General features: G+C 39.0%; 99 protein-coding genes, 4 pseudogenes and 1 riboswitch. Of the genes and pseudogenes, 43 read left to right on the top strand and 60 right to left on the bottom strand.

Annotated features, from left to right (window positions below; genetic code table 11):
• Positions 1 to 307: 307 nt before the first annotated feature.
• The 7 genes from NO346_RS03055 to NO346_RS03025 all read right to left on the bottom strand — a co-directional run bounded on the left by NO346_RS03055 (position 308) and on the right by NO346_RS03025 (position 6,516).
• Positions 308 to 745 carry a thioesterase family protein gene (locus NO346_RS03055; protein ID WP_249570686.1) on the bottom strand — a complete coding sequence of 146 codons (438 nt, stop codon included), beginning with the start codon at positions 743 to 745 and terminating at the stop codon, positions 308 to 310.
• Between the two features lie 7 nt (positions 746 to 752).
• Entirely contained in the window at positions 753 to 1,946 is a 1,194-nt protein-coding gene (locus NO346_RS03050; RefSeq protein ID WP_249570685.1) for a heme biosynthesis protein HemY, read from the bottom strand.
• Positions 1,947 to 1,953: 7 nt separating this feature from the next.
• The gene (locus tag NO346_RS03045) at positions 1,954 to 2,781 is read right to left on the bottom strand and encodes a hypothetical protein (RefSeq protein WP_256414194.1); all 828 of its coding nucleotides are present in this window, start codon (positions 2,779 to 2,781) and stop codon (positions 1,954 to 1,956) included.
• Complete coding sequence (locus tag NO346_RS03040; protein ID WP_256414193.1) at positions 2,778 to 3,554, bottom strand: uroporphyrinogen-III synthase; 777 nt, start codon at positions 3,552 to 3,554, stop codon at positions 2,778 to 2,780. The genes NO346_RS03045 and NO346_RS03040 overlap by 4 nt, the downstream gene beginning before the upstream one ends.
• A complete protein-coding gene (gene hemC, locus NO346_RS03035) occupies positions 3,554 to 4,471 on the bottom strand; it encodes a hydroxymethylbilane synthase (protein WP_005163098.1) in 918 nt (305 codons plus the stop codon). The genes NO346_RS03040 and hemC overlap by 1 nt, the downstream gene beginning before the upstream one ends.
• Before the next feature lie 103 nt (positions 4,472 to 4,574).
• Complete coding sequence (locus NO346_RS03030) at positions 4,575 to 5,315, bottom strand: LytTR family DNA-binding domain-containing protein (protein WP_087545162.1); 741 nt, start codon at positions 5,313 to 5,315, stop codon at positions 4,575 to 4,577.
• 58 nt (positions 5,316 to 5,373) lie between these two features.
• Positions 5,374 to 6,516, bottom strand: a complete 1,143-nt coding sequence (locus NO346_RS03025) for a sensor histidine kinase (RefSeq protein ID WP_256414192.1) — start codon at positions 6,514 to 6,516, stop codon at positions 5,374 to 5,376.
• Between NO346_RS03025 and argH the strand changes: the two genes are divergently transcribed.
• Both argH and NO346_RS03015 read left to right on the top strand, forming a co-directional pair.
• Positions 6,507 to 7,940, top strand: a complete 1,434-nt coding sequence (argH, locus tag NO346_RS03020) for an argininosuccinate lyase (protein WP_034602814.1) — start codon at positions 6,507 to 6,509, stop codon at positions 7,938 to 7,940. The genes NO346_RS03025 and argH overlap by 10 nt on opposite strands.
• Positions 7,941 to 7,949: 9 nt before the next feature.
• On the top strand, positions 7,950 to 8,222 hold the full coding sequence (locus tag NO346_RS03015) for an oxidative damage protection protein (RefSeq protein ID WP_004773983.1): 273 nt from the start codon (positions 7,950 to 7,952) through the stop codon (positions 8,220 to 8,222).
• 472 nt (positions 8,223 to 8,694) lie between these two features.
• On the opposite strand, the gene phoU is transcribed toward NO346_RS03015, so the two are convergent.
• A complete protein-coding gene (phoU, locus tag NO346_RS03010) occupies positions 8,695 to 9,417 on the bottom strand; it encodes a phosphate signaling complex protein PhoU (RefSeq protein ID WP_087536549.1) in 723 nt (240 codons plus the stop codon).
• A 146-nt stretch (positions 9,418 to 9,563) separates the two neighbouring features.
• Positions 9,564 to 9,684, top strand: a riboswitch (TPP riboswitch).
• Positions 9,685 to 9,768: 84 nt separating this feature from the next.
• On the opposite strand from phoU, the gene thiC reads away from it, so the two are divergent.
• The 5 genes from thiC to gluQRS all read left to right on the top strand — a co-directional run bounded on the left by thiC (position 9,769) and on the right by gluQRS (position 14,902).
• Positions 9,769 to 11,664, top strand: coding sequence for a phosphomethylpyrimidine synthase ThiC (gene thiC / locus NO346_RS03005; RefSeq protein ID WP_256414191.1), 1,896 nt, complete (start codon positions 9,769 to 9,771; stop codon positions 11,662 to 11,664).
• A gap of 75 nt (positions 11,665 to 11,739) precedes the next feature.
• Positions 11,740 to 12,351 carry an NUDIX domain-containing protein gene (locus NO346_RS03000; protein ID WP_087547825.1) on the top strand — a complete coding sequence of 204 codons (612 nt, stop codon included), beginning with the start codon at positions 11,740 to 11,742 and terminating at the stop codon, positions 12,349 to 12,351.
• Positions 12,352 to 12,370: 19 nt separating this feature from the next.
• On the top strand, positions 12,371 to 13,186 hold the full coding sequence (gene cpdA / locus NO346_RS02995; RefSeq protein WP_087545154.1) for a 3',5'-cyclic-AMP phosphodiesterase: 816 nt from the start codon (positions 12,371 to 12,373) through the stop codon (positions 13,184 to 13,186).
• Positions 13,187 to 13,375: 189 nt separating this feature from the next.
• A complete protein-coding gene (gene dksA, locus NO346_RS02990; RefSeq protein ID WP_005163120.1) occupies positions 13,376 to 13,909 on the top strand; it encodes an RNA polymerase-binding protein DksA in 534 nt (177 codons plus the stop codon).
• Positions 13,910 to 14,038: 129 nt separating this feature from the next.
• Positions 14,039 to 14,902 carry a tRNA glutamyl-Q(34) synthetase GluQRS gene (gene gluQRS / locus NO346_RS02985; RefSeq protein WP_087536546.1) on the top strand — a complete coding sequence of 288 codons (864 nt, stop codon included), beginning with the start codon at positions 14,039 to 14,041 and terminating at the stop codon, positions 14,900 to 14,902.
• Positions 14,903 to 14,950: 48 nt separating this feature from the next.
• Here the strand turns inward: gluQRS and ftsW are convergent, their stop codons facing one another.
• The 6 genes from ftsW to NO346_RS02955 all read right to left on the bottom strand — a co-directional run bounded on the left by ftsW (position 14,951) and on the right by NO346_RS02955 (position 20,552).
• Positions 14,951 to 16,144, bottom strand: a complete 1,194-nt coding sequence (gene ftsW, locus NO346_RS02980; RefSeq protein ID WP_005163125.1) for a putative lipid II flippase FtsW — start codon at positions 16,142 to 16,144, stop codon at positions 14,951 to 14,953.
• A gap of 10 nt (positions 16,145 to 16,154) precedes the next feature.
• Positions 16,155 to 17,513 carry a UDP-N-acetylmuramoyl-L-alanine--D-glutamate ligase gene (gene murD / locus NO346_RS02975; RefSeq protein ID WP_256414190.1) on the bottom strand — a complete coding sequence of 453 codons (1,359 nt, stop codon included), beginning with the start codon at positions 17,511 to 17,513 and terminating at the stop codon, positions 16,155 to 16,157.
• A gap of 301 nt (positions 17,514 to 17,814) precedes the next feature.
• Entirely contained in the window at positions 17,815 to 18,102 is a 288-nt protein-coding gene (locus NO346_RS02970; protein ID WP_256414189.1) for a hypothetical protein, read from the bottom strand.
• A 75-nt stretch (positions 18,103 to 18,177) separates the two neighbouring features.
• Positions 18,178 to 18,429: a DUF6587 family protein gene (locus tag NO346_RS02965; protein ID WP_256414188.1), complete on the bottom strand. Its 252-nt coding sequence runs from the start codon at positions 18,427 to 18,429 to the stop codon at positions 18,178 to 18,180.
• A 12-nt stretch (positions 18,430 to 18,441) separates the two neighbouring features.
• Positions 18,442 to 20,295, bottom strand: coding sequence for a ferrous iron transporter B (locus NO346_RS02960; protein ID WP_087536543.1), 1,854 nt, complete (start codon positions 20,293 to 20,295; stop codon positions 18,442 to 18,444).
• Positions 20,292 to 20,552 carry a FeoA family protein gene (locus tag NO346_RS02955; RefSeq protein ID WP_034600743.1) on the bottom strand — a complete coding sequence of 87 codons (261 nt, stop codon included), beginning with the start codon at positions 20,550 to 20,552 and terminating at the stop codon, positions 20,292 to 20,294. Before NO346_RS02955 ends, NO346_RS02960 begins: the two co-directional genes overlap by 4 nt.
• 150 nt (positions 20,553 to 20,702) lie before the next feature.
• Between NO346_RS02955 and xerD the strand changes: the two genes are divergently transcribed.
• The 4 genes from xerD to thrC all read left to right on the top strand — a co-directional run bounded on the left by xerD (position 20,703) and on the right by thrC (position 25,185).
• A complete protein-coding gene (gene xerD, locus NO346_RS02950) occupies positions 20,703 to 21,623 on the top strand; it encodes a site-specific tyrosine recombinase XerD (protein WP_005163144.1) in 921 nt (306 codons plus the stop codon).
• Between the two features lie 119 nt (positions 21,624 to 21,742).
• Complete coding sequence (locus NO346_RS02945; protein WP_005163146.1) at positions 21,743 to 22,558, top strand: DsbC family protein; 816 nt, start codon at positions 21,743 to 21,745, stop codon at positions 22,556 to 22,558.
• 127 nt (positions 22,559 to 22,685) lie between these two features.
• On the top strand, positions 22,686 to 23,987 hold the full coding sequence (locus NO346_RS02940) for a homoserine dehydrogenase (RefSeq protein ID WP_005163149.1): 1,302 nt from the start codon (positions 22,686 to 22,688) through the stop codon (positions 23,985 to 23,987).
• 58 nt (positions 23,988 to 24,045) lie between these two features.
• Entirely contained in the window at positions 24,046 to 25,185 is a 1,140-nt protein-coding gene (thrC, locus tag NO346_RS02935) for a threonine synthase (protein WP_256414186.1), read from the top strand.
• Between the two features lie 71 nt (positions 25,186 to 25,256).
• On the opposite strand, the gene NO346_RS02930 is transcribed toward thrC, so the two are convergent.
• Positions 25,257 to 26,027: a hypothetical protein gene (locus NO346_RS02930; RefSeq protein ID WP_256414185.1), complete on the bottom strand. Its 771-nt coding sequence runs from the start codon at positions 26,025 to 26,027 to the stop codon at positions 25,257 to 25,259.
• A gap of 172 nt (positions 26,028 to 26,199) precedes the next feature.
• Entirely contained in the window at positions 26,200 to 27,267 is a 1,068-nt protein-coding gene (pbpG, locus tag NO346_RS02925; protein WP_143225221.1) for a D-alanyl-D-alanine endopeptidase PBP7/8, read from the bottom strand.
• Positions 27,268 to 27,478: 211 nt separating this feature from the next.
• Here pbpG and NO346_RS02920 point away from each other — a divergent pair, with 211 nt between their 5' ends.
• The 3 genes from NO346_RS02920 to NO346_RS02910 are packed head-to-tail and all read left to right on the top strand — an operon-like array spanning position 27,479 to position 31,146.
• Positions 27,479 to 28,114: a response regulator gene (locus NO346_RS02920; RefSeq protein ID WP_005163158.1), complete on the top strand. Its 636-nt coding sequence runs from the start codon at positions 27,479 to 27,481 to the stop codon at positions 28,112 to 28,114.
• 19 nt (positions 28,115 to 28,133) lie between these two features.
• A complete protein-coding gene (locus tag NO346_RS02915) occupies positions 28,134 to 29,699 on the top strand; it encodes a PAS domain-containing sensor histidine kinase (RefSeq protein ID WP_256414178.1) in 1,566 nt (521 codons plus the stop codon).
• Positions 29,700 to 29,721: 22 nt separating this feature from the next.
• Positions 29,722 to 31,146 carry a sigma-54 dependent transcriptional regulator gene (locus NO346_RS02910; RefSeq protein ID WP_256414177.1) on the top strand — a complete coding sequence of 475 codons (1,425 nt, stop codon included), beginning with the start codon at positions 29,722 to 29,724 and terminating at the stop codon, positions 31,144 to 31,146.
• 40 nt (positions 31,147 to 31,186) lie between these two features.
• Here NO346_RS02910 and NO346_RS02905 read toward each other — a convergent pair whose 3' ends face one another.
• The 6 genes from NO346_RS02905 to lptF all read right to left on the bottom strand — a co-directional run bounded on the left by NO346_RS02905 (position 31,187) and on the right by lptF (position 36,719).
• Positions 31,187 to 32,362, bottom strand: a complete 1,176-nt coding sequence (locus NO346_RS02905; RefSeq protein ID WP_087545139.1) for a S41 family peptidase — start codon at positions 32,360 to 32,362, stop codon at positions 31,187 to 31,189.
• 9 nt (positions 32,363 to 32,371) lie between these two features.
• Positions 32,372 to 33,916 carry a 2,3-bisphosphoglycerate-independent phosphoglycerate mutase gene (gene gpmI / locus NO346_RS02900; RefSeq protein WP_256414176.1) on the bottom strand — a complete coding sequence of 515 codons (1,545 nt, stop codon included), beginning with the start codon at positions 33,914 to 33,916 and terminating at the stop codon, positions 32,372 to 32,374.
• Positions 33,917 to 34,158: 242 nt separating this feature from the next.
• Entirely contained in the window at positions 34,159 to 34,425 is a 267-nt protein-coding gene (locus tag NO346_RS02895) for a putative molybdenum carrier protein (RefSeq protein ID WP_256414175.1), read from the bottom strand.
• Positions 34,349 to 34,534 (bottom strand): putative molybdenum carrier protein, encoded by a 186-nt coding sequence (locus NO346_RS02890; protein ID WP_256414174.1) that lies wholly within the window; start codon positions 34,532 to 34,534, stop codon positions 34,349 to 34,351. The genes NO346_RS02895 and NO346_RS02890 overlap by 77 nt, the downstream gene beginning before the upstream one ends.
• Positions 34,535 to 34,548: 14 nt before the next feature.
• Entirely contained in the window at positions 34,549 to 35,619 is a 1,071-nt protein-coding gene (gene lptG, locus NO346_RS02885) for an LPS export ABC transporter permease LptG (RefSeq protein ID WP_256414173.1), read from the bottom strand.
• On the bottom strand, positions 35,619 to 36,719 hold the full coding sequence (gene lptF, locus NO346_RS02880) for an LPS export ABC transporter permease LptF (RefSeq protein WP_004659434.1): 1,101 nt from the start codon (positions 36,717 to 36,719) through the stop codon (positions 35,619 to 35,621). Before lptF ends, lptG begins: the two co-directional genes overlap by 1 nt.
• Before the next feature lie 157 nt (positions 36,720 to 36,876).
• Between lptF and NO346_RS02875 the strand changes: the two genes are divergently transcribed.
• From NO346_RS02875 to NO346_RS02865, 3 genes are read left to right on the top strand one after another with little or no spacing between them, the layout of a single operon-like run.
• Positions 36,877 to 38,325 (top strand): leucyl aminopeptidase, encoded by a 1,449-nt coding sequence (locus NO346_RS02875; protein ID WP_256414172.1) that lies wholly within the window; start codon positions 36,877 to 36,879, stop codon positions 38,323 to 38,325.
• A gap of 3 nt (positions 38,326 to 38,328) precedes the next feature.
• Positions 38,329 to 38,736 carry a DNA polymerase III subunit chi gene (locus tag NO346_RS02870; protein ID WP_046738933.1) on the top strand — a complete coding sequence of 136 codons (408 nt, stop codon included), beginning with the start codon at positions 38,329 to 38,331 and terminating at the stop codon, positions 38,734 to 38,736.
• Between the two features lie 35 nt (positions 38,737 to 38,771).
• Positions 38,772 to 39,398: a hypothetical protein gene (locus tag NO346_RS02865; RefSeq protein WP_256414171.1), complete on the top strand. Its 627-nt coding sequence runs from the start codon at positions 38,772 to 38,774 to the stop codon at positions 39,396 to 39,398.
• A 67-nt stretch (positions 39,399 to 39,465) separates the two neighbouring features.
• Here NO346_RS02865 and NO346_RS02860 read toward each other — a convergent pair whose 3' ends face one another.
• The 8 genes from NO346_RS02860 to glnK all read right to left on the bottom strand — a co-directional run bounded on the left by NO346_RS02860 (position 39,466) and on the right by glnK (position 46,742).
• Positions 39,466 to 39,792 (bottom strand): hypothetical protein, encoded by a 327-nt coding sequence (locus NO346_RS02860; RefSeq protein ID WP_256414170.1) that lies wholly within the window; start codon positions 39,790 to 39,792, stop codon positions 39,466 to 39,468.
• A gap of 147 nt (positions 39,793 to 39,939) precedes the next feature.
• A complete protein-coding gene (locus tag NO346_RS02855) occupies positions 39,940 to 40,599 on the bottom strand; it encodes a riboflavin synthase (RefSeq protein ID WP_256414169.1) in 660 nt (219 codons plus the stop codon).
• A 150-nt stretch (positions 40,600 to 40,749) separates the two neighbouring features.
• Positions 40,750 to 41,589 carry an MIP/aquaporin family protein gene (locus NO346_RS02850; RefSeq protein ID WP_256414168.1) on the bottom strand — a complete coding sequence of 280 codons (840 nt, stop codon included), beginning with the start codon at positions 41,587 to 41,589 and terminating at the stop codon, positions 40,750 to 40,752.
• Between the two features lie 341 nt (positions 41,590 to 41,930).
• Positions 41,931 to 43,223 carry a DNA adenine methylase gene (locus NO346_RS02845; protein ID WP_256414167.1) on the bottom strand — a complete coding sequence of 431 codons (1,293 nt, stop codon included), beginning with the start codon at positions 43,221 to 43,223 and terminating at the stop codon, positions 41,931 to 41,933.
• Positions 43,220 to 44,320: a bifunctional diaminohydroxyphosphoribosylaminopyrimidine deaminase/5-amino-6-(5-phosphoribosylamino)uracil reductase RibD gene (gene ribD / locus NO346_RS02840; RefSeq protein WP_256414164.1), complete on the bottom strand. Its 1,101-nt coding sequence runs from the start codon at positions 44,318 to 44,320 to the stop codon at positions 43,220 to 43,222. The genes NO346_RS02845 and ribD overlap by 4 nt, the downstream gene beginning before the upstream one ends.
• Positions 44,321 to 44,332: 12 nt before the next feature.
• A complete protein-coding gene (nrdR, locus tag NO346_RS02835; RefSeq protein WP_004659444.1) occupies positions 44,333 to 44,797 on the bottom strand; it encodes a transcriptional regulator NrdR in 465 nt (154 codons plus the stop codon).
• A gap of 126 nt (positions 44,798 to 44,923) precedes the next feature.
• On the bottom strand, positions 44,924 to 46,336 hold the full coding sequence (locus tag NO346_RS02830) for an ammonium transporter (RefSeq protein ID WP_249570661.1): 1,413 nt from the start codon (positions 46,334 to 46,336) through the stop codon (positions 44,924 to 44,926).
• A 67-nt stretch (positions 46,337 to 46,403) separates the two neighbouring features.
• A complete protein-coding gene (gene glnK / locus NO346_RS02825) occupies positions 46,404 to 46,742 on the bottom strand; it encodes a P-II family nitrogen regulator (RefSeq protein WP_000780326.1) in 339 nt (112 codons plus the stop codon).
• A gap of 275 nt (positions 46,743 to 47,017) precedes the next feature.
• Here glnK and NO346_RS02820 point away from each other — a divergent pair, with 275 nt between their 5' ends.
• The 11 genes and pseudogenes from NO346_RS02820 (at position 47,018) to NO346_RS02770 (ending at position 60,279) form a co-directional block, all read left to right on the top strand.
• On the top strand, positions 47,018 to 47,245 hold the full coding sequence (locus tag NO346_RS02820) for an accessory factor UbiK family protein (RefSeq protein ID WP_087536529.1): 228 nt from the start codon (positions 47,018 to 47,020) through the stop codon (positions 47,243 to 47,245).
• Between the two features lie 68 nt (positions 47,246 to 47,313).
• A pseudogene (locus NO346_RS02815) lies at positions 47,314 to 48,159 on the top strand (YifB family Mg chelatase-like AAA ATPase); the annotation flags it as partial.
• A gap of 157 nt (positions 48,160 to 48,316) precedes the next feature.
• Positions 48,317 to 50,731 carry a tetratricopeptide repeat protein gene (locus tag NO346_RS02810; protein WP_000282330.1) on the top strand — a complete coding sequence of 805 codons (2,415 nt, stop codon included), beginning with the start codon at positions 48,317 to 48,319 and terminating at the stop codon, positions 50,729 to 50,731.
• Between the two features lie 91 nt (positions 50,732 to 50,822).
• The gene (locus tag NO346_RS02805) at positions 50,823 to 51,824 is read left to right on the top strand and encodes a PIN domain-containing protein (protein ID WP_000499370.1); all 1,002 of its coding nucleotides are present in this window, start codon (positions 50,823 to 50,825) and stop codon (positions 51,822 to 51,824) included.
• A 382-nt stretch (positions 51,825 to 52,206) separates the two neighbouring features.
• Positions 52,207 to 53,289: an ImmA/IrrE family metallo-endopeptidase gene (locus NO346_RS02800; RefSeq protein ID WP_000148671.1), complete on the top strand. Its 1,083-nt coding sequence runs from the start codon at positions 52,207 to 52,209 to the stop codon at positions 53,287 to 53,289.
• A 205-nt stretch (positions 53,290 to 53,494) separates the two neighbouring features.
• Positions 53,495 to 53,674: a hypothetical protein gene (locus NO346_RS02795; protein WP_001141891.1), complete on the top strand. Its 180-nt coding sequence runs from the start codon at positions 53,495 to 53,497 to the stop codon at positions 53,672 to 53,674.
• A 114-nt stretch (positions 53,675 to 53,788) separates the two neighbouring features.
• Positions 53,789 to 54,802, top strand: a complete 1,014-nt coding sequence (locus tag NO346_RS02790) for a nucleotidyltransferase (protein ID WP_000211630.1) — start codon at positions 53,789 to 53,791, stop codon at positions 54,800 to 54,802.
• Positions 54,802 to 56,514, top strand: coding sequence for a ThiF family adenylyltransferase (locus tag NO346_RS02785; RefSeq protein WP_000421732.1), 1,713 nt, complete (start codon positions 54,802 to 54,804; stop codon positions 56,512 to 56,514). Before NO346_RS02790 ends, NO346_RS02785 begins: the two co-directional genes overlap by 1 nt.
• Before the next feature lie 5 nt (positions 56,515 to 56,519).
• Entirely contained in the window at positions 56,520 to 56,981 is a 462-nt protein-coding gene (locus NO346_RS02780) for a Mov34/MPN/PAD-1 family protein (protein ID WP_000913090.1), read from the top strand.
• 2 nt (positions 56,982 to 56,983) lie between these two features.
• Entirely contained in the window at positions 56,984 to 58,372 is a 1,389-nt protein-coding gene (locus NO346_RS02775; protein WP_001276481.1) for a dsDNA nuclease domain-containing protein, read from the top strand.
• Between the two features lie 44 nt (positions 58,373 to 58,416).
• Positions 58,417 to 60,279, top strand: coding sequence for a hypothetical protein (locus NO346_RS02770; protein ID WP_004777775.1), 1,863 nt, complete (start codon positions 58,417 to 58,419; stop codon positions 60,277 to 60,279).
• Positions 60,280 to 60,464: 185 nt separating this feature from the next.
• Here the strand turns inward: NO346_RS02770 and NO346_RS02765 are convergent, their stop codons facing one another.
• The 6 genes from NO346_RS02765 to NO346_RS02740 form a co-directional block, all read right to left on the bottom strand.
• Complete coding sequence (locus tag NO346_RS02765; protein ID WP_000094607.1) at positions 60,465 to 61,538, bottom strand: cation diffusion facilitator family transporter; 1,074 nt, start codon at positions 61,536 to 61,538, stop codon at positions 60,465 to 60,467.
• Positions 61,539 to 61,554: 16 nt separating this feature from the next.
• Complete coding sequence (locus NO346_RS02760) at positions 61,555 to 62,094, bottom strand: nuclear transport factor 2 family protein (RefSeq protein WP_007479719.1); 540 nt, start codon at positions 62,092 to 62,094, stop codon at positions 61,555 to 61,557.
• Positions 62,095 to 62,104: 10 nt separating this feature from the next.
• A complete protein-coding gene (locus NO346_RS02755; protein WP_005060897.1) occupies positions 62,105 to 62,488 on the bottom strand; it encodes a hypothetical protein in 384 nt (127 codons plus the stop codon).
• Between the two features lie 76 nt (positions 62,489 to 62,564).
• Positions 62,565 to 64,046 (bottom strand): efflux transporter outer membrane subunit, encoded by a 1,482-nt coding sequence (locus tag NO346_RS02750; protein WP_005060895.1) that lies wholly within the window; start codon positions 64,044 to 64,046, stop codon positions 62,565 to 62,567.
• Positions 64,043 to 67,207, bottom strand: coding sequence for an efflux RND transporter permease subunit (locus NO346_RS02745; RefSeq protein ID WP_213686731.1), 3,165 nt, complete (start codon positions 67,205 to 67,207; stop codon positions 64,043 to 64,045). The genes NO346_RS02750 and NO346_RS02745 overlap by 4 nt, the downstream gene beginning before the upstream one ends.
• Positions 67,208 to 67,210: 3 nt before the next feature.
• Complete coding sequence (locus NO346_RS02740) at positions 67,211 to 68,392, bottom strand: efflux RND transporter periplasmic adaptor subunit (RefSeq protein WP_023187985.1); 1,182 nt, start codon at positions 68,390 to 68,392, stop codon at positions 67,211 to 67,213.
• A gap of 450 nt (positions 68,393 to 68,842) precedes the next feature.
• Here NO346_RS02740 and NO346_RS02735 point away from each other — a divergent pair, with 450 nt between their 5' ends.
• Both NO346_RS02735 and NO346_RS02730 read left to right on the top strand, forming a co-directional pair.
• Positions 68,843 to 69,847 (top strand): cation diffusion facilitator family transporter, encoded by a 1,005-nt coding sequence (locus NO346_RS02735; RefSeq protein ID WP_023187986.1) that lies wholly within the window; start codon positions 68,843 to 68,845, stop codon positions 69,845 to 69,847.
• A 40-nt stretch (positions 69,848 to 69,887) separates the two neighbouring features.
• Positions 69,888 to 71,576, top strand: a complete 1,689-nt coding sequence (locus NO346_RS02730; protein ID WP_023187987.1) for a hypothetical protein — start codon at positions 69,888 to 69,890, stop codon at positions 71,574 to 71,576.
• Between the two features lie 224 nt (positions 71,577 to 71,800).
• On the opposite strand, the gene NO346_RS02725 is transcribed toward NO346_RS02730, so the two are convergent.
• Entirely contained in the window at positions 71,801 to 72,115 is a 315-nt protein-coding gene (locus tag NO346_RS02725) for a helix-turn-helix transcriptional regulator (RefSeq protein WP_023187988.1), read from the bottom strand.
• A gap of 120 nt (positions 72,116 to 72,235) precedes the next feature.
• Here NO346_RS02725 and NO346_RS02720 point away from each other — a divergent pair, with 120 nt between their 5' ends.
• Complete coding sequence (locus NO346_RS02720; RefSeq protein WP_036595798.1) at positions 72,236 to 74,722, top strand: heavy metal translocating P-type ATPase; 2,487 nt, start codon at positions 72,236 to 72,238, stop codon at positions 74,720 to 74,722.
• A gap of 10 nt (positions 74,723 to 74,732) precedes the next feature.
• Positions 74,733 to 75,191, top strand: a complete 459-nt coding sequence (cueR, locus tag NO346_RS02715; protein WP_023187990.1) for a Cu(I)-responsive transcriptional regulator — start codon at positions 74,733 to 74,735, stop codon at positions 75,189 to 75,191.
• 212 nt (positions 75,192 to 75,403) lie between these two features.
• On the opposite strand, the gene NO346_RS02710 is transcribed toward cueR, so the two are convergent.
• The 3 genes from NO346_RS02710 to NO346_RS02700 all read right to left on the bottom strand — a co-directional run bounded on the left by NO346_RS02710 (position 75,404) and on the right by NO346_RS02700 (position 76,782).
• Positions 75,404 to 75,592 carry a heavy-metal-associated domain-containing protein gene (locus NO346_RS02710; RefSeq protein ID WP_000394310.1) on the bottom strand — a complete coding sequence of 63 codons (189 nt, stop codon included), beginning with the start codon at positions 75,590 to 75,592 and terminating at the stop codon, positions 75,404 to 75,406.
• An 80-nt stretch (positions 75,593 to 75,672) separates the two neighbouring features.
• Positions 75,673 to 76,011 (bottom strand): ISC system 2Fe-2S type ferredoxin, encoded by a 339-nt coding sequence (gene fdx / locus NO346_RS02705; protein ID WP_001124186.1) that lies wholly within the window; start codon positions 76,009 to 76,011, stop codon positions 75,673 to 75,675.
• Positions 76,012 to 76,101: 90 nt separating this feature from the next.
• Positions 76,102 to 76,782 carry a DUF305 domain-containing protein gene (locus tag NO346_RS02700; RefSeq protein WP_000680279.1) on the bottom strand — a complete coding sequence of 227 codons (681 nt, stop codon included), beginning with the start codon at positions 76,780 to 76,782 and terminating at the stop codon, positions 76,102 to 76,104.
• A gap of 488 nt (positions 76,783 to 77,270) precedes the next feature.
• On the opposite strand from NO346_RS02700, the gene NO346_RS02695 reads away from it, so the two are divergent.
• Entirely contained in the window at positions 77,271 to 78,374 is a 1,104-nt protein-coding gene (locus NO346_RS02695) for a hypothetical protein (protein ID WP_001289337.1), read from the top strand.
• Here NO346_RS02695 and NO346_RS02690 read toward each other — a convergent pair.
• From NO346_RS02690 to NO346_RS02665, 6 genes are all read right to left on the bottom strand, one after another.
• Positions 78,363 to 79,001 (bottom strand): hypothetical protein, encoded by a 639-nt coding sequence (locus NO346_RS02690; protein ID WP_000530048.1) that lies wholly within the window; start codon positions 78,999 to 79,001, stop codon positions 78,363 to 78,365. The two genes, NO346_RS02695 and NO346_RS02690, sit on opposite strands and share 12 nt — an antisense overlap.
• A 68-nt stretch (positions 79,002 to 79,069) precedes the next feature.
• Entirely contained in the window at positions 79,070 to 80,485 is a 1,416-nt protein-coding gene (locus NO346_RS02685) for a hypothetical protein (protein WP_004777765.1), read from the bottom strand.
• 19 nt (positions 80,486 to 80,504) lie between these two features.
• Positions 80,505 to 81,596 carry a TniQ family protein gene (locus NO346_RS02680; RefSeq protein ID WP_000622362.1) on the bottom strand — a complete coding sequence of 364 codons (1,092 nt, stop codon included), beginning with the start codon at positions 81,594 to 81,596 and terminating at the stop codon, positions 80,505 to 80,507.
• A 19-nt stretch (positions 81,597 to 81,615) separates the two neighbouring features.
• The gene (locus NO346_RS02675) at positions 81,616 to 82,467 is read right to left on the bottom strand and encodes a TniB family NTP-binding protein (protein ID WP_000073961.1); all 852 of its coding nucleotides are present in this window, start codon (positions 82,465 to 82,467) and stop codon (positions 81,616 to 81,618) included.
• Positions 82,464 to 84,353 (bottom strand): Mu transposase C-terminal domain-containing protein, encoded by a 1,890-nt coding sequence (locus NO346_RS02670; protein WP_000999878.1) that lies wholly within the window; start codon positions 84,351 to 84,353, stop codon positions 82,464 to 82,466. Before NO346_RS02670 ends, NO346_RS02675 begins: the two co-directional genes overlap by 4 nt.
• Positions 84,346 to 85,044, bottom strand: a complete 699-nt coding sequence (locus NO346_RS02665) for a heteromeric transposase endonuclease subunit TnsA (protein ID WP_001064759.1) — start codon at positions 85,042 to 85,044, stop codon at positions 84,346 to 84,348. The genes NO346_RS02670 and NO346_RS02665 overlap by 8 nt, the downstream gene beginning before the upstream one ends.
• Before the next feature lie 114 nt (positions 85,045 to 85,158).
• On the opposite strand from NO346_RS02665, the pseudogene NO346_RS02660 reads away from it, so the two are divergent.
• Positions 85,159 to 85,809: pseudogene (locus tag NO346_RS02660) on the top strand (ATP-binding protein); the annotation flags it as partial.
• A gap of 52 nt (positions 85,810 to 85,861) precedes the next feature.
• Here NO346_RS02660 and NO346_RS02655 read toward each other — a convergent pair.
• Both NO346_RS02655 and NO346_RS02650 read right to left on the bottom strand, forming a co-directional pair.
• Positions 85,862 to 86,650: a TorF family putative porin gene (locus NO346_RS02655; protein WP_256414149.1), complete on the bottom strand. Its 789-nt coding sequence runs from the start codon at positions 86,648 to 86,650 to the stop codon at positions 85,862 to 85,864.
• 331 nt (positions 86,651 to 86,981) lie between these two features.
• Positions 86,982 to 87,752 (bottom strand): TorF family putative porin, encoded by a 771-nt coding sequence (locus tag NO346_RS02650; protein ID WP_256414146.1) that lies wholly within the window; start codon positions 87,750 to 87,752, stop codon positions 86,982 to 86,984.
• Positions 87,753 to 88,477: 725 nt separating this feature from the next.
• Between NO346_RS02650 and NO346_RS02645 the strand changes: the two genes are divergently transcribed.
• Entirely contained in the window at positions 88,478 to 89,803 is a 1,326-nt protein-coding gene (locus NO346_RS02645; protein ID WP_256414143.1) for an OprD family outer membrane porin, read from the top strand.
• A gap of 105 nt (positions 89,804 to 89,908) precedes the next feature.
• Here NO346_RS02645 and ppa read toward each other — a convergent pair whose 3' ends face one another.
• On the bottom strand, positions 89,909 to 90,436 hold the full coding sequence (gene ppa / locus NO346_RS02640) for an inorganic diphosphatase (protein WP_046737873.1): 528 nt from the start codon (positions 90,434 to 90,436) through the stop codon (positions 89,909 to 89,911).
• Positions 90,437 to 90,552: 116 nt separating this feature from the next.
• Positions 90,553 to 90,951, bottom strand: coding sequence for an MAPEG family protein (locus NO346_RS02635; RefSeq protein WP_087536524.1), 399 nt, complete (start codon positions 90,949 to 90,951; stop codon positions 90,553 to 90,555).
• A 151-nt stretch (positions 90,952 to 91,102) separates the two neighbouring features.
• Here NO346_RS02635 and NO346_RS02630 point away from each other — a divergent pair, with 151 nt between their 5' ends.
• On the top strand, positions 91,103 to 91,495 hold the full coding sequence (locus NO346_RS02630; protein WP_087545108.1) for a hypothetical protein: 393 nt from the start codon (positions 91,103 to 91,105) through the stop codon (positions 91,493 to 91,495).
• 83 nt (positions 91,496 to 91,578) lie between these two features.
• Here NO346_RS02630 and NO346_RS02625 read toward each other — a convergent pair whose 3' ends face one another.
• From NO346_RS02625 to NO346_RS02605, 5 genes are all read right to left on the bottom strand, one after another.
• Positions 91,579 to 93,258 carry an AMP-binding protein gene (locus NO346_RS02625; protein WP_178882886.1) on the bottom strand — a complete coding sequence of 560 codons (1,680 nt, stop codon included), beginning with the start codon at positions 93,256 to 93,258 and terminating at the stop codon, positions 91,579 to 91,581.
• A gap of 156 nt (positions 93,259 to 93,414) precedes the next feature.
• Positions 93,415 to 95,634 (bottom strand): DNA topoisomerase IV subunit A, encoded by a 2,220-nt coding sequence (parC, locus tag NO346_RS02620; protein ID WP_256414135.1) that lies wholly within the window; start codon positions 95,632 to 95,634, stop codon positions 93,415 to 93,417.
• Between the two features lie 108 nt (positions 95,635 to 95,742).
• Complete coding sequence (locus tag NO346_RS02615) at positions 95,743 to 96,387, bottom strand: trimeric intracellular cation channel family protein (RefSeq protein WP_004659470.1); 645 nt, start codon at positions 96,385 to 96,387, stop codon at positions 95,743 to 95,745.
• Positions 96,388 to 96,439: 52 nt separating this feature from the next.
• Complete coding sequence (locus NO346_RS02610; RefSeq protein WP_256414134.1) at positions 96,440 to 96,922, bottom strand: YchJ family protein; 483 nt, start codon at positions 96,920 to 96,922, stop codon at positions 96,440 to 96,442.
• An 84-nt stretch (positions 96,923 to 97,006) separates the two neighbouring features.
• Complete coding sequence (locus NO346_RS02605; protein WP_256414133.1) at positions 97,007 to 98,590, bottom strand: TerC family protein; 1,584 nt, start codon at positions 98,588 to 98,590, stop codon at positions 97,007 to 97,009.
• A gap of 326 nt (positions 98,591 to 98,916) precedes the next feature.
• Between NO346_RS02605 and NO346_RS02600 the strand changes: the two genes are divergently transcribed.
• Complete coding sequence (locus NO346_RS02600) at positions 98,917 to 99,543, top strand: TIGR00730 family Rossman fold protein (protein ID WP_256414132.1); 627 nt, start codon at positions 98,917 to 98,919, stop codon at positions 99,541 to 99,543.
• A gap of 54 nt (positions 99,544 to 99,597) precedes the next feature.
• On the opposite strand, the gene NO346_RS02595 is transcribed toward NO346_RS02600, so the two are convergent.
• A complete protein-coding gene (locus tag NO346_RS02595) occupies positions 99,598 to 101,442 on the bottom strand; it encodes a choice-of-anchor I family protein (RefSeq protein WP_256414195.1) in 1,845 nt (614 codons plus the stop codon).
• 163 nt (positions 101,443 to 101,605) lie between these two features.
• Between NO346_RS02595 and mdtD the strand changes: the two genes are divergently transcribed.
• The 6 genes and pseudogenes from mdtD to NO346_RS02565 all read left to right on the top strand — a co-directional run bounded on the left by mdtD (position 101,606) and on the right by NO346_RS02565 (position 106,515).
• On the top strand, positions 101,606 to 103,000 hold the full coding sequence (gene mdtD / locus NO346_RS02590; protein ID WP_256414131.1) for a multidrug transporter subunit MdtD: 1,395 nt from the start codon (positions 101,606 to 101,608) through the stop codon (positions 102,998 to 103,000).
• A 37-nt stretch (positions 103,001 to 103,037) separates the two neighbouring features.
• Complete coding sequence (locus tag NO346_RS02585) at positions 103,038 to 103,550, top strand: hypothetical protein (RefSeq protein ID WP_256414129.1); 513 nt, start codon at positions 103,038 to 103,040, stop codon at positions 103,548 to 103,550.
• A 14-nt stretch (positions 103,551 to 103,564) separates the two neighbouring features.
• Entirely contained in the window at positions 103,565 to 104,326 is a 762-nt protein-coding gene (locus NO346_RS02580; RefSeq protein WP_256414128.1) for a glycoside hydrolase family 25 protein, read from the top strand.
• Positions 104,316 to 105,383: a DNA polymerase IV gene (gene dinB, locus NO346_RS02575; RefSeq protein WP_256414127.1), complete on the top strand. Its 1,068-nt coding sequence runs from the start codon at positions 104,316 to 104,318 to the stop codon at positions 105,381 to 105,383. Before NO346_RS02580 ends, dinB begins: the two co-directional genes overlap by 11 nt.
• A 300-nt stretch (positions 105,384 to 105,683) precedes the next feature.
• Positions 105,684 to 106,040 (top strand): annotated as a pseudogene (locus tag NO346_RS02570) (response regulator); the annotation flags it as partial.
• A gap of 121 nt (positions 106,041 to 106,161) precedes the next feature.
• Positions 106,162 to 106,515: a RidA family protein gene (locus tag NO346_RS02565; protein WP_178882881.1), complete on the top strand. Its 354-nt coding sequence runs from the start codon at positions 106,162 to 106,164 to the stop codon at positions 106,513 to 106,515.
• Positions 106,516 to 106,519: 4 nt separating this feature from the next.
• Here NO346_RS02565 and NO346_RS02560 read toward each other — a convergent pair whose 3' ends face one another.
• From NO346_RS02560 to NO346_RS02545, 4 genes and pseudogenes are all read right to left on the bottom strand, one after another.
• Complete coding sequence (locus NO346_RS02560) at positions 106,520 to 107,053, bottom strand: DUF2726 domain-containing protein (RefSeq protein ID WP_005163240.1); 534 nt, start codon at positions 107,051 to 107,053, stop codon at positions 106,520 to 106,522.
• 305 nt (positions 107,054 to 107,358) lie between these two features.
• Positions 107,359 to 109,740 carry a YgiQ family radical SAM protein gene (locus NO346_RS02555; protein WP_256414124.1) on the bottom strand — a complete coding sequence of 794 codons (2,382 nt, stop codon included), beginning with the start codon at positions 109,738 to 109,740 and terminating at the stop codon, positions 107,359 to 107,361.
• Between the two features lie 167 nt (positions 109,741 to 109,907).
• Positions 109,908 to 110,417 (bottom strand): hypothetical protein, encoded by a 510-nt coding sequence (locus tag NO346_RS02550; protein WP_256414123.1) that lies wholly within the window; start codon positions 110,415 to 110,417, stop codon positions 109,908 to 109,910.
• Positions 110,418 to 110,501: 84 nt separating this feature from the next.
• A pseudogene (locus NO346_RS02545) lies at positions 110,502 to 111,494 on the bottom strand (MFS transporter); the annotation flags it as partial.
• Positions 111,495 to 111,568: the final 74 nt, after the last annotated feature.

The raw sequence follows: 111,568 nt of genomic DNA, 5'->3' as shown, positions 1-111,568 counted from the left end.
TATGACAATTTTATATACTCCATAAACCCTTTAAATTAATTAGGTGGTTTATGTCGCACTTCAAGTTTTACTCTGCCAAACTTAAGTGCATTTGATTAAATCTATTGTATTAAATTTTTTTTAAAATGATGAAATAATTTTTAGAACCTGATGAATATTAATTTTACCTTAATTCTTGATGCTTTCTATAGGTTGAATTTCATATAACAAATCTAGACTATCTATGAATTAATTCACAAAATAAAAAGATAAGTTATATGAGATTAACGCACTCAAAATAAATATAGACATAATAGTCTTTATAAAATTATTTTAATGCAAGATTATTTCCAACACTTTGCTCAATAGCAATAATATTTTGTTTAATCAATTCAGGAATAGCTAGTTTATTGGAGGTTACTTTATCGACACAAACCATCACTGCCTCTCCTGTTGCAACGATTTGGTTTTGTGTTTCACTCCATAAACTATAATGCATTCGAAAAGCACTATTTCTGAGCTCCTCAATACGTGCACCAATATGCAGCACATCAGGATAAAATACTGGCTTTAAATATTTACATTGACTAGAGGCTACCACCGTCACTATATCTTGATCAAATATATTTAATGCCATTAAATAAGCAATTCGTGCACTCTCAATATAGCGATAATACTGCACATTATTTACATGCCCAAAAGCATCCATATCACCCCAAGCAATTGTTTGTCGATGTACAACAGGATAGACAGACAGGTCTTTCATATCTCACTCATATCTTAAAGTTTAAAAAATTAACATCATTTTCAAAGATTAAATTCAACTGCCTGATCAAATCCAGATTATCTCCAAGCGTTGATTTAATCCGCAAATAGCTCATTAATATATTATCAGGATATAAAGTTAATAACTGCTCAGCTTCTTCTAAACGTTGAGTTGCAACATAAATATGCCATTTTGCAAAGGTCAACATTGGAACACTCGTGTAACGCTGTTCTAGCTGAATAATACGTTGCTCAACATAGCTATAATCGGGAATTTGCTTCAGTAGTTGCTGTTGGAACCAAAGATAAAAAACCTCTGGATCGAAATTTTCCTGCAATAAATGCAATGCAAGATCCTCATGCTGCAATCCCATTTCTGGCATACGTGCCAATAATTTTAACCACAAAACCTTACTACTATATGGTCGTGCTTGAATTTCATTCTCTAGAGCAATATACCGCTGTTGCAGTGCAGCTAAGTCATCCACAGATGCTTGATCAAACTGTATGAGTAATTGTTGCAACCAGAGATCTCGATGTTCTGCACTTAATAAACCATGCTGAATTGATTGTAAAAATAACCAAGGCTGTTGTAAGGCAAGTTTACCCCACAAAACAGTAATGCGTTGTTGATAAGCAGTTTCAATCTCAGCCAACCAAGGTGAAAGTTGATGCTGTGCAAGGAATTCTAGATGGGTTAATGCTTTTTCTGTTTCATGTTGTTCTAAGAAAATATCGATCCGCTGTAGTTCTGCCAGCTCAAAGGCCATCGGTGCTGATTTCTCTAGTTTCTGCAAAGCGAGTTGATAGTCACCATTTTTATAATCAAATTGTGCATCAACAATATTACTCAGCAATCCTGACTGAGCAAAAACACGCTCAATAAATCCCTGCTGTTCTTTTGCCGCATCAAGCAGCCAGACTATACCGAGCTGCTCATATGGATGTAGATCTTTAAATTGTAAAATATTTTCTTTCTTACGCTGTTCTCGCGCAAAATATCTGCGACTCACAAACCATAACAACTGTGCGAATAAACTAATCACAATAAAAAGTGCGATTAAGCCCCATAAACTGCTTTGGAACTGCCAATCGCGCCAGTAAATATAAACATAGCCATTACCGTAGCCATAGCTCAGCATGGCAAACATAGCAAAAAATAATAGGCTTACAAGTAAATAAATGAACACCAGTTGTTTCATAATTACATTACCCCAGTAAACCAAGGGTCGTTAATTTAGGTGTCGGAATAACTGAAAGATTTAACAGCTTTTCTAATTTTTGCTTGATCATTTGACTGTTTTGATCAGGTAAAATTGAGAATAATCGAATTACCTCTTGAACGGATTTGCGATACTCAGATGCTTGTCCTTGATGTAAGGCTTGTGAAGCAAGAAGTAAACGTAACTGAGCTTCTTTTAAAATGAGATGGCGATTGATTAAATCAGGCTGTGTACGCTGCACCTTTTCAAATTTGAACCAACACCACCATGAAGAGGCTTCAGCTTTTTGCATTTTAATAGTTGGGTTATGCACTTCTTGTAAAAGCTTTTGATCCAATTGCTGCAATAAAGTATCAATCTGTTGCTGCTGTTGGGTTTGCATAAGCACATAATGTTGAATAGCTTGTTTATCCTGTTCGATCGCTTTCATCAAACTATGCTGTAAAGCAGGAGAAACCGTATATTGGACAATATGCTGCTGTACTTGATTTAATTGATCAATCGCATAAATGAACTGCTGTTGATCTATTGCGAATTGAACTAACTGTAATTGCTGTTTGATTAATATAACAGGCGCTACACCCGTGACCATACTGGGTAAGCTCGAAGCTTCTGAAGGGTCAGATAAATGAGCATCTTGTAATTGTCGCTGCACAGCGACAAATTGATCATTCAGCAAAGAATAACGTTGCTGCTGCTGTGTAAGCTGTTGCTGGAGTTGAGGAACGATCTGAGAATATTGTGCTACGTCATAACTAAGTTTGGCTAACCATAATAAACTTAGTAATAAAATCAGGTAAACAATCTTTCTCATATACGTCCTTGCCAAGCACCGATACGTTGAATAATCTCTGATATAGATAAATTATCAAGCTGAATAATGTTAATCTCTTGATGTGTTTGCAACCGTGCATTTTTGAGTAGCTGCGCTAAACGGTCACCTAGCGCCAAATATATCCATTTCGCATCCATATTATTTTGACCACAAAGCTGCTGCCAATTATTCCAACTCGCTTCACTACTAATCAACACCATAACAGGTTGACTTGGCATTATTTTTTTTAAAATTTTTGGAAAAAGCGTAACACTTTGAATTGGGCATTGGCGACGATAAAGAACAAAATTAAGAATCTCGACACCTTGCTGTTGCAACTGCTGCATCATAAACTGCCGCCCCCCAAGACCACGCCAAAAAGCAACTTTGTCCAAATGTACTTGTTGATTTAATATTGGGAGATCTAGCATACCTTCCGAATTTTCAACCTCAGGGATGTGGCTATCTATATTAAATTTTGCGAGTGCTTGGGCAGTTGCTTGACCCACTGCGATCCATTGCACATGCTTAAGTTGATCTAAGGATATCTTTTGTTGTTGTAAATATTGCATACCAACATCAACAGCGGTCGGGCTGACAACAACAATAACTTGCACCTGCTCAAGTTGCTGATACAGTTCACGTAAATGCCCCGAAAAAGGTTCAGCTACAAGTTCCAACAATGGCAGATTGATAACCTGATGACCCACTTCCAACAATGCTTGCGTTAAGTTCACAGCACGATCTTCAGGGCGTGTATTAATAAAAAGCATTAATAAAGCGCTTTTAACAATTCACCTGCACCTTGCTCCAATAAGCATTGTGCAAGTTGTTCACCTAATTGTTCAGCATCTTCTGAAGTTCCAGCCAATTGTTGTTTTAGTAAGATTTTTCCATCAACACTTCCCACACGACCTTCTATGCTGAGCTGATCATTGGCTAAAGTTGCATATCCTGCGATTGGAACTTGACAACCACCTTCTAGATAGGCATTAAACGCACGTTCTGCGCGCACACAAATTGAGGTTTCTTCATGCTGTAATGGTTGGATAATTTTTAATAATTCCACATCATCTGCACGGCACTCTAAGCCCAATGCACCCTGACCAACAGCAGGTAAACTTAAAACAGGCGCTAAACAATGGCGAATTCGATCTGCCAAACCTAAACGCTTTAATCCTGCACTGGCTAAAATGATCGCATCATATAAACCATCATCAAGTTTTGATAAACGCGTCCCCACATTGCCACGTAAGTCAATAATCTCTAAATCAGGACGTATTTGTAAAATTTGGCATTTGCGACGCAAACTAGATGTACCTACTTTGGCACCTTGAGGTAACTCATCAAAACTTTGGTAATGATTCGAAACAAAGGCATCAAGTGGATCTTCTCGCTCACAAGTCACAGCGAGCGTTAAACCTTCGGGTAAGTGCATTGGCACGTCTTTCATTGAATGGACCGCCAAATCAGCGCGACCCTCTAACAAAGCAGCTTCCAGTTCTTTAACGAATAATCCTTTACCACCAATTTTTGCCAAAGGTGTATCTAGAATTTTATCACCTTGCGTCACAAACTTAAGCAACTCAACCGTTAAATCTGGATAAAGCGCATTTAAACGGGAGCGAATATGCTCCGCCTGCCAAAGTGCAAGAGGGCTTTGTCGAGTCGCAATTTTTAAGGTCTTCATAAATTCAAGTTAAGCATGGATCAAAACAATTGTTTCAAACTTAACTTGCTCACCTAAAATTGCAAGCAAAAACTGATTTTTCATCTGACTTAAGCTCAATATTTTATAATTGATGCATACATTCTCTTAAGCTTGGTAAATGACGGCGACTTACAGATAAGCGTTCATCCAGCTCACGTAATCTAACCTGATACTGACCAGCCGCAATCAGTTCCAACCGTTCTAAATAATCAAGAGAAACTAAAGCATTACGATGAATTCGAATAAAACGATCTGAAAACTCAGATTCTAGATCTTTTAAAGTTTCATCAATTAATACACTGCCATTCCGATGACGCACAGTGACATATTTCTGATCTGCTAGAAAATAGTAAATATTCTCTATTGGAATAAGTTCGACCCCGCGATAAGTTTTCGCAGCAATTTGATGGCGTTGAGTTTTAGTATCGTACATATCGTCTTGTTGTTGTAAACCAGTCATTTGTGCTTGTGTAAGTTGCGTCAGACTATTGAACACCTGTTGTAAATCTTGTTGTGCAATAGGCTTGAGCAAATATCCCTGTGCTTGAAATTTAAACGCTTCCAATGCGTGTTGATCATATGCCGTACAAAAAATAATAGCTGGACGAGGGCTAAGATGACTGATCTGCTCAGCGCACTCCAATCCGTTCATTCCAGGCATTTGAATATCTAATAGAACAACATCGGGCGAATCATTTTCAATATGGTTTAACACATCCTGCCCATGATGCGCCGTCGCAATCACTTCATGACCCATTTGGGTCACTAAACGTGACAAACGCTCTACTGCGAGAGGTTCATCATCAGCAATCAGAACTTTCATCCTCTCCTCCTTGTCACCGTTAACTTCATCCGTCATTTTTTATGGTTAACTTAACTTATTATTTTACTCGATAGTGATAACTTACCACCGTGGTATATAACGATCCCCCCCCATAAACCTGAAACTTCACTGTCTGTCCGTAATAGGCTTTTAGACGTTGCTTCACATTTTCTATTGCAATACCATTCCCTTGTCTCGATTTTATTGTATCGTGAGAATAAGGGTTAGTAATGACTATACTGACTTGATTTTGCAATATTTCAACCAATACACTAATGGTTGAGGGCTGTAAAACTTTTTCTACCCCATGAAAAATACTATTCTCTAGCAAAGGTTGCAATGTTAATAATGGAATCGTGACTCGTTTTAACTCTAAAGACGTCGCCTGTATATTCCATTCTACCTTTAAACGCTCTCCTAAACGTAATTTTTCAATACTTAAGTATTGCTGACACAAGTCAATTTCTTCAGCCAAACTCACCAATTTCAATTCTTGAAAACTGGCGCGGAATAATCGTGACAAGTTAATCAGCATGTTTTCTGCTTTGTCAGGATCAATTGAAATCAAACTCACGACACTATTTAAACTATTAAATAAGAAGTGAGGATGAATACGTGCTTGCATGGCTTGAATCCGCGCATTCAGCTCACTATATTGCTGATTCATCCATTGCTCTCGCATATAGAGATAACGCAAACAGAAAGCACCAAGCAAGATGCCATATCCCAAATGCAGACTTACACCTTGAAATAAGATATCTTCAGAAAAGTTATTTGTTGATGAACCCCAATATTGAATTATATTAATCACACACGTGGTAAGTAAAACAATAAGTTGAAGAAAAATAAAACCTAAAATTAACGCCATTTTCTGACTAAATTTGACAAAAAACTCTTGAAAATAGTCAACAAAAGCAGAAAACGATAAAATTATCCAGTTAATAAAAAGCATGTATTGAAAAACTCGGATACTTTCCACTGCTTGCCAAGAACGGGCTTCTGCAAGTGCGAGTACCATTGCCAAAACATTACTTGCTACAATTAATTCCAATAAGTGTTGCGATTGCCTTATTTTCGTAAAAAAATAGGACCCTGCTGGACTCATTTGACGTGTTTTCGATAACTTCTTGCGTCGAATTTCAGCAACTACGTTTGGATTTGCTATACTCTTTTTTATTTTACTGAGCCGCCATGACCACATCTTCTCAATCCTCTTCTTCAGCAAGCCCTAATCAAACCTCTGGAATGTGGGGCGGTCGCTTCTCTGAAGCAACAGATGCATTTGTTGCAGAATTTACCGCATCTGTTCAATTTGACCAACGTTTTTATAAACAAGATATTGCTGGTTCGATTGCACATGCAACCATGCTTGCTAAAGTTGGTGTACTGACCGAGGCTGAGCGTGATGATATTATCCAAGGTTTAAATACAATCAAGGCTGAAATCGAAGCAGGTAATTTCGAATGGCGTATTGATTTAGAAGACGTACACATGAACATTGAGTCTCGCTTGACTCAACGTATCGGCATCACAGGTAAAAAATTACATACAGGTCGTAGCCGTAATGACCAAGTTGCAACTGACATCCGTTTATATTTACGCGATGAAATTGATGACATTTTAGGTCTATTACTACGCTTACAAAAAGGCCTACTCAGTCTGGCAAGCAAAAATACCAATACGATTATGCCTGGTTTTACTCATTTACAAACAGCTCAGCCAGTAACATTTGGTCATCACCTATTGGCTTGGTTTGAGATGTTGGTTCGCGATACTGAACGCCTTCAAGATTGTCGCAAGCGAGTTAATCGCATGCCACTCGGTTCAGCAGCCTTAGCAGGAACAACCTACCCAATTGATCGCGCATATACAGCCGAATTATTGGGTTTTGAAGCAGTTTCTGAAAATTCGCTTGATGCTGTTTCTGATCGTGACTTTGCCATTGAATTTAATGCGGCGGCATCTTTGATTATGATGCATTTGTCCCGTATGTCAGAAGAATTGATTTTATGGACTTCGGCTCAATTCAAGTTCGTCAACATTCCAGACCGCTTCTGTACGGGCTCATCTATCATGCCGCAGAAGAAAAACCCAGATGTTCCTGAGTTAGTACGTGGTAAATCAGGTCGCGTGTTTGGTGATTTGATTAGTTTATTAACGCTAATGAAAGGTCAACCATTGGCATATAACAAAGACAACCAAGAAGATAAAGAGCCTTTGTTTGATGCAATTGATACCGTTCGTGGTTGCTTAATGGCCTTTGCAGATATGGTGCCTGCACTCGTTCCAAACATTGAAATTATGCGTGAAGCAGCGCTTCGTGGTTTCTCTACAGCAACTGACCTTGCTGATTACCTTGTGAAGAAAGGTGTTGCTTTCCGTGATGCACACGAAATTGTAGGTAAAGCAGTTGCGCTTGGTGTCGCTGAAGAAAAAGATTTATCTGAATTGACACTGGAACAGCTTCAACAATTCTCTGATTTGATCGAAGCAGATGTATTTGATAAAGCCTTAACTTTAGAAGCTTCTGTAAATGCGCGTGATCATATCGGCGGGACATCGCCAAAACAAGTTGAAGCAGCCATTACTCGTGCACACACTCGCCTAGAACAGTTATACGCTTAAGGATAAATCATGACTAGACAAGTATTTTGCCGCAAATATAAACAAGAGCTTGAAGGTCTAGACTTTGCACCATTCCCAGGTGCAAAAGGTCAAGAATTCTTTGAGACGGTTTCAAAACAGGCTTGGCAAGAATGGTTAAAACACCAAACCACGCTCATTAACGAAAAACGCCTCAATGTATTTGAACCCGATGCGAAGAAGTTTCTTGAAGAGCAACGGGAGAAGTTCTTCAACAATGACGAAAGTGTTGAAAAAGCAGAAGGTTGGACGGAACAAAAGTAAATCGTTTCAACTAATACCACTGAATAAAAGAGAGCTAAATATAGCTCTCTTTTTACATGACATTAACATAAGTAATAAAGGTTTACAGAGTATACACAGTTGTCTACGTGACAGATCAACACTCTCCGCTTATATTGAATATCAGAAGCAAAAAGAGATAGTTCGATATCTCAAGTAACACATAATATTTCTCTCCCAGACTTTCCCCCGAAGTCTGGGATTTTTTTATTTGTATGATATCAATTTATATAAAAATCATATTCACGGTTATATTAGGTCAATCAATTGCCCAGCAACGTTATTCAAATTACGCTAACCCCACAATAAAAAATGCCTTAGGATTTTGAGAAATTATTGGATGACTACTCTTAAAATTCACCTAATGATTACTTCATTTCCGATGACTTTATGCAACGTATGGCAATAAAAAAAGCTGCTCATTATGTAGCAGCTTTGAATCTTTATTTGGTGATTATTTTTGATTCACTTTTTGTTCAATTTCTTCAATACTGGTATGACGTACATCCATACCTTTTGCCATATAAATAACTTGCTCTGAAATATTACGGGCATGATCGCCAATTCGCTCAAGCGAACGCAATACCCACATCACATTAATCACACGCGTAATATGGCGTGGGTCTTCAATCATGTAGGTCATCAAAGTTCGTGTTGCAGACTGATATTCACGATCAATATCCACGTCTGCCATCACCACTTTTAAAGCCTGATCAACATCTAAACGCGCGAAAGCATCCAAAGCATCATGAATCATAACACGCACTTGGTTACCAATATGGCGTGTTTCCATATAACCGCGTGGAGACTCACCTTCTTCACATAAATTTTGCGCAATACGAGCAATTTTTGAAGCTTCGTCACCAATCCGCTCTAAATCTGTATTTGCTTTGCTCATCGCAATGACCATACGCAAATCAATTGCAGCAGGATGACGGCGGGCGAGAATCAAGGTCAAACCTTCATCAATATCACGCTCATATTGATTAACAACATTATCTTTAAATTGAACATCAATCGCCAAATTTTCATCTGTGTCTAATAAAGCATGAATTGCATTTGCAACCTGCTGCTCTACTAAGCCACCCATGGTCATAAATTTGGTATGTACATCTTGTAAGTCTTCATTAAATTGTGAAGAAATATGGTGACTTAACACAGGATTACTTGGACTCACAGTATGCCTCCACTAGACACATGGAAAAATGATTGGTGATTAAAACACAGCAATGATGAAACTTTTATGACAATAACATAGCTGAGCCAAAAGTCGATTGCTGCGAATTGATAAAACAAAAATCTAAAAATCTGTTAATCTAAATACCTAGCTTGACGGAGCGCAGTTAATTAACTGCTGAGATTATCTTAATCGCAAGATTTAAAGATGAGTACCGTTGAACCTGATCAGGTTAACACCTGCGTAGGAATCAAGCCCAACAAAAGCCTCGCCTTTATTTATCAAAGAGATAAATGCGCTATCGTTTTTGCTCGTGCTTGATTCGTTAATGTAATACATAAGGATCATGCCATGAACCAATTAACGAATCTTCCCTCTGCTGATATTTCTGCTCAACATGAGCAAGATGCTAAAGATTTAACCCGTATTTTACCTGCTTCACGCAAGGTTTATGTTGAAGGTTCTCGCCCCGATATCCAAGTTCCATTTCGCAAAATTAGCTTGACAGAAACGCCGACAGGTTTAGGGGGGGAATATAATCCTCCTGTTATGGTTTATGACACATCGGGTGTTTATACCGATCCTGATGTCCAAATTGATTTAAATCAAGGTCTACCTTCTGTCCGCCAAACTTGGATTGAAGAACGTGATGATACCGATGTACTCTCAAGTTTAAGTTCTGATTTTGGTCAGGCTCGCTTAAAAGATATTCGTACTGCTGACATTCGTTTTGCTCATATTCAAAACCCTCGTCGAGCTAAGGCAGGGAAAAATGTTACGCAAATGCATTATGCGAAACAGGGCATTATTACGCCTGAAATGGAATATATTGCAATTCGTGAAAATCAACGCCAAGGTGACGGCGTAGACATGCGTCAGCATGCAGGACAAAACTTTGGTGCTCAGAATTTAAGAGAAATTACACCTGAATTCGTGCGTCAAGAAGTTGCCGCAGGTCGTGCAATTATTCCTGCCAACATTAATCATCCTGAAATTGAACCAATGATCATTGGTCGCAACTTTTTAGTAAAAATTAATGCCAATATTGGGAACTCCGCTCTAGGTTCATCGATTGATGAAGAAGTTGCTAAAATGACATGGGCAACGCGTTGGGGCGCCGACACGATCATGGACTTATCGACAGGTAAGAATATTCATGAAACCCGAGAATGGATTATCCGTAATTCACCTGTTCCGATCGGTACTGTTCCAATTTATCAAGCTTTGGAAAAAGTAGATGGTGTCGCGGAAGATCTCACTTGGGAAATCTTTAAAGACACGTTGATTGAGCAAGCTGAACAAGGCGTCGATTATTTCACTATTCACGCAGGTGTATTATTACGCTATGTGCCTATGACCGCAAATCGTCTCACCGGTATTGTGTCTCGTGGCGGTTCAATTATGGCGCAATGGTGTCTTGCGCATCATCAAGAAAACTTCTTGTATACGCATTTCGATGAAATCTGTGAAATCATGAAAGCCTATGACGTTTCATTTAGCTTAGGTGATGGTTTACGTCCAGGCTGTATTCAAGATGCAAATGATGAAGCTCAATTCAGTGAGCTTAAAACCTTAGGTGAATTGACACACCGTGCTTGGGAACATGATGTTCAGGTGATGATTGAAGGTCCCGGTCATGTGCCTATGCATATGATTAAAGAAAATATGGATCTACAACTTGAAGTTTGTAAAGAAGCACCTTTCTACACACTTGGTCCACTCACCACCGATATCGCACCAGGTTATGATCATATTACTTCTGCAATTGGTGCTGCAATGATTGGATGGTATGGCACAGCAATGCTGTGTTATGTCACACCGAAAGAGCACTTAGGTTTACCAAACAAAAAAGACGTCAAAGACGGCATTATCACTTATAAAATTGCAGCACATGCAGCAGACTTAGCCAAAGGTCATCCGGGTGCTCAAGTTCGTGATAATGCATTATCGAAAGCACGTTTCGAATTCCGATGGGATGACCAGTTCAACCTCAGCTTAGACCCTGATACAGCACGCAGCATGCACGATGAGACTTTACCCAAAGAAGCACACAAATCTGCACATTTCTGTTCTATGTGCGGACCAAAATTTTGCTCGATGAAAATCACGCAGAATGTGCGAGATTATGCACAAAATCAGCACAATGCCAAGCAATCAAATGATGCTGAAAAAGATGTTGAAGCAGGTCTCAATGCAATGAAAACCGCTTATCAGGAACATGGTCTAAAATTGTACCACAAGCTGTAAATCGACTAAAAAAAGATTTGCCCACGAATCAATCTCGGTTAGGATGAGATATGTACAATCTCATCCTGATTGAAGATGAATATTCTTGACCACGCCAGCTATTCAGCATCCGACGTTACGATAGAATCTCGAGAGTTTTTATTCCGAGGATTCATTCAAGTTGAGAAAGTGAATCTTACGCACCGACTATTTCATCGATCTGAATATTCACCAATTATTCAGCGTGAACTTATACATCGTCCAGAAGCTGCTGGCGTTTTACTTTATAACAATCAGCAACAACGTTTCGCACTTATTGAACAATTCCGAGTTGGTGCATTAAATGACTCCGAGTCAGCATGGCAACTTGAGATCATTGCGGGTGTACTGGATGGAAATGAATCTCCAGAAACCTGTATTCGTCGTGAAAGTCTAGAAGAATCAGGCTGCGAAATTAATGAGTTGCAGCATTTATTCAGTTTTTATCCTTCTGCTGGTGCATGCGCTGAGTTTTTTCATTTATATGCCGCAGAAGTTGATTTACCAAGCAATGGAGGCATCTTTGGCGTTCCAGATGAAGGGGAAGATATTCAACTCCATTTGTTTGATTACGCTGAAATCACCATGTTATTCAAAAATAATCGCTTGAAGAATGCCCCTGTCATCATGGCATTACAATGGCTTAGTCAACATATACAACGACAATAAATCTGAAAGGGGTAAGACGGTGACTTTTCAAGTCTCAAAATTATCACAAAAAGATTTTGTGATTATACAAATTACTGATACCCATTTATTGGAGTATCCGCATTTAGAGTTTGTCGGGATGCACCCTGAACAAAGCTTTCACGCAGTAATTGACTTGATGCGCCAACAACATCCGCAGATCGATATGATTGTGCATACTGGAGATTTAGCACAAAACCCAACAACTGTGACTTATGATCGCTATCTTAAGCATATGCAGAGTATAGGTATTCCCTTTTTTCAGACGCCTGGCAATCATGATGATGTATCTCACTTCCCTTTTCATGGAGCAGATCCGCATCAACCTACTGTCGTAGAAATTGGCGATTGGTGCATTATTTTACTCAATAGCGCACAGCCAACAAGAATTGATGGCAAAATTGCAGAGGCTGGCCTTGAACAATTAACAGAATTATTAAAAAAACATCATGATCGTCATATTATGATTGCCTGCCATCACCATCCTTTTGCGATGGAATCTGCTTGGATTGATCAACATAAACTAAAGAACTCATCTGATTTACTCGAAACCATTCAACCTTTTTCAAATATCAAAGCCATTATCTGTGGTCATGTACACCAAGATTCTATTAACACATGGCAAGATATTCAATTTTTATCAACGCCATCAACCTGCATACAATTCAAACCTAAAAGTGATAAGTTCGCACTTGATGAAGAACATCCGGGTTACCGCTTTATTAAACTCAAAGCAAACGGAGAAATCGAAACTCAGGTCTATCGTTTATCAACTTCACAGCGAATGAATAGCTCTGAAGTCTTAGGATATGACTAAACTTTTGATTACAAATTACATTCTCGTTTTCTCACAAAATCTGGACGGGAATGACTACCATCTTGCTGAAAAACTCTATATGATGTCGACCCTTGATGGGAAAAACCATCTTAGGTTTCTATAAAAACACTTGCATATCACCATATTTTTTGCGTATAGATAGTACGTGTAAGATGAGGAATGCCCTATATGGCGAATGACAACCAAAATCAAGTCTTGGACGAACAGACAGAAGTGATCGACGATCAAAAATCGGCTGTGAAACGCGTACGTAAAACCAAACCAAAAGCTTCAGAAGGTGGTACAACTGCCAGCTTATTTGGAATTGCACCTTATCAGCCGAAGAAAAATGAAGAATATATGTCTGAAGGACAGCTTGAGCATTTCCGCCAAATTTTAAATGCATGGAAAGCTGAGTTAATGTCTGAAGTTGATCGTACATTGAACACAATGCAAGATGAGTCAACTGCGCTTCCTGACGTCAACGACAGAGCAACGCAAGAAGAAGAATTTGCGATTGAATTACGTACACGTGACCGTGAGCGCAAACTCATTCGTAAAATCGAACAATCACTTGAAACAATTCAAAACGAAGATTACGGTTTCTGTGAAACCTGTGGTATCGAAATTGGCTTACGCCGTTTAGAAGCACGTCCAACAGCGACTTTATGTATCGATTGCAAGACTTTGGCTGAAATCAAAGAAAAGCAAAATAACGGTTAATAATCCCTCCCAACCTCCCTTTGAAAAGGGAGGAATACTACGAATTGAAAGATTTATGATATTCGAGTATTTCCCCTCCTTTATAGGAGGGACTGGAGAAGGATTGAAATACACAACCATAAAATCTTTATGCCTTACATCGGACGATTTGCCCCCTCTCCAACTGGCCCATTGCATTTTGGCTCCCTACTCACCGCAGTCGCAAGTTACTGTGATGCCAAAGCCAACCACGGCAAATGGCTAGTTCGAATTGAAGATACCGATATTCCTCGTATCTATCCCAATAGTGAAAACCATATCCGATCTTGTATTGATGCCTTTCAATTTGAACCCGATGCAGAAATTATTTGCCAAAAAGATCGTTTAGAGATTTATGAACAAGTTCTTGAGCAGTTAAAACACTTAGATGCGATCTATGCCTGTCAATGTACCCGTAAAATACTGGGTTCAAATCATATTTATGTTGGTACTTGCCGCGATTTACATCTGGATTTCAATGATCAAGCTATTCGCTTGAAAGTTGCCGATCAATTGATTTGTTTTGAGGATCGCTTACAAGGTCAGCAATCTTCCAACTTAAAACATGATTTAGGTGATTTCGTACTCAAGCGCCGTGACGGCATTATAAGCTATCAATTGGCTGTGGTCGTAGATGACTATTTACAAGGTATTACGCATGTGGTTCGCGGCGCAGACCTTTTAGACAATACCGTCAGACAAATTTGGTTAGGCTCTTTACTGAATTATCCATCTCTCAACTATATGCACCTCCCCCTTGCCATGAATCATCAAGGGCAAAAACTGTCTAAACAAAATTTGGCTCAAGCACTGGATATCAGCAAAGCATCAAACCTCTTACAGCAGGCCATTTTAGCTTTAGGGCAACCTTTGGTTGAACTTGACCAGCCACGCATCATGCTGCAACAAGCTGTTCAACAATGGGACATCAAGGTAATTCCTAGAGGTATCCATCTCACAGGTACTTTCTTATAAGCCATAAAAAAGCCCTACTTAAAGTAGAGCTTTTTATTTTCGATACGATTAGAAATTTGATTCTTCTTTAACTGGATTAAGTTCTTGCGTTGATGCATCAATTTTCAGAATTAAACTAATCATCGCAGCACACATCATTAAAGATGTACCGCCATAACTAATGAATGGCAAAGTCAAACCTTTAGTCGGCATTAAGCCCATATTCATTCCAGCATTTACCAAAATTTGCATCAGAAAAATAATGCTAATGCCATATGCTAAATAGCCTGCGCGTAAGTAGTTATGTTGCAGAGCACGATGTCCTATTCGAATACAGCACGCCAACATCGTAAAGGACAATACCATCACCAAGGTGACGCCAACAAAGCCAAATTCTTCGCCAAGAACCGCTAACATAAAGTCTGTATGCGCCTCTGGAAGATAGGAAAGCTTTTGTACGCTGTGTCCTAAACCCGTTCCAATCCATTCTCCACGTCCAAATGCCATCAACGCATTTGATAACTGATAACCGACACCTAATGGGTCAGCCCAAGGATTCGTAAAGGAAATTAAACGCTGGAAACGGAATGGTTCAAATAAAATAAGTGCCGTAATCCCTGCAAGGATTGCCCCAAGCATAATTAAAAATTGAGTTGCTGGTGCACCTGCCAAGAAAAACACACCAACCATCATGAGGACAATAACAACCGTTGCACCGAGATCGGGCTCTGCAACAATAAATCCAACTGTCAAAGCCATGACGCCACTTAGTCGCAATAAGCCTTTCCAATGCGTTCGAACTTCTTTAGCACGGCGAACAACATAGTCAGCGGTAAAAATTGCCATTACGATTTTCGCAATTTCCGTCGGTTGTAAAGTAAAACCACCGAGCTTAATCCAACGATGTGAACCGTTTACTTCCGAACCAACGACCAACACTGCCAATAGCAGTACCATCGTCACAAGCCATAATGGAAAAGCATTTTTAAACCATAAATTCAAGGAAACTCTATAGGTTAAGAATGCCACCACAGCAGCAACAACAATCGAAATTCCATGACGAATTAAGAAATAAAATGGATTCTCATGAATATATTCGGCATATGGCATCGATGCGGATGCCACCATGACCGAACCGAAACACAGCAAAGAAATGACGCAAAAAATGAGAATATTACGTGCTGTCATTTCCGCAGGAAGCTTGGGCAACCGACTCAATAATTGTGAAATCTTTTGTACCGTATTTTGGGCTAAATCAGCCATAGATCAGTTCCTAATTTTTATTTTCATTCAGGGCATTTACACATGCCACGAATTGATGTCCGCGATCATTATAGCTTTTAAACATATCAAAGCTTGCACAAGCTGGTGATAGTAAAACGACATCTTCAGCCTGAGTATATTTCTGCGCGAGTGCTACAGCTTCCGATAAACTCGTTGCGTGTTGGATTACAGTGGTATCTTGAATAGCTTGTTCAATCACAGCTGCATCTTCACCAATCAGAATCACTGATTTTACATATTTTTGAATCGCATCTCGTAATGGTTTGAAATCCTGCCCTTTACCTTGACCTCCTAGGATCAAGGCTAGTTTGCCATGTTTCACTTCAATAGCAGCACCTAAACCATCAATTGCAGCAAGGGTTGCACCTACATTGGTTCCTTTAGAGTCATTATAGTAACGCACCCCAGAAACTGTTTTCACATATTCACAGCGATGCTCTAAACCTTTAAAATGCTTGAGTGTTTCCAACATGGATGCAGTATCTAAACCAATCGCCTCACCCAACGCCAGACATGCGAGTGCATTAGCAACATTGTGCATACCTTGAATATACATATCTGAGGTTTTCATCAAACGCGCTCTGCCACGCGCTAACCACATCGTGCCATCAGCATCACGAAGCACGCCATATTGATTTAAATCAGGTGCATTCAAACCAAAACTTTGCATTGGTGTAACATCAGGTACAAGCGGACGACTTAAATTATCATCACGGTTATAGACCACTTTTTTCACGCCTTGGAAGATTCGATGTTTGGCCTTGTGATAACCAAGCATATCACCATGACGATCTAAATGATCTTCACTCATATTCAAAACAACTGCGACTTCTGCATTTAAATTCGAGGTTGTTTCTAACTGAAAACTAGATAACTCTAAAACAATTAACTCTGGCTTATCTTTGAGCAAATCTAATGCGGGACGTCCTAAATTCCCCCCCACAGCGACTTTTCGACCAGCTTCTTGTGCCATTAATCCAATCAGCGTCGTTACTGTGCTTTTTGCATTTGATCCTGTAATTGCAACAATTGGGACTTCAGTAGCACGACGTAGTATTTGAATATCACCAACAACAGGAATACCTTGTTCAATTGCTTGTTGAATTTCTGGCAATTGAGGCGCAAGTCCTGGACTAAGAATAATTTCTTCTGCTTGTAATAAAAGTTCTGTATCCAACTTTCCAAAACTGGTACGAACGCCGGCAGGAATTTGATTATGCCCTGGCGGTGTTTCCCTAGAATCCGTTACTGCAACTTGGTAGCCTTGCTCATGTAGGAAGTTGACTGCTGACACTCCCGAAATCCCTAAGCCAGCTACAACTTTTAATCCACCACGTTGTATTAACATTTTTGCCCCATTTTTTGCAGATTACAGAATGGCAAAAATGTTAGCACTTTACTGTTTTAAATGCTTTTTCAGTTTTCATTTTATTCAGGCTTTTTTGTGTCAGTGCGTAAAAGTGAATCTATATCTTGTATAGGGAATTGTTCACATTCAAAAGATGTTTGTGATATGAGCCGTATAGCGCAAATTTTTTAGATAAAAATACGTTTCGCGAGATTTAGTCATTCTGAATGAAGAAAGATAACGCAGTGACAATAACAATCGTTCTCTGTAGGGCTTTGACTAAAATGCTCACCATTCCCAATTAATTAGGAATAAAATAAGAAAATACCCATAAGATGATCGCAACATACATTATCCCATCAATTTTCTTGGCTGTGGCATTTCGTAGCTGAAAATGAATAATCTCAGGTCTTAACCATAAATACATAAAACAGAGATTAGAACCTAAGCAAGATAAAATTGCTTTTAAATGATGAGTTTCCGACCAATTCAGAATAGCAAAAATATTCAGCAACACGATGAAACCAAACAAAATTAACTTATGTTTAAGGCTCAATAGTTTTATTTCTATATTTTCTAGTTGATTCATTCTGTGACTCTTTATTTTAGTTCTTTGATTATTAAAAAATTGCCCATACCCTAGAATATGAGCAATCATTATCTTTTAACGCCATTTGACCGCTTGAATGGTTTCCTGTTTCTTGGGTTCATTCGCTTCTGTCGAGCAACCACAACCACCAGCACATCCGATAACAGCTTTAGGTTTTAACCACATGGCCAAACTCTGCCAACCAAATCGCTGACATAGATTGGACAAAATAAGCGACAAGGAACTTGCGGTTTTCGGGAATACTTTCTTAAAAACGACAAAAGCACTCCATAACACTAATACAGCAACAATCGAATACTCAAACATAAGCGACTCCTTTTAGCCCCAAATGCGTGATGCAATTTGGTAGGTGAAAAAAGACATTAGATAAGCCAAGCCAAACAAATACGTTGCCATGATTGCAACATATTTCCATGAACCCGTCTCACGGCGTACCGTTGCTAAGGTTGCCAAGCAATGCGGCGCATAGATAAACCAAACCAATAAAGATAAACCTGTAGCCAATGACCAACCTGTACCATCCATACTGATTAAATGTGATAAACCTTGTGCCACTGCATCATCATCAGCGCCAGATAAAGCATAGACCGTACCCAATGCTGCAACGACTACTTCACGTGCTGCCATCGCTGGAATCAATGCAATACAAATCTGCCAGTTGAAACCAATTGGGGCAAAAATTGGTTGTATCAAGTGACCTAACATCCCTGCAAAGCTATAATCAATTGCAGGCTGTGTCGCACCATCTGGTGCTTGCGGGAAAGTACATAGGAACCAAAGTAAAATCGAAAGAGCGAAAATAATTCCACCCACACGTTTTAAGAAGATTTTGGCGCGATCTAATAATCCAATCCCGACACTTTTTAAATCAGGAATACGATAACTTGGTAACTCAAGTAATAATGCATGTTGTGATTTATCTTTTTGTAGAAATTTCATCACAATCGAAACACACAATGCACTGACAATACCCGACATATATAAGCCAAAGAGTACCAAACCTTGCAGGTTGAAAATTCCCCATACCATTTGATTTGGAATAAATGCTGCAATTAATAAGGCATAGACGGGTAATCGTGCTGAACAAGTCATTAATGGTGCAACCATAATCGTGGTAAAACGATCACGCGGATCACTAATACTACGGGTTGCCATAATACCCGGCACTGCACACGCAAAGCTTGAAAGTAACGGAATAAACGCACGACCACTGAGGCCTGCTGTAAACATTAATTTGTCGAGCAAAAAAGCTGCGCGTGGTAAATACCCAGACTCTTCCAACACTAAAATAAAGAAGAACAGAATCAAAATTTGGGGCAAGAACACAACAACGCCACCTGCACCCGCAATAATCCCGTCAACGACTAAACTATGGAGCAAAGGCTGCGAAATATAGGTACCAAGTGTCGTACCTAACCATCCGAAAAGGCTTTCAATCCCATCCATAAATGGAGCTGCCCAAGCAAATACAGCTTGGAACACAATAAACATCATCACAGCAAGGCTTAATAAGCCCAATACAGGATGCAAAAATATTTTGTCGAGAAAATCGGTTCGCTTATCTTCCTGATCAACAAAGTTCACCACATCTTTAAAAATAATTTGGATCTTTTGATGATGCTCACCCGTTAAACCACTGAGTTCGGTATGGGGCACTGTATATTTTTGTTGATCTAATGCGTGCAGTAAGTTCTCAATACCTGAGTTACGCACAGCGACTGTCTCAACCACGGGAACGCCCAATCGCTCTGATAATTTTTGAGTATTGATTTGAATTCCACGGCGACGTGCTTCATCCATCATGTTTAACACAACAAGGATCGGACGCCCTAACTCAATAATTTCTAGCACTAATCCGAGATGAAGCTTTAAATTAGTCGCATCAACAACACATAAAAATGCATCTTGCTGCCCTTCTTCAGCAATTTTACCTTCACACACATCACGCGTGATTTCTTCATCAGGGCTTGTTGCTTGCAAACTATATGTTCCAGGCAAATCAAGTACTCGAACATTTCGACCTGAAGGCAACTGAAAATGTCCAACCTTACGCTCTACTGTGACCCCTGCATAATTGGCAACTTTCTGACGTGTTCCAGTTAAGTGATTGAATAAAGAAGTCTTACCACAGTTTGGATTTCCCACAAGGGCAACACGTAACGCATCACTCATGCAGGTGCTCCTTCAAATTGGATTTCAATTTTATCGGCTTCAGTTTTACGTAATGCAAAACGAGTAAAACCAATTTGGATTAGAATCGGATCGCCACCAAAAATACCTTTGGTAATCACTTGCACTTGTGTACCGGGCACAAAGCCCAAACTCTCTAAACGAATAGCCACAAGGTCTGGCTGTTCGGTATCATCGACTAAGCGATTCACTTTAGTAATCATCGCCGTTTGCTTGACTTTTAATGCTGACAATCGCACCGCTTCTAACCCTAAACTCTTTTCTCCAAGAGTATACAGGCAAATGAGAATAATTACCAAAAACAATCTCAATGGCATTCGCTTCTGTGACAGATCGACAACAATTCATTTTTCTTTTACAGTGCAGTTGAATGAAGGACTTTTCTGATTATGTTAAATAAAAAACCTCGTATTCCAACTGCAGTCACAATTCCAGAACATCTCAGTTTTTTACACGGTTTTCGTGATTATTTAGTGGCGCAAACCGTGAGTCCACATACACGTAATGCCTATCTATCAGATCTTATTCAATGTGCTGAGTTACATCCAAATGTGACATTAACGCAATGGTCCAGTGATGATATTGCTGATGTCTTAATTGCACTCACTAAAGCAGGCAAAAGCCCACGCTCCATTGCACGCTGCTTGTCTGCTTTACGTCAATTTTATAAATTTCTGAGAGAACAGAAACTAAGAGATGATAATCCCGTGGCAAACCATCGTTCTCCTAAAATTGGACGTGCTTTACCTAAAGATTTATCAGAACAAGATGTAGAAGCATTAATCAATGCACCCGATGTCAATACGGCGCTTGGTCTCCGTGACCGAGCAATGTTTGAAGTGTTATATGCCTGTGGCTTACGTGTATCAGAACTACTTAATTTACGTTTGGAATTGATTAATCTCAAACAGGGTTTTCTTCGTATTACAGGTAAAGGCAATAAAGAACGCCTCGTCCCTCTCGGACAACACGCTTGTGAGTGGATCGAAAAATATCTCGCCGAATCACGACCTCAGCTCTATAAAAGTAGTACGGATTATTTATTTTTGACGCAACATGGCGGCATCATGAGTCGGCAAAATTTTTGGTATGCGATTAAACGTTATGCACTACAAGCGAATATTCTCGCTGAACTATCCCCACATACCTTACGACACGCGTTTGCAACACATTTACTTAATCATGGTGCTGATTTACGTGTTGTGCAAATGTTACTTGGCCATAGTGATTTATCAACTACTCAAATTTACACGCATGTTGCTCAGCATCGGATGCAAGAACTACATAACAAATACCATCCAAGAGGATAAAACTACCTTTTATCAATCAACATGATTTCATTCACATGGCATCAGCAAGATTTAACGAACTCAATTTAAATTTTTGGTATGCTTGGGCAAGCTTATAAATACAGTATGAAAGGTTGTTTATGTTGTTTACTCGGTCTCAGTTATTCATTGCATGTGCATTAACCTCAACACTTTTGATCAGCGCTTGTTCAAAAGAAAATTCAGCACAAAAGCCTGATGCTCTGACGGCGAGTGCACCAGCCACGGGTGAAGCATCAACTTTAAATGAACGTAATGCACAACAACGTCTAGTTTCTACTTTAGAAAAACATTTTAAGACTGCGAATATTAATGCCAAAATTCTTGCCATTAAAAAAACCGAGGTTCCAAATTTATTTTGGGTGAGCTTAGAAGGCATGGGATCAGTTTATGCGACCAGTGATGGGCAATATATCATTCAAGGTGATGTCATTCGTCTTGGTGAAAAACAATTAAAAAATGTGAGTGAAGCTTTACAAGCGACTGAAAATAAAAAGCACTTAGCAGCACTCAAAACAGAAGACCTTATCGTTTACCCAGCACAAGGGGGTAAAGCGAAACACGTCATTTATGTATTCACTGATTCAAGCTGTCCTTATTGTCACAAACTACATGAACATCTTGCCGAAATTAATGCAAAAGGCATTGAAGTCCGTTACATCGCATGGCCACGTGGAGAGCAATTTATGCCAACCATGCAAGCGATTTGGTGTAGTCAAGATCGTAAAGCTGCATTCGATCAAGCTGCGCAAGGCTTACCAGTTGCATCAGCAGAATGTAAAAATCCAGTTCGTGATCAATATCAATTAGGCTTAAATATGGGCGTGAATGGCACACCTGCAATTTATAATGTTGAAGGTGTGTATTTAGGTGGATACATGACTCCAGATGAAATCATTAAACGCCTAGAAAAATAAAACCTTCTCTACACCACCTCACCACGACTCGGGCGACAGATTAAAGATGATCTTAGCCCTAGTGTCTGCGCACTTTTTTAGCTATGATCAAGCTTCATTAAAATGATTGAATAAAATGGAGTGTGACGTGAAACCAGTTCGTCTGGCGATACTCGGTCTTGGTACTGTAGGTGGTGGAGCCCTTAAATTATTACAAGAAAATGCTGCTGAAATTAAACGCCGTACCGGTCGCGAAATTCAAATTACACATGTAGGCACACGCCGTCCACGTCCAGATTTACAACTCGAAGGGATCAAACAAAGTGATGATCTCATGGACATCGTACGTCAACCTGATGTTGATGTCGTAGTCGAAGTGATGGGCGGTATTCATCCTGCCTATGAAGTTATCATGGAAGCCATCAAACATGGCAAGCAAGTTGTCACTGCCAATAAAGCACTACTTGCAGAACATGGTAATGAGTTGTTTAAAGCAGCTGAAGATAATGCTGTTCAAATCGCTTATGAAGCAGCGGTTGCTGGCGGTATTCCAATTATTAAAGTCATTCGTGAAGGTCTAGCTGCAAACCATATTCAATGGCTTGCAGGTATCATTAATGGTACAGGTAACTTCATTCTGACTGAAATGCGTGAAAAAGGTCGTGCATTTGATGATGTTCTCAAAGAAGCTCAAGAGCTTGGCTATGCTGAAGCAGATCCGACATTTGATGTTGAAGGGATTGATGCTGCACACAAACTGACGATTTTGGCATCTTGTGCGTTTGGTATTCCACTTCAATTCGATAAGGTTTATACCGAAGGCATTAGTAAAATCACAGCTCAAGATGTGAAATATGCTGAAGAACTTGGCTTCCGTATCAAACATTTGGGTATTGCACGTCGTGCAAGTAATGGTATTGAGTTACGTGTTCATCCTACACTGATTCCAGCAGAACAACTGATTGCCAATGTAAACGGTGTTAAAAATGCAGTATTGGTACAAGCACATGCCGTAGGCCCAACACTTTACTATGGTGCTGGTGCTGGTGCTGGTCCAACGGCTTCTGCAGTTGTTGCTGATGTGATTGATATCGTACGTGATATTTCTTATACCGAAGATGGTGCAGGAACGATTCCACAATTGGCATTTGAAGCACTAACGAACATGCCTATCCTGAGTCGTGAAGAAATGACGACTGGATACTACATCCGTTTAAATGCTGAAGACCAAACGGGCGTACTCGCTGATATAACCACCATCCTTAGCCGTGCTGGTATCAGCATCGATGCGATCATGCAGCAATCTCGCTTGAAAGATTTGATTCCTATCGTGATTTTGACAGACCCAATTGTTGAATCAAAAATGGATGAAGCACTTGCTCAAATTCAAGCATTACCAGCTATTCGTGGCGAAATCGTAAGAATTCGTTTAGAATCGCTCGATAGTTAATCAGGTTGAGGGAAAATGCATTCCCTCTCCCAGCTCTACCTCATATTGGAACACCATCATGTCGAATGCCAATCGTTATACTGGTCTTGTAGATCGTTATCGTGACCGTTTACCTGTGTCTGCAACTACACGTGCAATTTCTCTAGGTGAAGGAAATACTCCTCTTATTAAACTTGAGAATATTCCACGTATTATTGGCAAAAACGTTGAAATCTATGTGAAGTACGAAGGTCTTAACCCAACAGGTTCATTTAAAGACCGTGGTATGACGATGGCTGTAACAAAAGCTGTTGAAGAAGGTTCAAAAGCGATTATCTGTGCATCTACTGGAAATACTTCTGCAGCAGCAGCAGCATATGCAGCGCGTGCAGGAATTAAAGCCTTTGTTTTAATTCCTGAAGGCAAAATCGCAATGGGTAAAATGGCTCAGGCGATGATGTATGGTGCGATCACCATGCAAATCCGTGGTAACTTTGATGATGGTATGCGCCTCGTAAAAGAAGTTGCAGATCAAGCGCCTGTGACGATCGTAAACTCAATCAACCCTTACCGTTTGCAAGGTCAAAAAACGATTGCTTATGAAATTGTAGAAGCATTGGGCCGTGCACCTGACTACCATTGCTTACCAGTTGGTAATGCAGGTAATATCACGGCTCACTGGATGGGTTATACCGAAGCAGTTGCAAATCAACCTGCTGATCAATTTGAATCCGTTATCTATGATGCTGCAACAGATCAATTCACAGGCCCTAAACCAGAAGGTTTACCGACTATGGTCGGTTATCAAGCTTCTGGCGCAGCGCCATTTTTACGTGGTGCTCCAGTCGAAAGCCCAGAAACCGTTGCAACAGCTATTCGTATTGGTAATCCACAAAGCTGGAATCATGCCAAAGCAGTTGTACGCGATTCAAAAGGTTGGTTTGATGAACTTCAAGATAGCGAAATTCTTGAAGCACAACGTTTACTTTCTATGTATGAGGGCGTGTTCGTAGAACCTGCTTCAGCAGCATCTATTGGCGGTGCTATTCGTGACATTAAAGCAGGTAAAATTGCTGAAGGTTCTGTGATCGTATGTACTGTGACAGGTAACGGTTTGAAAGATCCAGATACAGCAATCAAACAATGTGCGGATGCTGTAATGTTATCCATCGATGCAACGATGGATCAAGTTAAAGATTCTATTCTTTCAAATATGTAAGAATAAATTTTTAGTAATAAAAAACCAGTTGCTTGCAACTGGTTTTTTATTGGCAACCATGGAAAGAAAAGTTATTCGTAATCATCATAACTATATTGGGCAGCTAGATCTTTCTCTATTCTTTGGATTTGTTCAATCTCAATCTCTTTAATCTCAAATAAGGGCTGTTTTAATAAAGGATTAACCGCATATAAACCCTCTTCCTCCCAACCCTGTAGAATGGTTAACGTTTGACTTTTATTATTATATTTTAACGCTTTATTATTTTTTATTAAGGCTTGCAATAATACAGGTTGTTCCGATAAATCTTCAAATGAACCTTTCAGCTCAATATCGCCATAATCGTAATCTGCAAAAATAGTTCTAACATTCGTTTTCAGTTGTTCAGGTTGATCTGCATAAGCTAAACTGGCAAAAAACTCATCATGCTCTTCCACCCATTTCTGCTGTTTGACTGACCAAAGTGCATAAAATTTAGCCTCATGTTCAAACTGAACCAGTTGAAATTTTTGCATATTTGCAAGTTGAATAAACTCAAAAGTATCTTCATCACTTAAACTTGCAGGTAAAGTATCACGAGAAACCTCACCGTCTTGATAAATGTGATCGCCTGAGCGAGAAAGAACGAAATCATCCAATTTTTTTAATAATGTTTCATCTGCATCAAATAATGATTCAACTTCATACAATGCGAAATCACGCGCCCCATTGATTTCTAATTGCTTATAAACTGCTTCTGCTTGTTGTTTATCTTCAAAGACATTGGCAATACGATTGCCTGCAACATAAAATACTTCATCGTTATAGCCAAAATACTTCTCACGAATGACATAAGTCGCCATCTTATTTCCCCAATTTTAGCTTTTTTGACATCAAAATAATTATTGATGTGTGAAATGCTAATCTAACAAAAAGTGCTCAAAATAGAAGTGATAAAGCATTTTTCACGTCATAAAATGTCGTTACGTTATATAAAAAAGCTCCTCATATGAGGAGCTTTACGTTCGTAAGTAATTAAATTCTTTTCGGTAAAGTACTCAGCCAAGTTAATAAGTTGGTTGCATCATTGGTACGTGCTTGAGAAGTTGAAGCTCCCAATAGCACGACTACAGCAGGACGTGAATTAACAGTTGCATGCATGACCACACAGCGCCCAGCCTCACCGATATATCCTGTTTTAGATAGATTAATATTCCAACCACCATTACGCACTAAGGCATTGGTATTATTTGACTTAAGCACACGATAACCTAAATTAAAATCATAAGTTGGCGTGGTAGAAAATTGACGAATCAAGCCATATTGAGAAGCAGCACTCACCAAAATACCAAGATCACGTGCGGAAGAAACGTTATGAGGATCTAAACCTGTTGATTCTGCATAACGGGTTGAGGTCATTCCTAATTGTTTTGCTTTTGCATTCATTGCAGCAATAAATGCTGAACGTCCGCTTGGGTAAGTTCTCGCTAATGCTGCCGCAGCAGGATTTTCTGATTTCATCAAAGCGAATAACAAAAGTTCCGCTCGATTCATGGTATCGCCTACTTTCAAGGTCGAACTTGAATTCTTTCCACCTGCACCCGCAAAGTCAATTTGCTGTAGCGTAATTTCTTCCGACATATTCAGCCGTGCATCTGCGGTAATCACAGCCGTCATCAATTTGGTAATTGAGGCAATCGGTACCGACATATTACTGTTTTTACTAAACAGTACTTCGCCCGTTTGTGCATCCATCACCAAGGCTGCACGTGCATTTACAGCGGGTTGGCTACTGAAATGAGAGGTATCTCGAATCTGTATGCTTTTTTGTGGCGTTGCAGATGAACTAATACTTGCAGAACCACCACTTCGTAAAGTGGTTGTAACCGAAGTTGAACCTTGCGGGCTGATCTCTAATGAATCATCATCTTGCATCAATTGGCTTGCATCACTTGCAGACCAATTTAACGAAGCTGAAGAACTATTCGCACTTGTAGAGGCTGGATTGTTGTTTACAACCAGCTCAGCATAACTTGTTGAACTAAGCGCCAACAAAATAGACATGCTCAAGGCATGCATGATAGATTTTTTAGAATTTTTCACGACACAATACTCAACTCAGGACGCTGCACATTTGCGCTTAATAACATTATGCCTTACATTTGAACAAATCGGGTAAAGCTTTTATAGACACAATTGTGTACAACTATTCTCTAAACATGGAGAATAGGATTGCTAATTTTGTCGTTTGATTGCAAGCTCATTTTTCTTTATGTAACAAAAAAATCGTTTTTTTGAAAAAAAGGAGGTCTTCTTGATCACTGTTCTCGTTGTTGATGATCATGAACTCGTACGTACAGGCATTTGTCGTATGTTGGAAGACCACCCAGATGTAGAAGTCATTGGACAGGCTGAATCTGGAGAAGAAGCGATTGCTTTAGTTCGATTAAAGCATCCTCAGGTTGTACTATTAGATGTCAATATGCCAGGAATTGGTGGCGTAGAAACAACACGTCGCCTTTTACAAACAGCACCTGAGACTAAAGTGATTGCTGTCAGTGGTTTAGCGGAAGAACCTTATCCATCGTTGTTATTAAAAGCAGGTGCAAAAGGCTATATCACAAAAGGCGCGCCTATTTCAGAAATGGTACGTGCAATCAATAAAGTGATGCAAGGTGGTAAATATTTCAGTGCAGATATTGCTGAACAGCTTGCGAGTTCTTATCTTTCAGATACGCAACAATCACCTTTTGACGCACTTTCTGAGCGTGAAATGCAAGTCGCAATGATGGTGGTTAATTGTATTAGTGCTCAAGAAATCGCCGACAAATTATTTGTTAGTGTTAAAACCGTAAATACTTATCGTTACCGCATTTTCGAAAAACTAGCAATTGATAGTGATGTAAAGTTAACCCATCTCGCCATCCGTTATGGACTCATTAAACCTTAATCATATTAAGTGATCGCTTATGTTGGGAAAAATTGCGTCATCAGTGTCCCAAACCGTTTATCGGCTCGGAATTTGGTATAGTGGATATCGACTGATTATTTCAATCAGTCTAATCCTTATTTACTTACTTACCGCAGAGCAACTTGCTACCAATTATGATTATCCGTTTTTATATTTTTACACTCTGATTTGTTATATCTGCTTTAATATTGTTCAGCTTTTTTTACTAAAAATAGTGCCATTACAAATCAGCAAACAGCTCATTTTTATTTTTATTATAGACGTGATCTGTTTAAGTGTGATTACCTTTTCAGCAGGTGGTCCAAACTTACAATTAAGCTTATTGTACGTCATTATTATTTTCTCCTCAGCAATTCTCCTAAATGCTCATCTTTCACTGATTGTGACGCTTTTTGCCGTTATTATGGTGGTTTATCAACGTTTTCTTGGTAACTTTTTTGATTATACCAATCTGAATAATCTTGGTAATAGCGCATTACTTGCATTCTTATTTTTTGTAGTACACGCAATTGGTCGTATTGCCGTTCAACGCTTTAAGATTTTAGAAACACTCACTTTTCATCAGTCGATTGAAATTCATCAGCTGCAAAATATTAACCGCTATATTTTGGAGCAAATCGAAGATGGTTACTTGGTTTTAGATACCAGTAACCATATTGTACTGAGTAACCCAGCCGCTAATAGATTATTAGGCATTCATATTCCTGTTTCTCCTGAAAAAACACCATTACTCAAATGGCAACCTGACTTATTCGAGTTAATTAAATTTAGTGACTTAGAAGATGGTGAGGAATTTAGTTTTGAATCACAACAAAGTCCTTACACAATCAATATCCGTGTTAAACACCTAATCGTCCCCGAACAATCATTAATTTTACTTATCTTGAAAGATGCACAAAAACTCACGCAGCAAGTTCAACAATTAAAACTCGCCGCGCTCGGTCAACTCTCTGCAAGTATTGCACATGAAATTCGTAACCCTTTAGCAGCGATTGTACAGGCCAATGAATTATTTAAAGAAAGTGACAGTCATCAACAAGAAATGCTCTGTCGTATGATTAGCAAACAAGCTAGACGTATTGATAATATTGTGCAAGATACATTAGGCATGGCGCGCAACAAACCAACTGAGCCACAAGTCATTCAACTTGCTGATTTTTTTGAGAGCCTATTGAATGAAGATCTAGTCGATGCGAAACATATGATTAAACTCAATCTTACAGAACGCATTCATATTCTTTTTGATGAGAAACAATTACGCCAAGTTCTAATTAACCTGATTCGAAATGCTCTGCGGCACAATGCAGCTGATGCTGAATTTATTGAAGTGAATGTAGACTTAAAAGATGGCAGAACATGTATTGATGTGATTGATTTTGGTACGGGTGTCGCAAAACGAGATATTTCTCAGCTATTCAAACCATTTTTTAGTACCGAAATTAAAGGAACTGGTTTAGGATTGTATTTGTCTCACACCTTTTGTGAGGCAAATCATGCAAAGCTCACTTACGTAGAGCGACAACAAGGAGCATGTTTCAGGATTGAATGCTCAAAAATTCATTGATTAGATTAGGTTTTTCGGGGAAATGGCAATTAAACAACCACTCGTCTTACTCGTAGACGATGAAGAAGACTTATGTCTTTTAATGCAAATGACGCTCGCACGAATGGGCATTAAAACTCATCTTGCCTATCGCCTAGAGCAAGCAAAAAAATTCTTTACCGAGTTTCAGTACGATGCCTGTTTAACAGATTTGAATCTCCCAGATGGCAATGGTCTGGACTTGGTTAAACATGTCACACAAAACTATCCCAACACACCGATTGCAGTATTAACAGCATATGGCAATATGGATATTGCAATTGCTGCATTAAAAGCAGGTGCTTTTGATTTTGTCAGTAAACCTGTCAATCAAACTCATTTAGATCAATTGATTCAAAAAGCATTGAATCGACCACAGCCTGAACAAGAAGCTGCTGAAAGCGCATTAGAAAATAAACTGCTCATTGGTCGATCTACGCCCATTCAGCAATTACGGATTGCTTTAAAGAAAATTGCTCGATCTCAAGCCCCTGTCTTTATTACCGGTGAATCAGGGACAGGAAAAGAAGTTGTTGCCAATTTAGTTCATCGTCTGAGTAACCGTAGTGAAGGACCTTTTATTGCGATCAACTGTGGTGCTATTCCAACAGAGTTAATGGAAAGTGAACTATTTGGTCATAAAAAAGGCAGCTTTACAGGCGCAACCCAAGACAAACAAGGTTTAATTCTTTCCGCACATGGTGGTAGTTTATTCTTAGATGAGATCGCTGAATTACCCTTAAGTATGCAGGTAAAACTGCTTCGTGCTGTGCAAGAAAAGAAAATTCGCCCTGTCGGCTCAGATCAAGAAATTGATGTTGATTTCCGGGTCATCAGTGCGAGTCATCAAGATCTTGAATTACTAGTACAACAAGGTCGTTTCAGACAAGATTTATTCTTCCGCATTCACGTCATGGATATTGTATTACCTCCTTTACGTGAACGTGGGCAAGATATCTTATTGTTAGCAAATCACTTTATTCAGAAAATCAGTCAAGAATGGGAAGTCTCTGTCAAAACCCTTTCTTCTCGTGCTGAACAATTCTTATTGCAACAATATTTTCCAGGTAATGTACGCGAGCTTCGAAATATTATTGAACGTGCAATTACGCTCAGTGATGATGAAACCATTGATCTAGCTCATCTACAAACAGCTCCTCTACGTAGCCCTATTGCAACGCCAACAGTCTCATTTTCAACACAAGATGAAAATGATCATGCGGTAAGCACTAGCCCTATGGGTTCTAAAAAGCTACCATCTGAAGGACTGGAGCTCTATTTAGAAAATATTGAAAAAGAGATTCTTCTCAATGCACTGAATTTAACCCATTGGAACCGAACGTTAGCAGCAAAGAAATTAGGAATGACTTTCCGTTCTTTACGTTATCGTTTGAAAAAATTTGGTTTGGATACAGAAGATGATGAATAGTCTTAAAAATAAAGCCCCTAAATAGGGGCTTTATTTTTAATTAAATTTTACTTTTTAGAACCAAATCTGTGACGTGTTCCAAATAACCATCTTCTTTCATTTCAGGTAACAACGGATAACTTTGATTTGGTTGAATCCCTTGACCTTCAATCATGTTCCCATTGGGTGTGTAATAATGTGAGACCGTCATTTGCAGTGCTGCACCACTCGGTAATGGAAATAATTTCTGTACCACACCTTTTCCATAGCTATTTTCACCTACAACCCACGCACGTTTATGTTCTTTTAATGCTGCGGTGAATACTTCAGCTGCCGAGGCTGAACGATGGTTGATTAAGATACCTAATTTTATATTTTGAAATTCATTTGAGGGTAAAGCCTGAAATTGTTGATCTCCTTCTGAACGACTTTTTGTCGTCACAATTAATCCTTGATTCAAGAATAAATCTGTTGATTCAACAGCAGCCGACAATAAACCTCCTGGATTATTACGCAGGTCAAGAACGACAGCCTTGAGTTTAGTTGTACTATATTCTTCGATTAAACGTTTAATTTCATTCGCTGTATCTTGTTGAAACACTCTAATTTTAAGTACAAGCACCTGATTATGTAGTAAAACAGGTTCAATATCTGTCTCAACCTTTTTATTTCGAACCAAAATCACCGTACTATTATTATTTTCTGGTTGTATTTGTACGGTACTGCCTATCGAGCCATACAGCAGACCTTGTACTTGATCCTGATTTAAACTCTTTAATTCTTGATTATCGACTTTGAGTATGGCTTGTCCATTACGTAAACCCAACTTACTAGAATCAGATCCTGATTTTAGGTCTTGAATTTGCCATAAACGAGTATGAGCATCGTAATTTAAATTGAAATCAACAGAAGCCAGATCACCTTCAGTGTATTGAATAAGCTGGCGGTATTCTTCGGCGGATAAATAACGAGAATAACGATCTAAACCACTCACCAACCCTTTGATTGCTTGCTGAAAAAGTGCATCGTCTGTTTTTTTATCAACGTAGTTATCTTTCACAATCCCATAAATCTGTACAAATTGCTGAATAGATTCAAGTGGCACTTCAGCATTTCGACTTGTAGTCTCTTCCCCCCATCCTGAGGCATGTGTAATAGGTGCAGATAACGTATGTGATCCCCAACACATCAACAAACTCGCAAACAATCCTCGATAAATGTTGTTGTGTTGGGTCATAAGTTCACCTTATTTTAAAGTAATTAAATTCTTGCCTTGCATGTCGGAAGGTACTGGAATATTCATCAAATGAAGCAATGTTGGTGCAACATCAGCCAATACACCACCCTCTGCAATCGTTGCTTGAGTTGGGCCCACATAAATAAATGGCACCAATTCAGTGGTATGTTGTGTATGAACTTGTCCACTGTCGTAGTCTTGCATTTGCTCTACATTACCATGATCCGCTGTAATTAACATATGACCTTTGTTTGCCATTACTGCTTCATAGACACGACCTAAACACGTATCAACAGTTTCAACCGCTTTCACTGCTGCATCAAATACACCAGTATGTCCGACCATGTCACCATTGGCATAATTGACAACCAGAAGGTCAAACTCACCCGAATTAATAGCATTTACTAACTCATCAGTGACTTCATAAGCACTCATTTCTGGTTTTAGATCATAGGTTGCGACATTCGGAGAAGGAATCAAAATACGTTTCTCTCCTAGATATTCATCTTCACGACCACCGCTGAAAAAGAATGTCACATGCGCATATTTCTCTGTTTCAGCAATACGCAATTGGGTTTTGCCCAAACCAGATAAATATTCACCGATGGAATTTTTAAGCTCTTCTGGCATGTATGCAACTGGTGCATCAATACTTGCCTGATAGCGTGTTAGCATCACAAATTTAGATAAACTTGGAGCGACTTTACGCGTAAACCCAGTAAAATCTTTCTCAACAAAGGCACGGGTGATTTCACGCGCACGATCAGCACGGAAGTTCATGAAAACCACACTATCGCCATCTTGGATTTTGGCAATTTCACCAATACGTGTTGCTTGAACAAACTCATCATTTTCTTCTGCTGCATAGGCTTGCTCTAAACCTTCTACAGCTGAGTTTACAACACGGACTGCCTCGCCTTCTGTCATTAAACGATAAGCGAGTTCAACACGATTCCAGCGGTTATCACGATCCATTGCAAAATAACGACCAATCATCGAAACGATACGACCTTGATTTGGATACTGAGCAAATAAAGCATCGAATTTTTCTAATGAAGGCTTTGCGCTACGTGGAGGGGTATCACGACCATCAAGGAAAGCGTGTAGATATACTGTTGCGCCACGTTTTAATGCCAGCTCACACATCGCCACAATATGATCTTCATGCGAATGCACTCCACCTTGTGACAATAACCCCATGACATGAACGGCGCCATTTGCTGCTTTGGCTTTTTCAACCGCATCAACTAACACTTCATGCTCAAAAAAAGCACCTGTTCGAATATCTTTAGTAATCCGTGTAAAGTCCTGATATAAAACACGACCTGCACCTAAGTTCATATGACCCACTTCAGAGTTACCCATTTGTCCATCAGGTAGGCCTACATCTTCACCAGAACCTGAAATCAAACTATTTGGATGCTTTGCTTTCATCGCAGTCAGATTTGGTGTTTTTGCTGCTAAATATGCATTATCCTCAACTGCTTCACGATGTCCTACACCATCCATAATTACAAGAACGTGAGGAATTTTGCCAGCATTTGCATCCGTCATAATGGACTCTCTGTTTGTCTATCATTTGATCGGCGTATTTTACCCAAATTTACTGTAATTCTCTATGGCGTTACTGATGGCTTTCATCAATCAAAAGCATCGGGAGTCATCTTTATATTCAAGTTTGGGGCTGATCTTGATTCATTATTTTATTGAGCATCTGCGTGATGACGTGTTGGGTATAACTATGTGCCTGAGGCAAACTTGCCCCTTTGGAACCTGCGACATTTAAAGCGGTAATATTATTCTGATGACAAAATAAATAGATAGATCCGCTCTGCTGCTCGCTCAATCGAAACCTCATTTCCATCAATCAGCAAATATGCTTTGGACTGCTTGATACATTCTAATAAGGTAAGCTCTGTACCACCTTTGGGATAAATATAATCGAAATAGATAATGACTGTTGCATCACTATCTCGAACATTCTGCTTAGTCCGCTTTCGATAGCCACTCTCTGCTAAAATAATTAAAGGATACTTGTCTGGAATTCTTCCATCTTCTGCCATTCGATCCTCGGGACACCAACCACCACACGGTACTCCTAAAATCTAATGCGGCATCTAAAGCAATTCTATCAACTCCAGTTTGCCCACCAGATATAATTTTAATGTGCATAGAAATCTAATTTTCTACCTTGCTCGATATAATAAATAGCTACCCATTATGAACATCAATACCACTGGTAATAATACGAACCAAGCAGGTGACGGTGCATAAACTAAGCTTGCATAACCTAAAAAGTCTTGTAAATAAAAGAACCCTAACCCAGTGAAAAGTGCGATAACCAAGCGAAAACCCATCGACTGCTGACGCAATGGACCAAAAATAAATGAGCAGGCAATAAGAACCAACGTAATCAGTGCAAATGGAGACGTGACTTTTTTCCAAAAGGCTAACTCATAGGTCTTTGGAACTTGGCTATATTCTGATAAATACTGCATAAAACTAACCAATTGACTTGGAGATAAATCATCTGGGTCCAAAGTCACCATATGTACATATTTAGGTTGTAAAGCCAATCCTAATGCTTGTTGCTCGTGATCCGTTTTAATCGCATTCCCTTGAGCAAGTAAATCAACCTGATGTGATTCTTTTAAAGTCCATTGCCCATCTTTGACAAACTGCCCTTGCTCTGCAATGACAAAGGACTGCAATCGATAGTTCTGATCAAAATCAATCGCTTGAATATTACGTAATTGACCTTGGGAATTCGCATAATCGATATAGATAAAACGCTGCCCCTCACGTGACCAATAACCTTTTACCTCACCCAGTGCAGCAACACTACGTTGGCTTTTTATACTTTGTGCTTTTTCATTGGTATAAGGAATCACCCATTCACTCAATACAAAAGACAATACAATTAAAAGTAAAGCTGAGCGCATTACCCAACCCACTATACGCCACAAACTGATACCAACCGAACGCATGACGATCAGTTCACTATTCGATGCGAGTGCGCCTAAGCCTAAGACAGAACCTATCAGTGCTGCCACAGGTAAAATTTCATATAAATAATTCGGTGCACCCCATATCACATATAGGAAAGCTTGCCATGCATTATAAGTGGGTTTCAGCGAGCCTAATTCACCTAAGTAAGTGAATAATATTTGTAAAAAAGATAACACGAGCGTTGTGCCCAGCATTGCAAGGACTGTAGTTTTTGTCACATGTTTGGCGACTATTCGACGTGCTAACATTACAACCCCACTCGCTGAATACTTTTCTTAAGTTTTGGTGCTAACTTTTGTTTCCGTGCAAAAATTGCCGCCGCAATGGCATAAATCATTAATGCGACAGGATAAGCCCAGATGTCTAATTCACCTTTACTAATTCGTGTCTGAATTGCGATCATTAATACAATAAGGCTAGCAAAAATAAATATAGATGGAATAAGACGATAATATCGACCTTGACGTGGACTTACTTCAGATAACGCAACCGCAAGCATCAATCCAACAATAATCACAAATGGACCAAAGATACGCCAACCAAGCTCGCTGCGAATAACAGGGTCATCACGTCTTTCCCATAGCTTAGACATCGATAAAGCTTCAACATCATCGCTTTCAAACTTAACGTCTTTATCATTCTCTAAACGTAAGCGATAAGATTGAAATTCTGCTTGGGTATAGCGCGGCTGATTCGGATAAATTTCGTAACGGCGACCTTGAACCAAATCAACGACATTCGCTGTATCATTTGCCATTTCGACACGTGTCGCTTCTTTGGCTAAAATCATGACATCTGGTTTATCTTCACGATCAGCTTTCTGATAATAAAAAATATCTTTTAAATTTTTTCGATCTTCAGAAAGTGAACCTGCGTAAATGGTATAAGGACCTGAAGAAATAAATTCTTTAGGTCGGACCAAATCAAAACCTGCTCGCACTGCTTGTGTTTGCATCAAGCTTTCGTAAGCACGAATTCCAGATGATGAACCCCAAAACATTAATATTGCTTGGACGATCAAAAAAACAAATGTCATCGGCAATAAAAGTTTGGCCAATTGATTACGGCTAACACCACTACCATTTAAAACCGCCATTTCATGGTCAACATATAGACGACCAAAAACCAGCATGAGTCCAATGAAGAAACCCAATGGCAAAATTAAAGTTAGAAACTCTGGCAAACGATAAGCAATTATACTCAGCAACACACTAGCGTCTAAACGCCCCTGTGCAGCTCGCCCAAAAATCTTGATTAACTGCCCACCCATAATAATTAAAGTGAGCAAAGCAGTCACAACCAAAGAGGTGGAGACCACTTGTTTGACGAGATAACGCCGAATAATCAAAGTAATGCTTCCAAAAATAGACCAATCGAGGGGTAGTGCTAGTTTACCCGAATGTTAAAAATATAAAACCTATCGCTTGTTGCGGATTGCAACCTCATATCTGAAAGTGTTTAATGGACTTATCTTTCTTTTTCGCTGCTTAGGTTCTATACAAACAATGAAATTTACCCTTCATACCGCATTCCCAACACAGTCGTCTAGTGAATCTTTGTGGATTTTGGTTGATTCAGAACAATTACAACAGAACTTAAATAGTTATCAAATCAATCATCTAGAAGATGTTCTGAATGCCACACAATTCAAAGCTAGTTTTAATGAAAATATTGCCCTGATTACCAATATCGCTGTGCAAGCCAATGCACATTTACTCGGTTTAGGCAAAAGTGCTGAATTGAAAGCGACAAAATTAGCAAAACTCGCACAAACGATTATCAAATCATCACAAAATAAATTTAGACAAATCACTGTAGATCTCAGCGCATTACCAACTGATTTACATTACCTATTTGCCTTAGGTTTAACTCAAGCAGCCTATGCCTATGATGAGTTTAAATCTAAAAAAAATGAGTTCATCTTAGAAACCATTAATCTAGTTGCAAATGAAACTGTACTTGATGATGCTCAATTAAAGCTCGTCCAAGCAGTTCAATCTGGACAAAATTACGCTCGAGATTTAGGCAATCGCCCAGGAAATATTTGCTTCCCTGAATACCTTGCAGATCAGGCGATTGCACTTGCAGCACAATACCCTGACCTATTAACAGTCACTATCCTGAATGAACAGCAAATGGCTGATTTAGGGATGAATGCTTTTCTTGCTGTAAGCAAAGGCTCTGATCGACCAGGCAGAATTATTACACTCGAATATCACGCGAAAGCTGATCAAGCACCTATCGTACTTGTCGGTAAAGGCGTTACTTTTGATACAGGCGGTATTTCATTGAAGCCAGGCTTAGGTATGGATGAAATGAAATTCGATATGTGTGGTGCTGCCTCTGTATTAGGTACTATGCAAGCACTTTGCGAAGCTCAACTCCCAATTCATGTTATCGGTGCGATCGCAGCAGCAGAAAATATGCCTTCAGGTCATGCAACACGCCCTGGAGATATTGTGACGACCATGAGTGGTCAGACTGTTGAAATTTTGAATACGGATGCAGAAGGTCGTCTGGTTCTATGTGACACCCTTACTTATATCAAACGTTTTAATCCTGCGCTTGTCATTGATATTGCGACACTTACAGGTGCATGTGTTGTTGCGCTGGGCAAAGTCGTCAGTGGGCTTTTCTCTCCAGATGATGAACTTGTACAAGAATTACAACTTGCTGGCGAACAATCACTCGACCGTGTATGGCGTATGCCTGTGATGGAAGAATATCAAGAACTCCTTGATTCACCGTTTGCCGATATTGCCAATATTGGTGGTCCTTATGGTGGTGCAATAACCGCAGCATGTTTCCTTGAGCGTTTCACTCGTGATTACCGCTGGGCACATCTTGATGTGGCTGGTACAGCATGGTTATCTGGTGCAGCTAAAGGTGCAACTGGACGCCCAGTACCATTACTGATGCAGTTTTTAGCGAATCGTGTTGAAACGAATAACTAATCTATGGCACAAGTTAGTTTTTATTTGTTTGAAAACAGCGTTGAGCGGCAAGTTGAAAGTGCTTGCCGTTTATGTCGAAAAATTCTGAATCAGCACCCACAGATTTGGTGGTATTGTGTTGATTCAAATTTACAAAATGAGTTGGATAACAAGCTATGGAGTTTTGATTCAAGTAGCTTTATTGCTCATGGAATTGATCAGTTGAATAGTCCAGTGTGTATTTCAGCTGAATTACCGCCATCGAATGATTGGATTGTATTTAATTTTAACAATCATGCACTTGAACAAACTCAAGATTTTCGCCACATTATCGAAATTATTGAAAATAATGAAACTGCAAAACAGATCGGGCGAGAGAAATTTAAGATGTATCGTCGTTTAGGCATTGAGCCACGCACATTTAAATTATAAGTCTGTAAACCATAGCATCGTATAAGGAGTGTCGTGTGGCATTAAATGTAGGTCAAGATTTTAAAAAACGTTGGTTAAATACACCTGAAACTGTACGTCAGACCTATCAGGAAGATTTAGCTCGTATCTGTGATCTACTGTTACCACAAACACAAATCCAAACATGGATACAACTCGAAGAAAAAGCTCAGCTACGCTCTCAACAACGTATTGATCAAGCTTATGCACATTTAAAGGCTGAGTTAATTGAACAAGCACGCGTTCGCAGACAATTGGCTTTGGAAAAAGCTCTGGCAGAAAAACGTGCTGCCCAAGCTGCTTATGCAGCGCAACTGCAAGCAGATGAGTTAAATCAGTTCGAACAACAAACGGAAAATCTTGTTGCCCTTCGACAACACATTGATCAAGAAATTGCACAACACACTGAACGTTATCAACCAAATCCTGAACAACCAAGTATTGATTATGCTCAAGGGCAACGTGTTCAGATTGATGACCATCAAATCCTATCTGAGCTTGAAAGTGTGCGTGTTCGTTTGGAGCTAGAAGCGGAAAGCTTGATAGAACAAGCAGTGACGGTATTCCGTGCCAAATTACATGCGCTCGCACAAGATGAAATTGATTACATCCTGAGAAATAGCGAATTCTCAGACGAGAAATAATAAACCAAACTCGTTGAATTCTCAGCCATAGACTTATATATCTGAATTCGAAGCTGAACCCAGTTGTTTAGCTCATGAAATATTGAACAACTTTTATCAACCAACCCGAAATCAACAAAAATACTCCAATTTGACCTAAAGTATGAGCAAAAATGCCTACAGGTGATAGATATATTTTTTGTTCAGAAGTTATAAAGTTTCTTAAAGTGACCTTTGCACTCAGTTGTTCATAGGTCATCAATACACCCATCGAAACACAGCTAAAAAATAATCCTATTTGTTCAAGTAACCATAGCCATTCAAATGGTTGATTGAGTATTTCATGTAAAATATTGATTAAAATTATGCTCGCGAATAAAAGGCAAAAATATTTAAAATATTGTTCTAATTTCATTAATTAATCACAAATAAGTAACTTATAGGATTGTATAACCTTCATTCCTACTTCGCAACAATTCATCTAAGTCCCACAACCATTCTGACATTACCCCCTTTAAGTTAGATGGTAATGTCAAATTAGAATAAGACTTAAATCGGGTAATTATCTTAAAAATCCATTCTCAGCCAAAAATGCCATACTGATATTCGATTCAGTTTTTTGCTCAGCGGCTTTATCACCTAACAATAAACGTTCGATATAGCGTGCGAGTACATCGACTTCTAAATTAACTTTCGTACCGACTTGCCATGTACCAATATTAGTACGCTCAGCCGTATGTGGAATTAAATTCAAGCTTAGAATATTGCCACGCAAATGGTTAATGGTCAGACTAATCCCATCGACAGTTACAGAACCTTTTTCTGCTAGATATTTTGCCAACTCAACAGGCGCTGTCACTTCAAAATATAATGAACGTGCGTCTTGTCGAACGACTGTAATTTCTCCAAGACCATCAACATGCCCACTCACAATATGTCCACCAAAACGTGTTGTTGGCAACATGGCTTTTTCGACATTGACTGATTGACCTACTTTCCATTGACCTAAAGTCGTTCGATTTAAGCTTTCACGAGACACATCTGCAGCATACCAATTGCTTCCCCACTCGATCACTGTGAGACAAATTCCATTCGTCGCAATTGAATCACCTAAATGCACATCAGACATATCCAAATCAGTTTGAATACGTAGACGTACATCACCGCCTACACTTTGTAAGCTCTCAACCTTACCTAAACTTTCAATAATGCCTGTAAACATGGGAGTTCTAACCTAATCTTATGCAATATATGCCATAGTGAATCGAATACCATAAAGCAAAGCCTTAGAGATAACAAGGGACTCCAAGTTCAAATACTTGCAATAAAAAAGGTGACCTATTGATCACCTTTTATCATTTTTAACCTTAAATTATTGCATTTCAGAGACACGTTTATTGGCTGTCTGTTTAAGCTCAACCGTATTATTTAACAAGAAATGGCTAAAAAATAATTTATAACCTAATACCCCTAAGCAAGCGCCAACAATCGGTGCAAAGATAGGCACAATAAAGTAAGGAATATCACGACCGCCAGTAAAAGCAATTGAACCCCAGCCTGAAAAATAGGCCACAACTTTTGGACCAAAATCGCGTGCAGGATTCATAGCAAAGCCTGTTAATGGACCAAAAGAAGCGCCAATGACAGCAACTAATAAACCCACCAAAATTGGTGCTAAAGCACCACGTGGCAAACCATTATGATCATCCCCAATCGCCATGATGAGCCAAAGTAATAACATAGTGATAAACATTTCCACCATAAATGCCTGTCCAATAGACAATAAATGATGTGGATAGGTTGAGAAAATTCCAGCCAACTCCAAACTCTCTACACTCCCCCGTACCATATGGTGTGTTTGCTCATAATCCATAAATAGGTTGCTATACAAACCATAGACCAATAGTGCGCCTAAAGCAGCACCAGAAACTTGAGCAATAATATAGAAAGGAACTTTACGTTTATCAAAACCAGCAAACAGTGCTAATGCGATCGTAACGGCAGGATTGAGATGAGCTCCAGAAATACCTGCAGATAGATAAACAGCCAATGCTACAGCCAAGCCCCATACAAGGCTGATTTCCCATAACCCTAGACTTGCTCCTGCAAGTTTAAGCGCAGCCACGACACCAATACCAAAAGATAAAAAAACTGCGGTAGCAAAAAATTCAGCTATACATTGCCCCAACAAGCTGGGTTCCGAGCGACTCATCACAACCTCTCTTGGTCAGTGCTGCGTATAGGCATGACCTGAAATAAAGCTCGGCAAAATATATTCATTTTCGAAAATGAGCAATATTCTTCTGGTAGTTTTTCAACCAAATAGTAAAATATTTTTTGTAAATAAAAAAGATTAAGCCACGCAACAAAAGTATATAAGCAATTGTTTTTAATTAATTTAAAGGTAAATAGTTATTCAGAAAAACTTATTTAAATTCAATGATAATTCATGTAAAAACAATCATTTATTTTATAAAATTATATGTATTAGCAAGAAAGTGAAAAAAATAGAAAATAGACACCACATTATCCAAAAATGGTGTCTACTTGAATTTACCAAAGTGCAAGCTGAGTACTATTGCCTGTCGTATCAACACCACCTAACTCAGCAAAATGATATAACTGCCCTAAAAGTTGTCGTAATGGCGGGCCAGACTTCGCATGGGTATCCGTAATCACAATAAACTCAAGCACACGTGCACGTTCTGATTGACGCTGTTTACTCACTCGATAACGCGGTACATCTTGGGTTAGCAAAGTCACTTTGCCGCGCTTTAAATTAGCAGTCAGCAAATCTTTAGGCTCAATATTTCCATCAGTCGAATAACTAGTCAAAATATAGCGTGCATTAATCGTTTCCAATAACTTTTCATAAGCCTCTTTCGCATACTTAGACGAGTTATAAGGGCTTGGGCGTTCTTTACGCCATGCTCGATCAATTCCACTCTTAAAGCCTTTGGTATCAGGTGATGGTAAATCCACTTGATCCCATAAAGTCAGGGCATTGAGAACATGGTAATTACTACTGTAGGCATGCTGATTATAAGGTGGATCAAGATAGGCAACATCAACTTCGAAACCACTCATTTGGTTGGCTAAATGTTGTGCATCGACACACCACATTTCAGCCGCAGGTCGTTTGGGATCACCAATCTCACAGAAACGGCTCGGTGTAAGCCATATTAATGACTCGATCCGTTCTAGAGCAGTTTGAGTTCGACCACCCCAACCCTGATGAAAGCTCTTAAATACACCACTGGTATTACTGACAAAACTTGCCGCATATAAAAGTGGTGCCAATAGAGCACTCATTTCCACATCATTGATTGCACCTTGTGCCTGCCAAGTTGCGATCTGTTGACGAATTGCATCAATACGCATCCCATTACGGCGTTTGAAAAACAAACGATCACGAGCAGGATCATACACATCATCATTACGTGGACAAAGATTATGTGTCACCCAGCCTTTGACTTCCGGCAATCGATTCAAATAGTCGATCGCTTTTTGATAGCCACCTAATTCTTTAAATGCGGGTGCATCAACACAGGCTAAAATCGCGTTGTTCAATGCATGGCTATACGGTTCCCAGTCATTTGCAATGACACGATAGCCGTTTTGACGCGCTAAACGTGAGACCACGCCACTCCCTGCAAAGAAATCAGCAAAAATCGGTGGATTCTTTTTCTTACTATTCAGTGTGCCCGTAATCTCAAGTGCTTCCAAAATGAGATGAAGCAGTCGACGCTTATTGCCTAAATAAGGTACTAGCTGATGAAAAAGATATTCGTCAGTCGTACGTGCTGCATGACGACGCTTGTGATAAACCGATGGTTCTGGATTCATATCATCTCTTGGATAGGGAGCAATCTTAGGCGAATATCTTGCCCAAGTTGGGTTACATCGACTAAATCAAAACGCAATTGTTCTGCCATTGTACTCAATTCAGCATTGAACATTGCACGAGCAGATTGACCAAGTAAAGTCGGTGCAACATAACTGATCATTTCATCAACTAAACCCTGCTGTAAAAAAGCCGTTGATAAAGTTGCACCTGCTTCAACCAAAACATCATAAATTTGATACTGTTGAGTTAAAGTTTGCAATAATTGACTTAAGGATTGCGGCGTCAATTGTATCACGCCTAAATCAGCAAGTTCTTGACGAAATGGTGTCATCACCATCACTGTTTCAGGATTTTTCAAAATCTTCGCTGAAAGTGGTAACTGTCCTTGGCGATCCAATACAATACGCTTCGGCTGAACCACGGTACTTAGCTCAATACCGTCCAATGCACGTACATTCAGCTCACAATCATCCGCTAAAACGGTTTGAATCCCTGTAATCACAGCACCCGAAATTGCACGCCAATGTTGTACATCTTGTCTAGCGATTGCTCCAGTAATCCATTTTGATTCTCCTGAAGCCATTGCAGTACGTCCATCTAAACTTGATGCAATTTTCAAACGCACATATGGCGAACCCGTAGACATCGCTTTTAAAAAGCCCAAATTGAGCGTTTTTGCAGTTTCTACACAAATTCCTGTTTCAACTTCAATACCCGCTGCTTGTAAAATTTGAACGCCTTTTCCCGCGACTAATGGGTTCGGGTCTGAACAAGCGACCACGACTTTCTTCACCTGAGCTTTAACCAATGCTTCTGCACAAGGCGGCGTTCTACCATAATGTGCACATGGTTCCAAAGTCACATAAGCTGTCGCGCCTTTAGCATGTTCGCCCGCTTGGCGAAGTGCAAAAACTTCTGCGTGGGGTTGACCCGCTCTAGGGTGATAACCCTCGCCAATCAGCTGCCCATCTTTGACAATAACGCAACCCACATTAGGATTCGGCTTGGTTGAATATTGCCCTAGTCGAGCCAACTCAATTGCTTGCTGCATCCAATATTGATCTTGGGATAAATGATTTTGCGTGAACTCAGACATGATTTCTCTAACTTATGCTTCATTTTCACGTTGTTGCATTTGCTCAATCTGACGACGAAATGCTTCAACATCTTGGAAATCTTGATAAACAGAGGCAAAACGAACATAGGCTACATGATCCAGTGCAAATAAAGCCTGCATCACAATCTCACCAATTGTTCTAGACTTTACATCTCGCTCACCTAAACGGCGAATTTGTGATTGTATATCACTTAAAACCGTTTCAATTTGTTCTTGAGTTACTGGACGTTTCTGTAAAGCATGCATCAATGAGCGGCGCAATTTTGCTTCATCAAATGGTTCACTTTTTGAATCAGATTTAATGACTCGTGGCATCACCATTTCATAACTTTCAAAGGTGGTAAACCTTTCACCACAAATCGTGCATTCTCGACGACGACGGATTTGACAACCCTCAGCCGCAAGGCGAGAGTCGATGACTTTACTATCAGCAGCGTTACAAAATGGACAATGCATAATGGTGCGATTATTTACTCACTTTGCTTAAGTGTAGCAAAGTTTCTGCAATTGCTGAACTAGCACACGAAAGGCATAAAAAAACAGCCTTATTCGGCTGTTTTTTAAACTTCAAAGAATAATGAATTATTCGATACGCTCACCATGTTGGCTAAGGTCAAGACCCATGCGCTCATCATCAGCACTTACGCGGATACCAATCACAAGATCAATCACTTTAAGGATAATGAAAGTCACTACTGCGCTATATACCATCGTTGCGAGTACACCTTCAACTTGCACCCATAATTGACCTGCAAATGTTGGAGCAAGCGCAACGTTAGCAGCTTTAATGATCTCATCACTGTAGAACACACCAGTAAGAATCGCACCAACGATACCACCAACTGCATGTAGACCGAAAGCATCCAATGCATCATCTGCTTTAAGGAGACGTTTAAGTGCTGTAATACCCCAGAAGCACACTACACCACCGATTAAGCCCATGATTAATGCACCACCCACTCCAACAAAACCAGCAGCAGGAGTGATTACAACCAAACCAGCAACCGCACCTGATGCACCACCAAGTACTGAAGCCTTACCACGAACTAGACGTTCAACAATCAACCAAGAGAATGCAGCAGCGGCAGCAGCAACTTGAGTTACAAGAATTGCCATACTTGCACGAGCGCCAGCACCTAAAGCACTACCACCGTTAAAGCCAAACCAACCAACCCAAATTAAGCTTGCGCCAATCACAGTGAGAGTAAGGTTGTGCGGTGCCATTGATTCGCGACCTAGACCAGCACGTTTACCCAACATGTACGCAGCCACTAAACCAGCTACACCTGCGTTGATATGTACAACTGTACCGCCTGCAAAATCTAAAGCACCAGCTTTGAATAACCAACCATCAGCAGCCCAAACCCAGTGAGTAATTGGTGCATAAACCAAGATTACCCAAACTGCAATAAACGCCATGAATGCTGAATATTTCATACGATCAGCAATCGAGCCGCTAATAATTGCAACAGTGATAATCGCAAAAGTCATTTGGAAAATAACAAACAAGCTTTCTGGAATAGTTCCACTTAAGGCATCAAATGCCACGCCATTTAGCATTGATTTGGCAAAGTCACCGACATAGGCGCCTGAACCAGAGAATGCAAGCGAATAACCAACGATAACCCAAATTAAGCTGACTAGAATGGCCGCAGAAAGGCTAAACATCATGGTGCTGAGTACGTTTTTCTTACGAACCATACCACCATAGAATAGAGCCAAACCAGGGATAGTCATCAACAGAACCAGTGCTGTTGAAACGAGAATCCAAGCTGTATCGCCTGTATCAACTTTTGCAACTGGTGCAGGAGCTGGAGTAGCTTCTACAGGAGCAGGAGCTTCTGCTGCGACAGTCACAGTTGATGCAGCCGCCGTATCAGACGCTGCTACAGTTTGTTCAGCAACTGGTGTTGATGCAGCATCTTCTGCCCAAACCATCGCTGAACCACCTAAGAGTGCGCCAGATAGACTGAGCGCCATAAGCATTTTTTTCATTCGTGTCCCCCAACCTTATTTTGTGAGCTATTTCTCTTAATTCTAACTCAGCAAACTTTGTGCCAATTTAGACAGCATCTGGTCCAGTTTCACCAGTACGAATACGGATGACTTGTTCCAAATTCGTGACAAAGATTTTACCGTCACCAATTTTCCCAGTGCTTGCAACACGAGTGATAGATTCAATAACCGCATCGACCATTTCATCGCTAATCGCAATTTCAATCTTTACTTTCGGTAAAAAATCAACGACATACTCTGCACCACGATACAGTTCAGTATGACCTTTTTGACGACCAAAACCTTTTACTTCAGTTACGGTAATCCCTTGAACACCAATATCAGAGAGTGCTTCACGCACATCATCGAGTTTGAATGGTTTTACAATTGCAGTTACAAGCTTCATGTGTGTTTTCCTTCGGCTTATTTTCACCAGTAAGGTTTTATGTTCAATTTTCATGCCAATATTTGAAGGTTGGGGATTTTCAAACCATCAGCAAGAGCTTTCTTTATAACCTATTTGGACGTCAAGATGTAGATATTCAATCGAAAATAAGTTTCATTTGCTCCTGTTTAACTGAATTTAGATATCGGTGGCATCAATGCGTTGAACAGGGCTATGGGATTACTACAAGCAATGGTACACTTGCCTACAAATACATATAACCTATTGAGCGCTTCATGATTGAAACTCTTTTACAAGCCATTCTTGAACAAGTTGATCAACCTAAAAAAGATTTAGAAAAAAATTTACGTGCTTTGCTCAATGAAAGCGTCGAAAAATTAGATTTAGTCTCTAAACAAGAGCTGGAGCGCCAGAAAATAGCGCTAAATTTGGCAAACCAACGCCTCGCTGCGTTACAACAGCAAATGAGCACTCTAGAAAAAATGGTGCAAGATCAAAAATAAGCACCAGTTTAGCGCAGAGATCAACAAAAATGATTAAAAATAAAGCACCATGATGGAACAATAATAAAATGTCTTTCGCAAAAATTTACACGAGGGGTTTATTAGGTTTACATGCCCCTCAAATCGAAGTTGAAGTTCATATCAGTTCAGGACTCCCCTCCTTAACCATTGTAGGTTTAGCAGAAGCCGCTGTAAGGGAAAGTAAAGATCGTGTTCGATCAGCAATTATCAACAGTGGTTTCTTGTTTCCAACCAAACGTTTAACGATTAATTTAGCACCTGCAGATCTTCCTAAAGATGGCTCCCGCCTAGATTTACCGATCGCACTAGGAATTTTAATTGCTTCAGGACAACTTCCTGAAAATTGTACTGACGGCTTTGAATTTATTGGTGAACTTGCATTAGATGGACATTTACGCCCTGTTACTGGAATATTGCCAATTGCGATGGCTTGCCAACAAGCCCAACACCGCTTATTGGTACCTACTAATAATCTAGAAGAAGCCAATCAACTTCCGCAGTTTGAAGTTTATGCTGCCAATCATTTACAAGATGTATGTGCACACTTTTTGGGCACTTCTCATTTATCAGCATCACCCAAACATGAAAATTTAACCACTACGCAGTATCAATTTGATCTTGCAGATGTCAAAGGTCAATTACGTCCCCGTCGTGCACTAGAAATAGCAGCAGCGGGTGGACATTCTTTACTTTTCAAAGGTCCACCTGGTACAGGTAAAACATTACTGGCTTCTCGGCTACCTTCTATTTTGCCACCACTCAATGCCCAAGAAAATTTAGAAGTCGCAAGTATTTATTCGGTTGCAAATGCTCAACATACTTTTGGACAACGCCCCTTCCGTGCACCACACCATACTGCGTCAGCGATTGCATTAGTTGGAGGCGGTTGTCATTTACAAACAACTATGCGACATTCCAAACAACTATGCGATAAATTACAGCTTTTATCTTTACAGTAATCTTTATTTGAAATAAATCATTGAATATAAAAAATAATTTAATATAATTTAAAACAATATCAAAGTACTAACTATATATTTGGATCTTGCAATGTATAATATCTTTTTAAATAATATTAAAGCAGCACGTAAATTAAAAACACAAAAAAATATTGCTGAAGTAAGTCTGAGTATTTTTAGAATGCTTATTCAACATATTTGTATTTCAAATGCAGAATATATAAATATTTTAGCTAAAGAAAGTTCTGAAAACATGTCAAAAATTGATATTAGTTTTATTGAGCTATCTCAACCGGCCGATGGAACATGCGTTGATTTTATAAGTAACTCTCTAACACAGATAGCAAAATTGAAAAACAGCTCTTTAGCTAGATTCTACTTTGAAGATAAAGATATTTCAAACGAACCTGCATTAGTAGAATGGCTACAAATCAAAGAAATATCTTTAAGAAATATCTTACATACATATGTTGAAGATCGAAATGAAAGTATCTTTGGTCATGGTATTTCATCAACTAATTTATTTTTAGATATCGATATTATTGAATATATTTTAGAAAAATTAAAAGTTTATCTACCAGAAAGTAAAGGCGACGATTTTTTATTTTTTCCTAAAAATTTTAATATCTCTACTCCTATTCAAACATTAAGATTATTTGATGGAAATCCTACGTGTTACAGAAAAATCAAAAAAACTAATAATGGGATGATTCATGTTACTGCTAAAGTTCAAACATCCTTAACAAACGCTACCGATCAATCTTATGAAGTACCAAATAAAATTTTTAATATTTCTACAAAAAAAACTTATGAGGTATATGAATATAATGATTGGAATCCGCTAATTTTTTTACCAGAGAGAGCTATATCAGTAGCTGACTTTACAGGACGAAAAAAAGAAATCACTGAGCTTATTGACTGGTTTAATGATCCAGAAGACTCAAAACGATGTCTTGTATATGGTGATGGTGGCATTGGAAAGACAACTCTCATTTTAGAATTTATGCATCGTGTCCTTGAAGGTTCTATTGAGGTCGAATGGAAACCCAGTGTTATTACTTTTTACACAGCAAAAAAGACTCGTTGGGGAATACATGGTTTAGAATCACTCACGAACAACAATCTAGGCGTTGCAGATGTCGCTTTACATATAGCACAACTATTAGAAGTCAAACTTGACAATAGTTGGTATCAAAAAGATGCAGAAACTATTATTCAAAAATTAAAAGGCTTACTTGAAAAAGAGAAGATTAAAAAAAATGAGCATCTCATTATTTTAGATAATACAGAAACTATGGCTGAAAATGATGATGATATTATTAATCTAGGTAAACAAATACACTTACTTTCCCGTTATGCTGGAAGAGTAATTCTTACTTCTCGTCGTACAGAAAGACTTGAAGCAAGACCAATTGAAACAACTAAATGGTCCGATGAAGAAGGTGTAGAATATATTCAAAAAAGAGGAGATATATTAAATATTGATGCAATAAAAAAGGCTGGCATACCTACTTTAAAAAAAATCACTCGAGAACTCAATAATAAACCATTGATTTTGAATGTTTTCATTCAATTTGCAAATGAACTACAAAGCTCACTTAATAGCGCATTAGATAAAGTGAAAAGATTACAGGAAAAAGACTTAGGGATGTTCTTGTTTTCTGATGTTTGGGAAAGATTTAATGAAAAAGAAAAGCACTTTTTACTTCTCTTAACCTATTTTGGTCCTGATCATGATCAATATTTTATGCAATTAGCTTCTGATAAAGCTAATTTAACTTTTTCTTTAGCTCAGAGCACATTAGAAGGTAGTAAAGGGATTTGTCAACTTAGTAGTATTGATGGCCAACTTCAGATTACTTTCAACAATGATTTTATGAAATTTTGTAAAGATAGAACTGTAAATTTTAATGATCAAACACATCCTCTTCAAAAAGATCTAGAAACAATCCAAAAAAGATATATAGAGTTTTTAAAACATATTGAAGTAGAAATATCAGATAATGATCAAAAAGCTTATTTAAGTAGGTTTGCACGGGCAGCTAGAAAATTCTTTAATGAGGGTAATAAAGAACAAGCAATTTCATACTATGAATTAGCGATAGATGAGGATCCAACAAATATTTGGTTATTAGAGAAGTATTCAAACACTCTATTTATATATAAAGATTTTCTACCAGCATTAGAAAAAATCAATAAAGCTACTAACATTGATCCTAATCACTCAGAACTCCAATTTACTAAAGGTAAAATATTAGCCAGAATTAAAAATAAAACCAAAGAATCTATAACGTGCTTAGATTTAGCTCATAAACTCGGGAAATCTATGCACCTATGTGAGTTACAAAAAATATATGCTTATTTAGCAGATGGAGATATAGAGCACGCAACCATATCATTAAATATCGCTAAGAGTAATATCCCTAACGATTCTTATTACCAAAAGTGCAAGATAGAAATTGAACGCTTAGAACGCAAAATAAATCAATATATATTGCCTCTATAGAAAATGTTACTTTAGATGTATTTATAGAATTACCTATAAGCACATTAATGAGGGTCAATAAATTTAACTTTTTAATAATCAATGAGGCAGTATGTTTTATATATTTCTTGATACGTGTGTTTTTTTAGATATTTCTACTAAGAAACAAGAATTACCACTAGTTTCTGCATTGGAAGAACTTGTTCGTACTAAAGTAGCAAAGTTAGTCGTAATTGACTTAGTAGCTCAAGAATATGAAAGAAACAAAGAAGAGGTCGCAAACAAAACAGCAAAACGATTATCTCAAGAATTTAAACAAGTCAAAGCAGTTGTAAGTGAGTTTGCAAAAAAAAATAAAGCTCAAACCATTGAAGTACTAAACGATATAAATGCAAGACTTCCTCTTTTGACTGATGCTAACTATGCAACCATTAACAGAGTTGAGAGACTAATTGAATCAGCGGAAAAAATAAGTATTAGCGAGCGCTCAAAGATTGCAGCCATTCAACGAGGCTTAGATAAAAAAGCTCCATTCCATATCAGTAAAAACTCAGTAGCTGATGCTGTAATTATTGAGCAATTTTATGAATTTTCATTAGGTGTCAATACGGCAGATAGTTGTTTTTTCATAACACATAATCATAACGACTTTTCTGCCAAAGACCATCGAAAGCCTCATACTGATTTTGAAAATATTTTCAATGGTAATACTTGTTATTTTAACAACTTAGCATCCGCAATCAACCAGATTGATAATAATTACTTAGCTGAAATAGAGTTTGAATATGACTTTACAGAAGAAACTCGGGGTTTAAGAGAAATTCTCGATGTATTAGACGAGCTAGTGGATAAAATTTGGTATAACCGTCATCAAAATCTAATCTGGAAAATAAATGAAGGTGAGATAGAAATTGTTCCTAAAGGTACGAAACACTATGGTAATCATTTTATTCACGAAGATATTCTTGAAGGTGCAATCAAATCTGCCAAACAAGTTAAAGAGACATATGAAGATGTTGGCCCTTGGAATGACTTTGAATGGGGTATGATTAACGGTAAATTGTCAGCTCTACGTTGGGTATTAGGTGACGAATGGGATATGTTAGATACCTAAGATAACAATCGATATCGTTTTCAACTGAATATTATATTTTTCAATCTCTTAAGTATGATACTTTACTAAGAAATATGAATAAAGATAGTTAGAACAGGATATTCCCCTTTCTCAAACCAACCGTACTACAAATTTAATTGTCTAATCGTATAACTCTCAAAACCACTAAATCAAGTAGAGCCATTTCAATTTATCTTCTTAAGATTGCAAAACAATAAAATACAATATATGGTATCAAAATTCAAAGAACTACCACTATATATAGTGGTTATTAAAAATAGAAACATTTTAGGAATAATTTGTAGAAAAATTTGCATACTCTTTACTGTTCAGTTATTATTCATTTAACTTGATCTGTAAGTCAATGATCTTGGAGGTGAATATGACTCATTTCAATCCTGATATGCTTAGTATTGCACGAAACTTTCGTGGCCTTAGTCAAACTGAACTAATTGCTGGAATGGGACAGTCTATTACTCAGGCTTCATTATCTAAAATTGAAAGTGGGGACTTAAAACCTTCCGATGAAGTTATCCAAAATCTATCTAATGCCCTACATTTCCCTATACGATTTTTTGAACATATTGAAAAGCTAAATGCACTGCCGATTAGTTTGCATGCATACAGAAAAAAAAGCTCTACCACAGCTAAAGCATTGAGCCGTATGAATGCTGAAATGATGTTAAAAATGGGCCATGTACAAACATTAGAATTGCTCACAAATGTACCAAAAAGAAAAAACTCCTTACCAACTTTTAAAATTGGCATAGATGTAAACACCCCTCAAGAAGCGGCTAAAAAGCTTAGATCATTGTGGGTGCTAGGAAATGAACCTCTTGAAAACCTAACTGCCACTGTGGAAGATGCAGGGGTTTTAGTCTTTTTATGCGACTTTAAAGATAACAATGTTGATGGCGTATCCTTAAAAATGCATGGCGTGTCTCCATGCGTATTTCTAAATGCAAACCAGCCAAATGACAGAATACGCTTCACATTAGCACATGAACTTGGGCATTTGGTCCTCCATGAAGAGCCATCTGAATTCATGGAAAAAGAAGCAAATGACTTTGCTGCCGAATTCTTAATGCCAGAAGAAAAAATTATTGATCAATTAGGTTCAACCAATTTAGCTCATTATCTAAGACTTAAAAAGGAATGGAAAACCTCAATGGCGGCCTTAATCTATAGGGCGTCAGAGTTAGGAACTATAACTTCAAGTCAAAGTGCCAATTTATGGCGGCAGATGGCTATGCGTGGTTATCGTAAAGTTGAACCAAATGAATTGGATCGAGAACCGACATATAGAGTAGCTTCCATGCTCTTTGACTACGCAATAGATGCAAAAAAAACATCAACATCTGTCATTAGTGAGTTATCTCAATTATTTGACTTATATGAAGATGACTTTAAAAAACTATATTATTTTGACCTAGATTCAATGGAGACTATTGAGATGGTTTCATAAATTAAAAAGCCGACTCTATTGGGTAGAGTCGGCTTGATAGATTTTCACACAGGAAAGGCATATGGCTCTAAGCCCTACGCATACCTCATGTTAGATCTGGCTGTCAGAACCCCATTCTAACATTTAGGCCCGTAAATCTCAAGATTTACCCGCTTATTTTGGTATGCGCCCTGAAAAACGAGCCGCCAAAATAGGAGGGCTAACAATGCCTACCGAAAATCAAGACTTCGTGTTTTGTAAATCTTATCGCCATAAATCTGGAAAAATTATTGTCCATCCAACTGGATATTTTAAATTTCCCAGAACTCGGCCATTGAAAGAAGAAAAGGATACTATCCGTAATAAAAAATCGGATGATCCTGATAACTCAAACTCAATATCGTAAACAAGGTTAAATAACCTACTGCTATGCAACAAAGTTCACAGTAGTAGGTTACTTAATTTTTCTGATCGCACTTAATTTTATGCCCCATTTTAGTACATGGGCTCAGAGAGAATTATGACAACTCAACAGCAGTTTCTTGACCTACTTTCCGATATTGAACCCTCTACAACAACGGTTAATGATTGTTCAAGCGCACATAATACGCTTCGTGATGCTTTAAAAGTGCATAATGAATTCAGCAAAGTACATGTGCATACATTCTTATCAGGTTCTTATAAAAGAAATACGGCAGTACGTCCGACTACCATAGGCGGAATCACACAAAGGCCAGATGTAGATATTATTGCCCTTACAAATCACACAATTAATGATGACCCTCAAATTGTCCTTGATGCAGTACATACGGCATTAAAGGATATTGGATATACCGATCTTACCGTTAACCGTCGTTCAGTAAATGTTAAGTTGAAAAAAGTTGATATGGATGTTGTCCCTATCATTTCAGATGGATATGGCGGCTATCTGATTCCAGACATTCATCTTGAAGAATGGCTAGTTACCAACCCTCCAGCTCATACCGAGTGGACTGTTGAGGTGAATAAAAATGCAAATGGTCGATTTAAGCCTCTTGTGAAGCTATTTAAATGGTGGCGTCGTGAGAACTTGTCTGATTTAAAAAGACCAAAAGGATTCATTTTAGAATGCCTGGTTGCCAAGCATATGAATTACTACGAATCCAACTATGAAAAGTTGTTTGTTTATCTTTTAGAAACGATCAGGGATTCTTATGGGATTTATGCGTCACTAGGCATAATTCCACATTTAGAAGATCCTGGTGTTGCAGGCAATAATGTTTTTTCTGCGGTTACAGCAGATGAGTTCAAAACTTTTTTTGAAAAGGTAGAAGAACAAGCTGCTATTGCACGAAACGCCTTAAATGAAACAGATGATGATAAAGCATTAGCCCTATGGCGGCAGGTTCTGGGTAATCGTTTTCCACGTTCGGCTTCACACAAAAGTGCAAACTCTGCTGATATGGCCAGCTCTTTAATCCGTTCTGCTCTAGGTGCGGGATTAACATTTCCATCAACCCCTGTTTATCCAAATAAACCAGGAGGCTTTGCGTAATGGAACTGCTAAAAACACCATTAGAACGCCTAGCTCAAGAACGGCAGTTATTGACTGATCTTGAGAAAGAGAAAAATAGTTTTAAGATTCAGGAATGGAACTCAACAGACACAAATGAACTGCATTTGAACTTCTCTCTAAAGATAGGAACTATAGATTTTAATGGTGTTTTAGTATATCCAGAGCTTTTCCCAGAGCTACCAGCATATATACGCCCACAAAAATCTGGTGAAAGATGGAGTATCTTGCACCAGTATGGTGGTTCAGGAGTGCTGTGTCTAGAATATGGCCCAGATAATTGGAATACCAATATCAGTGGAGTGGATCTAGTTAGAAGTGCCCAGCTTCTTTTATTAACAGATGCAATGACTGTATTGGAGATGAATGTAGAACCTGTACCATCTAGGCATTCTGAAACAATAGGTCAAAAATTAAGAAGTGTTTCAGAAAGGTTCATTGAAACACCTATGTTACGTCACATACTCTTGGGTAGTGATTCCGAGAAAATGGACTTTAAGATTGCCATCTCAAGCTTTCGAGACAAAACCGTTATTGTTCCAACAAATATTCAGAACAAACCTCTACCTGACATCGTACCATCATTTTCTAATGAAAGATTTGAATTGTCTGGATGGGCAATACGAATTGATTCTGTTCCTCAATTAAAGGAATCCGTAAATGACCGAGTTTCATTAGAATCCTTTTTAGGCAATTTATGGCCTGCTCAGGAGGAATTCACAAGTTCCATACAGCCTATATTGTTATATGACATAAAGGGTAACTTGGAACTATTCTTGGTTAATAATACAGCACCACTTTTCGTAAGTTATCCTGCTATTAATCTACATGATGATCAGAGCCAAAGATTGCCAGCACAATTTAGCCATCTCAATGATATAAGGGTAGCAATAGTAGGTCTTGGATCGTTAGGAAGTAAAATTGCAATTTCACTGGCACGGTCGGGTTGTAAAAACTTTCTACTTATTGATGATGATATTCTGCTCCCCCACAATCTTGTCCGTAATGAACTCAACTGGTTAGATGTTGGCTTTGCTAAAACCTATGCTGTTGAAAGAGCATTAAAACGAACAGCATTAGACATACAAGTTGAAACGTATGAAATGCAAATTGGTGGACAGGAAAATCCTCATTTAAATTCCAATATCGCTAATGCCATTGCCACATGTAATCTGATTGTTGATGCGACAGCAAATACCCATACGTTCTTAACATTAGCTGCAATTGCTAAAAGAAAACACATTCCCATGGTATGGGGTGAAATTTTTGGTGGCGGTGGTGGAGCAATGATGGCCCGTAGTCGTCCAACGTTAGATGCCTCCCCCTTAGAACTTCGCAATCATATTTATGGTGTCTTACAAACGTTGGAACCAATTCCAGAGGGCAAAGTTAATAATTACGGCTTTCAAACACAAAACCAAACATATATAGCATCAGATGCAGATGTAACAGCTCTTGCAGCATCTATGACGCAGTTCACATTAGATACTTTATGTACAATTGATGAGCAATCCTCTTATCCATATTCAGCATATTTAATAGGGTTCCGTAGATATTGGATGTTTCAATGTCCTTTTGATACTCGTCCTATCGACTGTTCGGGTGCTTTAGTAGCAGAATCTCCTACGGATAAAGAAATATTTGAAAGGGAAAATGGCAATTCTATTGAAGAGCCTGAACCGATGAAAGGTTAATACTGATGCTGAAAATATCCATTCCTACTGACATACAAGTTTTACTGGTAAAAGCCCTATTGAAGTCTGGAACCCACGAATGTGGCGGTGTTTTAATGGGTGAGCATATTGGTACAAACCATTTTAGAGTTAACTCATTAACTATTCAAAAGAGTGGAACGATAGCATCCTTTGTACGTGGAATTACGGATGCTATTAAAGCAATCCGTCTTTTTCATAAATCAACAAACAATAATTATCAAAAATTTAACTATTTAGGTGAATGGCATAGCCATCCTCTCTTCAGTGTACAACCCAGCAGTAAAGACCATCACACCATGAGGGAATTGGTGTCCGATCCAAAAGTGGGTGCAAATTTTGTAGTCTTACTGATTTTTCATTTAAAAAACAATCATCTTGATGGCAGTGCTCACACCTACCTACCAGATGGTTCCTGTTACCGATCCACCCTAGATTTAGAGAGATAATAATGAGTGCGAGTCTGTTAGAAAAACAATCAACTGGTGGTGCGATTGCACGAGTAGGATTTGAATATCAGGATGCATTTGTATTAAGGAGCTTACCGCTATGGCTTTCACAAAGTGCATTTAGCCATATAGTGAGTGAAGCATTAAGTGATATAGAAGTTTGTTATTTTTCTTCGGAAAAGTCATTACATGTAATGTATGAAGCAAAAAATCACTCCTTAACGGCTACGGAATTTTGGGATGAAATAAGGCGTTTTAAAAGTCTTTTTGATACCCACCCAAAAAACTTTATTTGGTTTAATTTAGTATGCCCAAGTTATAACACCGCTATCTCACCATTAATTTCAAAAATAGACCGATTAAGAGGGGTTGGATCTTCTTATGATGACGACTCTTCAGTTTCAGTGAATGGGCGCTCGGAATACCTTGATTGGTGTGTTGGTAAAAAAATTGATTTCTCTTTAGCTGAATTTGCTCTTGATTATGTTGGTTTCATAACTTTTAATTCTGAGAATAGTGAGTCTATATTTCTAAGTGAAATTCAAGACACAATAAATATTGAACTGCTCAGGAGTCAGGTCAAACAACTAAAAGATCAGTTTAAAAACCTGATTTCTCGTTCTTCTTTTGGTCCAATATATCGCAAAGACTTTGAAAATTTTATTTGCCATGCTCTTGAAGAAGATAGAAGCCAGTGGCTATTAGATCCTATTAAAATTAATCTTTCAGCATCATCCAGTCAGTATCAAGACTTAAACTTAGATATTAGTGATTTCAATGGTCCTGATCGTGCTCAAAAAACCTCCAGCGACTGGAACAGCCTAATCAAAAAAGCAGTATCGATTGGGGATTTCATTCATAACAGTGGTGACCGTAGAACCCTCCTTATAGATGGCAAACAAAGAATGTCCACTGCATGTATGCTTGGCTATGTTTTTAGTGCCACACGTAATTTCCTACTCGAAATAGAACATAATGGCCTCATTTATCGCACTGATGACCATAAACAGAAAGAGGGACAATTTTTTACTAAAATCGAAGCTGTTGAACCACAGGGTGAAACTGAAGCCATAGTCGCTATCGGATTTCCTACAGCTATAGGTAAAGACATTGACTCTACGATTAATGAAGTAAAGAGCTTGCCTAGATTGAATTTAGAAAGCTCTCATGCCATTGATAATATGGAGACTCTAAATCTTGCTGTGAGAGAGGCAAAATCTGCTTTAGTTTCATTTAAATCCGAAAATAAGTTATCTAAATTACACCTCTTTATTAAAGCACCCTCAGTTTTTGCAATGGTCTTGGGACATCGCTTGAATGGTATTTGCGATATCCAGCTTTACGATTGGGTAGATGGGCAATATATCCCTACAGCCGAACTGAACTTATAAGAAGAATTGATTATTCGATAATATTACCAATAGAGAGGTTGATCATGAACAATCATTCTAATGAAGAAAATACTGATAACTCTTCAGATAAAAAATCACCCGCATTCAAAGTCCTTGAATCCAATGCTGAAAAGTTCTTAATGGTTTGGTGGTATGGGGCGTTAGCAAAAGCTGATCGTAGAAATGCTCAACCTAAAGTTCATGTGGCTTTTAGGGAACTTCTGGAAGATTACACACCCACAGATAATTTTATTTTTATTGATGCAAATATAACAGATTTGATGTCTTGGCCTATTGGAACAGTTTGGCACCATGAACGATTAGTTGACTATCTTCCTTTGGAAATACGGGAATTTGATATTGATCATACAAATTTTAAACATACCTTTGTTCAAGCATATAAGCGAGATGAAAAGACAGGAAAAATAGATCATTTCTTCTCAGACAGGAATAAGTTTTATATTAACCCAAGCCAACGTGAAAATTGTATTTCTTTCTCTTTAAAGGATCAGGAATATAAGGAGCTTCTCGTACCTTGTTTTGAGTTTCTGGTGAGAGGATATGGCCTCTCTACAGAACTTCCTAGAATTCTAACAACATATGATGAGGTCGAAAGACATGAAAGGCTCTACACCCCTCATCCAGAAGAAGAAAATACATGGACTATCCTTATAGGTGATAGTCTCACATCAGATGATCATGTATTTATTGCCTACTATAAATATAGCGAATATACCCAAGATGCCGTAAGAATCTTATTTAGCAGTATTGCAAAACATGATGATTTTATCCAAAGAAACCATATATACCCTAAAGTAATGCCGTGGCATAAGGAAACGAGAAAAATTAGGGTTTCAGGTTTTTGTATTCCTGACACCAATGCTTTTTTAGCCTTGACAATCCTTGGAATAGAACTACCTGATCAAACACTTATCAGACGTGTTCCAAAGGTAATTCACCGCATTAAGAAACCTGTAGATGTCAACTCACCTAATCCTCCTCAGTTGCAACTAGGTCCTGGTCAGATTAACGTATCTGAAGATCAAGGAGGGCGCAAACCATTATTACAATCGGTTATTTTAGGTCATGAATTTACATGGTTAGGTTCAGGCCCTATCGGGGAAAAAAGTAAAACAAAGTATGAAAGAACCATCACCCAACCACAGAGAAAGAAAAATACTAAAGAAACCAATACAGTTGGTACAGGAGAACCTGATAGCTCTAAGGAAGTTCTAAATGTCCAAATTAACCCGACCACTAATGGAGATACAGAGTTTGAAGCTCCATATCATGGAAGAATCATGGGCCTATGGAATGCATGTTTAAAGGCACGCTCGTTAAATCCCAGTATTGTCAATGCAGTCCACTATTATACTTTTGAGGAAGAGTTTGATTACAGCGATAAACCCACTCTCATGGCTTTTTTCGTTAATTCAGAAACATTAAATAATAAAGATATTACAGATGGAGAAAAACAAACTTATAAAAATTGGTGTTATGCAAACTCAAATAAAACAGCACTTCGTGGAGCATTGGTCATCCGATTATCTCTTGTAAATTGCCCTCCAGTTTATCTTTTCGATATACAACCAGCGACTTACGTTTCAACTGTAGATGGGGAAAGTGTTCTCAAGGAGCGTGGGCATGCTGGTCTAATATTTAGGTCAAGAACCGTAGAACAATTTGAGCAGTATATTTCTGGGCTCATGGAGAGCCTGCCTTTGTCAGAGGGCTCTTATACGACAACTCTCCTAGGCTCCAATTTGGTTACTCAATTATTTGTTTTTAGACATTCAAAATCTGCTGGCTTGTCAGAGGGTGAATCAACGTTATTGAATGCTCTAAGAAAAATTGGAATTACGAATATCAAGTTAAAGGAGGAAAAGGAGGAAAAGGAGGAAAAATAATTTTCGAATCTTACAATTGTGACCATCTTCTTTTAGCCTATTCCATAATTCTTTCCTATGGGTAATTTTATTACATATCAAATTGAATTATATATAGTTTAATGGCACTTTTAAGTGCCATTAAACTTGGGTACCACTTGTGACTAGATAAGCACCTATATTAGGAATATTTAACCTTTTTAAACTCAGTGTTCTGAATCCTTTGGTATATTTTCAATAATGCAATGATGAATATCATCGTGATTGTTGAGTGATGTTTCAGCCTGAATAGTGACATGCTCAATACCTAGATTTTGTATGACATTCTCCAGATCATGTAAGAGTATCTGCACTTCCTGCATACTCATTTCTTCACTCACAACAATATGGCAGGATAAAATATAACGTTTACTTGTCAGACTCCATATATGTAAATCATGTACACCCTGAATTCGCTGGTCTTGAAGAATGGTTTCTTTGATTTCTGCCAAGTCAAATTTTTCTGGTGTACCCTGCATTAAAACATGCGAAGCCTTTACTACAACTGAATATCCACTGCGAAGAACAAGTATTGCAACTAGAACACTGGCTAAAGTATCTGCCCAGGCCCATCCAAAGAAGTAGATACATAGCGCAGCAGCAATTGCGCCAATAGAACCTAACAAATCACTGAGTACATGCAGGTAAGCACCTCGCATATTCAAGTCGTGTTCGGTATCACTACCTTTAAAAATCATTACTGCAACAATGATATTAATCAGCAATCCAATACTAGCAACGATCAACATCCCTTGTACTTCAATATGTTGTGGTTGCTGAAACCGTAGAATTGCCTCAATAAAGATATACAGTGCGATACCAACCAGTGTAATACCATTCAATGCAGCAGCCAGTATTTCAAAGCGTTGATAGCCGTATGTTTTATTTTTGGTAATCTGTTTTTGACCGATAAAGACTGCTGCAAGTGCAATACCAAGTGCAACAGAGTCACTCAGCATGTGGCCAGCATCCGAAATCAAGGCCAAACTATTGGTAATAAAACCACCTATAAATTCCACTGCCATAAAAATGGTAATCAGTAAAAAACTTATGGTCAGAATTTTTTTATTACTCGGGATATGGCTGTGGTCGTGATCATGATGATGACCACCATGACCGTGATGGTGTCCTGAGTGATCATGGTTGTGTTTATGGCCGTTACCATGACTATGCTTATGCCCAGAATGATCATGTTCAGAGTGTTTATGCTTGTGATCTTGTGTATGGTTGTGCGAAGACATTTTATAGCATTCCTGATTATGGCTCTAACTGACTACGCAATGGATGATTGTTGTAGTAATCACCGATGTATGTAATCTTATTATTTTTAACCTCAAAAAATGAAGCACCTTTAAAAGTGATTACTTTTGCGTCTTTTTTACCAGACTGGTCTTTTTTATTGAGGGTTCCCTGAAGCTGCCATTCGACAGCAACCTTATCACCAACAATGAGTGGCGGGGATGTAAGCGTCATCTTCCGATCAGGAATGACTGTTAATAAAAACTTGGGTACCTCAATTACAGATGCTGTACCTTTACGGGTTTCTTCATTACTTGTATTGAAATACTCAACATTCGGGTCAAGAACTTTAGTCAGGTCATCTGGCTGCGTACCATTCCAGATATTAAGATAGCTCTCCACGGTTTCCAAAGCTGTATTGATCGGTGCTTTTGCATGCGAAATTGAAGCTAATCCTAACGTCATAAGAATGAGTAAGAATGTCATGAAAAAAGGCTTTGATTTTTCCTCTTGACCATCAAAATCTTGCTTCAATTGATTGATATAAATAATGTTCATCACATTCACCTTAGACTTGAGTAAGTTCATCAGCGATCCGTTCGGCATCTTCCCTGGTATCGACGATTTCATAAGGTATGCCAAATGCCTTTACAGCCATTTCCGTCATCTTTCTGATGGCAACTCTTTTTTCCTGATCAGGTTCAATGCAGATAATTGCCTTACACAACTGATTAAGTTCATCTTTATGGTTTTTAAGCCAAAGACCACGTTGTTTAAAGTCTTCAGGTGTTTCTTGCATTGATAATTGATCATAAACAATCACAAACGGACTACTCATTTCCAGGAACTCCTGCATTTCCAACTGCCATTGAGGTGAATAGCCTGGAACTGCCTGATCTTGCTTAAACTCAACAAATGGGAAGTTTTCTATATCATGGATAATAAATTTCATTTACATGACCTCATATTCTGTTTCATCTTTTCAGGAATTCATCTCTTTCCATCAAAAGATGAACTCCATCGATGTGCTATTTCAAAGATTTACGTTCAATCTGTACGGTATGTTCATTCCAGCCTCCACCTAATGCCTTGTAGAGGTTGACCTGATTATTCAGGCGTTCCAGGCGGGTCTGTATAAGTGCCTGCTGAGATGCGTACAGTGTTCGTTGTGAGTCGAGGACTGCGAGATAATTATCTTCACCAGCATCAAAACGTAAGGTTGCCAACTTATGAGCATCCTGGCTGGCCGCAATCATTTGCTGCTGCGATTTGATCTGTTCATCTAGCGTAGATTTGCCAGCCAGCCCATCAGCAACTTCACGAAAAGCTGTTTGAATAGATTTGTCATAGTTGATGACTTCAATCTGCTTCATGATATGTGAGCGATCCAGATTTGCCTGATTTAAACCTGCACTAAATATGGGCAAGTTAATCTTGGGCATAAAACTCCATGCACCTGTACCTGCATTAAATAGATTATCCAGACTGGAACTTGCCGTACCCGCCGAACCCGTTAGGGTAATGGATGGAAAAAATGCTGCACGGGCTGCTCCAATGTTTGCATTCGCAGCCTGAAGCTTATGTTCTGCGGCACGAATGTCTGGACGACGTTGAAGTAGATCCGATGGTAAACCAACTGGTATATCCTGTATGACAACCTGATCAGGAATTTTTGGGGACTGGTCCAATTGGACCGCAAGTTCCTGTGTTAATGGCGAACCCAGAAGTAACACCAGAGCATTACGATCCTGTGCAGTAATACGCAAGAATTTTGCATAATTGATTTGTGCTGTGCGCAGTCCTATTTCAGCTTGACGTAAGTCAAATCGGGTTGCATTACCAACATCAACAAGTTTCCTGGTCAAGTCATAGGATTTCTGCTGTGTCGCCAAAGTCGCCTTGGTTAAACCTAACGTTTCCTGATCGGCCTTATAGACCAGATAAGCATTAGCAACTGCGGATACCAGACTTAACTGTGATGCTGTCTGGACCTCTTTAGAAGCCAAATAGTTCTGTAAAGCCTGATCACTCAGACTGCGTACTCGGCCCCATAAATCGATTTCCCATGCGACCGAAGTAACACCAACCTGATACATGCGGGGGTTATAAGCAAGATCAGACGGTAAACGCTGACTGGCTGACTCTGCGGTAACACTCACATGTGGTAAACGGTCAGCACGACGAATACGATACTGTGCTTCTATCGCCTCAACATTTAAAGCTGTCACCTTAAAATCATGATTGTTTTTCAATGCATGATCGATGAGTTGGAGCAAGACAGGATCGGTATAAAAGTCACGCCAGCCAATATCGGCTGCGACTGTTTGCTTTCCATTGTTCACTTGCCGCCCTGGATAAGCTTCTCCTGTTGGATAGTGTTCCGACATAGGAGAGACAGGTCGCTCATATATTGGTGCCATTGAACATCCTGCAAGAATAGTGGCAATGGTTAGTACACTCATTTTCTTGAGGAAAGTGTATCGGTTTAAATGAAGTGTTAAATTTTTCATTTTGAACCCTCCTGTACGATTGCTTTGGCCTGTTCTCTACGCAGAATAAAATTACGAATGACGACATAGAAAATTGGTGTAAACAGTAAACCAAAGATCGTCACGCCTAGCATTCCAGAGAAAACAGCGATACCCATTGTATGACGCATTTCTGCACCAGCACCTGTGGCTAATACCAGTGGTATCACACCAGCAATAAATGCAATTGAGGTCATCAGAATTGGGCGTAATCTTAATCGGGCTGCTTCAAGTACCGCATCAAAAGGATTCAAACCCTCATCCTCTTTGGCTCGGGCAAACTCCACAATTAAGATGGCATTTTTTGCAGCAAGTCCCACCAGAACAACAAAGCCAATCTGGGTAAAGATGTTGTTATCACTACCAGTTACCCAAACACCTACAATCGCAGATAACAAGGCCATTGGTGCAATAAGTAATACTGCAAAAGGCATTGACCAACTGTTGTATTGAGCTGCAAGGAAAAGGAACGCCAAAATAATTGCTAGAGCAAAAACCATGACCGCAGTATTGCCTGTATTCTTTTCCTGATAGACCAGATCGGTCCATTCATAGGTCATACCTTGTGGCAATGTTTCCTGCACAATTTTTTCAATTGCGGCAGTTGCCTGACCAGATGAATAACCTGATGCAGCGTTACCACTAATATCGGCTGATGGGAAACTGTTATAGTGCATAACACGATCAGGGCCAGAACTACGCTTAATCGTGACAAAGGTCGAAAGCGGAATCATGTCTCCCGCTGCATTTCTCACCTTTAACAGATTAATGTTCTCTGGTTGCATACGGAATGGGGAATCTGCCTGAGCAATTACACGATAAGTACGACCAAACCGATTAAAGTCATTGATATAGATTGACCCCAGATTGATTTGTAGTGTTTCAAAAATATCGGTCAGTGGTACACCTTGTGACTTCGCTTTTACACGGTCAATATCAACTTCAATCTGTGGAGCATTTGCCTGGAAACTCGCAAGCATACCGACAAGTTCAGGCGTCTGAGAGGCTTTCGCCATAATCTCGCCCTGTACACGTGCCAGTGTTTCAAAGCCTAAACCAGCCCGATCTTCAATTTGTAGCTTGAATCCGCCCATAGAACCTAAGCCAGGTACTGGTGGTGGTGGAAAGATGCCCGCAAATCCGTCAGGAATCTGACTGAATTTACCCATTAATTTTCCAGCAATTGCTCCTGCTGATAATGAGGGGTCCTGACGAGCCTCAAATGGATCAAGCATGGCAAACATCAAGGCAGAGTTTGGTACATTGACTGGACCACTTGGTGTAAAGCCTGGGAATGCCATGACGCTTTCCACACCAGGTTCATTCAGTGCAATTTCCGTCATCTGTTTAACTACAGCTTCTGTGCGGTCTAAAGATGCGCCTGTAGGTAACTGGGCGATACCAACTAGATAATACTTGTCCTGTGCAGGAACAAAGCCTTGCGGCACTTTGTTAAAACCTAACCAAGTTAGGCCAAGAAAACCTACATACAAAATCAGCATGATGGCACTTAAACGTACCCCCTTGCGGACTGCACCTACATATTTGTCCGATGCCTTATCAAAGAACCGATTGAATCCTCTAAAGAACCAACCAAATAAGCGTTCGGTTAAATCACGTTTTTTATTTCCAGCTTGATGTGGTTTAAGCAAGATACCTGCTAAAGCTGGTGAAAGTGTTAAAGAGTTGATTGCAGATAAGATGGTTGAAATCGCAATGGTCAAGGCAAATTGGCGATAGAACTCACCCTGCAATCCTGTAAGAAATGCCGATGGAATAAATACAGCAGATAAAACCGCAGTAATCGCGATAATTGGCCCTGTCACCTCAGACATTGCCTTACGGGCAGCTTCTTTTGGTGATTCGCCTAATGCAATATGCCGTTCTACGTTCTCCACCACCACAATTGCATCATCGACCACAATACCAATCGACAGTACCAGTCCAAATAAGGTCAATGTATTTAGGGAGAAGCCGAAATAATACATAATTGCAAACGTACCAATCAGTGAAACGGGAACGGCAATTAAAGGAATAATGGATGCACGCCATGTTTGCAGGAACAGGATGACAACAAGCACAACCAGTGCAATGGCTTCTAACAGAGTGGTAATGACTGATTTCAAAGAAGCTTTTACGAAAATATTTGGATCATAAGGAATTTTATAATCCACACCGTCAGGGAAGCTTTTCTTCAATTCTGCCATCGTTTCACGGACTTCACTTGAAACATCGAGTGCATTGGCACCTGGTGTCATAAAGATTTGTAAGGCAGATGTTGGCTTACCATCCAGTAAAGCTCGCATGGTATAAGCATCAGAACCCAGTTCAATTCGTGCAACATCTTTCAGGCGTGTGATTTGTCCAGTGTCACCAGCTTTAACCACGATTTCACTGAATTGCTCTTCAGTGGTTAAACGTCCCAGCGTATTAACAGTAACTTGATAGGCCGATGTTGTATTTGGTTGTTGACCAACAGAACCCGCAGCAACCTGCATGTTTTGTTCACGAATGGCTGCAACCACATCATTGGCGGTTAAACCACGGGCAGCCACTTTTTCAGGATCAATCCAGACACGCATCGAATATTCACCAGCACCACCAATCTCGATATTTCCAACACCTGGTAAACGTGCAAGCTCATCACGCACATTTAACAGTGCATAGTTGGACAAATATAGTGGATCATGATTCTTGTTGGATGACACCAAATTGATGACCATGAGAATATCGGGTGAGGTTTTTTCAGTGACCACACCAATGCGTTGAACTTCTTCAGGTAAGCGTGGCAATGCACGAGAAACCCTGTTTTGTACCTGTATCTGTGCTTTATCAGGGTCTGTACCCTGTTTAAAGGTGACGGTCAGTACCATCTTGCCATCGGCTGCGGTTTGAGAACTCATATACAACATGTTCTCAACACCGTTCACGGCTTGTTCCAGAGGGGAGGAAACCGTCTCGGCAATGATTTTGGGGTTGGCACCAGGATAACTTGCCATGACCTGTACAGTCGGTGGTGTAATGGCTGGATATTCACTCAATGGCAGTTTAAACAGTGATAAAGCACCGAGAATGACGATCAGCACAGAGATCACGACCGCAAATATTGGCCGATTAACAAAGAAATGAGGGAAATTCTTCATGGCTTATTTCCCCTGTGCGGCACTTTCAGTCGGAGTAGGCGTTTGCATTGGAACGATATTTGGCTTGACCTGCATTCCTGGGCGAACCAGCCCTTTAATAATGACTTTATCGCCAGTTTGCAGACCACTGCTAATAATCCGCAATCCATCAACGACCGAGCCAAGTGTTACAGGCCTAAATTCAACCGTATTATTCGAACCAAGAACCAGAACAAAATTATTGCCCTGATCTGTACCCACCGCCTGATCATCTATCAGAATGGTGGACTGTTTATTTCCAGTGGTCAGCTTAACTCTGGCAAACATACCTGGTGCTAATTCACCTGAATCATTGGTAATAGATGCCCTAACCCGTAGCGTCCCTGTACGCTGGTCAATTTGAGTACTTACAAAGTTTAATTTCCCTGTATAAGGATAAGTTTCTGTATTTGCCAATCCCATTTCGATTGGCAAGTTGAATTGTCCAGATTTATTTTGTCCCTTTAGATTGAGAAAGGTTTTTTCATCAAGGTCAAAATAAACATACAGCGGATTGACTGAAACGATGGTGGTTAAGGCTGTGGCATTGCCTGTATTTCCACCTGCAATCAAGTTACCACTGGTGACAAGAACACGGTCAATACGTCCTGAAATCGGTGCTGTAATATTGGTATAAGATAAATCCAGCTTCGCTGCACTGACGGCTGCCTGAGCCTCCTGTACTTGAGCCTGACGGTTATTTTTGGTTGCCAGTGCATCGTCATAAACCTTATTGGAGACGGCACCACTTTCGACCAGTTTATTTGCCCGGTTAAAATCCAGAACAGCCTGGCTATACTGAACCTCTGCTGCTTTCAGTCGTGCCTGGGCTGTCTTCAGAGCAACCTGAAAAGGTGCAGGATCAATTTTAAATAATACCTGTCCCTTACGAACATAACTGCCCTCAGGAACACTAACACTATTAATGACACCACCGACTCGGGACTTGATTTCAACGCTTTGTGGTGCCGATAAGTAGCCTGTATATTCGGCAGTTGGATTAAGTTCTTGTGTAATTACTTCCGCAACTGGAACCTGAGGAATAGGCATTTGAGCTGAACTAGCTTGTTGCTTGGGTTGATCCGATATATTTTTTGCTGTGTACAGCAGACCACCTGAGATAGCAATCACTACTGCTACAGCAACCGCTGTCATTCGTTTTTTCATGATATTCACCTTTTATGCAAAGCTACATCACTCTGGATAGGTTTCTGTAGCAGTTGCACACATGCTAATGTTTCCAATAATTGGAAGGTCAATAGGGTGATCTGAATAGATTATACAAATGAACATATATTTATATGAATTATTAAAAAGTGAATTTCTATAAGTTTAATAGTCCGTTTTTTCAGCTTTATAAAACATACCTCCGTCTATGGAAATTAAATTCATGCAATATCCCTCCAGTATTAGACTGTCAAATTATTCATTTTATCCTAAGTAGAAATTTCTCTTAGAATAAGTAAAAACAGTATTACTTTAGAAAATTTGATTCCCTATTAGCTCAAAAATGGCACATGCCATTGATTATATTAAAATTAATAAATTAAATTTGACAATTTTTACATATGAACATATATTCATATGTAAAAATATATACATGTTAGGTTTTTATACATGAGTAATCAACGCGATCACAATCATAAATGTCATGATCATTCGCATGAAGGTCATGATCATTCGCATGAAGGTCATGATCATTCACATGTTCCTGATGTGAGTAACGGAAACGAAAGAAAAATTCTGATTTCGTTTTTTATCATTTTCGGGTTCATGCTTGTAGAAGCCACTGGAGGAATCATCTCTGGTTCACTCGCACTTCTGGCTGATGCAGGGCATATGCTTACAGATGCCGTTGCCTTAGGTTTAGCTTATGCTGCCTTTCGTTTCGGTCGCCGCATTGCAGATAATTCAAAAACATTTGGATACATGCGATTCGAAGTTATTGCTGGCTTAATGAATTCTCTTACATTATTCGCAATCGTTGGATGGATTATTTATGAGGCTATTGAACGCTTTCAATCACCTCAACCTGTCATGGCAGGACCGATGTTTATCGTTGCTATTATAGGTATGCTCGTTAACTTATTTGTTTTATGGTACTTAACAAGAGGCGATACAGAACATGTCAATGTTAAAGGAGCTATTCTCCATGTAATGGGCGATTTACTCGGCTCTGTTGGAGCAATTATTGCTGCCATAGTGATTTGGTACACAGGCTGGACTCCTATCGATCCAATTTTATCTGTTCTAGTTTCTTTACTTGTACTACGCAGCGCATGGTCTTTATTTAAACGTACTCTTCATATTTTACTTGAGGGTGCTCCTGAGAATGCTAATGCCCAAGAGATCACTGAATATCTTTTGAAAAATGTAAGTGGTATTGAAAAAATTACCCATATACATATTTGGATGATTACATCAGGTAGATCTATGGCAACGTTGCATGTCAAACCCAAAGATGGAGTTGACCTCGCGACATTAACTCTCAACATTGAGAATGAGCTAAAATCCAAATTTTCTATTGAACATCCAACTATAGCCATTGATTGGCAAGGCAATAGTACTTGTAGCTTAGAAAACCCAACTCAAATTGATCCACACGCTGGACATAATCACTAACCTTAAATCTTTATTGTTATTCACTGATGAGGAGACTTTAATGTCTGATAAATACTACAATTTAGGAGATTACCAGCGTCAAATAACTACGTCATCTCCTGATACTCAACTTTGGTTTGATCGTGGCTTATTATGGACATATTGTTTCAATCCGAGTGAAGCCATAAATTGTTTTAAGAAAGCTCTAGAACATGATGCAAAATGCGCAATGGCTTATTGGGGCATCGCCTTTGCATCTGGTCCAAATTACAATAAAGCTTGGCATTTATTTGATCCTTCAGACTTACAGAATACCATTCCATATATTAATGAAATTATGGAACAAGCAAAGTTAGCAGCGACTCATAATGCGACACAATTTGAGAAAGATTTAATTGATGCCCTTGCTCCACGCTTTCCAAAACACGTGACTATAGATGAACAAGACTTTCATGAGCTGAATTTTGCATATGCTCAAGCTATGAGATCATTTTATGAAAAATATTCTAATGATCTTGATGCAGCTGCAATGTTTGCAGATGCACTCATGTGCTTGAGCCCTCGTAAATTGTGGGATTTAGATACCGGTGAAGCCATAGGTTTAGGTACAGTTGAAGCTAGAAACGTGCTTGAAGTTGCTTTCACTAAACCTGGGGCAAATCGTCATCCTGTAATTAATCATCTCTATATACATTTAATGGAAATGTCACCTTATCCTGAAGTTGCATTGCCAGCTGCTGATAACCTTCGTAATTTATCACCTGATGGGTCACATTTAGCCCATATGTCCACACATATTGATAATGCATGCGGAGATTGGCGTCGAGTGGTTTATTCTAATCTTGATGCAATCGCAGCCGATGAAAGATATTTTTCTAGAGAAAAGAATCCAGGTGGTTGGAATATCTTGTATCGCGTTCATAATTTAATGGTAGGTGCTTATGGTGCAATGATGGCAGGTAAATCACAGGAAGCGTTATTTATGGCTCATCGTATCAATGACATTTTAACACCCGAAGTACTACATATCACTACACCGCCAATGGCTAATTTAACTGAAAGCCATTGCACAACACTACCACATGTTATGATTAGATTTGGCATGTGGGAAGATATTCTGAAACTTGAGCTACCTAAAGATAAAGGTCTATATAGTTCCACAACCGCAATGATTCACTACGCAAAAGGCATAGCATTTGCTTCATTAAGAAGAGTTAAAGAGGCCGAAAAAGAAAGAGAGTCTTTTATAAAAGCAGTAGCTAATGTATCAGAAGAGCGCTTTAACTCTATACCTGTTAAAGAGGTCGAAGCTTTAAAAATTGCTGCCAAAATGATTCATGGCGAAATTGAGTATCGTAAAGGTAATACGAAAGAAGCATTCGCAATCTTGCGAGAAGGCATTAAATTAGAAGATGCTCTTCCTTATTGTGATCCTCCAGCTTGGTTACAACCAGTTCGGCATGCATTCTGCGCACTTAATATGGAACAAGGAAACTTTGAAGTAGCAGCCCAAGAATATCGGATTGAACTGGGGCTAGAAGGTGACCTTGGACGTCGCCGAATTCGCCCTAACAATGTATGGAGTCTTCATGGACTTTATGAGTGTTTAGCAAAACTAGGTCTAGAGAAAGAAGCTCGAGATATTTCGCTGCAACGTGATATAGCACTTGCCTCGGCTGATATTAATATTGAAGCATCCTGTTTCTGCCGATTAAGTGCATTTGAAGATAACACTACAAGTTGCTGTTAAAAACAGATAGCACTTTCCTCAAATAGATATCAAGGCATATAGCTAGACATTTCTTAATTATATGCCCTTGATCTTAACTTTTTGTAGATGATACTGATAACTTAAATAAATGCATGATATATTTCTTGTTTAGAGTAATAAAAATAAAGAATTCCTATAACCCTCTTTCCCCTTAAAGTTATTTAATTTAGATATTTTTGCAATACATTACGTACTACTATAAATTAGTGCTCCTCACTAATATGACTTGCCATATCTAATAAAACCTGACTAACATGTAAATCATCAATCTCATAAAATACTTGTTTAGATTGTCTTTCGCCTTTGACTAAACGAGCTGAACGCAATAAACGAAGATTATGACTGACTAAAGATTGGGATAAATCAAGAGCATCACTGATTTCACCTACTGAACTAGGCCCCCGCATACAAAAAAGTAGAATTTTAAGTCGTGAAGCATCACCTAATAGCCGAAATGTTTCAGCTAAAGACATAATCTCATCTTGAGATAATGGTATCGGGTGATTATTAAAATTCATACTAATACTTAAATTCCTATTATTTAGAAAATATATATGTTTACATATTCTACCCTTGACCTTCCCATAATGGCAAGGTTTATGCTCTTAATAATTGGGTAAGCACTATAGGTATATCTTATGGGAAAGGCAACAGATAAGCTTTCTAATAATATGAAAGTTACATTAAAAATTGAAGGGATGACATGTGCCAGCTGTGTTGGGCGTGTTGAAACAGCACTCAAAAAAGTTGATGGTGTACAGTCTGCCTCGGTCAATCTAGCGACAGAACGTGCAGATATTGTACTTGATCAGCCTGTGGATCGTCAGGTACTGGTTCATGCCATTGAACAATCAGGTTATGACGTGCCCGCAAATAATATTGAATTATCAATTAAAGGCATGACCTGTGCTAGTTGTGTAGGTCGTGTCGAAAAAGCCCTTAAAGCCGTTGCAGGTGTAAAAGAGGCCAATGTCAATCTTGCGACTGAGCGTGCAACGGTCAGTGGTTCAGCAAATGTCGATGACTTGATTACCGCAATTGATAAAGCTGGTTACGATGCCACAGAAATTCAAGCTTCTATTCCTGACCAGACAGAGCTGCTTGAGAAAAAAGATCAAGAACGTGCTGAACTTAAGCGTGATTTGATTCTTGCAACCCTATTGGCTTTGCCTGTATTTATTTTGGAAATGGGATCTCACCTTATCCCTGGTGTTCATCAACTGATTGATCAAACTATTGGGATGCAGAATAGCTGGTATTTACAATTCATCCTGACCACGTTGGTTTTAGTTATTCCAGGACGAAGATTCTATCTAAAAGGTTTGCCTGCATTACTCCGTTTAGCACCTGATATGAACTCGCTGGTTGCGGTTGGTACATTAGCAGCTTACCTATTTTCTATTGTTGCCACATTCATACCCAACATCCTTCCCACAGGAACGGTAAATGTATATTACGAAGCTGCTGCGGTGATTGTGGCATTAATCTTACTGGGTCGTTTTCTTGAAGCAAAAGCCAAAGGGCGAACATCTGAAGCAATCCAGCGTTTAGTCAGCTTACAGGCCAAAACTGCCCATGTTTTACGCGATGGCCAAATGGTAGATATTGCACTAGACCAAGTGGTTGCAGATGACATTATCATTGTGAAACCAGGTGAAAGAATCCCTGTCGATGGTCAAGTCACTGATGGAAAAAGTTTTGTTGATGAATCCATGATTACGGGTGAACCAATCCCTGTTGAGAAAGGCATCGGCAGTGATGTGGTAGGCGGCACCATTAACCAGAATGGCACGTTGACCTTTACCGCTGTGGCGGTGGGTGGCGAAACTATGCTGGCTCAAATCATTCGTTTGGTTGAGCAAGCACAGGGTTCTAAAATGCCGATTCAAGCTGTGGTGGATAAAGTTACCTTATGGTTTGTCCCTGCGGTGATGATTGCCGCAGTACTTACATTCCTAGTCTGGCTTATTTTTGGTCCATCACCAGCCTTAACTTTTGCATTGGTTAATGCGGTGGCAGTGTTGATCATTGCCTGTCCTTGTGCAATGGGATTGGCGACACCAACCTCAATTATGGTCGGTACAGGTCGTGGTGCAGAGTTGGGAGTACTGTTCCGCAAAGGCGAAGCCTTACAACTGTTAAAGGATGCCAAAGTTGTTGCAGTCGATAAAACAGGGACATTAACAGAGGGTCATCCCGTACTGACTGACTTTGAAGTGACTCAATTCTTTGAGCGTGATTATGTCCTAGGCATGGTTGCGGCTGTTGAATCCCGTTCTGAACATCCGATTGCTAAAGCAATTGTTGATGCGGCAAAAAGTGAAAACCTGACTTTACCTAAAGTTGATACGTTTGATTCAGTCACAGGCATGGGTGTCTGTGCAACCATCAATGGTAATGAAGAAATCAATATTGGTGCAGACCGTTATATGGTTCAACTTGGTATTGATGTTGCTCCATTTGTTGCCACAGCTCAGCGTCTGGGTGATGAGGGTAAATCACCACTTTATGTTGCTGTCGATGGTGAACTGGCAGGAATTATTGCAGTTGCTGACCCAATCAAAACCACAACGCCAGCAGCGATTAAGGCTCTACACCAATTAGGTCTCAAGGTAGCAATGGTGACGGGTGACAATGCTCGTACTGCTCGGGCAATTGCCAAACAATTGGGTATTGATGAAGTGATTGCTGAAGTTCTACCAGAGGGTAAAGTCAGTGCGGTTAAAGAGCTGAAAGCAAAATACGGCAATATCGCTTTTGTGGGTGATGGGATTAACGATGCACCCGCTTTGGCTGAAGCTGATGTCGGACTTGCGATTGGTACAGGTACAGATGTTGCAATTGAATCTGCCGATGTCGTGTTAATGTCAGGAAACTTACAAGGTGTTGCCAATGCGATTGCCTTGTCCAAAGCAACGATTGGTAATATTCACCAGAACTTATTCTGGGCATTTGCCTATAACACCATGTTGATTCCTGTTGCTGCTGGTATATTGTACCCAGCCTATGGAATACTGATGTCCCCAATCTTTGCAGCAGGAGCAATGGCTTTGTCCAGTGTATTTGTACTTGGCAATGCATTACGTTTACGTCGATTCCAGCCACCATCCGTCAGTCAAGGCTAAGGAGGATATGATGAACATTGGTAAAGTCTCTAAAGCTTCGGGAGTTACCGCCAAGATGATTCGTTATTATGAGCAGATTGGCCTAATTCCTGCTGCGGGACGTAATAATGCAGGATATCGCTCTTACTCAGTAAATGATGTTGAACGTTTAAAGTTTATCAAACGAAGTCGTGAACTCGGTTTTTCAGTAGCGGAAATATCAGACCTACTCGATTTATGGAATAACCGCAGTAGACAGAGTGCTGATGTCAAACGCCTGGCTCAGGGTCATATTGAAAAGCTGGAAGAACGTATCAATGACCTACAGCAAATGGCGAATACTCTCAAGGACTTAATCGACTGCTGTGCTGGTGATAATAGACCTGATTGTCCGATTCTTGAAGGTTTGCAAGAGCCCCACAATGATATAAAGGACGTTCACCATCATAATGACCTGCTTTCCGTTTCACCTTTAACCCGAAAGAAATAGCAATAGGATATAGGGAGAAGTAAAATTAATTTTACTTCTCCCTATTTTTTATATTTATAACTATGAACTAAAATATGTCATTTCTTTTAGATACTTACATTGTCAAATAACTGCTAATTTAACATCACAAACATTCCTAAATATTGAGCTTATAATTCATTGCCCACAAAAAAGCGACTCAATAGAGAGTCGCTTTATCATTTCGTCCGTTTTTAACGAGGAGGAAAACCAGCCTCGGTTAAAGCCTCAACGATTTGCTGCTGTGTTGCAGTTGTTTCAACTTTTACACTACGATTGGGTGGTTCGGTGATGACCTTTGCATTGGCATCTATTGCTTGAATTGCTCTGGTTACACCACGGGCACAGCCACCACAAGTCATATCTTCAACATGAAATTCCATATTTAACTCCACTATTACTATTCAGGATGTGTTTAATATAAACCTTGCCATAATTGTAAGGTCAAGCATTAAAAGTAAAATTAATGTCCCTCAGATATATAATTGACTGTGTACTTAGGTATTTCTACCTCCAAGTTTTCATCTTGGACCTTAACCTGGCAAGATAGTCTTGATTGGGCCGTAAGCCCCCAGGCACGATCCAGTAAGTCCGCCTCTACATCATCCATTTCTTCTAAACTGTCGAACCCTTTTTTCAGAACAACATGGCATGTTGTACATGCACCTGATAAATCGCAGGCATGTTCTATGGGAATGCCATGATCCAATAAACTTCGACATAAATTACTTCCGCTTTCAATTTCAAGTTCCGCACCCTCTGGACAAATCTTTTCATGCGGAATAACTATAATTTTTGGCATATAACATAATCCTCAATTCATCAAATTTATAGATAAAACAAGGGGCTTTAAAAAGCCCCTCATTTAAAAGAATATCGAATAGAGAAGTATCTACTTATGTTTACTTAACCATTCATTCATCATCTTGATTTCTGATTCCTGGGCAGAGATAACATCTTCAGCAAGCTGGCGTACTTCTGGATCAGAACCATATTGAAGAACTACTTTTGCCATATCAATTGCACCTTGATGATGGGGGATCATGCCTCTCATGAAATCAACATCAGCATTTCCTGTAAATGGAACCATCATATCTGCGTGCATTTCATCATTGATCTTAATATATGCTTGAGTTGATGGGCTATCTTCATTTTTGCTGCCAGAATGATTTTTGTTTTTTGCCAACCATTCATTCATCATCTTGATTTCTGACTCTTGGGCAGAGATAACGTTCTCGGCAAGCTGACGCACTTCTGGATCAGAACCGTATTGAAGAACTACTTTTGCCATATCAACCGCACCCTGATGGTGAGGAATCATACCCAACATAAAGTCAGTATCTGCATTTCCCGTGAAATCAATACCCATTCCGCTGTGCATACGAGTATTTACTTCCATATAGGCATTTGTAGATGGATTATCTGTTTTAGCTGAACCATTCATATCATGGTGCATTGAATGGCTTTCATGTTTATTCTCACTCATTGAATTTTCCTTTGGAGCGTCAGAAGAGGAACACCCCGCACTAAATACAATCGCACCGATCATTAACATTGGAACAAAGTGTTTCATGGAGTTATCCTCTTACTACAATTATGAAAAAATAATGGGTAATAAGCTCGGAAGTTATTCTTTCATATCAGGTACATCATTACCCTTGATGTAGCAACTCTATTCTTTCCAATTATGGTAAGGTCAACACCTAATCAAATAAAAATAATTAAAAGAATAAAACAATTAAAAACAAATACTTAAAGACAATTAACTCCGTAGTGAGTCACAATAATCAATAGAATTAAAAAAATCACCTCCAATCACAAATAATATTTTTATATAAATATCAATGTGATATGTGTCTTCATGGTTTCACAATTATTTATTTGACTATTGGATGCACTACAAAAGACTACAAACATTCTCAAACTTTATACTTAAAAATTATCTTACTTCCCATCTTAAATTTGAGCATTTATGACAATAAAACCTTATTTATTAAAACCTTAAAATAATTATTAAGGTATAATTATTTTAACCATAACTACTATTTTTTGAGTTTCACAATGTCTGAAATTGATTTTTATAAAAGATTGAACAGATTAGAGAAAAGACGAAAAGGTACTGACCTTACATACAATGCTTTTGATAGTGTAACAGCAGGCGTAACTTCATTTAATGAGTTTGATGAATTAAAACGTACAATAGAAAAATGGCAGATTGTATCAGACAAACCATCTATCCGTTATGCAGTAGGAGCAATGCAAGAAGTTAGTAAACGTTACACAGAAATCAGTATTGAAACTGCTAAAAGAATTGAAAAACAATTAGAGCCTAGGCTACTAAATAATCATAACATTGTCACAGAATACAGATTACAAGGGTCAGTTCCCCTAAATATTCATATCAAAGGTGTAAGTGATGTTGATTTACTTGTACTTAACAAATCACATTATCGTACAGAGGGTTATTTAGGTACTTTACGTCATGATGATATAAAAATATTAAGAGAACTCAGGAACGCGTGCACTTATGAATTAAGACAAGCATATCCTGCCGTAACAATTGATACTACTGGTGCTAAATCTATAACTTTAACAGGTGGATCACTTCCTCGGGATGTAGATGTTGTACCCTCTCATTGGGTAGAAACATATGAGTACCAACAACAAAAGCACCTTTATTTAAGAGGAGTCAATATTCTAGATAATAAAACTCCTACTACATTGATGAACTTACCTTTCAAGCATATTTTTTATATAGATTACAAATGTAAATACTATGCTGATGGAGGATTGAAAAAATCTATCCGCCTTTGTAAAACAATAAAAGCCGATTTAGTTGAAGAGGGCAAAGTAATTTACTTAAGTAGTTTTGATCTAGCCTCTATTATGTATCATTCCAATCTAGAAAATTTAAAGAAAGGTAGAACAAATGCTTTAGCAATAGTTCTTGAAACAAAAAGATTTTTTGATTATCTGTATCATAACCCAAACTATAGAAATAGCTTATATACACCTGATATGACCAGAAAAATATTTGATAGTTATCAGAAAGAAACCTCTCTCACAACAATGAGCATTGCCTTAGATAAACTCGTTACGGAAATACGTAAAGATTTGGGTTACCTATATGACGAAACCATTGGCTCTTATCCATTAGTTATCTAATTTTTCCCATAACATTGTTCCCATGGTTCTTCGACCAGTAACATTATAATATTTAGCACTGGCACTTTTATTGTCTTTATGAAGTGTCAGCTCTACAAATCCTCGATGGATACGTAACTCTTCATGATCTAAATCTTTTGGTTTGTTTTCATAACTATAAAGAACTTTGTATTCTTCAATTTCGTCATAAATAATTGCAGCAGAAATACTGTCAGATGTGGAAAATTCTGTTTCTAATCTGATTCTTACTTTATCCCAACTTTGTAAAATTGTTACTTTTCCAATCCACTCTCTATTGTGCTTAATCATTTCAGAATTTTCTTCTTGGTAATCAGAGATACCTTTACATGACCATTCTCCCGAAATATCAGGATATTTCAGAATCTTGAAAAATAAACCTGTTTTCCATATCCATTTATCAAATAGAAAATAAAAAGTAAGAAATAATAAAGCAGTGATAGCACTAGAAATGATGACATTCCAATAAGGAGACAATCCACCCAAGAACTTCAGTAAAAAGTAAATCAATATCCAAGATATAAACGTAGCAAGTGAATAAACATATTTCCCTGCATGAGACCTATTGAATCCATTATGAACACAATATTCATGACCTAATTGCCCCATACATACCCTCTGGAAGCCCAAAATTCAGTTTTAACTTTATGTAGCTACATTAGCGTTATATGGTCCAGTTATACAAGCAATTTAGGTATCCAATATTGCTGATCACCAAACCTCACTTCAAAGCCATCATTCAGCCCCCTATAATTAATACTATCCATTTGATTAAAAAAGGATTTATCCAAATTATGAAAATACATCAATCCTAACTTTATCCACTCTAGTTCATTAAAATTTTCCTCTGGGGCTTTCATGATGGCCAACAATTGTTTTTCCAGTTTCTTCATATTACTTTTTTCTGTTATTTTTTCATCTAGTACCCATGACGTATCAAGGTTCGTATCATAATTCTTGTTTAAAAAATTAAGAAAGCCAACAATAGCGCAAGCTTGTCCAGGGGACTTAAATAAGTAATATTTTACATGCCACATTGTTGGTAAATCTAATCGTGATTGACTTACCAACAGCATTAAAGCAGATGCTGGTTTCATGGCTAAACGGGCAGAACGTATACTCGTTTTCCCTAAATCCATTTTATTTATTAAAACCTGATAATAGTTCTGAAGAATTTGGGCTGAAAGCGATGAACCAGGACATGAGTTCGCCAGTTTTCTCAGTTGGTCAAATTCAGAACAGTGGCCTTTAGATTGGGTATCTATATGCAGGTGATGTACTGCAACCAACCACCGGATGGGCAGCTCATATTTGCGTAAACCACTTGTTCTTAGTCTATGTAATAAAGAGTCATTGTCTGGGATCTGATCTCCCCAAAGATCACTGGTCTTTTCAAAAAAATGAATATGTTTACGAATTAGTAATGCAGCCTTATGCGGTCCAACCTCATGATCAAGCCAATTCATATAATCTTTAAAGTAACCTTTGAGGCTTGGATTTACTAATGTATTAACCAGTTCCTTAATCCTATTCCCCAATATTCTTCGCCATGTACATAATTCACAGTATTTCCCATATCCAGCAGGAATCTGTTGCTGGCAAGTTAGACATTGAAGTGGTGGACAGGTCAAACATTTCTTACAAAGCATTTTGCCTGACACAACATCCTGTTCAATCAACCTATATCTTCTACAACTTTGGCATGTCTGGTAATCACGGGTTGCACACTTTGGGCAAACTCTTAAATTATCTCCAAAACGGCTGATACGAGATAAGCGTTGTGATGTCACACCACACCGTTCACAAGCTTGAAACTCTCTAAAATAAACTGAACAACTATTACAAACAGGGCCTTGCTCCGTTATTTTTCCTATAGGGTAATCAATACGCTGACATCTAATGCAAGGTCTATTGGTTTCACATTGTTGGCAAACGGCCAAGTTATCAGCTTTATATAATCTGGAACTTTTACCACACGACGGACAATCCTGTTTTTTAAAAACTCGTACATAGCACTTATGGCAATAGTTACGCTGTTTATAAAGTCGGTGTATCTTTTCAACCGCATCACCACATTCATCACACTGAGGCATGGTGTTGTCCCCCCAAAAGTTACCCTAGTTTTCTTTTTAATCTTAAAAACTTGCGTATTACAGTCTCCTTACTTTTAGGTTTAAAGGTAGCTACCAATGCTCTCTTTGGAGGGTAGTTCCGATAAATCGAGCCTAATTGTTCTTCAACAGGCCTTAATATGGCTGGCAACTGGTTTCTCTTATCCCAAAATGAAGACCTGTTCATATTTAAAGATTTTGCTGTTTCAATAAACTTTTCCTGGGGAATAATGAGTAATTGATAAATACAGGAAAATAGCCGTTCTCTCTCGGTAACTGGAAGTTGGTTAACAGCCAATCCATTCGATATAAGCTCAGGATGGGGCACCTGAATTCTGAGTTGTTCAAGAAAAGCCCATCCTTTTCCATTTACTGAGCCAGCTAAAGCTTTTCTAATAAATTGTGAAAATAACTTAATCACCGTTAACCAATCAGTTACTGAAATCAACTTGTCTTGATAGGTTGCACAGCCTTGTTCCAGGAATTGATCAAAGATTTTTTGGAATGCCAAGGCATGACAATCCACAAGGCTTTTATTAACCTCCAATAGACTTTTTTTACATATTGAACAGCAAGTCATAACCTGATCAGGGGCTTCAAGACGTCTAGGTTGAATAGCATTATGGCAATGAGGACATTGATCATGTAAATGCTGATTATGTTTTATACAACCTGTATGCCAGGCAAAACGCCAAGGCAGACGGAAATAGGCAACATTATCCTCAGATAGACACTCAGGACAATATTGCCAGCCACCTCGATGCTTACGGTTTCTTGTACCTAATACCAAGTACCATGCATCAAGAGTTTGATTATCCAGATTATATTTAATTAAAAAATTGCGAAGCGTAGCAGAATTAAATTGGCTTTCATCAATTTTTGTCGTATTGATCAATACCTGTACTTGCTCTGCACTTAAACCACGATCTACATCTACAGACCAGATTCGCCATTTGGGCCAAAGTACTCCAGTTAAACTTAATGGGTCACAACCACTGTCAAGTGCGGCACGTATCAACCAAGAAGATAATGCCTCATCTTGCTTTAAGTCCGTGGGAATAAACCATGAATGGATTTCTGTTGCACTTATCATACCTAGTCCTCCACATTGCTTATTTCACACTTTCTAGCAAGCTACGGTCGATAAACTCCTGACCAGAAACAACAGCTTTCTTTGCGGCGTCCCGTAAAATCGTTCGCAGATTACCTAAGTTTCCATCTGTAATATCATGCAGATATTTTACTGTTGCTGGTTCAGCCAGTTTTGAAGCCTGTTTGAGGGGAAGAACTTTCTCAAATTTATTTACCATAGCTTGAAAGTCTTTATCTAGTTTCCATAAGGGCAAATTAACCACACGAAAACGGCTGACATGCTGTGGATCAGTACGCAGAACACTAATTGCTTCTTCTGTACCAAACCCAACAATGGGTATCTGTGTTTCATTACACAAATACTTAATCGCATTCATTACTGTTCTTTGCTTAATCGGACTGCCACATAATAGAGAATTCATTTCGTCGATAATGAGGAGCTTTACCTCATAAAGTTTAAGGCAATGGACCACTTGGTAACGTAGCTTCGCAACGGGATCTCTTTCTCGAAAAGGAACCCAGAACTTATCAAGAATAGCCATATACAGAGCTTTTTCATCAGGGGAAACAGGTGCCTGTACAATGATTACAGGTTTTACTGCATTATTTTCTGCATTGACATAACCCTCCCCATACAGCTTAAAGAACTGGTTAATAATTGAGGTTTTACCATTATTTGGCTTACTCAATACCAGTAAGTTGGGCATACGGCTCCGCTTAGGAAGTGTCAGGAATCCTTTCAATTGGTCTAACAAGTCATTGGCTGCTGGATACCCAATCCATCGGTCCTCTTCCAGGAAGTAGAGTCTGTCCTCATTAGACTGTTCCACAATAGGGCGAAACTCTTGAAAAACATGTGAATAGTTACTCATGAAATATCCTCATCATTTTCCAGCTCATCGAGAGGCAATAAACCATATACGTTTTCAAGCTGTTGCTCCAAAATCGTACTCTCTTGTTGAGGTTTTTTGCCCTGAATTGAAGCAGGGTTAACACTCTGTTGATGTTGGGTACTGCGCTGATGTGATCTGCGAGCCCGTCGAGTTTTAGTACTTGCCTCCTGAACACGCTCCCGAAGTTTAGCTAGAGCCTGTCCAAGTTCATGATCTTTTAGATATTCGCCAGTTTCCTTTTTCAGTTCCTGAATCTTTTTGTGTTCCCAAATACTAAATGGTGGAATACTTTGATCCGCTAAAGGAACCTTAAAATAATTTTTGATTTCGGGATCAAAGAACCATATCTCACTAATATTTCTTGGATCACGCCTAAAGATAAATTTACGTTTTTCCTTTTGATTATCAGGGTCTACAGCATTAATCCAACCTCTTAGTACATCAGCATAATAAGCAAGACCATCAATTGTTACACCTGTTGTTTGAATCGTCCTTTCAAAACTTGGTAGAAAATCAAGAAAGAAATTATGATCATTTGCAGGCAATCTAGCAGCCCCAGAACCTAACGTGTTTTTATCACCAAAGATACCTAACTCAAAAGCATGTAGTGGAGAAGTACCTAAAGCAGAGTGTTTCCTTTTGTGGTAAACATTACAGATAAAATCAATCAGCCAGTCCTCAAATTCGGAGAATGTGAAAACTGCTTCCGCATCTGAGTTATAGCCTTTTCTTTCAAAAATATTTGAAAAAGTTGTTCCTGGAACTGCGTGAATATCGGTTGCAAATGTTCCCATCAAACGTTCAATGTGCCCGCCAAAACGTGGTTTTTTAACTGGTCGGTATTCCAGACGAATATCATGTGCCATACAAGCATTTCTGAAAGTTTCTGAGTGAAACTCAGGTCCATTATCGACATGAATGGTGTTCATAATTCCCCAGACAGGCCATTCAGCTTGAATCTTGCGCGAAGCTAGCCATTTCTCTTTGGGCAGTACAGCTTGAGAAACGCTCATTGCAATAGACATAACAGAGGGGGCATCTAATGATAAGTAATATCCCACAACTACCCTTGAACGCACATCAATTGCCAACGTAAGAAAAGGTCGTCCTATAGGACACCTGCTAAAATCATCAACCAGAATAAGATCAACAGGCGTATGGTCAATCTGTACGACGGCAAGTGGATAATCAGCATGAGGGAATTTCCCTGCGGCAGGTGTAAATTTGTTATCGGCCTTTTCCTTATGTCCCCTCTTACGAAGAGAGTCTCTCTGGCTAATCGCTGCAATACGATTTCTTACTGTATTGGCATGAGGCACCTCTAGGATATGGTATTCATGACATAAGCGTTTCACTTCAAGTACAACTTTTTGAACACTTATTCTTTGATTAGTTAGGTATAAATCCTTGATGGCTTTTTCAATGATTGCTTCAGCATGTTTATTAATTATCTTCTTGCCTTGTGGCAATCCCTCTTTTCTGGGCCGCAATCCATCAATAGTTCCATATGCCTTATAGATTTTTAACCATCTATAGATAGTGGCTGGATTAATATCATGTTCTTGGGCTCGTAACTCTACTTCCTTACGACCACTCACGCCTCCCTCAATGAAAGGTCGGATGATGTTGAAACGTCTTTCAGCCTCAATCCAGTCTTTATCAGCGATGAGCTCTAGATCTTCATACTGTTCCACAGCTATTGATGGCCTTAATTCACTGATAGCCGCGATACTTTTCCTGCCAGTATTATTGTTTTCAACAAAAACCGATTTTAGGTCAATGACTTCAATAATCGTATGGGGAATCCCTTTTATCTGAACCGGCTCCCCAGCAGCTATTTTGATATTCACACGTCTATCATTCATGACAACTCCCATTTACCCAAAGTTCAGTAGATGGCTGTAAAGGCATACTTAAATCGCAAACCAGATAACCATGAGCAACTAAATACCAGATTTGACTAATTCCATTGGCTCTGTCCCATTTTCCAAGAAAATGTCTGGCTAATAGAGTCTCAAAAGTTACTGCTCCTCGATCTCTCACATAATCCAATAAGTGCTTTGAATCAGCAGGGGGAAATTCCATCTTTCGGTACTTTTGTAAAAACATGGCATTCGACCATAACTGGTCCCGAATACGCCCCTCATGTGCAATATGAAATTTCCAACCCTCTTCTTTGCATACCCTCATGGCAGCACGATATCTAGCTTTCCATAGATGCAAATTAAGTTGCAATTCATCTGTAGGTTTTACTTCAACCAGTTTAGGTGCAATAAATGGAATAAAATCATTATGCTTATAAGTTACTAGGTAGTCAGGGGTGTAAACTCGTTTCTGTCCATTATCAAAATACTCAATGGTAAATGGTTGAGACTCAACAGCAAGAACATTGGGATCAACCTCTAATCGAATAAGGAAATCCCGTTCAAGAGTTGATTCAAAGGCAACTGCGGAATCTTTTTTAAAAGGATATAAACCAGATACACTGATACGTGTATTACCAATTTTTCTTCGAGCTGGTACGATGTTAACGGTGTCGCATGATTGATTGTTCATTCTAGGTTCCGTTGCATAGTTCTTTATAAAATTTGTCGCATAGTTCTTTATAAAAGGTGGTCTAAGTCTTTGACCCTAGCTTATATTGTCGCATAGTTCTTTGTAAATAACAGCGGTTCACAACCTAAACCAGGCGAAATTACACTTGCACACTTAGGCGTATTATTTTTAGATGAATTACCTGAATTTGACCGTAAAGTTTTGGAGGTTCTCAGACAACCGCTAGAGTCGAAAGAGATCGTCATCTCCCGTGCGGCAAGACAAATGACATTTCCAGCGAATTTTCAATTTATTGCAGCAATGAATCCATGTCCTTGTGGTTACGCATTTAACCAAGATAGCCGCTGCCAGTGCTCAGCAGAAAATATTCAGCGCTATCAAAACCGTATCTCAGGTCCATTACTAGATCGTATTGATTTACATATTGATGTGCCACCTTTGCAGACCAAAGAACTACAAGATCAAAGTCCGACAGAAAGTTCTACAATTGTGCGGCAACGCGTGATGAAAGCTTATGATAAACAAATGTTAAGACAACAATGTTTGAATCAGGCACTTTCTCCAAATTTGCTAGAACAATATGCTCAATTAGATGAAAATTCAGCCAAAATCATCGAAATGGCTCAACAGCGACTTAATCTCTCAGCACGCGCCTATCATCGGGTGTTACGTGTGGCACGCACCATTGCGGATTTGGCAGAAAGTGAAATTATCTCAAGCTCGCACCTGACTGAAGCACTGTCTTATCGGGGTCATTCAACTTAAAACCAGACCATAAAAAAAGCGACCTTATAGGTCGCTTTGGTGTTTATTGTTCTTAGAAAGCGTAACCTAAACCCAAAACAACTTTATTTTTTTGCTTTGTTTCATCACGAGTATAGCCACCGAAGATATAGTCTAGACTCCAAGTTGCACCAGTATTACCTAAAGGATGTGACAGTCCAAGAGTTGCGTGACGGAAAGCAAAATCAGTTTTGGTGACATCTCCTGCTTTAGCTTGGTAAGCTAAATACTCATCATCATCACCATAATAATAAGCCGCAACTTGTGCTTTACCTGTAAATCCGCCAGCTAATTTAGGTGCATAAGTTGCTAGGAAATAAGTATCACCTTTATTTCCAAAAGTGACATTATTTAATAAAGTTTGAGCTGTAATACTCAAATCTTTATAACTTAAGCCGACAATGGTTTCATATCCCGTTGATTCCCAACCTGGATAATAGTAATAAACCGTACCACCAATTTGATAACCAAGATCATCTGTAATCTTGCCTTTATAACCAGCATATAAATCATTTTCAAATGACTTCTTCTCTTCCTTCACATCTGTAGGTGAGGTATTAAAATCTGCATAAGCAGCTGTCAATGTTGAAAACCAATAACCCAAATAAAAACCACTATCATGTGCATAATCAAGCCCACCTTGTACTGCAGGTGTATCACTTTCAGGTGAATTTGTCATACCACGTAGATTATAACTAGATACTACGTTTACATTTCCTGTAATCGTTCCTGGAAATGGTAGCTTTGTTTCTTCAGCCAAACTTAAAGTTGATGCTGTAAATACCATCGCTAGAACTGTAGCTTTGCATGCAAATTTCATCATATTGATTTCCCCCATGATTTAGATATTCAACTGATTTATGTTCTAAATTGCATCATGATGAAATTTGCAAATGCTGTGCCAAAAGTAAAAATTAAATTAAAATTAAATATAAGTTATTGATTATAATTATATTTTAAATATATTTATTTTATTTTTCTATTAATCAATCAACCGCTCAGGATTAAAATGTGATAATAAAATGCATCTTTAAATATAGAGACGCACATAATTAGCACCTATTTTTAATATGAAATTTTCGTTTTTCTTTTCTAAAAATGAATAAAAAAAGCCAGCAATTTGCTGGCTTTTAAAACATCAATCAATTACATGATTAGAATGTTTTGTTTAATGTAAATACTGCACCTGTTTCAACACCACGTTTATATGGTTGCGCATTTGCATCAATGTTTGTTCCTACAGCAGCTAGTTCAGCTGACAAACCAGGTACTGATTTCACGCTATAAGTTACACCAACTTTCCAATCAACATAGTTATCGTCTTCACTACCATTGTCGCTAAAGTCGTAATCATCAGCTTTGGTATAACCAACGCTAGCTACACCACCAAAACCAGTGTCAGCAAAAGGAATAGTATAAGTTGCGTTTAGATACCACGCATCTTCTTCTAAACCAAAGAAGTCGTTAGTGTAGTTAACAGCAGCTAAAAGACTGTCACCAGAAGCAATAACACTGCTGAATCCTAATTTAGCGTATAACTCAAGCCAGTTAAAATCTGAAGCACTTGGATAACCGTAATACCATAAACCAACATCTAATTTTGGCTTACCAGCAAATGGTAATTCAGTTGCATAACCTACATATGGGTCTAACTCCAAATGTGGATCAGCAGAACCAAAATTTACATTTGAACCCCATACCCCTGCATACAAACCAGAAGAATGAGATAAAGCAAAACCACCTTGTAATGCTGGATCACTTTGAGTTTGTGTCATACCACGATAACGGTAGTCTGTAGTTAAAGCAGCATTACCTGAAAAAGTAAGACCATTTTGAGACAAAGTGTTTGCTTCTTCTGCCATAGCAAAAGTCGAAGTCATAGCAAAAATACTTAACGCGATCGCCTTACATGCAAATTTCATCATATTGATCTCCCCCATGATGGATATTCGACTGAATTTATGTTTTAAGTTGCACCATTATGTGAGTAGCAAATGCTATGCCAACTTCTTTAAAGCACTATAAAACCTAGGTTTGATGTCACAGCTTTGTCATGAAATATATAAAGAGAATAAAAAAGGGCTATTTAAGCGTTTTAAAATAGATTTTTTGATCCATTTTTAAGCAGAAAATAAGATTAGTAATTAAACCGCACAAAAATAATGCAACAATACTGCTCGACAATCGATCATTGTTAAACATTTAAAGTATTGGCTTAAAAAGCGAGGAAAATTCGCACAACATAAGTGCAACTTCTAAAAAACGAACGCTTTTTGATACAAAAATTTTACCACTTATCGGGATGTCATTTTTTGCAAATCAACCCAATCATTTTTTAATCAATTACAAAATAACTCATTAAATTTGAAAAGAAATTATCAACATAGTCACATATTTTAAAAAGAAAATATCAAAAAATAATCAATTTTAATTACAGGAATTATATTATATTTTTCATATAAAAAACAATTATTTAATTTTAATTCATCTATTTTTTATACAAGAATAAAAACAAAAAATCTTATCCTATTTTTGTGTAAATTTAATTAAAATATTTTAATAAAAATCTATCTTTTTTATGCATAACTTATACAATTGGTCAAAATTTCGATTCTGACCGAAATTGATCTTATTTATTATGAGGCTACCTATGCCAAAGGCAAAGAAACTAACATTAGCGGTTTTGATTAATGCCGCATTGATCTCCTCAACATATGCAAGCGAACAAAGCGAAGCAAAAGGTTTTGTTGAGGATGCAAATGGTTCAGTATTGTTCCGCACAGGCTTTTTAAATCGTGATAAAAAAGACGGTTTAACAAATGATACAAGCTCAACTGCTCAAACTGCCATTTTTGATCTTCAATCAGGCTTTACAAAGGGTATTGTTGGCTTTGGTGTTGGCGTAGTAGGTGATGCATCTTTTAAGCTTGGTGCGAATAATAATACGGGTAATCAAATGATTCCTGTAGATGATCGTGGATTTGCTTATGATCATTGGGCTCGTGGTGGTGCCAATGTGAAAGCACGTATTTCCAACACAACCGTGACTTATGGTACACAGGTGTCAACACTTCCTGTCATGGCAAGTAATCAAGCCCGTTTAGTGCCTGAGTATTACACAGGTGTTTTCATTGAAAGTAATGAAATTCCAAATCTAAATGTGGTTGCAGGTAAATTCACAAAAAATCAAATGTCAAACCAAATTAGTACCGATAAAGATGTGACAGGTCAAGGGCTTGATCGTGCAGTAGTTTGGGGTGCTAAATATAAATTTAATGATCAACTCAACTCATCGTATTATGGCTTAGATGTTCAAGATAAGTTAGAACGTCATTATGCTAATGTAAACTTTACCCAAAGCTTAAAAGACAAGAGTACCTTAACACTTGATGCCATGGGTTATCATACAAAATGGGATAAAGATGCACTCACTGATTCACATACCACAGATGATCTAGCAAACCGTAAAAACTCGATTTGGGCTGTTTCAGTGGGCTATGGCAAAGATGTACATAATGTCATGCTTTCTTATCAAGATAACACAGGTAATACTGGATATGACTATGGCTATAATGCTGATGGTTTACAAAGTATCTATGTCCCTAATTCCTATTTAGGTGACTTTAATGGTAATGATGAAAAATCTGTCGGGCTACAATATAACTACAACTTTAAAAATCACGGTTTACCTGGTCTAAACTGGACAACTGCATTTGTTTATGGCTGGGATATTGATATCGCTAAAATAACAGATCGCTCAAAAATCATTGACCAAGCTGAAGAACATGAGCTCTTTAACCAAGTCAAATATACAGTTCAAACAGGTACATTGAAAGATGCAAGCCTACGTGTTCGCTATTCTTACTTACGTTCAAGTGATACCTATAATAATGTTTCTGGTCAATATGTCAGCAATGTCATTGGCTCAACCAATGAATGGCGTTTGTTCCTTGATATTCCTGTGAAACTGTTCTAATTCACAGCTTTATTTAAGTCATAAAAAACCTCCATTCAATTGAATGGAGGTTTTTTTATCAGCTAGACTTTAAATCATAAAATCTAGCTGAATCTACTCAGAAAATTACTTCTTAGCAGCTTCGATTGCTTTCAATACTTCAGCTTTTGCAACGTCAGCACCTTCCCACCCGCTGATTTTTACCCATTTACCTGGCTCTAAATCTTTATAGTGAGCAAAGAAGTGCTCAACTTGGCTAATCAATAAAGGTGGAAGATCTGTATATTCTTTCACATCTTTATAGAGAGGAGATAACTTCTCATGTGGAACTGCGATGAGTTTCGCATCGATACCACCATCATCTTCCATTTTTAATTTACCCACTGGGCGGCAACGGATCACTGAACCCGCAGCAACAGGATGTGGAGTTACAACAAGTACGTCTAATGGGTCACCATCTTCAGATAATGTATTTGGTACATAACCATAGTTAGCTGGGTAGAACATTGCTGTACCCATAAAACGGTCTACAAATAACGCATCAGAATCTTTATCGATTTCGTATTTGATTGGCGCTGCATTTGCAGGAATCTCAATGATGACATAGATGTCATTTGGTGCGTCTTTACCCGCAGGAATATTGCTATAACTCATATCAACACTCGTTTATCTTGTGAACTTAGATGTAAATCCGACAGATTATAGCGTGAATACCATAAAAATGATGCTAGATATGCTGAGCGTTAATGAATTTTATACTCAACATCGATTTAGGTCAGTTTAATCGTAATCACAAACAGTAAAATTGGACAAAATATTGAAAAAAACCAAATAATCGAACGTAAAGTAGCTAGATTCGCTAAATAACAGATGCCATAAATAATGCGAAATATAATATACGCCCAGCCTAAGCTCAGAATAAATTTCTCAGGCACAACCATATATTCAGCCATTAAAATTGCAGCGATAAATAAGGGTAAACTTTCAAAACTATTCTGTTGTACTGCATTGGCTCTTGCAGCTAGACCTGTCGTTTTCGCCAAAAAATCACGCGGATTCTGATTATCCTTTGCTTGGAAGCCACCTTTTGCTTTTGCAATTAAGGTAAAAACATATGGCAATAAACACGCAACGATAAGAATCAATATAATGCCGCTAATACCTTGCATGCTGATATCCATCATTTGAAGTTCTTGTGATCATGCTATCATAACTTATAATTTATCAAACTTTCATTTGTGCTTGTTCAACAAGCACTGCTTTTATATATTCTGCTAGTTTTAAAAGTAGTTTTCTTTGATTCAATCTCAAGGTCATGTTATGCCAGCTCAAGATCAAAACAAATTGTTTGATGTTCTTGCTCAACAACGACAGCATCAGCTTTTAGTTGACCGCGTTCTGAAAGTAGTGTTGCCCATCATCGCATTTCTACTCAGCGTGATTTGTGCAAACCTCAATTGGCAATCAACTTTGGGGACTTTTGCGATTCTCACACTTGCATTTTATGCGGTTGGAATTAAAAGGCTCACACTTTGGCATTGGCTAACGATAGTTGTTCTCTACGTTTTTGCGGACAATTACTTCAGCTTTAATGGAATTGACCCAATTCGGTTACGTTTTCAACTTGCGACCATGCTTGTATTTGTTGGCATTGTCGGTATTGGACGGCCTTATATTGATCGTTGGTTGATGAAATCAAATAATACTCAATAAGCCCAAATAAAAAAAACGCCACAATTGTGGCGTTTTTTATTTCCAATAGCTCCCTTATTTTAAACGGAGGCTAAGTGGGATTCTTAAGCTGGTTTACGTAAATCTTTACGTAAGATCTTACCTACGTTCGATTTTGGTAGATCATCCATAAACTCAACATAACGTGGGCATTTATAGCCTGTTAAGTTTTGTTTTGCATAAGCAATAATTTCTTCAGTTGTTAATGAAGGATCTTTTTTCACGATGAATAATTTAGGCACTTCACCTGATTTTTCATCTGGCACACCAATCGCAGCAACTTCCAATACTTTTGGATGCTTCGCAATCACTTCTTCAATTTCACTCGGGTAAACGTTAAAGCCTGAAACCAAGATCATATCTTTTTTACGGTCTACAATTTTGAAATAACCGCGTGAATCCATGACACCAACATCACCCGTACGGAAGAAACCGTCTTTGGTCATGACTTTCTCAGTTTCATCAGGACGATTCCAGTAGCCTTTCATTACCTGTGGACCACGAATCGAAATTTCACCCTGCTCACCAAATGCCACTTCATTACCATCATCATCAAGTAAAGCAACTTCAGTCAATGGTAATGGGATACCAATCGTACCACTAAACTCTGTTGTTGCAGGCGGGTTTGCAGTCGCCACTGGCGATGTTTCAGATAAACCATAACCTTCGATAATGATCGTACCTGTTACTTTCTGCCAAGCAGCAGCCGTAGATGGTAATACAGCCATACCACCACCCATTGCCATCTTCAATTTGCTATGGTCAAGCTGTTTGAATTCTTCGTTATTCACTAGGGCATTAAACAAGGTGTTTACTGCTGGGAAGAAAGAAGGTTGGTATTTACGTAATTCGCCAACGACTGCTGGTAGGTCACGTGGGTTCGGAATCAAGATATTCGCTTGACCTTTATACATACCGTAAAGCGCGCACACCATGAATGCAAAGATGTGATAAAGCGGTAACGCACACACGATACGATCATCTTTAGAACCGTCACCTGTGCCAAATTTACTTGAGAAAATACCATCACATTGTAATAGGTTAGAAACCAAGTTACGGTGTGTTAACTCAGCACCTTTAGAAACACCTGTCGTACCACCTGTATATTGCAGTACAGCAGTATCGCTTAAGGTCAAACTTGGACGTTTATAATTGCTTGGATTCGCTTTACCTAACGCTGCATTAAATTTAACGTGGCCAGGAATATTCCATGCTGGAATTTGTTTACGTACTTTACGTAAAACGAAGTTTACAATCGTACCTTTCAGTGTACCGAGCATGTCACCGACAGAAGCAACCACAACATGCTTCACTGGTGTTTTACCAATAATGCTTTGATAAACACTAGCAAAGTTTTCGATGATTACAAGAGCTTCTGCCCCAGAGTCATTTAACTGATGCTCAAGCTCACGTGAAGTATAAAGTGGGTTTACATTGACCAATACTAAACCTGCACGGAATACACCTAGAGCAACTACTGGATACTGGAATACGTTCGGCATCATCACCGCAACGCGCGATCCTTTTTTCAAGCCCAGACCTTGCAGGTAGGTGGCAAATTTACGGCTGGCGACTTCTAATTCATTATACGTTAAAACTTTATCCATGAAGATAAAGGCATCACGTGAACCAAATTTTTGGAAATTGCGTTCAAAAATATCAACAAGTGAGGTGTTTTCAGCAGGCAGCGCAACTGTTTCTGGGATTCCTGTCTTTTGGTATTCTGCAAACCAAATTTTTTCCATAATGCCATTATCTCCGAGTAGTAATCCTTAAAAATGTAACGACGTTACTTTCCATGACAAAACTTTTTTTTAACTTTTGGAATTGCCCTGTCAATCTATTCAAATAATATGAATACCTTGTCATATATAACGTATTTTTATCACAGAATACTAGCCTTATCTCTGAATGAGGAGTCTATTTGCTTTTTGATATCCCCGTGGTAAAAGTTGCCCCTTTGTTGCTCTTTTTCCTATATATTTTTGGAGATCGTCCCCTTTCAGTTTTAGGTGTTGTTGTCCTGCAGCGACTTGGATTATTTCATCTAAACTCAGTGTTGTCATGGATAAAATTTGCTCTTTTTCATCAAGTTGTATCAACTTGTTACCTTTACCTTTATTCAGAACAGGTAATTCAGCCAAATCTATGATCAATAAGCGCCCTGATGAACTGAGAATTGCAACATGTGTGGCTTGTTGAATTGGCAATAAAGGTAAAGCGGTTGCATTGTCTGCAACTGTCAAAAAGGCTTTACCTGCTTTCGCATTGGTATCTAACTGCGCCGCTTGCGTTTTAAATCCATATCCGTTTGAACTGACAGCAAGTAACTCATTACTGTCCTCATCAACAAATACTTGAATAAATGACACGCCGCTGGCTGGTGCAAGCTTTGAGCTCAATGGCTCGCCCAAACCACGTGCAGAAGGGAGACTACTAATCGGCAGCGCATAACTCCGCCCTGTTTCATCTAAAAAGTAGACTCTCTGATTGGTTTTCCCAACTGCATGACTCAAATATTGATCACCTGCACGGAAATTTAGATTTGCTGCATCAACGTCACCACCTTTAGCGGCTCTCACCCAGCCTGCTTCTGACAAGACCACAGTTACTGTTTCTGCAGGCATTAAATCTTGCTCTTTGATTTGTACCGCATCTGCACGTGTCACAATCGGTGAACGACGATCATCACCGAACTTTTTCGCGTCTTCTTTTAACTCACCAATAATTAAATTCTTCAATGATTCAGGATTTGCAAGTTGCTCGCGAATAATCGCTGCTTTTGCTTCCAGTTCTTCTTGTTCACGGCAGATTTCCATTTCTTCAAGTTTAGCCAAATGACGAAGCTTGAGCTCCAAAATTGCCTCAGCCTGAATATCATCAATCCCAAAGTGCTGCATCAAAACAGGTTTTGGTTGATCTTCTTCACGAATAATCCGAATCACGGTATCAATATCTAAATAAGCAATTAAAAGGCCTGCCAAGATATGCAAACGCTTTTCGATTTTAGTTAAATGGTATTGTAGACGTCGTGTTACGGTTTGCTTACGGATCTCAATCCATTCCAACAAAATACGGCGAATCGATTTGACTTGAGGACGACCATCTGCACCAATCATATTCAAATTAACGCGATAGCTTGATTCTAAATCAGTGGTCGCAAATAAATGGCTCATCACCGTTTCAGCATCTACACGATTAGAACGCAATACAATGACTAAGCGTGTTGGATTTTTATGATCTGATTCATCACGAATATCTGCCACCAAAGGCAACTTTTTCGCAATCATTTGATCTGCAATTTGCGTGACGACTTTTGAACCTGAAACTTGATAAGGTAGCTCAGTAATCACAATCTCATTTTTTTCGACCGTATACACTGCACGCGCACGATAGCTACCACGCCCTGTGGTTTGGATTTTCAGTAATTCTTCTGGTGGCGTAATAATTTCAGCTTTGGTCGGTAAATCGGGTGCTGGAATATATTCTGCTAATTTTTCATCAGTGGTTTCAGGGTTACGAATCAGCGCAATCGTACCTTTGACCACTTCACGTAAGTTATGCGGTGGAATATCAGTTGCCATCCCCACTGCAATGCCCGTCGTACCGTTCAGTAGGATATTGGGAATCCTTGCAGGCAAAGTAATCGGTTCTTTCATCGAACCATCAAAGTTATCTTGCCATTCACTCGTTCCTTGCCCAAGCTCACTCAGTAATAATTCACTATAAGCAGACAATTTGGCTTCGGTATAACGCATTGCAGCAAATGACTTAGGGTCATCAGGTGAACCCCAGTTGCCTTGACCTTCAATCAATGGATAACGGTAGCTGAATGGCTGTGCCATCAATACCATCGCTTCATAACAGGCTGAGTCACCATGCGGATGATATTTACCGAGTACATCGCCAACAGTACGGGCTGACTTCTTCGGCTTACCTGTCGATTTTAAGCCCAGCTCACTCATTGCATAGACAATACGACGTTGTACAGGTTTTAAACCATCGCTGATATGCGGCAGTGCACGATCCATAATCACGTACATGGCATAATTTAAGTAAGCTTGTTCTGTGAATTCGGCTACGGAGCGGTTTTCGGTTGCATGATGTGCAAGGCTGGTCATTTCAGCAAGTCATCCAAAATCATTGTTATCGTCAATGTTTTGTATGCTATGTGGATGAATGCCTTGTGACAAGCCCTTGTTGTTGTTTAAACGTCAAATGGTGTCTTATCAATGCTCATCTGTTGAAGAAGCAGACTCAGCATCATCTTCTTTATAAATAAATTTCGGCATTTCCAAACCAAAATAAATTGCGATTACACGCAAGGTAAAACCAAATACTAAAGTAAAAATCACAGTCAAATCATGAGGTAAACCAATTTCCAAACACACCCAATAGCAGATGACTGCAACGAAGGAAATACTGGCATACAACTCACGGCGGAACACTAAAGGCACATCATTACAGAGAATATCTCGTAGGATACCGCCTGAAACTCCCGTTAACACGCCTGCCACGGCAGAAACTACAAAACCATGCCCCATCGATAATGCAATTTGACAACCAATAATCGTAAAACCAATTAAACCCATGGCATCGAGCAATAAGAATACACTGCGTAAATGCTTCATCCATTTGGCGATAATAATGGTGACAAACGCTGCACAACAAGTCAGAACCAAATATTCAGGATGTTTGACCCACGTTAAAGGATAATGGCCTAGTAAAACATCTCGAACTGAACCACCACCTAAAGCGGTCACACAAGCAATCAGCGTTACCCCAAACCAGTCCATACTACGTCGTCCTGCTGATAACGCCCCTGTCATCGCTTCCGCAGTAATGGCAATAATATAAATCACGGTGAGTAACATCTGCCGACATCCCTAAATCAGGCATCAAAGTGTGCGCTATTTTAAGGCAATCTTAGATGAATTGCGCGCAACATTGTTTAAATTTTTTCCCTGAACCGCAAATACAGGGTTGTTTCATTGTTATTTGCATATTCAAGGTTGGATCAAGAAAGTACCAGCGTTGTTGACGCAAAACAAAATGTGAAATTTCATGATGAATATGCGCCTGTTTGTCACCCTGATTTTTATCACAATAATGAGCTTTGAACTCGACCAAGGCATGGGTTTTATCCAGTTTTGGCTGGTGCTGCACGACTTCTAATTTTAGCCACTGATTGGATTGACTCCAATCTGCAATCGCTTCTCGATCCAAAGCAGCTTGCTGTCCCAAAGCGGTGGTTTCCATAATATAATCAACATTTTGTAAAGCAAAAGCACTATAACGCGAACGCATCAATTGCTCTGCATTTTGAGCAAATTGTTGTTTCAAATGCAAAGGCTGGCAACATGTTACATATAGCCCATTTCCACATGGGCAATTCTCTGTCAATGTCATTTCAATACTCAAATAAAAATAGCCTTGAGCAAAACGACCGTAATCACGATCGTGAAGCTCAGAGGCTATTTAAAACAAACTTAATTATGTATCGGCTAACTTTTCTTTGGCAATAATACGCACTTTTTCAATTTTGTGCCCATCCATTGTAACAACCTCAAAGCGATAGCCATCTGCTTCAACCGTCTCACCATTTTCAGGTAAACGACCCAAATGGAACAAAAGATAACCCGACAGGGTTGAGTATTCCTCACTTTCATCTACAAGGTCTTTACCCAGCAGCAATGAAACATGGCGAATATCGGTTGAACCCTCCAATATCATGGAACCATCTTCAAGACTTTCCGCCGCTGCTTCAAGTTCGTCCTCATCAGGGAATTCACCCGCAATCGCTTCCAGTACATCAATCGGCGTTGCAATCCCTTCAATGGAACCATATTCATTCAGTACGATTGCCATTTGCAACGGCGCTTGACGTAACTGTTCCATCACCATCAGGACTTGGGCATTTTCATGTACAATCACAGGTTCACGCAGATGTTTACTGAAATCAATCGTTCCTGTTTCAATGTATTCATTGAGAATTTTATGGGTCAGTACCACACCCTCAATATTATCCAGTTCACCCCGTGCAATGATCAGGCGTGAATGGGTCATTGCCATTAAACGTTCTTTCAACTCTGCCGGATCAGCGTCTAAATCTAACCATTCTAATTCAGGACGCGGCGTCATCACAGATTTCACAGGACGTTCAGATAAGCCTAAAACACCCTGTACCAATACGCTGTGATAGACGCCATTATCTTCGTCAAACACTTCTTTGGCATAGGCTTGAGTCGCTAAAACATCTTCGGCTTCTTTATTTTGGCCTTCACTAACATTACCTTTACTGCCCAACATACGTAATACTGCAGAAGCTGTGCGATAACGTAAATCAGTCGTCGTCACCAATTTCTCTTGATTACGACGCATGGTCTGATTCACGATTTCAACTAAGACAGAGAAACCAATCGCAGCGTACAAGTAACCTTTCGGAATATGGAAACCAAAGCCTTCAACCACTAATGAGAAACCGATCATCATCAGGAAGCCAAGACACAGAATCACCACTGTTGGATGCTTATTCACAAAATCCATCAGCGGTTTGGATGCCCAAAGCATAATACCAACAGCGATAATCATTGCCAGCATCATGACACTTTGATGCTTCACCATGCCAACCGCAGTAATCACACTATCTAAAGAAAAGACGGCATCCAAAACTACAATCTGAACAATCACCATCCAAAAAGTCGCATGTACAGGATTTTCTTCTTTCAGTGTTTGGTGACCCTCGATTCTTTCATGTAACTCCATCGTCCCTTTGAAGAGTAAGAACACACCACCAAACAGCAAAATCAGGTCACGACCAGAAAAGGCATGGTCAAAAATATGGAATAGTGGTTCAGTTAGAGTCACAACCCATGCAATTGCAGCAAGCAATCCTAGACGCATAATTAAGGCGAGAATCAAACCAACTCTACGAGCAGCATTACGTTGTTCTGGTGGTAGTTTTTCTGCCAAGATTGCAATAAATACTAGGTTATCAATACCTAGGACGATTTCAAGCACCACCAATGTGGCTAAACCAACCCATGCAGCAGGATCAGACATCCATTCAAAAATCATTGATGTGACTCCTCTGCAAAATCAGCAATATCGTTATGAAGTTGAAATTTTAAAAGGTCGGCACAAATAGCCAAAACATTTTTTTTAGGAAATAAGAACAAAGCGGAGCGACAACAACCACTACTCATAGAGGTACATAAATTAATAAAAGGATTTTCAGTATAGGCAAGATTGCAGTGAAATTCATCTTTTTTATGTGCTTGTTGTTTTCAAATTTTTTCTAAAATTCATGATATTGTTTTGTACGTAAAGTGTGCATAAAACTGTCATAAAAGTCATTTAACCTAGACAAGCACAATCAAAATGATAAGGTGAAAATAAACCGAATGAATAGTGTATTTAGAATGACAGATAAAAAAACCATTTCTTCTACTCCCAGAAAAACCACCCAATCTCTGATTGCGTTATATTGCGGTTCTCGTACAGGTAACAAACCCATTTATCGAGATAAAGCCATCGAACTTGCTCAACACATCGCGAATCAAGGTCTTGGAATTGTCTATGGCGGGGCAAGTATTGGCTTAATGGGTCAAGTTGCAGATACTGTACTCGAACATAGCGGTGAAGTAGTCGGTGTAATTCCTGAGTTTATGTTGGACTATGAAATTGCACACAGTAAATTAACAGAGCTTCATATTGTTGAAACCATGCATGAACGTAAAGCATTGATGGCAGAGCGTGCCAGTGCTTTTATTGCTTTACCTGGTGGTTTGGGTACTTTTGAAGAGATTTTAGAAATAGCGACTTGGGGCCAACTCAATCAGCACCAAAAACCGATGATTATTTATAATGTAAATCGTTTTTATGATGCCTTGATTGCTCAACTAGATCATGCAGTTGAGGAGGGATTTTTACCTCCTCAACATCGTGCCAAAGTGATTATTTGTGATTCGCTTGAACAAATTACTAATGTGATTAAAAATTTGAATAGTCCTACACGTATCGAAGTTTAAAATACTCAGCATAAAAAAACGGATCAAATTGATCCGTTTTTTTATGCTCAGAGTTTATTGAAGATTAACTTGGTAAACAGCCGTTGAACCACTGACTTCATTACCAACCACGAGCAATGGCTTACCATTTGGAGAGTCTTTTGCAGAGACAAAAATCAACCCCTCAGGTCCTAAATCACCCTGCTGCGCAATATCTGTTTTTACAAAGTTACGGGTAGTAAAGTATTCAATGAACTTAGGTTTATTCGGCGTAGTGATGTCATACGCCATAATGCCACTCATACGTTCCAAACCAATAAAAGCAAAGGTTTTCTTCCCGATTGTGCCCACAGTAATACCTTCTGGTTCTGGGCCTTTGGCAGCACTTCGCTTATCAAAAGTGACTTCTTCATGATCACTATTAAAGTATTTAGGGAATAATTCTGCTATTTTCTTTTCAAATTCGCTGCCCGAATCCCAAACAAGTTGACCTTGGGTATTCCAGATACTAAATGAACGCGCACCATAGGCATAGAGTTTGTCATAAACCAGATAACCATCTGCATCCAGTTTTGGTGAACCGTCTTGATTCACTTGGTATCCTTTGGTCCACGTCACTTTTAAACGACCTAATTGACTATCTTCACGACAGCCTTTTGCATCTGTTGTCGTTGCGCCACAATAACCAAAAGTTGATGCATTTAATCGTGCACCTTTTACGCCTACAGCGATTTTCTGTAAATGCGCTGGATACTCATCTTTGACTTTATTGGTAAAACCACTACTCTTAAACAGATCTTTAACGCGAATTTCTTCTACAAAGCCCTTACTGGTATCACCACCAAAATATGCCTCAGCATCTTTTAACCAAGCGCGTGAATCCCCTTCATTGGCAGTCACCAAATAAGTTTGTCCATTCACCTGATAGTTCGCAATCGAATCTGGTTGATACATCCCCACTAAACCTGCCCAAGGTTTGATATTGATAATTCCCTTATCTTTATCTTTGGTATCAATAACACCATCACCATTACAATCTGTTTTTGGATCACAATCCCGATCACTCACATCTAAAGCATTCTCAACCAAACTATGGTCTTTATAGCCTAATGGATAAATATCGGTGACTTTCTGTTGTGCGATATCTATTCTCGCAATTGCATTATTTTCTTGTAACGTGACCCAAGCGGTTTTGCTATCTGCTGAAATGGTTATATATTCAGGTTCTAAATCTTGAGCAACGCTGGCATTTGGACCAAAGATACGTACTCCTTTGGCAAATAAATCTGACTTTTGATTATTCCATGCACTAAAACCTGCCACACTGGCTTTAGGTTGTTGAATATTGCTGATATCAATAATGCTGATCGAACCTTCAGGATCAACCGAGTAATCATCATTCGGTTCTGCTTCATTTGCGACTAAAACCGTTTTAGCATCTGGACTAAAAGTCAGCATATCAGGTAAAGCACCCACACTCACTTTGCTAATAAAACTGAGATCTTTGGCATTAAAAAACACCACCATTCCTGCATCCGTTTTATTCTCAGCTTGTACTGCAATCGCAACAATGCCATTTTTCACAGCAACACTATTTACTTCAGAATTTGCTAAATACGTTCGTGCTGAAAGCTCTGCAATGTGTACAGGCTGTGCTGGTTTAGATGCATCTAAAACATCGACTAAACCTTTTTGTGCATTGACTACAAATAAGCGTTTACTTGCCGCATCATACGCAGGAATCTCAGCTGCACTTTTAACAAACACCTTGGTTTCATAACGCCCTAACAAACTTAACTTCATTGTTTCAGGCGTTGCTTCTACAACCTCTGGTGAGTTCGTAGCATTATCATTTTCATTACAGGCAACCAACCCGACAGACAACAATGCTGTCAATAAAACTGAAATCTTAAATTTCATCATCAAATTCCATACCCTTATTTTGTATGGTTAATTTAGTGATTTGAGATGCAAGTTCTATGACACTTTAATGTCAGTTCCATGACCACTCTTTGACAATTTTGGTCTTTATTTCCAATAGGGTTGCATTAAACTAGAACCGATTTCTTATGTGTCAGAACTCATGACCACGACAACACACCAAGCTGTACAGCCCGAATTTCGATGGTTGGTCATATTGGTTTCGATTGGCTTTTTTATGCAAGCCTTAGACACCACCATCGTGAATACTGCAATACCAGCCATGGCGATTCAACTGAATGAAAATCCATTACAAATGCATAGTGTGATTGTCGCCTATGTATTATCTGTTGCAGCCTGTATTCCCTTGAGTGGTTGGTTAGCCGATCGTTTTGGGATTCGTAATATTTATCTCAGCTCTATGGTGATTTTCAGCTTGGCCTCATTGGGATGTGGCTTATCGCAAAACCTAGAACAACTGTTGTTTTTCCGTGTGATTCAAGGTATCGGCGGCGCCTTATTGATGCCTGTAGGCCGTTTGGCTTTATTAAAGCTAATTCCACGCTCCCAATTTCTTTCAGCCATGAGTCTCATGAGTTTGGCAGGGCTAATCGGTCCACTGATGGGACCTACATTAGGCGGTTGGTTAGTTGAAGTCGCCACATGGCATTGGATTTTTCTGATTAATCTTCCGATGGGTATTCTCGGTATGATCATGACATTTAAGATCATGCCCAATCAAAAAGAGCCGACGGTGAAAACTTTCGATTTCAGCGGTTTTATCTTATTGATGGTCGCAATGGTCGGTTTATCCTTAGGCATTGAAAATATGGCCTCCTCACAATATTCAAATCTTGTGAGTATCAGCTTATTGTTGATTGGTATAATTGCCACAGTTAGCTATGCCTATCATGCGCATACCCATCAAAATGCGCTATTTCATGGGCGTCTATTCCGTTACAAAATCTTCTCAATCGGTGTATTAGGTAATTTCTTCGCACGTTTGGGCAGCAATGCTATTCCTTTTATTTTACCTTTGATGTTGCAAGTCGCCTTTGGCTTTGAACCTTTCATTACAGGATTAATGATGATTCCATTGGTCTTGGGTTCATTATTTTCGAAACCAATTATTCGTCCATTAATTCAACGTGTAGGGTATCGTCGTTTTCTACTCACCAATACCATCTTGGTCGGATTATGTATTGCGAGCTTCTCATTCATGACAGCAGTGACTCCACTGTGGTTGAAAGTCTTACACTTGTTTATTTTTGGTACATTAAATTCGCTACAGTTTGTAGGCATGAATACGCTCACCCTCAAAGACTTGCCGCAACATGATGCCAGCAGCGGTAATAGTTTCTTATCAATGATTATGATGCTGTCTATGAGTATTGGGGTCGCAATGGCAGGCACACTGATTAATCTATTCAGTCAGCACTTTTCAACGACATCAATGAGCAGTGCTTTCCATGCCACATTAATTACACTGGGTTGTATTAACATCATTACTGCAATCATCTTTTGGCAGATCCCAAAAGAAACTACGGATGAGAGCTAACATTTTAATAAGATGAAAAAGAATAAGGAAAAATGAGATGATTATTCCAAAATATTGGGCTGAAGCGAAAACAAAAACAAAATTTGAAGGAAGACAATACACCATCAAACGCTTTGGTTGGTCAGATCAAAGCCTTGAGGCAGCGAAAATACATGCTGAACAACGTGTTATAGCAGCGATTGAGCAAATAAAAGTAGATCAAAATATTCGCAGAATCGATCATAAAGTTGCCTATAACGGTGCTGAAGGTCTCCCGATCCGAGTAGAGATTGTTGCACAACATGATGATGTCATTATCACGCGCAACACCTATGGGGCATTATGTTTAAATACACCTGATGTGTTATTTGAAGGCGTTTGGCCTGTCAAGGATGAACGCTTAGCACAACGAGAAAGTTGGGTGCGTCACTACGAGCAGCATGCTAGACATTACGCTTCATGTAGATTTATACAACAATTCGGTAGTCAAACGATTCATGAGAAAGCAAAACGAGTACAATCGCTGCATGACGAATACTGTAAATCTAGCACTCAACTCGATATTGCATAGTACAAAACCTCATTATGGCAAAGAAAATACCGAAGTATCCACTCTCTCAGCATTATCCAGCACTGACTAGTATTGCTTTAACAGTGATGCTCGGTATCGTCAGTTATTTTGGATTGTTCTATCAACAAAAAGCCGTAGCACAAGATTATTCAATCCGTGGATTTGATGTGTCACATCATCAAGGTAAGATTAACTGGAAAAAGATCTCTCCGATGCAATACCAATTCGTGTATCTCAAAGCCACCGAAGGTGGCGATTTCAAAGATCAAAATTTTCAGCAGAATTGGCTCAAAGCACGTGAAAGAGGTTTACATGTCGGTGCGTATCATTTCTACCGTCTCTGCCGTGATGGCACCGTTCAGGCTGAAAATTTTATCGCTACTGTGCCAAAGAAAGCAGATGCCTTACCACCTGTGATTGATCTTGAATATGACAGTAATTGCATTAATACCTATACCAAAGAGCAGTTACTCAAAGAAATTCAGATCATGAATGATCAACTCCATAAACATTATGGCAAACAACCTATTTTTTATATTTCCAAGACTTTTTACCACATTGTCTTGATGGGTAATTTTAGCGATACCCCATTATGGGTGAGGGATTATGAGGGTAAACCTGAATTAAAAGATGGACGGCAATGGCTCTTTTGGCAACATAGCCAAAGTGGAAAGATAGATGGAATTCCCAAACCTGTTGATCTGAATGTATACGCTGAGTCTCCCAAACAGTGGCGAGCCTTTTTAAAAGAGCAAGGCATTCAGGATGGCAAATGAGCTACGCAAGATCATCCATATTGACATGGATGCTTTCTATGCCTCTGTTGAGTTGAGGGAACGTCCCGAGCTCAGGGATTTGCCTGTAGTGGTGGCCTTTCATCATACCCGTGGTGTGGTTGCTGCCGCCTCCTACCCTGCCCGCGTCTTTGGCCTGCGTTCTGCCATGTCGATGGGGCAGGCACGAAAACTTTGTCCACAGGTGATTGTGCTTGAACCGAACTTTGAGAAATACCGAGAGGTGTCTGCACAAATTCACCATATTTTTCAGCAATATACCCCACTGATTGAACCGCTGTCACTGGATGAGGCCTATCTGGATGTGACTGAGAACCTAAAAAACATCCCCAGCGCTACCGAGGTTGCGACACAGATCCGTGCCGATATTCTGGCAGCCACTGGACTGACCGCTTCCGCAGGCGTTGCCCCGAATAAGTTTCTGGCAAAAATTGCATCGGACTGGAACAAGCCTAATGGCCTGTTTGTGATCAAGCCCTCACAGGTACTCAGCTTCATTCAGGATTTGCCCGTCAGTAAAATTCACGGTGTTGGCAAGGTGACCCAGCACAAGCTGCATCAGCTTAATCTGCACACTCTGGGTCAACTGCAACAAATTGAAGAGCATGTGCTGATCCACCATTTTGGCAAATACGGAAAACAACTGTATTTATATGCACAAGGGATTGATCATCGCCCTGTAAAAGCGGAACGGGAACGCCAACAAATATCAAAAGAGACCACTTTTGATGATGATTATACCCTTGAACAATGCCACCACACTTGGCAGCCGTTGACTCAACAGGTCTGGCGTAGCCTGAATAAAAAGCAACTGTTGGCCCGTGGTGTCAACATCAAGTTAAAACTAAAGAATTTTCAGGTTTTACAGCACAGTAAAAGCTTTAAACAGCCCCTGCAATCACAGCAGGACCTATGGCAGGTGGTGTTGCAGTTGCTGAATGAAATGCATATTGAACCTAGTTTGCAGTTCCGTCTGGTTGGCGTGGGTGTTTATCAATTACAGCAAGCCCAGCAGGAATCCCAGCTTTGCTTGTGGTAGTGGCGTTTTTTTATTCAAAAACACAGTTTCTGTTTAAATTTATGTTTGCTTTTTATGCGCTTTTCAGTACTCTAGGCAGCGCAAGCATATTATCCATGTGATTTGCTGATGCTAAAGAAATCCTCACTTTTAGCATATGCTCCTGTGGTTGGCGTGACGATCAAATCCGCATATTACAGGGCACTTCTGGTGTCCTTTCTCAATTTTTTTCCCTCTGTAAAATTTTCAGGATTACGCTTTTCTCCCTGCCGAGTTCAGCTAAACTGTATCCATATAATTAGAAAATATTGATTACTGATCATTATGAATCAAAAAAAAATTCTATGCGTGGAAGATGAAGCCGCCATTGTTTTACCTTTACGCTATGCACTGGAACGTGAGGGATGGCAGGTTAGTTGGACCAATACGGGGACTCAGGCACTGCAACTGCTTTCACAGCAGGGTTTTGATTTTATTATTCTGAATGTGGGCCTACCTGATATCAATGGCTTTGAGGTGTGCAAGCAACTGCGTCAGAAATATCAAACGCCGTTATTGTTCTTGACTGCGTGTGATGATGAGATTGACCGTGTGGTCGGTCTGGAAATTGGCGCGGATGACTATTGCAACAAGCCCTTTAGCGCGCGTGAAATTGTGGCAAGGATTAAAGCCTTTTATTTTTCCGGCAACGCAGGCTGGTTTGCATGGAAAGCTTTGCTGCCTGATGTATACAAAATTACACTGTGGCTAGGGGCCATGCAGTACAATCAGCCTATGTTTTTTTCATTAGGTTACCATTATGTCTGTGCAACGACTTCATGTCACCTCACGTTATTGCGAAGTCGCAATTTCAGGAAATCTAGTTCATTTGGCAGGTCAACTGGCAGATGATACCAGTGTCGATGTTACTGCACAGACACAACAAACTTTAGATAATATCGATCGTTTACTCGCAGAAGCAGGTACAGACAAAACGCATATTTTATCCGTCCTTATTTTTCTAAAAGACATTGAACAAGATTATGCAGCAATGAATGCGGTTTGGGATGCATGGATTGCTGAAGGTCATCCTCCAGCACGTACCTGCGTAGAATCTAAACTGTATACACCAGATGTTTTGGTTGAAATGACCGTGACAGCAGTACGTCCATAATCAATTAAGATGATTTTGCTGCTAGAACATTATATTTCATAACTCGTTCCGTTTGCGGCATTGTGGTTGCTGTGATTGAAACAGGCATGATCGGTTCAAGTAGATCAGGAACTAAGTTCTCACGTAACTCTTGCTCCGTTGGAATACTGCTATAGCGCAATACTCGATAACCGGCTAATTCTAATAAGCTGTCTTGATAATGCTTTTGATGCAGACGATTCACATATGACTCGTCTGCAATCTCAATAATTGCAAGCACTTGATGTTGCTGATCAAGTACGACAAAATCAGCAACTAAACCTTGATACTTACGACGCGTATGTGCAAATTTTGTCGTTAATAGCGCATCAAAAGAAACATGCGCCAAAATCGTATGACGAGGTAATACAGCTTGTAAACGCATCAAGGTAATTTGCTCAGAAATATTGAGAATACCACGGCGTTTTAATGGACTATCTTGACGCCGATTAGGATGTAGACGTCGAAACACAAGTGCTGTAATCAACAGCAATCCAACTATTGTTATGAAATAATACATTTCTAACCAATCCCTTTAGATTTTTTATAATCATTTTGGCTTTGAGCCATTTTTTTAATCAGCAACAACGATAGTTAAAGTCATTTTAGCAGTGTAACTTAAATTTTTTTAATCGTGTTTCACTCGTCGACCAAAGTCGTAAAAGCATCCTGCATCTATATTTATAATCATCAGTAGGCAAATATTCAAGCGGATATTGTCAGTATATGTTTCGATAAATTGTACTTTTATAACTAGATTGTGACTACCCTACCATTTATGTATAAAAAAGAAGGCATCATGACTGATGCCTTCTTTTTATTGATTTAACGCTTTGGTTTCACTTTAGGTTTTGATTTTCCTGAGAATGGTTTTTTGTCACCCGTTTCACGTGGCGGTAAACCAGTATGTTGCGTTAAGATCTGCCCTTTTTGTGGACGTTTCTGACCTGATTGTGGCTGAGATTGCGCTTGACCACGCTTCGCTGAATCACCTGCAACAGTTGAGTTCTTTTTACGTGCAGATTTATATTCACCTTCAGCCGTACCTTGTGGCTGATAGGTTGGGATCAGATGCTGCTTAGAATTACCAATTAAATCCGAACGCCCCATCTCTTTCAGTGCTTCACGTAACAAAGGCCAGTTATTTGGATCATGATAACGCAAGAATGCTTTATGCAGACGACGACGCTTTTCACCTTTCACAATATCGACATTTTCAGTATAACGTGCCACTTTAGACAACGGATTTTTGCCTGTGTAGTACATCGTGGTCGCAGTGGCCATTGGTGATGGGTAGAAGGTTTGTACCTGATCAGCACGGAAACCATTTTTCTTCAACCAAATCGCCAAGTTCATCATGTCATAATCGGTGGTACCTGGATGCGCTGCAATGAAGTATGGAATGAGATATTGTTCCTTACCTGCTTCCTTACTGAAACGCTCAAACATTTGCTTAAAGCGATCATAGGTTCCAATTCCAGGTTTCATCATCTTGGAGAGTGGCCCCTGCTCAGTATGCTCAGGTGCAATTTTTAAATAGCCACCTACATGATGCTGTACCAATTCTTTCACATATTCAGGGTTCAATACCGCAAGGTCATAACGTAGACCAGAACCAATCAAAATCTTCTTCACACCTTTGATTTCACGCGCTTTACGATAAAGCTGAACAAGAGGTGCATGATCGGTATGTAGGTTTTGACAAACCCCTGGATAAACACAAGATGGCTTACGACAATTTTTTTCAATTTCAGGGTCGTTACAATGCAAACGGTACATGTTAGCCGTTGGACCACCTAAGTCTGAAATGATGCCTGTAAATTGAGGTGCAGTATCACGGATCTTTTCAATTTCACGTAAAATTGAATCTTCAGAACGGTTTTGAATAATACGACCTTCATGTTCAGTAATTGAACAGAAGGTACATCCACCAAAACAACCACGCATGATATTGACCGAGAATTTGATCATATCAAAGGCTGGGAAACGTGCATTTCCATAAGAAGGATGCGGTAAACGTGCATAGGGTAAATCAAACACATAATCCATTTCCTCAGTGGTCAGAGGAATTGGTGGTGGGTTGATCCAGACGTCCCGCTCACCATGACGCTGCACTAAGGCACGTGCATTACCCGGATTGGTTTCAAGATGCAAAATACGGTTGGCATGGGCATACAACACATGATCATCAGCAACGGCTTCAAAAGACGGTAAACGAATCACCGCCAATTCACGTGGAGGTAATTTATGTTTAATCGCTTTTGATGGCACAGGCTTTAACTGCACAATCTGTGTATCTGGATCGAGCTGGTCGCCTTCACGCACGATTGGATTGGCAACGATTTCTTTTTGGAAATTTTGATACTGCGCTAATGAGTTACCTTTTTCTTTTTCAACTTCACAGCCATCAATATCTTCAGTCATGACATAAGGATTAATAATTGGATCGACACGTCCAATGGTATCCACGTCATTACTGGCAATTTCAACGAATTTGGCTTTAGATGCTTTATTATGCTTATTAATAATAAATGCTGTACCACGAACATCTGTAATTTCGTGGATTTTCTCACCTTTGGCTAAACGATGCATCACATCGATAATCGCACGCTCACCATTACCATACATCAATAGATCCGCTTTTGAGTCCATCAAAATAGAGCGGCGAACTTTGTCAGACCAATAATCATAATGTGCAATACGACGCAAGCTACCTTCAATCCCACCAAGCAAGACAGGAACGTCAGGAAAAGCCTCACGGCAACGCTGACAATACACCGTGGCAGCACGATCTGGACGTTTATTCGGTTCATTATTTGGCGAATAAGCATCATCGGAACGAATTTTACGATCTGCCGTATAACGGTTGATCATTGAATCCATATTCCCCGCGGTCACACCCCATGCAATGGTTGGCTTGCCTAGAACACGGAAGCTCTCTGCGTTGGTCCAATCTGGTTGTGCAATGATTCCAACACGGAAGCCTTGTGCTTCAAGTACACGCCCAATCACACCTGATACAAAAGATGGATGGTCAATATAGGCATCACCACAAACCAAAATAAAGTCACACGCATCCCAGCCGAGTTGATCCATTTCTTCTCGTGACATCGGCAAAAATGGTGCGGGTTCAAAACACGACGCCCAATATTTGTCGTAATCAAACAACGCTTTTGGCGCGGTCTGCATAGTATAGGCAGTAGACATGGCTTGCGAATCTCGGCTAGCAAATGGAGGAGAGACATCTAAAGATGAAAGCCGATCATTTTAGCATGAATTCAATTCATTTTTATAGATCAAAAAACAAACAGAAGCATTTCCCCAAAAAAGTATTTGTAACTTATTGAGGAAATAGCATCATAAAATGTTGATAATTATACTTCTTCGTTCAAGAAGCCTTCTTTAATTTCAGAAGGTAAATCTTGATGCCACCACTTATAAATAGAAGCTTTAATTTCTTCATCTTCATCAGGATCATTCAATGGTTCATCATCTTCACGAATAAGCTCATCGCCATCAAATTTGAACCAAAACTCCCATGGATCATCATCACCACAGCCCCAAGCTTGTGCATGAATATCAGGTAATAAGCCTTTTAAAAATAATAAAATATTTTCAATGTTTTCATCGCCATTTGAGCCATGGGTAAAATCTAGGACAGCAAATCCATCAACATAGTGCAATGTCTCTGGCGCAAGATCATGTTCAATCGAATCAATCAAATCAACTAGCTCTTGAGTAATCTCATCCGCTTGCGGATTGATGAGTAAAGCTGTCTGAATGAACTTTTCTTCATCTCCGTGATGTGTGGTAAATAAGACCTCTAATTGTCCCATGATTGTTGAGTCAGGATGTTTATAATAAACTCGACTATGTAATTCCATCTTATCTCCCCCAATTTTAATATTATCTCTACACCCAAATAGGCGCTTGTTTAAATTACTAAATTTTCAGGACTTTTATCAAGTTTATGCGACTTTATTTGTCGTTTTAGTTTCGTTTTTCATTAAGTGTATCGCGAGCGCAAAACCAATCACTAAGACCACTCCGACACTCAAATTAATTCCAATCCAGCCAAACTGCTCCCAAACCAATCCACCGAAGCTGCCGAGCAAACTTGAACCAATGTAATAGCAGAATAAATACAGCGAGGATGCCACTGCACGATATTGAACTGCTTGTACTGAAACCCAACTACTTGCGGTCGAATGCGCTGCAAAAAATGAAAAAGCGAAGATAATCAAACCGATCAAAATTGACCATAATGATGGAAGGAGTGTAAACCACAAGCCAATCATCATCGTCATTAACATCATCGGCAGAACCTTATCACGCCCATATTTAAAGCCCCATTGTGCGGCTTTAGGCGAACTATAAATGCCTGCTAGATAAGCAATCGAAATCACACCAATCCATGCTTGTGATAAGTGAAATGGTGCTTCTAATAAATGATAGCTAATGTAGTTAAATACCGTCACTAAACAGCCCATTAAGATAAAACCTTGGGCAAATAAAATCCTTAATTTTGAATCTTTTAAGTTCTGTTCAAATGCATCCTTAAAACGAGAAAACCGAAAGGGATACGGTTTAAAGTGCTGAGATTTGGGCAATAAAAAATAAAATAAACAAGCGATAATCAGGTTTAGAAAACCAATAATATAAGTAGCAGATTGCCAAGAAATAAAATCAACTAAAACCCCCGCAATTAAACGCCCTCCCATTCCACCAATTGCCGTACCTGAAATATACAGCCCCATGGCAAAACCGATATCTTTTTGTGCGATCTCCTCCCCGATATAAGTCATTGCAACGGCTGCGACCCCACTCACAGCTAAGCCAATAAAAATACGAGTAGTCAGAAAAATTTCCCAAATCGGAAATGAAGCACTAATTAGCAATAATACGGAAACAAAAAATAAGGCAAACACCATAATCCTTTTGCGTCCATAACGATCAGATATAGCTAAATTCTAAAAAATATATCACACTAGGCTTTATGGGATATTCAACAGATTTTAAAGAAAAAGTCATAGAA

The organism is Acinetobacter sp. 5862 (assembly GCF_024494585.1).
In the GTDB taxonomy this organism is placed as follows: Bacteria; Pseudomonadota; Gammaproteobacteria; order Pseudomonadales; family Moraxellaceae; genus Acinetobacter.
This window is presented reverse-complemented; position numbering and strand designations above follow the sequence as displayed.

What these genes read in the sequence shown, in the direction of transcription:
- NO346_RS03055 (WP_249570686.1), bottom strand. Translation starts at nt 745, where the DNA reads ATGAAAGACCTGTCTGTCTATCCTGTTGTACATCGACAAACAATTGCT.
- NO346_RS03050 (WP_249570685.1), bottom strand. Translation starts at nt 1,946, where the DNA reads ATGAAACAACTGGTGTTCATTTATTTACTTGTAAGCCTATTATTTTTT.
- NO346_RS03045 (WP_256414194.1), bottom strand. Translation starts at nt 2,781, where the DNA reads ATGAGAAAGATTGTTTACCTGATTTTATTACTAAGTTTATTATGGTTA.
- NO346_RS03040 (WP_256414193.1), bottom strand. Translation starts at nt 3,554, where the DNA reads ATGCTTTTTATTAATACACGCCCTGAAGATCGTGCTGTGAACTTAACG.
- hemC (WP_005163098.1), bottom strand. Translation starts at nt 4,471, where the DNA reads ATGAAGACCTTAAAAATTGCGACTCGACAAAGCCCTCTTGCACTTTGG.
- NO346_RS03030 (WP_087545162.1), bottom strand. Translation starts at nt 5,315, where the DNA reads ATGAAAGTTCTGATTGCTGATGATGAACCTCTCGCAGTAGAGCGTTTG.
- argH (WP_034602814.1), top strand. Translation starts at nt 6,507, where the DNA reads ATGACCACATCTTCTCAATCCTCTTCTTCAGCAAGCCCTAATCAAACC.
- NO346_RS03025 (WP_256414192.1), bottom strand. Translation starts at nt 6,516, where the DNA reads ATGTGGTCATGGCGGCTCAGTAAAATAAAAAAGAGTATAGCAAATCCA.
- NO346_RS03015 (WP_004773983.1), top strand. Translation starts at nt 7,950, where the DNA reads ATGACTAGACAAGTATTTTGCCGCAAATATAAACAAGAGCTTGAAGGT.
- thiC (WP_256414191.1), top strand. Translation starts at nt 9,769, where the DNA reads ATGAACCAATTAACGAATCTTCCCTCTGCTGATATTTCTGCTCAACAT.
- NO346_RS03000 (WP_087547825.1), top strand. Translation starts at nt 11,740, where the DNA reads ATGAATATTCTTGACCACGCCAGCTATTCAGCATCCGACGTTACGATA.
- dksA (WP_005163120.1), top strand. Translation starts at nt 13,376, where the DNA reads ATGGCGAATGACAACCAAAATCAAGTCTTGGACGAACAGACAGAAGTG.
- gluQRS (WP_087536546.1), top strand. Translation starts at nt 14,039, where the DNA reads ATGCCTTACATCGGACGATTTGCCCCCTCTCCAACTGGCCCATTGCAT.
- ftsW (WP_005163125.1), bottom strand. Translation starts at nt 16,144, where the DNA reads ATGGCTGATTTAGCCCAAAATACGGTACAAAAGATTTCACAATTATTG.
- murD (WP_256414190.1), bottom strand. Translation starts at nt 17,513, where the DNA reads ATGTTAATACAACGTGGTGGATTAAAAGTTGTAGCTGGCTTAGGGATT.
- NO346_RS02970 (WP_256414189.1), bottom strand. Translation starts at nt 18,102, where the DNA reads ATGAATCAACTAGAAAATATAGAAATAAAACTATTGAGCCTTAAACAT.
- NO346_RS02965 (WP_256414188.1), bottom strand. Translation starts at nt 18,429, where the DNA reads ATGTTTGAGTATTCGATTGTTGCTGTATTAGTGTTATGGAGTGCTTTT.
- NO346_RS02960 (WP_087536543.1), bottom strand. Translation starts at nt 20,295, where the DNA reads ATGAGTGATGCGTTACGTGTTGCCCTTGTGGGAAATCCAAACTGTGGT.
- xerD (WP_005163144.1), top strand. Translation starts at nt 20,703, where the DNA reads ATGTTAAATAAAAAACCTCGTATTCCAACTGCAGTCACAATTCCAGAA.
- NO346_RS02945 (WP_005163146.1), top strand. Translation starts at nt 21,743, where the DNA reads ATGTTGTTTACTCGGTCTCAGTTATTCATTGCATGTGCATTAACCTCA.
- thrC (WP_256414186.1), top strand. Translation starts at nt 24,046, where the DNA reads ATGTCGAATGCCAATCGTTATACTGGTCTTGTAGATCGTTATCGTGAC.
- NO346_RS02930 (WP_256414185.1), bottom strand. Translation starts at nt 26,027, where the DNA reads ATGGCGACTTATGTCATTCGTGAGAAGTATTTTGGCTATAACGATGAA.
- NO346_RS02915 (WP_256414178.1), top strand. Translation starts at nt 28,134, where the DNA reads ATGTTGGGAAAAATTGCGTCATCAGTGTCCCAAACCGTTTATCGGCTC.
- NO346_RS02910 (WP_256414177.1), top strand. Translation starts at nt 29,722, where the DNA reads ATGGCAATTAAACAACCACTCGTCTTACTCGTAGACGATGAAGAAGAC.
- NO346_RS02905 (WP_087545139.1), bottom strand. Translation starts at nt 32,362, where the DNA reads ATGACCCAACACAACAACATTTATCGAGGATTGTTTGCGAGTTTGTTG.
- gpmI (WP_256414176.1), bottom strand. Translation starts at nt 33,916, where the DNA reads ATGACGGATGCAAATGCTGGCAAAATTCCTCACGTTCTTGTAATTATG.
- NO346_RS02895 (WP_256414175.1), bottom strand. Translation starts at nt 34,425, where the DNA reads ATGGCAGAAGATGGAAGAATTCCAGACAAGTATCCTTTAATTATTTTA.
- NO346_RS02890 (WP_256414174.1), bottom strand. Translation starts at nt 34,534, where the DNA reads ATGCACATTAAAATTATATCTGGTGGGCAAACTGGAGTTGATAGAATT.
- lptG (WP_256414173.1), bottom strand. Translation starts at nt 35,619, where the DNA reads ATGTTAGCACGTCGAATAGTCGCCAAACATGTGACAAAAACTACAGTC.
- NO346_RS02875 (WP_256414172.1), top strand. Translation starts at nt 36,877, where the DNA reads ATGAAATTTACCCTTCATACCGCATTCCCAACACAGTCGTCTAGTGAA.
- NO346_RS02870 (WP_046738933.1), top strand. Translation starts at nt 38,329, where the DNA reads ATGGCACAAGTTAGTTTTTATTTGTTTGAAAACAGCGTTGAGCGGCAA.
- NO346_RS02860 (WP_256414170.1), bottom strand. Translation starts at nt 39,792, where the DNA reads ATGAAATTAGAACAATATTTTAAATATTTTTGCCTTTTATTCGCGAGC.
- NO346_RS02855 (WP_256414169.1), bottom strand. Translation starts at nt 40,599, where the DNA reads ATGTTTACAGGCATTATTGAAAGTTTAGGTAAGGTTGAGAGCTTACAA.
- NO346_RS02850 (WP_256414168.1), bottom strand. Translation starts at nt 41,589, where the DNA reads ATGAGTCGCTCGGAACCCAGCTTGTTGGGGCAATGTATAGCTGAATTT.
- NO346_RS02845 (WP_256414167.1), bottom strand. Translation starts at nt 43,223, where the DNA reads ATGAATCCAGAACCATCGGTTTATCACAAGCGTCGTCATGCAGCACGT.
- ribD (WP_256414164.1), bottom strand. Translation starts at nt 44,320, where the DNA reads ATGTCTGAGTTCACGCAAAATCATTTATCCCAAGATCAATATTGGATG.
- nrdR (WP_004659444.1), bottom strand. Translation starts at nt 44,797, where the DNA reads ATGCATTGTCCATTTTGTAACGCTGCTGATAGTAAAGTCATCGACTCT.
- NO346_RS02830 (WP_249570661.1), bottom strand. Translation starts at nt 46,336, where the DNA reads ATGAAAAAAATGCTTATGGCGCTCAGTCTATCTGGCGCACTCTTAGGT.
- glnK (WP_000780326.1), bottom strand. Translation starts at nt 46,742, where the DNA reads ATGAAGCTTGTAACTGCAATTGTAAAACCATTCAAACTCGATGATGTG.
- NO346_RS02820 (WP_087536529.1), top strand. Translation starts at nt 47,018, where the DNA reads ATGATTGAAACTCTTTTACAAGCCATTCTTGAACAAGTTGATCAACCT.
- NO346_RS02810 (WP_000282330.1), top strand. Translation starts at nt 48,317, where the DNA reads ATGTATAATATCTTTTTAAATAATATTAAAGCAGCACGTAAATTAAAA.
- NO346_RS02805 (WP_000499370.1), top strand. Translation starts at nt 50,823, where the DNA reads ATGTTTTATATATTTCTTGATACGTGTGTTTTTTTAGATATTTCTACT.
- NO346_RS02800 (WP_000148671.1), top strand. Translation starts at nt 52,207, where the DNA reads ATGACTCATTTCAATCCTGATATGCTTAGTATTGCACGAAACTTTCGT.
- NO346_RS02795 (WP_001141891.1), top strand. Translation starts at nt 53,495, where the DNA reads ATGCCTACCGAAAATCAAGACTTCGTGTTTTGTAAATCTTATCGCCAT.
- NO346_RS02790 (WP_000211630.1), top strand. Translation starts at nt 53,789, where the DNA reads ATGACAACTCAACAGCAGTTTCTTGACCTACTTTCCGATATTGAACCC.
- NO346_RS02785 (WP_000421732.1), top strand. Translation starts at nt 54,802, where the DNA reads ATGGAACTGCTAAAAACACCATTAGAACGCCTAGCTCAAGAACGGCAG.
- NO346_RS02780 (WP_000913090.1), top strand. Translation starts at nt 56,520, where the DNA reads ATGCTGAAAATATCCATTCCTACTGACATACAAGTTTTACTGGTAAAA.
- NO346_RS02775 (WP_001276481.1), top strand. Translation starts at nt 56,984, where the DNA reads ATGAGTGCGAGTCTGTTAGAAAAACAATCAACTGGTGGTGCGATTGCA.
- NO346_RS02770 (WP_004777775.1), top strand. Translation starts at nt 58,417, where the DNA reads ATGAACAATCATTCTAATGAAGAAAATACTGATAACTCTTCAGATAAA.
- NO346_RS02765 (WP_000094607.1), bottom strand. Translation starts at nt 61,538, where the DNA reads ATGTCTTCGCACAACCATACACAAGATCACAAGCATAAACACTCTGAA.
- NO346_RS02760 (WP_007479719.1), bottom strand. Translation starts at nt 62,094, where the DNA reads ATGAACATTATTTATATCAATCAATTGAAGCAAGATTTTGATGGTCAA.
- NO346_RS02755 (WP_005060897.1), bottom strand. Translation starts at nt 62,488, where the DNA reads ATGAAATTTATTATCCATGATATAGAAAACTTCCCATTTGTTGAGTTT.
- NO346_RS02750 (WP_005060895.1), bottom strand. Translation starts at nt 64,046, where the DNA reads ATGAAAAATTTAACACTTCATTTAAACCGATACACTTTCCTCAAGAAA.
- NO346_RS02745 (WP_213686731.1), bottom strand. Translation starts at nt 67,207, where the DNA reads ATGAAGAATTTCCCTCATTTCTTTGTTAATCGGCCAATATTTGCGGTC.
- NO346_RS02740 (WP_023187985.1), bottom strand. Translation starts at nt 68,392, where the DNA reads ATGAAAAAACGAATGACAGCGGTTGCTGTAGCAGTAGTGATTGCTATC.
- NO346_RS02735 (WP_023187986.1), top strand. Translation starts at nt 68,843, where the DNA reads ATGAGTAATCAACGCGATCACAATCATAAATGTCATGATCATTCGCAT.
- NO346_RS02730 (WP_023187987.1), top strand. Translation starts at nt 69,888, where the DNA reads ATGTCTGATAAATACTACAATTTAGGAGATTACCAGCGTCAAATAACT.
- NO346_RS02725 (WP_023187988.1), bottom strand. Translation starts at nt 72,115, where the DNA reads ATGAATTTTAATAATCACCCGATACCATTATCTCAAGATGAGATTATG.
- NO346_RS02720 (WP_036595798.1), top strand. Translation starts at nt 72,236, where the DNA reads ATGGGAAAGGCAACAGATAAGCTTTCTAATAATATGAAAGTTACATTA.
- cueR (WP_023187990.1), top strand. Translation starts at nt 74,733, where the DNA reads ATGAACATTGGTAAAGTCTCTAAAGCTTCGGGAGTTACCGCCAAGATG.
- NO346_RS02710 (WP_000394310.1), bottom strand. Translation starts at nt 75,592, where the DNA reads ATGGAATTTCATGTTGAAGATATGACTTGTGGTGGCTGTGCCCGTGGT.
- fdx (WP_001124186.1), bottom strand. Translation starts at nt 76,011, where the DNA reads ATGCCAAAAATTATAGTTATTCCGCATGAAAAGATTTGTCCAGAGGGT.
- NO346_RS02700 (WP_000680279.1), bottom strand. Translation starts at nt 76,782, where the DNA reads ATGAAACACTTTGTTCCAATGTTAATGATCGGTGCGATTGTATTTAGT.
- NO346_RS02695 (WP_001289337.1), top strand. Translation starts at nt 77,271, where the DNA reads ATGTCTGAAATTGATTTTTATAAAAGATTGAACAGATTAGAGAAAAGA.
- NO346_RS02690 (WP_000530048.1), bottom strand. Translation starts at nt 79,001, where the DNA reads ATGGGGCAATTAGGTCATGAATATTGTGTTCATAATGGATTCAATAGG.
- NO346_RS02685 (WP_004777765.1), bottom strand. Translation starts at nt 80,485, where the DNA reads ATGCCTCAGTGTGATGAATGTGGTGATGCGGTTGAAAAGATACACCGA.
- NO346_RS02680 (WP_000622362.1), bottom strand. Translation starts at nt 81,596, where the DNA reads ATGATAAGTGCAACAGAAATCCATTCATGGTTTATTCCCACGGACTTA.
- NO346_RS02675 (WP_000073961.1), bottom strand. Translation starts at nt 82,467, where the DNA reads ATGAGTAACTATTCACATGTTTTTCAAGAGTTTCGCCCTATTGTGGAA.
- NO346_RS02670 (WP_000999878.1), bottom strand. Translation starts at nt 84,353, where the DNA reads ATGAATGATAGACGTGTGAATATCAAAATAGCTGCTGGGGAGCCGGTT.
- NO346_RS02665 (WP_001064759.1), bottom strand. Translation starts at nt 85,044, where the DNA reads ATGAACAATCAATCATGCGACACCGTTAACATCGTACCAGCTCGAAGA.
- NO346_RS02655 (WP_256414149.1), bottom strand. Translation starts at nt 86,650, where the DNA reads ATGATGAAATTTGCATGCAAAGCTACAGTTCTAGCGATGGTATTTACA.
- NO346_RS02650 (WP_256414146.1), bottom strand. Translation starts at nt 87,752, where the DNA reads ATGATGAAATTTGCATGTAAGGCGATCGCGTTAAGTATTTTTGCTATG.
- NO346_RS02645 (WP_256414143.1), top strand. Translation starts at nt 88,478, where the DNA reads ATGCCAAAGGCAAAGAAACTAACATTAGCGGTTTTGATTAATGCCGCA.
- ppa (WP_046737873.1), bottom strand. Translation starts at nt 90,436, where the DNA reads ATGAGTTATAGCAATATTCCTGCGGGTAAAGACGCACCAAATGACATC.
- NO346_RS02635 (WP_087536524.1), bottom strand. Translation starts at nt 90,951, where the DNA reads ATGCAAGGTATTAGCGGCATTATATTGATTCTTATCGTTGCGTGTTTA.
- NO346_RS02630 (WP_087545108.1), top strand. Translation starts at nt 91,103, where the DNA reads ATGCCAGCTCAAGATCAAAACAAATTGTTTGATGTTCTTGCTCAACAA.
- NO346_RS02625 (WP_178882886.1), bottom strand. Translation starts at nt 93,258, where the DNA reads ATGGAAAAAATTTGGTTTGCAGAATACCAAAAGACAGGAATCCCAGAA.
- parC (WP_256414135.1), bottom strand. Translation starts at nt 95,634, where the DNA reads ATGACCAGCCTTGCACATCATGCAACCGAAAACCGCTCCGTAGCCGAA.
- NO346_RS02615 (WP_004659470.1), bottom strand. Translation starts at nt 96,387, where the DNA reads ATGTTACTCACCGTGATTTATATTATTGCCATTACTGCGGAAGCGATG.
- NO346_RS02610 (WP_256414134.1), bottom strand. Translation starts at nt 96,922, where the DNA reads ATGACATTGACAGAGAATTGCCCATGTGGAAATGGGCTATATGTAACA.
- NO346_RS02605 (WP_256414133.1), bottom strand. Translation starts at nt 98,590, where the DNA reads ATGATTTTTGAATGGATGTCTGATCCTGCTGCATGGGTTGGTTTAGCC.
- NO346_RS02600 (WP_256414132.1), top strand. Translation starts at nt 98,917, where the DNA reads ATGAATAGTGTATTTAGAATGACAGATAAAAAAACCATTTCTTCTACT.
- NO346_RS02595 (WP_256414195.1), bottom strand. Translation starts at nt 101,442, where the DNA reads ATGAAATTTAAGATTTCAGTTTTATTGACAGCATTGTTGTCTGTCGGG.
- mdtD (WP_256414131.1), top strand. Translation starts at nt 101,606, where the DNA reads ATGACCACGACAACACACCAAGCTGTACAGCCCGAATTTCGATGGTTG.
- NO346_RS02585 (WP_256414129.1), top strand. Translation starts at nt 103,038, where the DNA reads ATGATTATTCCAAAATATTGGGCTGAAGCGAAAACAAAAACAAAATTT.
- NO346_RS02580 (WP_256414128.1), top strand. Translation starts at nt 103,565, where the DNA reads ATGGCAAAGAAAATACCGAAGTATCCACTCTCTCAGCATTATCCAGCA.
- dinB (WP_256414127.1), top strand. Translation starts at nt 104,316, where the DNA reads ATGGCAAATGAGCTACGCAAGATCATCCATATTGACATGGATGCTTTC.
- NO346_RS02565 (WP_178882881.1), top strand. Translation starts at nt 106,162, where the DNA reads ATGTCTGTGCAACGACTTCATGTCACCTCACGTTATTGCGAAGTCGCA.
- NO346_RS02560 (WP_005163240.1), bottom strand. Translation starts at nt 107,053, where the DNA reads ATGTATTATTTCATAACAATAGTTGGATTGCTGTTGATTACAGCACTT.
- NO346_RS02555 (WP_256414124.1), bottom strand. Translation starts at nt 109,740, where the DNA reads ATGTCTACTGCCTATACTATGCAGACCGCGCCAAAAGCGTTGTTTGAT.
- NO346_RS02550 (WP_256414123.1), bottom strand. Translation starts at nt 110,417, where the DNA reads ATGGAATTACATAGTCGAGTTTATTATAAACATCCTGACTCAACAATC.